Raw genomic sequence first — 113,545 nt, 5'->3', positions numbered from 1 at the left:
CGCTTTACGCTGGAAGGCCACCCACGGCTGGAGGCGATAGCTCGCGCGGGCGATGTTGTGCGTTTTCCCGCCGACAGCGATTTGCCCGATCCCTACGATGGGCTGATCCCCGGTCAGGAGAGCCTGAAAGTGCACGCCTGCGTTGGGCTGCCGCTGTTCGCCGGGCAAAACCTGATTGGCGCGCTGACGCTCGATGGCATGTCGCCGGATCAGTTCGATACCTTTAGCGATGAAGAGCTGCGGTTGATTGCTGCGCTGGCGGCAGGCGCGCTGAACAACGCGCTGCTGATAGAGCAACTGGAGAGCCAGAATATGCTGCCCGGCGCACCAGCGGCGTTCGAACAGGTGACGCGCAGCGAAATGATTGGCCTGTCGGCAGGCATGGAGCAGCTAAAAAAAGAGATCGATATCGTTGCCGCTTCCGATCTGAACGTGTTGATCAGCGGTGAAACCGGCACCGGCAAAGAACTGGTGGCGAAAGCGATTCATGAAGGTTCGCCGCGCGCCATCAATCCGCTGGTCTATCTCAACTGTGCAGCGCTGCCGGAAAGCGTGGCGGAGAGCGAGCTGTTCGGCCATGTCAAAGGTGCCTTTACCGGCGCTATCAGCAACCGCAGTGGCAAGTTCGAGATGGCGGATAACGGCACGCTGTTTCTCGATGAGATTGGCGAGCTGTCGCTGTCGTTGCAGGCGAAGCTGCTGCGCGTCCTGCAATATGGCGATATTCAGCGTGTCGGTGATGACCGCAGCCTGCGTGTCAACGTGCGCGTGTTGGCCGCCACCAACCGCGACCTGCGCGAAGAGGTGCTGGCCGGGCGTTTTCGCGCCGATCTCTACCATCGGTTGAGTGTGTTTCCGCTTTCTGTGCCGCCGCTGCGTGAGCGCGGGGAAGATGTTGTTTTACTGGCGGGCTACTTCTGCGAGCAGTGCCGTTTGCGGCTGGGGCTGGGGAGAGTGGCACTAAGCCCCGGCGCGCGGGCGCATTTGCTGAGTTATGGCTGGCCAGGTAACGTGCGCGAACTGGAGCACGCCATCCACCGCGCGGTGGTGCTGGCGCGCGGTACGCGTAACCGTGATGACGTGGTGCTGGAAGCGCGCCATTTTGCGCTTAGCGATGAACCGGCGGCCCCCTCCGCTGCGGTGACGCCGCTGCCCGTAGAGCAAAATCTGCGCGATGCGACGGAGGATTTTCAGCGCGCATTTATTACCCGCACGCTGGAAGAGCAGGGCGGTAACTGGGCGGCCTGCGCGCGCTGTCTGGAGATGGATGTCGCCAACCTGCACCGGCTGGCGAAACGCCTGGGGCTGAAGCGTTAAAAGATGACTGCCTGCCAGTAATGGTGCCGCGTGGCGTCGCCAACCTGCACCGGCTGGCGAAACGCCTGGGGCTAAAGCGTTAACAGATGACTGCCTGCCAGCGATAGTGCCGCGTGGCGTCGCCAGCCTGCACCGGCTGGCGAAACGCCTGGGGCTGAAGCGTTAAAAGATGACTGCCTGCCAGCGAGCGTGGAGCGTGACGTCGCCAGCCTGTACCGGCTGGCGAAACGTCTTAGGTTGGAACGTTAAGGATTACTGTCTGCCAGCGATCGTGGAGCATGACGTCGTCAGCCAGCACCGGCTGGCGAAACGCCTGGGGCTGAAGCGTTAAAAGATGACTGCCTGCCAGCGAGCGTGGAGCGTGACGTCGCCAGCCTGTACCGGCTGGCGAAACGTCTGGGGCTAAAGCGTTAAAAGATGACTGCCTGCCAGCGATGGTGCCGCGTGGCGTCGCCAGCCTGCACCGGCTGGCGAAACGTCTGAGGCTGAAGCGTTAAAGAATGCCGGCCTGGTAGAAGTCTTGCAGGTTGATGGCGCCGACCAGTAAACCGGCGTCATCCACCACCGGGGCGGCGGCAATTTTGCGCTGCATTAAGCGCTCTTTGGCGTCCACGGCGCGGCTGCCTGCCTCCAGCGTGATGCCGCCGGGCGTCATCGCTTTATCGACCTGCGCGGTTAGCGCCCCGCCTGAGACCAGCCAGCGGCGAAGATCGCCATCGGTAAATACCCCTTTTACATGGCGCTGGTTGTCGCAGACTGCCACCAGACCCAAACCGGTGCGGCTCAGTTCCAGCATCGCGTCCATCACGCTGGTGGTAAGCTGCACCTGCGGGATTTGCTCCTCTTTGCGCATCAGATGGTGCACTTTATTGAGCAACCGCGCGCCAAGTGCGCCAGCCGGGTGAGAGCGGGCAAAATCCTCTTCATCAAACCCGCGCGCCTGCATCACCGCCATCGCCAGCGCATCGCCCATCATCAGTGTGTTCACCGTGCTGGAGGTGGGAGCCAGGTGCATCGGGCAGGCTTCGCGCTCCACCGAAATATCCAGCACTGCCCGCGCGGCAAGCGCCAGCGGGGAACGGAGTTTACCGGTCATCGCCAGCAGCGCGACGGATTTCTCTTCAAGGCGCGGCAGGATCAGATCCAGCTCTTTTGCCGAACCAGAATAGGAGATAAACAGCATCACGTCGCGGCTTTCAATCATGCCGAGATCGCCATGCAGCGCTTCCGCCGGATGGACAAAAAATGCCGGTGTGCCGGTGCTGGCAAGCGTCGCGGCAATCTTTTTGCCAATATGACCGGATTTACCGATGCCGGAGACGATGATTTTCCCCTCGCAATTCAGCACGGTTTCAGCGGCGCGCACAAACGCCTCGTCAAGACGATCCGGCAGGCGGCTGGCTTCCTGAAGCTCCAGCAGCAGGGTTTGCCGTCCGGCGTTAATTAATGACTCACTCATGTTTTTCTCCGGCAATGATCACTTCAACCCCTTTGGCTTCCAGCGCGGCGCGCACGTCAGCGGCGATCCCGGAATCGGTGATCAGTTTATCCACGCTTTCCAGGCTACAAACCACGTTCGGGCTTTTACGGCCAAATTTGGAGGAGTCCGCCATCAGGATCACTTCCCGCGCGGCGTTGCACATCGCTTTACTGACGGTGAATACCTCGTTAAAGGTGGTGACACCCGCCTCTAAATCGATGCCATCGGTGCCCATAAACAGCTTGTCGAAGCTGAAATGCTCAAAGGCGTTTTCCGCCAGTTGGCCGTGAAACGAGGCCGATTTCTTACGGAAAGTGCCGCCCGGCATCAGGATCGTTTGCTCGTTATCCAGCTCAGAAAGGGCGTTAACGATATGCAAACTGTTGGTCATTACCGTGATGTTATTGAAGTGGCTGAGCAGCGGCACCATTTGCAGCACCGTACTGCCCGCATCAAGGATGATCGAATCGCCGTCGTGGATGTAGGTCACTGCCGTTTCGGCAATCAGCCCTTTTTGCACGGTGTTGATAAGCGTCTTGTGATCAATCGGGGGATCGGCTTCATCTTTGTTGAGCACCACACCGCCATAAGTGCGGATCACCGCGCCGGAATGTTCCAGCGCGACGAGATCTTTACGTATGGTTGTCCCTGTGGTGTCGAAGTAAGCTGACAGCTCTTCAACAGAACACTTTCCCTGCTTTTGCAGATGCTCAAGAATAGCCGCCTGACGCTGACGTGGTTTCATAGGCGCTGATATCCTGCGTTACGTTGCGAAATGATAATTTCGCAAGCTATTAGCGTTCACAACGAAATTATCAATGTTTCATTTTAAGCGCTAATGATAGTGCATTCTGACAGCTCGGATCATGGGGAAAGATCACATCAGGCTCTAATTCCTCTCTTTTAATCCCTTTCAGATAGTCAATTTTTGTGGGGCGGGCAAAAACGGTGAGACCGCGCATTAGCAAGGTGTCCGTTACGCGGTCTTGCTGATCGAAGGCCACGGCCAGCACCACGCGCGGTTTGAAACGCCCGCCGGAGCGCCCGACGCCGACGCGCCCGCGCTGGCACAGCGTATCAAACGCTTTATTAAACTGGCGGATTTGCCAGCCACCCAGCGCCATCTGGCAGAGCCAGGCAATGGCGGCAACGGTGATCAGGGCTGAAACCATAGCACTCTCCTTTTAAATCAGGCCCCCGCGCGGAGGGCCACGCAGATCAGAACATTACCTGGCCGCCGGTGACATTAATCGACTGGCCGGTGCAGTAAGAGGCTTTAGGGCTGGCATAAAACATCAGCACGTTCAGCACATCCTGGTAGTCGCAGCCGCGCTTGAGCGGCACTTTGTCGATGTAATATTGCTCCACTTCATCCGCCGCAATGCCCAGTTTGCTGGCATATTGCGGGATAAGTGACTGGAACATCGGCGATTTCAGCAGGTTACCCAGCATCAGCGAATGCACGGTAATGCCGTACTCCGCCAGATCCAGCGCCAGTGATTGGGTCAGCCCCACGCCGCCGAACTTCGCTGCGCTATAGCCCGAGTTGTGCTTGCTGCCCACTTTGCCGGATTTGGAGTTGATCTGGATGATGCGCCCCTGAATGCCGTCGCGAATCATCAACTTCGCGAACTCGCGTGCGCAGAGGAAATAGCCCACCAGGTTCACCTGCAAGGAACGGTCGAAATCACCGAGCGCAAAGTCGCTGATAAACGCCGCTTTGGCAATGCCTGCGCTGTAGACCAGCAAATCCGCGCGGCCAAAAATCTCATCCACGCCGCGCGCCAGAGCCAGCACGCTGTGCTCGCTGGTGGCGTCCGCGCCAAAGCCGTAGGCCATCCCTTCGCCAAACTCGCTGTTGATCTCCTGGGCGACATTTGCCGCTTTATCACTTTGAATATCCACTACCGCCACGCGGTAACCTTCTGCGGCAAGCCCACGGCTAAGGAACGCCCCAAGGGTTTGTCCTCCACCAATGACAACGGCAACCTGTTTCATACTCTTCTCCTTACGACTTAAGCGACAAATTTCAAAATGCAGCCGGGGGCGATACCGTCCGGCACCGGGCCTGCGACGTGTACCGTTCCGGGGTATTCCGCCTGCGTTTGCCCATCGAAACGCAGGGTGATATGACCCAGTTCACGCAGATTCTGCTCGGCGACATCACCGACGGCGGTGACCGGGTAGCGACGATCGCCAAGTTCAAACTGCGCGCCGGGTAACAGCGCGCCCGAAAGCGCACCGTGGTTATGGATAAAACAGAACTCGGCGACATCCGCAGGCGCGCCTTCGCGGAAGGTGATCAGCATGTTGTCACTCAGCGCGTCCGGGGCGCTCTCACCGATATGGGTAATGGTGGTTTGATAAATCACACTCATAAAACACCCCTTATTGATAAATGAAACCGGAGACAAACCAGGCGACCAGCACCGTTGGCGCACCGGTTAAAAAACGGCTGACCAGTACGGAGGGGACACCGACGCGCACGGTATCCTGACGCGCTTCCGCCAGCGACAAGCCCACCGGGATGAAGTCACACGCCGCCTGGGCGTTGATGGCGAACAGCGCGGGCAGGGCGAGATGCGGCGGGATATTGCCGAGGCCGATCTGTACGCCAATCAGCACGCCAATGACCTGGGCAATCACCGCGCCTGGGCCGAGGAAGGGCGACAGCAACGGGAAGGAGCAGATAAGCGCCAGCGTCACCAGCCCGAGTGGATGGCTGGCAAGCGGCGCGAGGCCGTGGGCAATCCAGTCGCCAAGCCCGGAGGCCATGATGATGCCGATGAGCGCCGAGACGAAGGCCATAAACGGCAGAATAGTTTTCAGCACTGTGTCGATGGTGTCGCGCCCGGCCTGAAACAGCACCGCGACCGCCGAACCCATGCCCATGCCGACTTTTGCCAGCAGGCCATCGCTCTGCTCGGTGATTTTTTTGCTGGTGTCGTAATCCTTCGCGACCGGGCGTTTTGGTGCGGCGGTTGGCGCGTCACCGTGCAGATGGATATTGTCCTCTTTCACTCCGGAAACATAGATATCTTCCAGGATGTACTGCGCCAGCGGGCCGGATTTCCCTGTCGCGTGGATATTCACCGTCGGGATGCGGCGTTTCGGATAGATACCACAGCGCAGCGTACCGCCGCAGTCGATCACCGCGACGCCAATCTCCTCTGCTGGCGGCTCGCCCTCTTTAAAGCCGTCAACCGCCTGCCAGCCGGTGAGTTGCGCCAGTTTATCGACGATCGCCGGGCGGGTGCCTGCGGTGATATAGACGATTTTTTTCTCAGTGCTGGCGTCGATTTCCAGCGGGCCGCCCCAGCCGCCGGTGCCTTTTTCAATCACTATGCGCGTCATGATGTTGCTCCAGCGAGTTGGACTTTTTGTTCAAGTTGAATGCCCATTTTCTTCTCGAAAATGGAAGTGGTGAGGTCGGTAACCCAGCCGCGGAAGAAGTTGGTCACCAGGCCGACCAGCAGGTAGCTCACCGCCAGCGGGCCGAGCGGCAAGCCCAGCGTTGTCAGACCGTTGGCGATCCCCAGATAGACAAACAGCTCGCCGGGGTTGATATGCGGAAACAGGCCATTCATTGAGTGGCAACTGTAGGACGCGGCAGCGTAATAACTGGGTTTGTACTTTTCTGGCATAAAGCGCCCGAGGCTTAGTGTCATGGGGTTGCAGAAGACAAACGTGCCGATGCAGGGCAGCAGCAAATAGCGGGCAAGGGGATTGCCCGCGCAGCGCTGGGCAAATTTTTCGATCCGGTGTTGGCCAATAAAGTTAATCAGTGCGTTCATGATAACCAGCAGGCTTATCAGCAGGGGCAAAATACCGGTCACCATGCCGGTGAACACTTCGCCGCCTTTCTGAAACAGCCCGATGAACCATTCGGCACCATGCGTAATGGTTTCCATTGTTCTCTCCTGTAGGGTTGTCGTTTTGTTGTTTAACCGTGCACTATCATAATCATTATGAAAGGTTGAAATGTGTTATTTAGATCTCGTTATGAAAGAAAAAATGATCATTGTGAAAGTTTTTGCGAGAGTGAGCGGAATTAAATGAACGCGTAATGGAAGGTGAAAAAGTGAAGTGAGATCGCGTACGCAGGCGTTACGGCGCTTCCTTGTCGGTAGCCAGATGCTTTACCATACTTGCTCCTGGCTGATTCGTTTAAAATGGAAGTCCCATGTTGAAGCGTTGTTACGCAGCATTACTGCCTGCGTTTGTTGTGCTCTGTGCCTGTAGCAGTAAACCCCCGCTTGCTGAAACCCCGCAAACCGCGTCGCCCGCGCCTTCCGGCGGTTTTCTGCTTGAGCCGCAGCACAATGTTCTGATGACCGGCGGTGACTTTGCCAATAACCCGGCGGCGGAGCAGTTCATCAATATGATGGTCAGCAAGCACGGTTTTGACCGCCAGCAACTGCATGAAATTCTCTCGCAGGCCAAACGCCTGGACTACGTGTTGCGCCTGATGGATAAGCAAGCGCCGACGACAGCGGGACCCACCGGGCCGAACGGCGCCTGGCTGCGCTATCGCAAGCAGTTCATCACCCCGGACAACGTGCAAAATGGCGTGGCGTTCTGGAATCAGTATGAAGACGCGCTTAACCGCGCGTGGATGGTTTACGGTGTGCCGCCGGAAATTATCGTTGGCATCATCGGCGTGGAAACCCGCTGGGGCCGCGTGATGGGCAAAACGCGTATTCTCGACGGGTTAGCGACGCTGGCCTTCGCTTACCCGCGCCGCGCGGAGTATTTCGCCAGTGAACTCGAAACTTTCCTGCTGATGGCGCGCGATGAAAGTGATGATCCGCTCGAACTGAAAGGTTCTTTCGCTGGCGCAATGGGCTATGGACAGTTTATGCCCTCTTCGTACAAGCAGTACGCCGTCGATTTCAACGGCGACGGGCATATCAACCTGTGGGATCCGGTGGATGCCATTGGCAGCGTGGCGAACTACTTCAAACAGCACGGCTGGGTGAAGGGCGATATCGTGGCGGTTCCGGCCAACGGCCAGGCACCGGGGCTGGAAAATGGCTTTAAAACCAATTACAGCGTCGGGCAACTGGCGGCGGCGGGTTTAACACCGCAACAACCGCTGGGCGCGCACCAACAGGCGAGCCTGCTGCGCCTTGATGTGGGCACCGGCTATGAGTACTGGTACGGTCTGCCGAACTTCTTCACCATTACCCGCTATAACCACAGCACGCATTACGCGATGGCGGTCTGGCAGCTCGGCCAGGCGGTTTCACTGGCGCGCGTTCGCTGATCCCTCTCCCCTCCTGCGGGAGGGGAATCTGAAACATTTCGATGCACTCCCGTTACGCATAGCGATTTACTTAATCATTCATACTGATTATTGTTACGTTATAACATATGAGGTGTGTGAATGATTCCCGTAACGCTGTTTTCCCTTTCCGGCACGATCCGTTTAGTGCTGGCTGCCGCACTATTAGCGGTGCTTTGGCTCCTGACTAGCTGGGCGGTTGCGCTGCCATGATTGAACTTGACCACCTGGTCGCAGGCTACGATCGCCTCGCGATCACGCCGGCGCTGTGCGGCACGCTGGCGCGAGGCAGTATGACGGCGATTGTTGGCGCGAACGGCTGCGGTAAATCGACCCTGTTAAAAACGCTGGCCGGATTTTTACCGCCGGTGAGCGGTGTTTTGCGCTGGCAACCGGCGCGGCCCGTCATCGGCTGGCTGGCGCAGCGCCACGCGCTGGAATCTCAATTTCCGCTCACCGTGCAGGACGTGGTGAGTATGGGCTGCTGGCCGCGCGTTTCGCTGTTTCGCGGGTTGAACCGCGATGCCCGTAGCCGCATCGCTCAGGGGCTGGAGCGCGTTGGGCTGACAGCAATGGCGCGCGAGACGATTGATACGCTCTCCGGCGGGCAGTTTCAGCGCATGTTGTTTGCCCGCGTCTGGGTGCAGAACGCGCCGCTGGTGATGCTCGACGAGCCGTTCACCGGTATTGATGAAGCCACATCGCAACTGTTGATGGAGCAGATTGTGGACATGCATCGCGGCGGGCAAACCATTATTGCCGTGCTGCACGATAGCGAGCGCGTGTCTCGCTATTTCCCGCAAACGTTACGCCTCGACGAACGCGTGGCACAGTGGGGCGCGACAGCGCATTTCGCGACAATAGATGAGGCGTGCAGCGCATGATCTGGCATCTCTTTTTCCAGCCGTTTATCGAGTTTGGCTTTATGCGCCGCGCACTGGTGGTGTGTCTGGCGCTCTCCATCAGTACCACGGCGCTGGGCGTTTTTTTGCTGCTGCGGCGCATGAGCCTGATGGGCGATGCGCTGTCGCACGCCATTCTGCCGGGCGTGGCGGTGGGGTATTTGCTGAGCGGCATGTCGCTGCTGGCGATGAGTACCGGCGGTTTTATCGCCGGGATCGTGGTTGCGCTGGTTGCCGGGTGGGTAAGCCGCCGCACGCCGCTGAAAGAGGATGCCAGTTTTGCCGGTTTCTACCTCGGTTCGCTGGCGCTCGGCGTCACGCTGGTTTCGCTGCGCGGCTCCAGTGTCGATCTGCTGCATCTGCTGTTTGGCTCGATTCTGGCGGTCGATCGCGACTCGGCGCTGTTTGTCGCAGGAGTGGCCAGCCTGACACTGATGATGTTGGCGTTTTGCTATCGCGGCATGGTCAGTGAAGCGTTCGACAGCGCGTTTTTGCAGGTTAACGCCCCGCGTGCACCAGGCCTGCTGCACGGGCTGTTTCTGGCGTTACTGGTGCTTAACCTGGTGGCCGGGTTTCAGGTGCTCGGCACATTAATGGCCGTAGGCGTGATGATGCTCCCCGCCGTGGCGGCGCGCTGCTGGGCGCGGACATTACCGGGATTATTATGGCTTGCGGCCAGCATTGGAGCGCTGTGCGCGTGGCTTGGGTTAAGCCTGTCGTGGATGGCGGGATTACCCGCCGGACCGGCGATTGTGCTGACCGCCAGTATTGTCTTCTTTTTTTCCATTTTATTCGGCACGCGCAGTGGGCTGGCTCGCAGCCTGCGCGCACTTTTAACGTAGCAAGGGGAAATGATGAAACGGACAGGGCTTATTCTGGCGCTGGCGCTCGGCCTGGTGGCGCAGGGCGCAATGGCAAAAACAGTAAATGTGGTCGCCAGCTTCTCGATTCTGGGCGATATCACCCGGCAAGTCGGCGGCGATCACGTCAAGGTGACGACGCTGGTGGGGCCGGATGGCGATCCGCATACCTTTGAACCGTCGGCGAAAGACAGCGCACTGCTTAACAGCGCCGACGTGGTGGTGGTGAACGGCCTGGGGCTGGAAGGCTGGTTAGATCGTCTGGTGAAAGCCTCTGGCTTTAAAGGCCAGCTTGTCGTCGCATCAACCGGCGTTGCAACGCATACGCTGGAAGAAGATGGCGCAACGGTGACCGATCCCCACGCCTGGAACAGTGCGGCGAATGGTGCGCTGTATGCGAAAAATATTCTTGCCGCGTTGGTGAAAGCCGATCCGGCTGACGAAGCCGCGTTAAATGCCTCCGGTCAGCGTTATATTGACCAGTTAACTAAGCTGGATAGCTGGGCGAAAGAGCGCTTCAGCGCGGTACCGCAGGCGAAACGCAAAGTGCTGACCAGCCACGACGCGTTTGGTTATTTTGCTCGCGCTTACGGCGTTGATTTCATGGCGCCGCAAGGCATCTCTTCTGAAAGTGAAGCCAGCGCCGCGCAGGTCGCTTCGCTGATCAAACAGATCAAAGCCGATGGCGTGAAAGTGTGGTTTATGGAAAACCAGCTGGATCCACGGCTGGTGAAACAGATCGCCAGCGCAACCGGCGCGCAACCGGGTGGCGAGCTTTATCCGGAAGCGTTAAGCGCCAAAGGCGGGGTGGCAGATACCTATCAGAAAGCCTTTCGTCATAACGTCGACACTATCTATAACAGCATGAAGTAACAGGCAATAAGCCATGCAGGCCGGCGCTCGCTGGCCTTTTTTCGGAAGCCTCCTCGTAAATTCGCCATCCCGTCTCCATCTTTTCACGGAAAGTGGTATCTTTTCCGCCACAGTTTTTAGACGCACGGGAGCCATCATGACGGACAATGAATTAATGCAGCTCAGCGAACGCATCGGGCTGGCGCTCAGGGCGCGCGGCGCAACGCTGACAACGGCGGAGTCCTGTACTGGCGGCTGGGTGGCGAAGGTGATCACCGATATCGCTGGCAGTTCCGCCTGGTTTGAACGCGGGTTTGTTACCTACAGTAATGAAGCGAAAGCCCAAATGATTGGCGTACAGCCCGCCACGCTGGATGCGCACGGTGCGGTCAGCGAGCCGGTGGTGGTCGAGATGGCAATTGGCGCGCTAAAGGCAGCGCGTGCCGATTATGCGATTTCCATTAGCGGCATCGCCGGGCCGGATGGCGGCAGCGACGAGAAGCCGGTTGGCACGGTTTGGTTTGGCATTGCCAGCGTCAGCGGGGAAGGGATCACGCGCCGTGAATGCTTCTCCGGCGATCGTGAAGCGGTGCGCAGACAGGCCACCACCTATGCCCTGCAAACCCTTTGGCAACATTTTCTACAAAATGCTTGATACTGTATGACTGTACAGTATAATTGCGACAACAGAACAGTAATTCACCGCGGAGCGTAACGCGCTTCACTCTGCATGAAGGAGTAATCATGGCTATCGACGAAAACAAACAAAAGGCGCTTGCAGCCGCACTGGGTCAGATCGAAAAGCAATTCGGTAAAGGCTCCATCATGCGTCTGGGTGAAGACCGTTCCATGGATGTGGAAACCATCTCTACCGGTTCGCTCTCGCTGGATATCGCGCTGGGCGCTGGCGGTTTGCCGATGGGGCGTATCGTCGAAATTTACGGGCCTGAATCTTCAGGTAAAACGACGCTGACCTTGCAGGTCATTGCCGCAGCACAGCGCGAAGGTAAAACCTGTGCGTTTATCGATGCTGAACACGCGCTGGATCCGGTTTACGCTCGCAAACTGGGCGTTGATATCGACAATCTGCTCTGCTCTCAGCCGGATACCGGTGAGCAGGCGCTGGAAATCTGTGACGCGCTGGCGCGCTCCGGTGCGGTTGACGTGCTGGTGGTCGACTCCGTTGCAGCGTTGACGCCGAAAGCGGAAATTGAAGGCGAAATCGGTGACTCTCACATGGGCCTTGCGGCACGTATGATGAGCCAGGCGATGCGTAAACTGGCTGGTAACCTGAAACAGTCCAATACGCTGCTGATCTTCATCAACCAGATCCGTATGAAAATTGGCGTAATGTTCGGTAACCCGGAAACCACCACCGGCGGTAACGCGCTGAAATTCTACGCCTCTGTGCGTCTGGATATTCGCCGTATCGGTGCGGTGAAAGAGGGTGATAACGTGGTCGGCAGCGAAACCCGCGTTAAAGTGGTGAAAAACAAAATCGCTGCGCCGTTTAAGCAGGCTGAATTCCAGATCCTCTATGGCGAGGGCATCAACTTCTACGGCGAGCTGGTCGATCTTGGCGTGAAAGAGAAGCTGATTGAGAAAGCCGGCGCCTGGTATAGCTACAACGGTGACAAAATTGGTCAGGGTAAAGCGAACGCAACAACCTGGCTGAAAGAAAACCCGGCGGCAGCAAAAGAGATCGAGAAAAAGCTGCGCGAAATTCTGCTCAGCAATCAGAGTTCTTCCGCTGAATTCACTGCCGATGGCAATGACGAAGACGTTGAAGAAACCAACGAAGATTTCTGATAATTTGAATGGTAATCAAGGGCTGCTGATGCAGCCCTTTTGCTTTTCTACGAACACAGGATCAAGCCATGTCCGAGAACCCTTCCCGACGCTCCGCCGTTTCCCGCCTGCGTGACCGGGCGATGCGGATTCTGGCGATGCGCGATCACAGCGAAAAAGAGTTTCGCCGCAAATTAACCGCGCCAGTAATAAGTAAAAACGGCCCGGAAGAACTGGATATCACGCCGGAAGAGGTCGAAGAGGTCGTGGCATGGTGTCTGGAGCATAACTTTCTTGATGATATGCGCTTTGTGCGCCAGTTTATCGCCAGTCGTGCGCGCAAAGGTTATGGTCCGGCACGCATTCGGCAGGAGTTAAATCAAAAAGGGATTTCGCGAGAAGACAGCGAAAGCGCGCTACGCGAATGCGATATCGACTGGGTGGAGAGTGCCCGGGCGCAGGCGCAGCGCAAATATGGCGAACCGCTACCGACTGAATATGCGGCGAAAGTAAAAGTGCAGCGTTTTTTGCTCTATCGCGGCTTTATGCAGGAAGATATTCAGGAAATATGGCGAAATTTTGCCGACTGAGCGCATACGGGATTTTACTTCGCAGTAAAGAAAACTTATCTTATTCCCACTTTTTCCAGTAGCTGGCGCGTTTTCCATGTATGGCAACGGCCGGTTACCACATTTCGTTAGCTTGATTTCAGGATAATTATGAGCAAGAGCACCGCTGAGATCCGTCAGGCGTTTCTCGATTTTTTCCATAGTAAGGGACATCAGGTAGTTGCCAGCAGCTCCCTGGTACCGAATAACGACCCGACTCTGCTGTTTACTAACGCCGGGATGAACCAGTTCAAGGATGTATTCCTTGGGCTCGACAAACGTAATTATTCCCGCGCTACCACAGCACAGCGTTGCGTTCGTGCTGGTGGTAAACACAACGACCTGGAAAACGTCGGTTACACCGCACGCCATCACACATTCTTTGAAATGCTGGGCAACTTTAGCTTCGGCGACTACTTCAAACATGATGCTATTCAGTACGCATGGGAACTGCTGACCGGTGAGAACTGGTTCAACCTGCCGAAAGAGCGTCTGTGGGTGACGGTATACGAAACGGACGACGAAGCGTACGAAATCTGGGAAAAAGAAGTGGGCGTGCCGCGCGAGCGCATTATCCGCATCGGCGATAACAAAGGCGCCGCTTACGCTTCTGACAACTTCTGGCAGATGGGCGATACCGGTCCATGCGGCCCGTGCACCGAGATTTTCTACGATCACGGCGACCACATCTGGGGTGGCCCTCCGGGCAGCCCGGAAGAAGACGGCGACCGCTATATCGAAATCTGGAACATCGTCTTTATGCAGTTCAACCGCCAGGCCGATGGCACTATGGAACCGCTGCCGAAGCCATCCGTGGATACCGGTATGGGCCTGGAGCGTGTTGCCGCGGTGCTGCAACATGTGAATTCCAACTACGAAATCGACCTGTTCACCAGGCTGATTCAGGCGGTGGCAAATGTGACCGGCGCGACAGATTTGAGCAATAAGTCGCTGCGTGTTATTGCCGACCACATTCGTTCTTGTGCCTTCCTGATCGCCGATGGCGTCATTCCGTCGAACGAAAACCGTGGCTATGTGCTGCGTCGTATCATTCGTCGTGCGATTCGTCATGGCAACATGCTGGGCGCGAAGGACACCTTCTTCTATAAACTGGTAGGCCCGTTGATTGAGGTGATGGGTTCCGCCGGTGAAGATCTGCAACGCCAGCAGGCGCAGGTTGAGCAGGTTCTGAAAACCGAAGAAGAACAATTTGCGCGTACGCTGGAGCGTGGCCTGGCGCTGCTGGACGAAGAGCTGGCAAAACTGAAAGGTGACACGCTGGACGGCGAGACCGCTTTCCGCTTGTACGATACGTATGGCTTCCCGGTGGATTTAACCGCCGATGTCTGCCGTGAACGTAATCTGAAAGTTGACGAAGCAGGTTTTGAAGCCGCGATGGAAGAGCAACGCCGCCGCGCGCGCGAATCCAGCGGTTTCGGTGCAGATTACAACGCGATGATCCGCGTTGATGGCGCTTCGGAATTTAAAGGCTATGACCATCTGGAACTGAACGGCAAAGTGACTGCGCTGTTTGTCGATGGTAAGCCGGTTAACGCGATCGCCGCAGGTCAGGAAGCGGTTGTTGTTCTTGATGAAACGCCGTTCTACGCCGAGTCTGGCGGCCAAGTGGGCGACAAAGGCGAACTGAAAGGTAATGGCTTTGCCTTTGCCGTACAGGATACGCAGAAATACGGCCAGGCGATTGGTCATCTCGGCAAGTTGAGTAGCGGTTCGCTGAAAGTGGGCGACGGTGTGAAAGCGGAAGTCGATGAAGCGCGCCGTGCGCGTATTCGTCTGAACCACTCTGCCACACACCTGATGCATGCCGCGCTGCGCGATGTGCTCGGTACGCACGTTGCGCAGAAAGGCTCTCTGGTCAATGACAAAGCGTTGCGCTTTGACTTCTCCCATTTTGAAGCCATGAAGCCATCGGAAATCCGTGCGGTAGAAGATCTGGTGAACGCGCAAATTCGCCGTAACCTGCCAATCGAAACCAACATCATGGATCTGGAAACGGCAAAAGCGAATGGTGCAATGGCGCTGTTTGGCGAGAAATACGAAGACCGCGTGCGCGTGCTGCGCATGGGTGATTTCTCGACTGAACTCTGCGGCGGCACACATGCTTCCCGCACCGGTGATATTGGTCTGTTCCGCATTGTGTCTGAATCCGGCACAGCGGCAGGTGTGCGTCGTATCGAGGCCGTTACCGGTGAAGGCGCGATTGCCAGCCTGCATGCGCAGAGTGACCAATTGCATGATGTTGCGCAGTTGTTGAAGGGCGACAGCCAGAACCTTGGCGATAAAGTGCGTACTGTTATCGAACGTACTCGCCAGCTGGAAAAAGAGTTGCAGCAGCTTAAAGAGCAGGCGGCAGCGCAGGAGAGCGCTAGCCTGTCCGGTAAAGCTATCGATCTTAACGGCGTAAAACTGCTGGTTAGCGAACTGGCTGGCGTCGAGCCGAAGATGCTGCGTACCATGGTGGACGATCTGAAAAACCAACTGGGTGCTTCAGTGATTGTGCTTGCCACCGTGGCGGAAGGAAAAGTTTCCCTGATTGCGGGTGTGTCGAAGGATGTGACCGACCGTGTGAAAGCAGGGGAATTGATTGGTATGGTTGCCCAGCAGGTCGGGGGTAAAGGTGGCGGACGTCCGGATATGGCGCAAGCCGGCGGTACAGACGCAGCCGCACTGCCTGCCGCTCTCGCCAGTGTAAAAGACTGGGTAAGCGCTAAACTGTCATAATTACAAAGCGAAAGCAGACGCCATAACCTTGCGGTTATGGCGTTGTTGCCACTACGCTATTGATAACGATAAAGTCAGGTTGAAGTCTTGTATATCGGCTAAACTTAGGTTTAACAGAATGTAATGCCGTGACTGCTTACACTTAGGTGTTTGTCATCGCTTACTTTTTGGCGTTATATGATGGATAATGCCGGGATACAGAGAGACCCGACTCTTTTAATCTTTCAAGGAGCAAAGAATGCTGATTCTGACTCGTCGAGTTGGTGAAACCCTCATGATTGGGGATGAGGTCACTGTGACTGTATTAGGGGTTAAGGGTAACCAGGTTCGTATCGGCGTTAACGCCCCTAAAGAAGTTTCCGTTCACCGTGAAGAGATCTACCAGCGTATCCAGGCTGAAAAATCACAGCAGTCGAACTACTGATGCCATTATCGCGTCTCGCTGTTTTCCGGCGAGACGCAACTCCTCCTCTGATTTTCCCCTCAATACGTTTCCTTTTTATTTCATACTCGTTGTTTTTCCCTGTTACCCGCCTGTTGAGATGGAATGTCTTTGCCATTTTTTTACAGCGAAACGGCAGAATTTCTGCTGATAAAACATCCTTTTTGGCCTTTTTGCAGGCTAATTGCCTGCGAAGTGTGCAAACGATTCAGGGGCTGGAAAAAGTGTTTGACTTATAAGTCCCAGAAAGTAATATGTGCGCCACGCAGCGACGATGAGCCCTTAACAAGTTCTTCGAAGCACTCGAAAGAGGCGCGTGTGGTGAGGTGGCCGAGAGGCTGAAGGCGCTCCCCTGCTAAGGGAGTATGCGGTCAAAAGCTGCATCCGGGGTTCGAATCCCCGCCTCACCGCCATTTTGCATCCGTAGCTCAGCTGGATAGAGTACTCGGCTACGAACCGAGCGGTCGGAGGTTCGAATCCTCCCGGATGCACCATCTTGCTCAGTGTGGCGAGGTAACGCAGCACTGAATCAGCGTTGTAAAGTAAGTTTCCCGATGCATCCGTAGCTCAGCTGGATAGAGTACTCGGCTACGAACCGAGCGGTCGGAGGTTCGAATCCTCCCGGATGCACCATTCTTGCTCAGTACGCCGATGTTATGCAGATATGAATCTGTGTTGTAAATAGCATTTCCCGATGCATCCGTAGCTCAGCTGGATAGAGTACTCGGCTACGAACCGAGCGGTCGGAGGTTCGAATCCTCCCGGATGCACCATCTTCTTGATACACAAACCTGTTTATTCTTTCAGTCTGGCGAAATTACTGCCGGAATCAGAAAGAATTGCGCTGTTTCAGAAACGGTCTGAAGTCGAGGCAACGCCGGGTCATTTTTCCGGATTTGTTTGGTCATGAAGGTCTGAATCTGTAGCGTAAAAACATTTCCCGATGCATCCGTAGCTCAGCTGGATAGAGTACTCGGCTACGAACCGAGCGGTCGGAGGTTCGAATCCTCCCGGATGCACCATCTTCTGTAATACCCCGTCGATTTATTCCCTCAGGTTTAGAGCATCTTTTGCTGATACCAGCAAGAATAACGCTGTTCTGGCAATACCCTGCAAGCTAAGCAAAGCCATTCTCCTGACCACATCACTTTAGTAAAATACAAAACTTTGTCTTACCGGTTATCCCGCCAAAATCATGCGTAACACTATGCTTCTCACTCGCTGGCAGCGACAAAAATCACTGTTTACGTTAAAGTAACTGTTTGTTATCCGCTTTGTGAGAACATGATGTACGAACGTTACGCTGGTCTGATTTTCGATATGGATGGCACTATTCTTGATACAGAGCCAACTCACCGTAAAGCCTGGCATGAAGTGCTCGGGCGTTATGGGATGCGTTTTGACGAACAGGCAATGATTGGGCTTAACGGCGCTCCAACCTGGCGTATCGCACAATCCATTATTGAAGCCAACCAGGGCGATCTTGATCCGCATCTGTTGGCTCAGGAAAAAACGGCGATGGTAAAAGCGATGTTGCTGGACTCTGTTCGCCCATTGCCGCTTATCGAGGTCGTGAAAGCGTGGCATGGTCGCCGTCCGATGTCTGTAGGAACGGGCAGTGAAAGCGCGATTGCGGAGGCGCTGCTGGCACATCTTGGGCTGCGGGGTTACTTTGACGCCGTTATCGCAGCCGATCATGTTAAACATCACAAACCCGCGCCCGATACTTTTCTGCTTTGTGCACAAAGCATGGGGGTGGAACCGACGCAATGCATCGTTTTCGAAGATGCGGATTTCGGGCTTCAGGCGGCGCGTGCAGCCGGTATGGACGTCGTGGACGTTCGCTTATTGTGAGTGACACACTGTCGCTGTTGTCACTGTTTTCCAGCAGTTTTCTCAGCGCCACGCTGTTGCCTGGCAATTCTGAGGTTGTGCTGGTTGCCATGCTCATTTCTCACGTTAGCCAGCCCTGGCTTCTTGTTGTAATAGCAACAATGGGTAATAGCCTTGGAGGGCTGACTAACGTTATTCTTGGGCGTTTCTTCCCGCAGCGTAAAACATCGCGCTGGCAGGAAAAAGCGACTGAATGGCTTAAACGATACGGCGCGGCAGCGCTGTTGTTAAGCTGGGTGCCTGTTATAGGCGACTTGCTGTGCCTGCTGGCAGGATGGATGCGCTTGTCGTGGGGGCCAGTAGTAATTTTTTTATGCCTTGGCAAAGCGTTGCGCTATCTGGCGATTGCCTTTGTAACGCTGCAGGGTATGACGTGGTGGCACTAATTGGACTGAGTGAGTGACCTTTAATCGTCAACCATTACAATTATGCTTAATAAATGATTATGACAGGCGGGAGGTCAATTTGATCCCGGACGTATCACAGGCGCTGTCCTGGCTGGAAAAACATCCTCAAGCTCTGAAGGGGATACAACGCGGGCTTGAGCGTGAAACGCTGCGCGTAAATGCGGATGGCTCTCTGGCAACTACGGGTCATGCGGCTGCGCTTGGCTCAGCACTGACCCATAAATGGATCACTACCGATTTTGCTGAAGCACTGCTGGAATTTATCACTCCGGTAGATGGCGATATCGATCATATGCTGACTATCATGCGCGACATTCATCGCTACACTGCACGCCAGATTGGCGATGAACGCATGTGGCCGTTGAGCATGCCGTGTTATATCAAAGATGGTCAGGATATTGAGCTGGCGCAGTACGGCACGTCCAATATTGGTCGCCTGAAAACGCTCTACCGCGAAGGGCTGAAAAATCGCTATGGCGCGCTGATGCAAACCATTTCCGGCGTACATTACAATTTCTCGCTGCCAATGGCTTTCTGGGAAGCGAAAAGTGGCAGTACGGATAAAGAATCGGTATCGGAAGGGTATTTCCGCCTCATCCGCAATTACTATCGGTTCGGCTGGGTGATCCCGTATCTGTTTGGCGCTTCGCCAGCAATTTGCTCGTCGTTCCTGCAAGGGAAACCGACAACGCTGCCGTTTGAGAAAACGTCTACCGGTATGTACTACTTGCCGTATGCGACCTCATTACGCCTGAGCGACCTTGGATACACCAATAAATCGCAAAGTAATCTTGGTATTACCTTCAATAACCTGCACGACTATGTGGTGGCGTTGAAGCGCGCAATTAAAACGCCTTCTGAGGAATACGCCAAAATTGGTCTGAAAAAAGATGGTAAATACTTACAGATCAACACCAATATTCTGCAGATTGAAAACGAGCTGTATGCGCCCATTCGCCCGAAACGTGTGACCCGTAGTGGCGAAACACCATCGGATGCGTTGCTGCGCGGCGGCATTGAGTACATCGAAGTTCGTTCTCTGGATATCAATCCGTTCACCGCCATTGGCGTTGATGAGCAGCAGGTGCGCTTCCTCGATCTGTTTATGGTCTGGTGCGCGCTGGCTGATGCGCCGGAAATGAGCAGCGATGAATTACTGTGCACCCGTACTAACTGGAATCGCGTGATTCTTGAGGGGCGTAAACCCGGTTTGACGCTCGGAATGGGCTGCGAAACCGCACAGTTCCCGCTCGCTCAGGTCGGTAAGGATCTGTTTAGCGATCTGAAACGAGTAGCGCAGACGCTGGATGGCGTGTACGGTGGCGAAGAGTACGAAAAAGTGTGCGACCAGTTGGTTGCCAGCTTCGACGATCCAGAATTGACATTCTCTGCGCGCATTCTGCGCTCGATGATTGATAATGGTATTGGCGGCACGGGGAAAGCCCTGGGGGATCAGTATCGTTCGCAGCTGCGTGAAGAGCCACTGGAAATTTTGCTTGAGGAAGATTTTATCGCCGAGTGCAAAGCGTCGCTGGTGCGTCAGGCAGAGGTTGAAGCCGGAGATTCGGAGTCATTCGAGGCGTTACTCGCGCGCCACGCTTGATACAAAAGAAAAAGGCCACATCTCTGTGGCCAAAATTTCATCTCTGAAGATCAGGGATGATGATAACAAATGCGCGTCTTTCATATACTCAGACTCGCACGGGAAAAAAGAGTTCATTTTATTTTTAAAAAATCACTGTCGGAGGTGACTAAATGCCATTATTGGATAGCTTCACTGTCGATCATACCCGTATGGAAGCGCCAGCAGTCCGTGTTGCCAAGACTATGGACACGCCGCACGGCGACACCATTACCGTATTCGACCTGCGTTTCTGCGTACCGAACAAAGAAGTAATGCCGGAAAAAGGTATCCATACGCTGGAGCATCTGTTCGCCGGTTTTATGCGTAACCACCTCAACGGCAACGGCGTTGAGATCATCGACATCTCTCCGATGGGTTGCCGCACCGGTTTTTACATGAGCCTGATCGGTACGCCGGACGAGCAGCGCGTCGCCGATGCCTGGAAAGCGGCGATGGCAGATGTCCTGAAAGTAAAAGATCAAAACCAGATCCCGGAACTGAATATCTATCAGTGCGGGACATACCAGATGCACTCTCTGGAAGAAGCGCAAGAAATCGCGCGTCACATTCTCGATCGCGATGTTCGCGTTAACAGCAACGAAGAACTCGCCCTGCCGAAAGAAAAATTGCAGGAACTGCATATCTAGTTTCCCATGCCGCCTTTCTGCCCGGAAGGCGGCATTATTATTTTTACTCAAACGCCTTTCAATATTATTTATTCATTAAAAATATTATTTATCTATATATATATAAAGATAAATGATGCCTGAACAATATCCTTTGTGGGTATGGGACTTCTTATTGTTATTTAAATGCTGTCGTGATAGTTTTCATCCTCGTTGTTATTTGACCGATATTTCATGTTTAATTTATCTATTAACTGAATGAATTTCAGTGAAAGAATATGTCTGAGTGATGAGGATATTATGCGACGCTCACAACTTTACCTCTTATGTGTCTCCCTTTTGTTACCTTTTGCATTAACGGGATGTGTTAAATCAACAGTGCCTTCGGTGGTGAAAGACTCCCCGCAGAAGCAGCAGGCGCAGCAGTGCTACGAATGGCTTACCGCATTAAAAGGTTTGGATAAATCGGCATTTCAAATCTACACCCAGCAATTTAAGACGATTAATAATAGCTACGAAGTCTATAAGAAAAATCAGCCAATAATTGATAAGAACGCCGCTGAAATAATGAAAACGGAAATTGATAACAAGGTGGAAGTTGTTTGTTCTCGCGTGCGCAGCGCGGTATTCGCGAATATGTCCAGCCGAGCAAATACGCTGAAACAGTTATGATAAAACTACGCCACTCCTCTGCTGTACTGTTATCGGTTTTCTCTCTTTCCGTCTATGCTGAGCCCGATTTATTACTCGAACGCCTGAACAAAGAACATATCATATCGGCCGAACCGAACTCACCGTTTACGGTGGATCGGGGCGCCGCAGGGGAGGTTGTTGTCCCGTCACCTCTGGCCCCTGTGAAACTGCCAGCGCCAACACCCGATTTGAGTGAACAACACATCAAGCAGCTTAAGGACCAGCTTGCCGCGCTACAGCATGAAATCAAAACGCTACGGAAAAAGCAGGCCGCCGCGATCGTAAAACCCGGGGAGGCGTCTGGTGAAGATGATAAACAGCGCCAGCAGTTACAGGCACTTAGCCAACAACTGGCGCAGGCAAATAAATCCGGTGACGCATTAAACAGCCAGCTTGATGCCGCCATGAAAAAGATGAGTATGCAGGCATCCCGTATTGAGAAGCTTGAGGAGGCGCTAAAGCAAAGTAGTGAAGAGAAAGCGCAAGCGAAACAGCAGTTAAATACGGTTCAGGCAACGCCGCGTCCCCAGGACGCCGAACAACTCCAGTCGATGAGCAACGATAACAAAGTGCTACAGCAGCAGCTGGCGGAGGCGAAAAAGCAGGCCGCTGCGTCTGAGGAGAAACGTCAGCTGGCGACGGCGAAAACGGCAGATCTGGAAAAACAGCTCGCTGAGGCGAATAAAACGCGCGAAGCAGCAGATGCGCAACTGGCTGAGGCGACAAAGCAAACTACCGGGCAGAGTGCGCAGCTCGCCGAGCTGGAAGCGAAGCTGAAGCAGCGCAGTGAAGAGAATGCGCTGGCGCAGCAGCAGCTGGCGGAAGCGAAAGAACAGAGCGCGGCATCTGAGGAGAAACGCCAGCTGGCGACGGCGAAAACGGCGGAGCTGGAAAAACAGCTCGCTGAGGCGATTAAAACGCGCGAAACGGCAGATGCGCAGCTGGCTGACGTGACAAAGCAAACTAGCGGGCAGAGCGCACAGCTCGCCGATCTGGAAGCGAAGCTGAAGCAGCACAGTGAAGAGAATGCGCTGGCGCAGCAGCAGCTGGCGGAGGCGAAAAAGCAGGCTGCTGCATCTGAGGAGAAACGCCAGCTGGCAACGGCGAAAACGGTGGAGCTGGAAAAACAGCTCGCTGAGGCGAATAAAACGCGCGAAACGGCAGATGCGCAGCTGGCTGACGTGACAAAGCAAACTAGCGGGCAGAGCGCACAGCTCGCCGAGCTGGAAGCGAAGCTGAAGCAGCGCAGTGAAGAGAATGCGCTGGCGCAGCAGCAGCTGGCGGAGGCGAAAGAGCAGGCTGCTGCATCTGAGGAGAAACATCGGCTGGCGACGGCGAAAACGGCAGAGCTGGAAAAACAGCTCGCTGAGGCGAATAAAACGCGCGAAACGGCAGATGCGCAACTGGCGGAGGCGACAAAGCAAACTACCGGGCAGAGTGCGCAACTCGCCGAACTGGAAGCGAAGCTGAAGCAGCGCAGTGAAGAGAATGCGCTGGCGCAGCAACAGCTGGCGGAAGTGAAAGACCAGGCTGCTGAATCTGAGGAGAAACGCCAGCTGGCGATGGCGAAAACGGCAGAGCTGGAAAAACAGCTCGCTGAGGTGAATAAAACGCGCGAAGCAGCAGATGCACAACTGGCTGACGCTACAAAGCAAACTACCGGGCAGAGCGCACAGCTCGCCGAGCTGGAAGCGAAGCTGAAGCAGAGCAGTGAAGAGAATACGCTGGCGCAGCAGCAACTCGCCGAGCTGGAAGCGAAGCTGAAGCAGAGTAGCGAGCAGAAAGCGCAAGTGGAGCAGCAGCTCGCAGCGGCACAGGCTACGCCAGCCGTAGCAAAAACTGCAGCAACGAAAGCGGCTTCGCCAGCCTTCTCACTGGCGGCGAACAAATCAGAACACGCCCGCGTTAACTATGCCTGGGGTGTCTGGTTTGCGGCAAAAGTCCAGCTTGAGAGCGAGGTGCTCAAAGATATCGGGCAGAAATTTATGCCGACGGCTTTTTTGCAGGGCTTGCAGGATAAATTCGCTAACACTCTGCAAATGCAGAATGCAGAGCTGGAAAAGATCCTCAGTACGCTCAACAAGCAGGTAGACGATGCGCGGCAACGCGAAATAACCCGTAACAAGAAGCAAGGACAGCAGTTGCTGGCCGATGCGGCGAAGCTAAAGGGCGCGGTGCGGGCGGATAACGGCGTGGTCTATTTGGTTGAAAAACGTGGGCCGGGTGCCGCTATTGGCGATACCGATGTCATTCGTTTCAAAGTGGATGAAAAGGTCAGCTCCGGGCAGGTTCTCGCCCAGAATGAAGTCAACACCGCGCGCGTGAGCGAGCTGCCGATGGTGATGCGTGCTGGTGTAAAAAAACTGGTCGTGGGTGGCAGAGTGAAGATTTATGTTCCCACCGAGCTGGCTTACGGCGAGGAAGGTATACCGGGCGCTGTACCGCCCGGCGTGACTTCCGTGATGACGCTGGAAGTTCTCGGCATTGAGAAGTAAAACAAGCCATTAAAAAAATCGCCTCCATCAGGAGGCGATTTGCTTTTCAGGTTAATGTGCGCCACCGCCGCCGCCGCCCGCACCAAATGGCGGTTTGGCAAACCACACCAGCCCCAGCAAGATCAGGAACACCCCCGCAGAGAACCAGAAAATCTCATTGGCGGAGATAATCAGCCCCTGGTTGGTTATCTGCTGCGCTATCCAGCCGGAAGCCTGTTGCTGCGACATGCCCATTCCCTGCAGCTGGTTATAGATTTCCTGCGAGTTCGGATTGTACGGATTGACCGACTCTGTAAGCTGCGCATGATGCATCGATTCCCGGTTTGTCCACAGCGTCGTGGTGATCGAGGTTCCGATCGAGCCCGCCAGCGTACGCGCGAAGTTCGACAGGCTCGACGCCGCCGCCAGTCGCTCTGGTGGCAAACCGGAAAGGGTGATGGTCGTCAGCGGCATAAAGAAGCACGCCACCGCGAAACCCTGAATGAACTGAGGCCACGCCGAAGCGCCGAAATCCATGCCCGGCTCGAAGGTATACGCACGCCAGTAGAAGCACACCGCATACATAATAAAGCTGAACGTCACCAGACGGCGCATATCCAGCTTATGCGCGAAGCGGCCAATAATCGGCGACAACAGCACCGGGATCACGCCAACCGGCGCAGAAGCCAGCCCCGCCCAGGTCGCGGTGTAGCCATACACTTCCTGCAACAACTGTGGTAACAACACAATCGCGCCGAAATAGAGCATATAGGCAAGGCTGATACACAAGCAGCCGATGGTAAAGTTGCGTGACTTAAACAGCGACAGATCGACTATCGGGTTATCGTCGGTTAACTCCCACACCACCAGGAAACTTATCGACACCACGGCGACAATCGTCAGCACGATGATCTCCGTCGAGTTAAACCAGTCGAGCTCTTTACCCTGGTCGAGCATCACCTGCAGGCTACCGATACCGACGATCAGCAACGCCAGCCCTACGCCATCAATGCGCCGCTGCTCGGTACGCGTTTCGCGCCCACGCAGGCTTTGCAGCGTCAGCAACACCACCAGCGCACCGATCGGTACGTTGATAAAGAAGATCCAGCCCCAGTGGTAGTTATCGCTGATATAGCCGCCGAGGATCGGCCCGCAAATCGGCGCGACGATCACCGTCATTGACCACAGCGCCAGCGCGATAGAGCGCTTGGCAGGCGGATAGTTGCTGAGCAACAAACTCTGTGACAGTGGGATCAGCGGCCCGGCGACAATCCCCTGGATCACGCGAAAGAAGATAAGCATTCCCAGACTGCTGGAGACGCCGCACGCCCAGGAGGCAATTGCGAAGGCGACGGTAGACCAGAGAAACAGCTTCACTTCCCCAACGCGTTTCGCCAGCCAGCCGGTGATCGGAATCGAGATGGCGTTTGCCACCCCGAATGAGGTGATCACCCAGGTACCCTGGCTCAGCGAGGAGCCAAGGTTACCGGCAATAGTCGGAATAGCAACGTTAGCGATGGTCGAGTCCAGCACCTGCATGAAGGTCGCAAGCGACAACGCAATGGTCATAATGACCAGCTGCGCGCCTTCCAGCGGTTTCTGTTGCATTGCACTCACCTCAGATTAACCGGCGTTGGCTTTCACGATGTTTTCGATCAAGGTGTTGACCGGCTCAAGGCTGATTTCCCGGGCGTTGCTTTCATAGGCCGGGCTGGTGCGCACCTGGCTTGCCAGCACCTGACCTTCACGATCGGCGGTATCCACTTTCACCAGCGTGGACAGACCAATACGCAGCGGATGGTCGGCGAGTTGTTTTGCATCCAGCTCAATACGTACCGGCAGACGCTGAACCACTTTGATCCAGTTACCGGTGGCGTTTTGCGCAGGCAGCAGCGAGAACGCACTGCCGGTGCCCATATCCAGGCCAACCACTTTACCGGTGTACTTCACTTCATCGCCGTAAATGTCGCTGACGATAGTCGCGCTCTGACCAATACGCATATGCGCAAGCTGCGTCTCTTTAAAGTTCGCATCCACCCACAGATTACTGGCCGGAACGACAGCCATCAGCGCGGTGGACGTTGTGATCTGTGCGCCAGGCTGCACGGCGCGGCGGGAAACGTAGCCGGTGATTGGGCTGACGATTTTAGTTCGTTGCAGCGCCAGCCAGCTATTGCGAACTTCGGTCGCAGCTTGTTTTACCGCCGGTTGATCTTCCAGACGGGTATCAAGCACGATGGCCTGGTTAGCGTTGTACTGCTGAATGGCGACATCCAGCTCTGCTTGCGCGCTGGCCACGGCATCACGGGCGTGTTGCAGTTCTTCACGGCCAATCAGGTTGGCACTGCCAAGCGGCACGCGGCGGTTAAAATCGCTCTGCGCCTGGGCGAGGGCGGTTTTTTTCAGCTCAATGCTCGCCTGCAACTGTTTGCTGTTGATGATTGACTGGCGTGTCTGGCGAACGCTGCTTGCCAGCGCGGTTTGTGCTTTTTCAAACGCCTGCTGCGCGTCAGTTGCGTCCAGCGTTACCAGCACATCGCCCTGTTTTACGAAATCAGTGTTATCGGCCCAGACTTTCGTCACGCTGCCGGACACCTGCGCCATGATTTGTACCTGGTTCCCTGCCACGTACGCGTCATCGGTCTCCTCGAAGTGACGCAGTACCAAAAACCAATAAATCCCGTATGCCACGGCAATAACAATAAAGAGCAAGGTCAGCAGAAGAAGGGCGTTTTTACGTTTGCCTTTCTTTTTGACCGGTTGCTGCGGGGTTTGACTCTCCGCATTTGCGCTCATGCTTTTCTCCACGATCTTCTTATTTTCATCCCGGCAAACGCCGGCCTGTTTTTGCCAAAAAAGCCAGTAGATACTGGCTTTTCAGTATTCTTATATCCTGGATATTCGAGCGTCTTATCGCGTTAGCGTAACGCCTCGAGAATGACGTCGTCCTCTTCCATCTGGTCGAGACGCGTCAGGAGTTTTCGGGTGATATGCTCAAGCTGATCTTTCTCGCCAACGCTCAGCGAAGACCAGAGTTGATGCAGGCAGTTATGCTGCGGGGGCAGAACCTGGCGCAGGAACTCGTGACCTTTCTCGGTCAGTTGCAGGTGCAGACAGCGACGATCGTTATCGCTTTCGCGACGCTCAATCCAGCCGCGCTTTTCCAGCTCATCAGCGATGCGTGTCGCATTGGTACGGGATGATCCCAGCGCGCTACTCAGCTCAGAAGGCTGAATACTGTGATTTTCCTGGGATTCCAGGGTAATCAGCGCCATAAACAATGTCTCGTTAATGCCCTGCGCTTTCAGCATCTTATTGCGGTTTTCCAGCAACTTGCCCTGCATATGCATACACAGGCGGGTTAACAGAATTTCCTGAAACGGGAAATCTTCATAGCGGCTGGCGCGAAACTTAAGCATTTGTTCAATGGGCGTAAACGAACTATCCATTTGGGTATAACCTCATTAATTGCAGTCGATATAGTAACGACAGTGACAAATAAAGTAAATGTATTATTTGTAGTAATAAATTTGCCTTATCTATGCATCTGCCAGGAGTTTCCAGACGATTCCGTACGCGAAAGCGCTCAGTAGCGTGGGGAGAATAATGCTGCGTGTTTTCCAGAAACTCACGCCGAGCACCGCGAAACCGGCAAGTGTCGGCAGCAAACGGCGGCTGTCGGCGGCGATTTCCGGCACGCAGGAAACCACCAGCAGCGCGCAGATGGACGCAATGCCGATGGTGTCCAAAAACACACCGCTCACGCCGCGTTTCGCCGGGCGCGACTGTCCGGCGCGGATACGCAACGGCAGATAACGGAATAAAAAATTGACGCAGCCCACCAGCAGGCCGAGCAGCAGCACCTCATTGCGCATCCGATGCTCCTTGATAAAACGCCTGTACCAGCGCGGCCAGGCAACCGGCGAAAATCCCCGCCAGAATCGCGGCAGGAATGGAAAACAGCGTGACGCCCGCCAGTGCGCCGAGCAGCGCCGCCGTCACGGCACTTATCTGGCGACGCTGGAACGAGGCCAGCAGGAAACTCATAAACAGCGCGGGCAACATAAACCCTAACGCCGATTCCACCGCCGGGTAACCATCGAGCAGTCCGTCGCCGGAAAACGCACCCAGCACCGTGCCCGCCACCCATGAAAGCCAGGAAAATAAGGCGATGCCGATCATCCAGTTTTCGCTCCAGCGACGGTTATCTCGCACCAGCTTCGCGGTGGCGGCGGCAAATACCTCATCCGTCAGGCCAAAAGCCCAGACGGCCGTTTTGCGGTTTTTGAGCGGTTGCAGAATACGGCTGCGCAGCGACGGGCCATAAAGCACGTGGCGAACATCCATGGCCATCACAGTCAGCGCGGCAACCCATAATGCGCTACCCGCGGCAAGCATGGTGGTGATGACGAACTGGCTGGCACCCGCATAAATAATGCAGGAGAAGAAAACGCTTTCGAGTGGGGTAAAACCGAGTTTGGTGGCATTCATGCCAAAGGCAAACGCGACGGGGACGTAACTCAAAACGATGGGAAGGCTGTCTTTGATACCCTCCAGAAATGTCGCGCTCTGGTCAGACGTGCTCTGTGTTGCGGTTACTGAACTATCCATATCCATAATGTTTGTTATATATCACCCACGTTAATATAACCGGGATAAACAAGTCCCATAACCTTAACAGACTGAGGGACTCGTTAACACCCCGGTGTTCCTCCGAAACGTGCAAACGTGGGGGAGTGCTTAGATTGCCGCCTCCTGGCGGTGAAATCCTCGCCACCAAACCAGCAGATTCAGCAGTGCCAGAACGCTACCCGCCAGGCAAACCCCTGTCCAGCCGGCGTGTTGCCATGCGGAAGCGGAGATCAGCGAGCCCGCCGCGCCGCCAATAAAATAGCTGGTCATATATCCGGCGGTCAGGCGGTTTCGTGCGTCCGGTTTCACGCGATAGATAACCGTCTGGTTGGTGATATGCACCCCCTGCACGGTGAGATCCAGCACGATAATGCCAATAATCAAGGCGATAACCGAGCTGTGTCCAAGCCAGATAGCCACCCACGAGAGCAGCAACAGGATCAGGCCGCCGGTGGTGGTGAGATGGGCGTGACCCCGATCCGCCAGCCCACCGGCCTGCCGTGCGCCAAGTGCGCCTGCGGCGCCCACCAGGCCAAACAGGCCGATCGTCGCCTCGGAGAACTGAAACGGCGGTGAGGCCAGAAGAAACGCCATTGACGTCCACAAAATGCTGAAGTTCGCAAAGCTCAGGCAGCCAAGCATTGCCCGGGTACGTAACAGTTTGTCACCGGCAAACAGGCCAAATATCGAGCCAAGCAGTTGCGGATAATTAAGGTGATTATCTTGCTTGATTTTCGGCAGCCCGCGCCACAGCGCCAGCGCCATTAGCACCATTAATACGCTGGCGACCCAGTAAACCGTGCGCCAGCCGCCGAGGCTTGCCAGTAATCCGGCAACGGTGCGCGCCAGCAAAATGCCGAGCAGCAGACCGCTCATAATCGTGCCCACCACTTTGCCGCGTTTGTCCGGGGTTGCCAGCGTGGCGGCCAGCGGTACGAGAATTTGCGCCACCACGGAAAACAGCCCGGTCAGCGCCGTGCCGAGGATCATCAGACCGAGCGACGAACTACTGGCGGTGATCAGCATGCCGCCTGCCGACAGCAGTGTCATCAGTACGATCAGCGAACGTCGTTCGAACATATCGCCAAGCGGCACGAGAAATAACAGCCCGGCGGCGTAGCCAAGCTGGGCGGCGGTAACAATAAATCCGGCCTGGTTGGGCGTGAGCGAAAAGGCGTGGGCGATGGTATCGAGGAGCGGTTGTGCATAGTAGTTGCTGGCGACAGCGAGGCCGGTGGCAACGGACATCAGCGCAATCAGCGCCGGGCTGAGACCCTGGTTCGGTGTGTTCATTGGCGTTGTCAGTCAGGTATGTTTTTTCCAGACACTCATCATAGCCAATAGATTGAATTTTGTGAGGAAGATCGCGTGTCGGAACGTGCGGTAACGTACCCTGCCAGGCAACGGGCAACGGGCAACGGGCAACGGGCAACGGGCAACGGGCAACGGGCAACGGGCAACGGGCAACGGGCAACGGGCAACGGGCAACGGGCAACAGGCAACAGGCAACAGGCAACAGGCAACAGGCGAACAGGCAACAGGCGAACAGGTACTGCCTGAATAAGCAAAAGCGCCATCCGGCAAAAAACCGATGGCGCTGTTGAAGGGGTGACGGCGACAGGTTATTTCTGTGCGGCAAGCGCCTCTTTGATCCAGCCGTCGAACTGCTGCTGGTGCGCTTTGATCCAGCCATCAACGTGACCCTGAATATCCGCTTCAGAGGATTTGCCTGCATGCATCATGGCGTTTTCGGCATTGATATCGGCCAGCGGCAGTTTCATCACGGCGAAAAGTTTCGCCGCCGCCGGGTTTTTCTCGGCCCAGGCTTTGTTGGCAACAATATGCATGGTATTCACCGGGAACCCGTAGTTCATGCCGTTTGGCAGTTTGGTGTCGATATCTTTCTGTTCCCCCGGCAGAGAAGAGAACGGCACTTGCAGCCAGACCACATCTTTACCCGGTTTCAGTACGTCGCTGACCCAGTACGGCGTCCAGGTGTAATAGAGCACCGGTTTGCCCTCTTTGAAACGGGTAATGGTATCCGCCATCATCGCCGAGTAGTTCCCGTGGCTAACGGTGACAGTGTTTTCCAGACCATAAGCCTGATGCTGGTGGTTAATCACCGCTTCGCAGCCCCAGCCCGGTGAGCAACCCATCATGTCGGCTTTGCCGTCTCCGTTACCGTCAAACAGCCTGGCGATTTTCGGATCCTTTAGCTGCTCAATGTTGGTGATGTGATATTTCTCGGCGGTTTTCTTATCGATCAAATACCCCTGCGCCGCGCCGGTGACATAGGTGCCTTCACGGTAGAATTTTTTGTCGCCCCCGGCGGCGGCATACATGTCGTCATGCAGCGGTTGCCAGTTGACGGCGGTAAAGGTGACATCGCCCGCCGCCATCGAGGTGTAACCCACGTTGTAATCCACTTCGTCCGGGGTATTCACGGTGTAACCGAGTTTTTCAAGGGCGCGGCTCACCAGCAATGTCTGGAAACTCTCTTCGGCAATAGTGCTTTGAAAAGGCTTCACGGTGATGCCTTTGCCTGGCAGTTCTGCGTCCGCAGCAAATGCACTGGTCGAGACAAGGGTGGCAAACGCTGTGGCAAAAAGTACGCTATGTCGCATCGTTGTTCCTTATTGTTCAGGTGGGATACTGCTGCCCGGCGAGTTGCCGGGCGACAGATTATTTAGCGAAAGGGCGGGTCAGCAGACCCAGCGGGCCGGTTTGATACCAGCGGCGATTACCGCGGCTGCGGGAATCGCGACCGACAGCCTGCGTCAGGCGATCGAGAATGATAGCGAGGATAACAATCCCCACGCCGCCAACGGTGGCAAGCCCCATATCAAGGCGGCCAATACCGCGCAGTACCATCTGGCCAAGCCCGCCAACGGCGATCATCGAGGCGATCACTACCATGGAGAGGGCAAGCATCAACGTCTGGTTAATTCCCGCCATAATGGTGGGCATGGCCAGCGGTAACTGCACTTTAAATAACATCTGGCGCGGGCTTGCGCCAAATGAGCGCGAGGCTTCGATCAAATCGGCCGGCACCTGGTTGATGCCGAGAATAGTCAGACGCACCACCGGCGGCAGGGCGAAGATAATCGTCACCACCACGCCCGGCACGTTGCCAATACCAAACAGCATCACAATCGGCACCAGGTAGACAAACGCGGGGGTGGTCTGCATCGCATCCAGCAGTGGGCGAACGATTTTCGCCGCGCGCTGGCTACGTGCCAGCCAGATGCCCATTGGCAAACCGATCACCACGCAGAACAGCAGGGCGGTCAGTACCAGCGCTAATGTCACCATCGCCTGCGACCAGGCACCGATAGCACCAATAGCAATCAGTGATACCAGCGTGGCAACGCCCATTCCGGCGCTGCTCATCTGCCAGGCGATCAGCGAGAAAAGAATAATCGCCACCGGCGCGGGCATGCCCAGCAGCATCTGCTGGAACGCGCTGAGGATGTAATCCACCGGCACGCGAATGCCTTGAAACAACGGGCGAAAGTGCATCACCACCCAGTCGATCGCCTGCGTTACCCAGCTATCGAGCGGGATCAGCGTCTTATGGAACGGATCCATAATATTGAAGTGTTCCGGCGCGGGTGCCGGCGCGCTGTGCAGCCAGTCAGCGCTGCCGCCATCGGCTGGTGCGCTACTGCCGCCGCCCCAGGCATCCGCAGACTGCGCGGCGTTGTCGGTTGCCGGTGCGCTATCCCACGGGTTGTTTTGATCAGCCATTGTTTGCCCCCTCGCGATCTAAAGCCTGCAGCAGCATCCGTTTAGAGATGATGCCCACATACTGTTGCTCTTCACCGACCACCGGCACGGCGCAGGGCGCTTGCCCAACGTGGGAGAGCAACTCGCTGAGCGGTGTTTCGGCATCCACCGCAAGCGGGGAGTCGATTAACGCCGCCTCGATCCCCTGGCTTTGACCGAGCGCCTCTTTCAGGGAGTCGATGGAAACAACGCCGACAAACTTATTGCCGCGTTCAATCACATACCCGAATTCACGATCTTCATCCTGCAACACTTTCAGCGCCGAACGCGGGCCGAAGCCTGGTGTTTTGCGAATCAGCCCAACGGGAGTACGCCGTGCAATATCTTTGGCGCTAAATACCTGACTAATATCCACACCACGGAAGAAGGTGCGCACATAATCATTGGCCGGATTATTCAATATTTCATCTGGCGTGCCGACCTGTACCACTTCACCGTTTTGCATAATGGCAATCCTGTCGCCAATACGCATGGCTTCATCCAGATCGTGGGAAATAAATACAATGGTGCGCTGGTGGCGGGCCTGAAGCTTTACCAGTTCATCCTGCATTTCGGTGCGAATTAATGGATCGAGCGCGGAGAAGGCTTCATCCATTAATAAGATATCGGGGTTGATGGCTAATGCGCGCGCCAGACCAACACGCTGGCGCATACCGCCAGAAAGTTCATCCGGATAACTGTGCGCATAATTCTCCAGCCCAACCTGACGCAGCGCATCCAGCGCTTTTTCCTGGCGTTCGTGCGCCGGAATACCGGCTAATTCCATGCCAAAGGCGGCATTATCCAGCACCGTCATATGGGGCATTAGCGCAAATGACTGGAAGACCATCGCAATCTTTTTCCTGCGCACCTCGCGTAATTCGGCGTCTGATATTTTGGCGATATCCACGCCGTCAATCAGCACCTGTCCGCGGGTGGGTTCAATCAGGCGATTGAGAAGGCGTACCATAGTGGATTTACCCGATCCGGATAACCCCATGATGACAAATATCTCGCCTTCTTCAATGGCCAGACTGGCGTCTTTCACGCCAAGCGACAGACCCGTTTTTTCCAGAATTTGTTCTTTCGAAAGTCCTTTTTCAATATATTTGAAAGCCCGCTGCGGATGCTCGCCAAATATCTTATAAAGGTTTTTAACTTCTAATTTAATTGCCATGCAATAATAGAGTTCCTGTTATTTATTGTGTCGATATCGTACCTGGTGAGAATAATTGACTGGATATACCCTAGCATACTCAGAATCTGAGACAACCCTGAATTTCCCGTCTTTAAGAATTTGCTTAAGCGATAATTGCCGCCATTTCCCATGAAATAAGGGCTGGCGGCGGATGAGATTTTTTTGAAATTCGTCGGGGAATCGCACCTGAATAGTGCTGATTCAGATGAAAATGACGAAACAATTACAGTGTAGAAGCTGAAGGGATATTGTGCCGGGAAATCACGAAGGCATTATTAAAATAATAATATCCTTTTTTCGTGGCGGGTTATTTTAAGTGCAATATCAACGGGAATATTCCTCTCCCTTTCAGGAGAGGAATGAAAGATTAGAAGTTCCAGTCTTCATCTTCGGTTTCGACGGCTTTGCCCATCACGTATGACGAGCCGGAGCCGGAGAAGAAGTCATGATTTTCATCGGCATTTGGCGAGAGCGCGGACAAAATTGCCGGGTTCACGTCGGCCATTTCCGGCGGGAATAACGGCTCGTAACCGAGGTTCATCAGCGCCTTGTTGGCGTTGTAACAGAGAAACGCTTTCACATCTTCGGCCCAGCCGCTCCCGGCGTACAAATCATCGGTGTAACTGAGTTCGTTCTCGTAGAGATCCATCAGCAGATCCAGCGCGAACGTTTTCAACTCCTCGCGTTTTTCCGCGCTCACTTTTTCCAGCCCTTTCTGGTACTTATAACCAATGTAGTAGCCGTGCACCGCTTCATCGCGGATGATCAGGCGAATCAAATCGGCGGTGTTAGTGAGCTTACCGCGGCTCGACCAGTACATCGGCAGCCAGAAACCGGAATAGAAGAGGAATGATTCCAGAAACACGCTGGCGATCTTCTTCTTCAGCGGTTCATCGGCGCGGTAATAGTGCAGGATCAGTTGCGCTTTGCGCTGCAATGCGGGGTTTTCTTCGCTCCAGCTGTAAGCGGCGTCGACATCTCTGCTTTGGCACAGCGTAGAGAAAATAGAGCTATAAGAGCGGGCGTGCACCGCTTCCATAAAGCTGACATTCGACAACACCGCCTCTTCGTGCGGGGTTAGCGCGTCCGTCATCAACGCGGGCGCGCCGACGGTGTTCTGAATGGTGTCGAGTAACGTCAGACCGGTAAAAACGCGAATAGTAAGCTGCTGCTCTGCCGGGCTTAACGTCTGCCAGGCAGGAATATCGTTCGACAGCGGCACTTTTTCCGGCAGCCAGAAGTTGCTGGTCAGGCGATTCCACACTTCCAGGTCTTTATCGTCCTGGATTTTGTTCCAGTTCACCGCGCTGACGCGTGATAGTTGGCTCATCCTTTTCTCCTTATAACGCGCAGGACACGCAGCCCTGGATTTCGGTGCCTTCCAGCGCAAGCTGGCGCAGGCGAATGTAATACAGCGACTTAATGCCTTTTTTCCAGGCGTAAATCTGCGCTTTGTTGATATCGCGGGTGGTGGCGGTGTCTTTAAAGAACAGCGTTAGCGAGAGCCCCTGATCCACATGGCGCGTGGCCTCGGCGTAGGTATCAATGATCTTTTCCGGCCCGATTTCGTAGGCGTCTTCGTACAGCGCCAGGTTGTCGTTGGTCATAAACGGCGCCGGGTAGTAAACGCGCCCGGTCTTGCCCTCTTTGCGGATCTCAATTTTCGACACAATCGGGTGAATGCTTGATGTCGCGTGATTGATATACGAAATCGACCCGGTGGGCGGCACGGCCTGTAGATTTTGGTTGTAGATCCCGTAACGCATCACATCGTCACGCAGTTGTTGCCACATTTCACGGGTTGGGATGGTGATGCCAGCACGTTCAAACAGCGCCCGCACTTTTTCCGTTTTCGGTTGCCAGTTACCCTCAAGGTACTGTTTGAAATACTCGCCGCTGGCGTAGCGCGAGGCCGGGAAACCGGCAAAATGCTGACCGCGCTCGCGGGCGATCATCATTGAGGTATGCAGCGCATGCCAGGTGATGGTGTAGAAGTAGAAGTTGGTGAAATCCAGTCCCTCTTCGCTGCCATAGGCGATGCCTTCGCGCGCCAGATAACCGTGCAGGTTCATCTGCCCAAGCCCGATGGCGTGCGAGGCGGCATTGCCGTTTTCCACCGAAGGCACCGAGCGGATATGGCTCATGTCGGACACCGCGGTTAAACCGCGAATGGCGGTTTCCACCGTGCGGCCAAAGTCCGGGGAATCCATGGTGTGCGCAATGTTCAGCGAGCCAAGGTTGCAGGAGATATCGCGCCCGGTATTGGCGTAATCAAGATTCTCATCGAAGGTCGAGGCGCTGTTGACCTGCAAAATTTCCGAGCACAGGTTGCTCATGTTAATGCGCCCGGCAATCGGATTGGCGCGGTTGACCGTATCTTCAAACATGATGTACGGGTAGCCGGATTCAAACTGGATTTCCGCCAGCGTCTGGAAGAAATCGCGGGCATTAATGTAGCTTTTACGCACGCGATCGTCGGCCAGCAACTGCTCGTACATCTCGCTGATGGCTACGTCGCCGAACGGTTTGCCGTATAAACGCTCGACATCATAGGGCGAGAACAGCGCCATCTCAGCGTTCGCTTTCGCCAGACGGAAAGTGATATCCGGGATCACCACGCCCAGCGACAGGGTTTTGATACGGATTTTCTCGTCGGCGTTTTCGCGCTTGGTATCGAGAAAACGCAGAATATCCGGGTGGTGCGCGTGCAGATAAACCGCGCCTGCGCCCTGGCGTGCGCCAAGCTGGTTGGCATAGGAAAAGGCATCTTCCAGCATTTTCATCACCGGGATCACCCCGGAGGACTGGTTTTCAATGCGCTTGATCGGCGCGCCGGCTTCGCGCAGGTTGGAGAGCAGAAATGCCACGCCGCCGCCGCGTTTGGAAAGCTGCAACGCGGAATTCACCGCGCGGCCAATCGACTCCATATTGTCTTCAATGCGTAACAGGAAACAGGAGACCAGCTCGCCGCGCTGCTGTTTGCCGCAGTTGAGGAACGTTGGCGTCGCGGGCTGAAAACGGCCTGAGAGGATCTCGGTGGTTAACTGGCGCGCCAGCGTTTTATCGCCCTGCGCCAGCGTCAGCGCCACCATGCAGGCGCGATCTTCGAAATGTTCAAGATAGCGTTTGCCATCAAAGGTTTTCAGGGTGTAGCTGGTGTAAAACTTCCATGCGCCGAGAAAGGTCTGGAAGCGAAAACCGCTGGCGTGCGCATCGGCAATCAGGTCAACGACGAACGCGCGGTCGTAACGGGCCAGCACGCTGTCGTCGTAATAACCTTCCGCCACCAGCCAGTTCAGACGTTCATCCTGGCTGTTAAACGTCACGGTATTCGGGCGCGCATGGGTTGCCATAAAGGCGTCCACCGCCTCGCGGTCTTTATCAAACTGGATGCGGCCGTCTTTATCATAAAGATTCAGCATCGCATTCAGCGCGTGGAAATCGGGCGCGGATTGCATCACGCGCTCTGCGGTTGTCGTAGCCAAAATTCGCTCACTCCTTTACGCACGTTGTCGATGTCCTGTTGAGTGCCCATCAACTCAAAACGATACAGATACGGTACGGCGCATTTTTGCGATATCACATCGCCTGCGCGGCCAAAGGCTTCACCGAAATTACGGTTGCCGGAGGCGATCACGCCGCGAATCAATGCGCGATTTTGCGGATCGTTTAAAAAACGGATCACCTGGCGCGGAACCGCACCTGCCGTACCGCCGCCGCCATAACTGGGCACCACCAGGATATAGGGTTCGTCTACCTGGATGCGTTCACGCTCATTAAGCGGAATGCGCACCGCCGGCAGCCCGAGACGCGCGATAAAACGCTGCGTGTTTTCCGAGCTGCTGGAGAAGTAGACGAGAGTGCTCATGCGCTGGCGACGCTCGGCGCGGCATGTAAGCGGTTAATCATATCCGGGCGAAAACCGGACCATGTTGTTTCCCCGGCGACAACCACCGGTAACTGACGAAAGCCCATCGCACGCAGCTCATCTGCCGCTTCCGGCACGTGGTCAACGTTCACCATTTCGAACGCCAGGCCACGGCTTTCCATCGCACGTTTGGTGGCGTGGCACTGAACACAATCATTTCGAGTGTAAATGGTAATGCGCATAATTCGTATTTCCGTCTAAAATGGATTGGCGGCGCGAAGGTTCGCGTCAGTTAGTGTCTGTGTTACTGATCCGAATACTAGATGTAGTTATTTAAAGATGCAACCACACAATATATAGGAAATTGTCATAGGCTTTGCCCGGAGGATAGAAACAATGGGTAAGGGCGGTGTGTACGCGTTTCGTACAGAAAAGGGCGATGTGCAGACAAATAAAAACCCCTGCGGGCGTTGAAACCAGCAGGGGTCAGCAGGGTGGAAATCTGTTAGCGGCGCAAGCTCAGCAGCGCGCCAAGAAAAATACCGACCGCAGCGGCAGCGCCAACGCTGCACCAGGGTTTGTCTTTCACAAACGTATCGGCACAACCCACGGCGTCTCTCGCCGCTTGTTGCACACGGCTGCGGCCATGCATGCGTGCGCGGGTCTCTTTCAGCAGGGCCTGTGCTTTACGGCGCGCGCTTTCCGCTTCGTCTTTCGCGTCGCTGCCCCAGGATTTCAGCACGGCTTCGAGGCTGTCAGCGAGCTGGTTAACATCGTGGTTAATATCCTCAACACCTTCATCTACGTCACGGCGATTCGGTCTGTTAAACATAGGATCCTCCCTCGTTTTCGATGTGAATTTTAGTTTAGACCATAATTTTCAAGGCCAGACGGCAATCACGCCTTTCAGGTTCGTTTGTGGAATTTTCTGAGTCACGGTCCATGCTCAGTCATGTAAGGTGGCGAGGCTTTGGAAAGATGACGAGGAAAATCTATGTATTTAAGACCCGATGAAGTGGCGCGCGTGCTGGAAAAAGTGGGATTTACCATGGATGTGGCCACGCCGAAAACCTATGGTTATCGCCGTGGCGAAAATTATGTGTATGTTAACCGCGAAGCGCGTATGGGACGCACGGCGCTGGTGATCCACCCCACATTGAAAGAACGCAGTTCGTCGCTTGCGGAACCCGCCTCGGACATCAAACTGTGCGATCACTACCAGAATTTCCCGCTCTATTTCGGCGGCGATGCGCAGGAGCATTACGGCATTCCGCACGGCTTTAGTTCGCGCGTGGCGCTGGAAAAGTTTATTACGGGGTTATTTGGCGAAGCGCATTAAAAGGCGACAGACCAAAGCCTGCCGCCCGCCATCAGGCCTTGGCCTGATGGTAGTTGCTCACCCGGAACAGGCGGCGGCAATAATCGAGGAAGTAACCGTACACTGCGCCCATCATCATCGACAGCACAATATTGGAGCTGACTGCGGCGACAATCTGGTGCCAGTCGGCACCGACTCCCCACAAAATAGCGACATACACCGGTGACTGGAAGGTCACATAAGCCAGCACATCGGCGAGATTTTTCATCCAGCCAGACGGGCTAATACGGCGGGCGTAACGCATAAATGCATCGCGGTACATGCCATAAGGCCAGGCGATAATAATGTTCACCGGGATAGCCACCAGCCGCGATGAAAGTGACTGTTCAAAGCTCATTCCGGAGAGAAATATTTCAATCAACATGTTCACTACCGAACAGTAGACAACCATAGCAAAGGTGTCCGCAGCGGCGTGACGCAGGCGAGACTGCGAAGAGAACATGGTGGTGCTCCTTGGTAATCAATAAACAGGCTAATGAACGGTCGTGTTAGCGTTTTGAAACGGCTGGTTTGATGTGTGTAGATTATCTGTCTGCATTGAAACTAACAACTAGCTATAAATTTTTATTTTCTTTTCTTTATTGGATCAAGTGCTCTGTGTTTGCGTGAATTTTACGCATTTCATTATTTTTGTTGGGTTGGTTATGAAATATTTTATTTATCAAATGCTTGTATGTTTTGTGTGATGTGGCGCACTGAGCGGCTGGTGACTAAATGGGCGGGTTTTAGAGCGCTATGCTTTGCGAAAGAAAATAAAACATTAGGCAGCATTTTTTATGCTAACTAAGCGTGAATGGCAGTGTTTAATGCTGAAAAAGAGGTTGCTTGTTTATGCGGTTTTTTTGAATGGAAATGAAGTTTTAAGCGGTGGGTGAACGCCCACCGCCGCCGATCAGCAGACGCCAAAATCACCGTCTTCTTTATACAAAGAGACATCTTCCGCTTTCAGCGTGATTTTTGCTGCCTGCTCGTCGTGGGCCGGAACCGCGACAATCTGATCCTGATGGACTTCCAGAACTTTCAATTTTGGCCCGCCAATGCGTGGCTGCACAATATCGCCGACAGAAAACATGCTTTGCTCCTTTTGTAATGAGTTTGTGAAGATAAACATAGCCTGAACCTCTGCCAGGGTACAGCGTAAAAGAGGGTAAACACGGCCAGTGAAAGTGGCAGGTACAGTCAAAGTGGCTAATCTTTAAGGGATTGTCTTTTTTTCAATCAGCTGGAATGACGTTGCACAGGAGGTTTATATGGGTTTCTGGCGAGTTGTATTTACCATTATTCTGCCGCCGCTGGGCGTGCTGCTTGGCAAAGGCTTTGGATGGGCATTTATCATTAACATCCTGCTTACACTGCTGGGCTATTTCCCTGGCCTTATCCACGCGTTTTGGGTGCAAACCCGCAATTAACCCCTGTCGGGCGGGTCTCCGCCCATTATTAAAACTCACCTGATAACACCCCAATTTATGGTGGTTTTGCGTGAATTTTGCGCAAAAAAGTAAAGAAGCGATACGACGCAGACGATAACCGACTGATGAACGTTAATTCTATGGAGAAGATATGAGCATTCAGGATGTCGGTTCGGCTGCCGCGTTACAGACGTTGCCCGAAGTACGTCAGTCAAAAACCATCATGTTTGCCGGAAAAGAGATCGTCACGGAGCGCTCGATTTCCGTCAACATTTCAGCAGAAGCGCTGGCGAAGGGCATGGAAGGGCACACGCCGCCAACCAAAGAAGAAGCGGAAAAGAGGGCTCAGGCAATGGCGGTGGTTCGCAATGCCAACATGGCCACTTATGCCCGTGGGCCAAGCCTCGCCAGCGAGTTCTATTCCGATCCGCAAAGCGCGGGCGACGCGGTGAAATTTATCGACTTTTTCCAGCACTCAACCGTTAACCCTGATGACATGGCCGCCGCGCTGCATCAGGCGCTGGTCTCACCGCAAGCGAGCGGTGATTACACTACCAGCGCGATGGATCTGTCGATGACCCAGGCGAAGCTGAATGAGGTGGTGTCAAAGTACATCTCTGCTGATTATCAGCAACAGGCCAGCGCGTTTGTCGCTGGTTTTATTGCTGATAAAGCCGATCAGGCCGATCAGATTAACCGCGTGGTGCTGACACAGGCGTCGAATCTGGCGCAAAGTCTGGGCAATACGACACAAGCCAGGCAACATCAGCAGGCGATTGATCAACTGAGTGCGGGCACTCATGCCTCCCAGACGGTACGCAATCAAATGCTGAGTATCACCGCCAGCGGTACTGACAGCGATAGCTGGTTTACACAGTTTAATCAGTCAGTGGACAGTAGCGGAACGCTGCCGTTTATGCGTGATATCGAGAAAAACCACATCAGCGCGCTACAGCAGCAATGGCAGCAGTTTGCGGTCTTTTTGCAGACCGCAAAACAGAGCGATGCAGCACAAGAGGCGGGCAAGCAGTAGCCAGTAACCACTACCGCGTTGCAGCGCCATCCGGCTTAAGAACATCATCGTGAAAGGAAGAAAAGCCAGCGCGACAAGCATATCGCGCTGGTTTTTTCGCGGGTGTCAGAACGTTTCCCAGTTGTTGTCACTACTTGAAGGCGCTGCGGTAGCGACCGGGCGCAGCGGCGTGGCTTGCGGTTTGCCCTGTTTTGCACTCAGGAGTGGGTTGTGTCCGTTAACACGGAACACGGCAACCGCCTGACGCAACTGCTCGGCTTGCTGCTCCAGCGCGGCGGAAGCGGCAGCAGATTCCTGTACCAGCGCGGCGTTCTGCTGGGTTACGCTGTCCATCTGCGATACCGCGAGGCTCACCTGCTCAATTCCCTTGCTCTGTTCTTCAGAGGCGGAAGCGATTTCACCCATGATATCCGTCACGCGCGTAACAGCGTTGACGATCTCTTTCATCGTATCGCCCGCTTCAGCAACCTGCGTGGTACCGGAGTTCACCCGGTTCACCGAGTTATCGATCAGAGTTTTGATCTCTTTAGCCGCCTGCGCACTGCGGCTTGCCAGCGTACGGACTTCGCCTGCCACCACCGCAAAACCACGGCCCTGTTCACCGGCACGCGCCGCTTCTACCGCAGCGTTGAGCGCGAGAATGTTGGTCTGGAAGGCGATGCCGTCAATCACGCTGGTGATATGGGCGATTTGCTGCGAGCTGTCGGAAATTTCGCTCATCGTGCGCACCACGTTATTCACCACTTCGCCACCGCGCGCGGCGGTATCGGAGGCATTTTTCGCCAGATGCGATGCCTGACGGGCGTTATCGGTGTTCTGTTTCACCGTGGCTGTTAACTGTTCCATGCTGGCGGCGGTCTCTTCCAGCGAGGCGGCTTGTTGCTCGGTACGCGACGAGAGATCGTTGTTGCCGGTGGAGATTTCGCTCGCGCCGGTGTAAATCGAATCCGAGCTGTTACGCACCGCGCTGACGGTTTTCACCAGCGATGTTTGCATTTCATGTAAGCCGGCGGCGAGCTGGCTCATTTCGTTGCGCCCTTCGGCCGAAATGCTCATTGTCAAATCGCCCCCGGCGATAGCGCGAATATGCCCCATCACGCTGTGCAGCGGGCGCAAAAGCAAGTGCTGCAAACCGAGCCAGATAACAGTCATCACCGCAATTACCACCAACAAAATCACGCCCAGCGTCCACTGCATGCTGGTAAAACTGCTCTGGTTTTGTTGGGCGGCGGCTTGCAGGAAGGTATTGTTTTCCGCCCGCCATTTGGCGTAGCTGGCATCCATATCATCCTGCGCTTGCTGTGCGTCAAGGTTGCCATAGGCTTCATAGTTATTGGCGCGCAGGAAAGCGATCGACTGCTGCAACACATCGTGCATTTTGGTGATGTTCTGCGCCACTTCGTCGGCTAATGCAGCGTCCTGACCGGCAACGCGCGGTGTGCTTTTATAGTTGTTGAAATAGCCTTCTGACTTACCCAGAGAATCTGCCGCCGTAGTGAGCAGCTTTTCAATGCTGGCCAGCGACGCTGGATCGCGCTGGTTTTTCAAAAAGCGGATTGCCACGCGGGTAACGGTAACGCGTGTTTTGATAAGCGTGTTCACGCTGTCGCCAAGATTTTCTTGCTGCGCGTTCAGAACGCCAGTGTTCTGAAAGTTGACCCTGTCGTTATTGACCGCAGAGTAGAAAAGACCCCCAGTAACCAGTTGAAGAAGACAAAATACTGAAAGAGCAATAATGATGCCTGTAATAACCCGTATATTTTTAAGCATGGCCATAGTCCGTGAGAGAGTCGGGATTGCACCACTAATATCGACCTGGCCAGCATTAACTTTATGATCACTTTTTAAACACTTAAATAAGACTTAAATAAGTGCCGGCGCCTTGCGCGCCGGGAACATGTTTTAGATTTTTTTGCGGCGTTTTACGGCGAGAGCAATACGGGGTTCCAGCAGTTTTGCCACGGCGGCGAAGACGGGAACGACAACCGAGTTGCCAAACTGGCGATAAGCTTGGGTATCGGAAACCGGAATGCGAAACGGTTTTTCGCCCACTTTTTCAAACCCCATCAAACGCGCGCACTCATGCGGCGTCAGGCGTCGCGGGCGACGCGCCTGGTTTTCCGCGTTGGCAAAATCGGCCTCGCCGAGCGCTTTATCCCAACCGCGATCGATAAGAATTTCTGAACCATCTTTGTGATAACGCGCCGAAAGCGTGCGTGCTACGCTATCCGCGCGGGTTGGATCAACCAGCCCGAAACCAAAACCATTGCCTTTCGCGGCGTGTTTTTTCGCGTAGCGATAGAGGTAATCCCACAGCTTATGCGACAACACATATTTGCTGTCGACGGTTGGCTCCAGTAACTCACCGAACGCGGGCCGCTTTGCCGGATAAAAACGGTCAATATCGCGCAGGGTAAAGCCGTCGGCGAGATCTAAATCGCGGCGAAAACCCACCAGCACAATGCGCTCGCGGTGCTGAGGTAAAAAGTGTTTGCCATCGATGATTTTCGGGTCATCTTTGCCGTTTAGCGCGGCGTCAGCGACGTCATAGCCCAGCTCATCCAGCGTATTCATGATCACGCTGAAGGTTTTGCCTTTGTCGTGGCTCTTTAAATTTTTAACGTTTTCCAGCACGAAGATCGCCGGGCGACGGGCTTTGATAATGCGCGCCACATCGAAAAATAGCGTGCCCTGCGCTTCGCACTCAAACCCGTGCGCGCGACCCATGGCGTTCTTTTTACTCACGCCCGCGAGGCTAAAGGGCTGGCAGGGAAATCCGGCGAGCAGAACATCGTGGTCAGGGATCGTTGCGGCGATATGCGCATAGGCGTCGGCTTCGGAAACGTTCGGGTTGCCGCTCAGCGTCACTTCGCGAATATCCTGATTGAAGGTATGCGTGGCGTGATCGTTGTACCAGTTGGCTTTATAGGTGCGCACCGCGTTTTTATTCCATTCACTGGTAAACACGCACTGCCCGCCAATGGCTTCAAACCCGCTGCGAATACCGCCGATACCGGCGAAGAGATCGATAAAGCGAAAACGATAGTTCGGGTGATGGGCGGGCGGGGAGGGCAGCAAGCTGCGAAGCTGCGCTTCTTCGGCGGCGGTGAACGTTCTCGGATTGCCTTTGCCGTTGATCCAGCGGTTGAGCGATTCGCGGCTCCACTCGGCTTTACCCGCTTTTTTTAACTGCTCCGCCACATATTTCTGGCCGTAGATTTCCAGCACCTGATCCAGTAGTACCCGGTCCCGTTCCTGCTGTCGCTGCTGGTCAGTATCTGCCTGCGCCAGCAGATCCTGCGCAAGTGAATCAAATTCCGCCATGACGTCTCCTTGGGGTTAGGCCCTGAAATATATCACTCATTTGACCCAGAGGATAATCGGCAGGTGCGGGGATTTTTACTGCGCAATAAATGAAGGCGGTACTGATTCGGTGAGCCACACGCCGTTATCAGCTTGATAGAAAACAAAGCCCTGCGTCTGCATCTCGCCTGCGTTAACTCGCAGCACCACCGGTTTCCCATGGCGCTGGCCAACTGCCGTTGCTGTGACTTCATCGGCGGATAAATGCACATAATGGCGCGATTTTGCCTCAAGCCCCTGCGTCAGAATGTCGTCAAGGAAACGGGTAGCCGTGCCGTGATAAAGCGTTTCTGGCGGCACTTTCGGTTGATAGGAAATATTGACCTGCGCGGTGGAATGCCCCTGCGCGGCGCGGATTGATACACCATCGGCAGATAAAGTGAAGCGCTTTTTATCGCTGGTCTCGACAATCTGGCGGATCAGCTCGTGGGTAAACGCATAACCTTGCATCGCTGCGCCGGCGATCAGCGCATCAATATTGGCCCAGCCTTCCGCATCCAGCGTCAACCCAATCGCCTGAGGTTCATGGCGTAAGACGTAACTTAAAAACTTGCTCATCTCACTCTGTTTTTTGTCCATCAATGACTCTCCGTTTGAAAGCGCCATTATCGGGCGACTTTTCTGTGCGGGCAATTACCCACTTCTGGCAGCGCAAACCTGCTTAACTGCGGTTCCACGGCATTTTCGCCAGCAGCAGCGCCATGCCACACCAGCCGCTCAGACCCGCAAACAGCAAACCCGCGCCGACAAAACCCGACAGCAGGAAGAAATTAGGGTGAAGCGTAAAACCAAGCACCACACCGAGCAGGATCAGGCTGCCTGCCACAATCTGCACCTGCTGCATCAGCGGGCGCGGCTGACGTTTATCCTGCATCGTTGGCAGCTTTTCGCGCTTCCAGTTATTGAGCCCACCGTCGAGGATCATCACCTTAGCTGGCGCTGCGGCGCGTACTAATGCGTCGGCGTTTTGTTGCGTGCGCATGCCGGACTGGCAATGGAAAATAACCGTTTGGTCCGGCGAAATTGGCGTAACAGTTTGCCCGGCAAGCACGTCGTCCAGCGGCAGGGAAACCGCGTCCGGCAAATGTTCACGACGAAATTCATCCGCCTGGCGAATATCAACAATCAGCGCGCCGTTTTGCTGCTGCGCACTGGCTTCTTGTGGGCTGACGAGGGTGTACTGCATGGTTATATCTCCGGGCAATAAATGGTTTTCAGCGTATGAACCAGCGTGCGGATCGCAGGCGCTTTAATGAAGTAGTTCACCCGCTGCGCCTGGCGCTGGCTTTCGATCAACCCTTCCTCTTTCATCCGTGCCAGATGCTGCGACGTGGCGGAAGGGCTAAGGCCTGTAATCGCGCTTAGCTCCCCGGCGGATGTGCCGGGCGCGTCGCACAACATGCAGAGGATCAGTAAACGATGCGGGTTACTCATCGCTTTCAGCAGGGCAGACGCTTTCTCTGCCTGCGCTTGCAGTAAGGTGATATCCGGACTGGTCATTTTATTTTAGCATTGTCTAAATTTAGATAACTCTAAAATAAGTGGCGTGGAGAAAGCAACCTGTATGAATAAATTACTCACACTTTCGGTTTGAATTCTGGCCGCCGACTCCGTTTACTGACGGCTAACATCCCGCTATCTATGGAGAAAAACGTGAAAGTTTGCCGCTATCTCAACTGTGCGATTTGCGCCCTTACCATGTGGGTCAACGGCGCGAACGCCTGGAGCAACGCGCTGCCGGTTGGGCCTGCGGCAGGTGATCAAACGCTTTCGCCGTTTTATATCTGGGATGGCGCGTTACCCGATAAACCCGGCGTGATGCTGCGTGAAGAGCCGATTCCCGGTCAGCCTGACATTACTGATGCCAGCGAGATCGCGCGCATTCTTTATACCTCGCAGGATAAACGCTGGAATGCTGGCATCGTGCCGGTCAGCGGTACGCTGTGGTTGCCGAAAGGGCACGCGCCAAAAGGCGGCTGGCCGCTTGTCGCCTGGGCGCACGGCACGCTGGGCGTTGCCGATAGCTGTGCGCCTTCCTGGACTAACCCAACCCCGCGGGATGCGCACTATATCAATCAGTGGCTGAAGCACGGTTTTGCCGTCGTCGCCACCGATTACCAGGGGCTAGGTGGGCCAGGCCCGCACCCATATATGAACTGGGAAGCAGAAGGGCGTTCGGTGCTGGACAGCGTGCGCGCTGTGCTCAGCAGCACGCCGCAACTGGCAAATAACCTGGTGATCAGCGGTCAGTCGCAAGGCTCCGGCGCATCGCTTGGCGCCAGCCTGCTCGCGGCGGATTACGCGCCGGAACTCCAGCTTCGCGCGACCATTGCTACCGGTGTGGTCGCCACTTTTCCGGATGGCCCGATCAAAGCGGGATCTACGCGGCCAGGGCAGCGCGATCCTGCCCGTTTTACGCTGCTGCGCATCATTGGCGGTTCGCTGCCGGACGGCGCACCGCCAGCGGAAAAATGGGTGACAGATCAAGGCGCGAAGATGCTGGCGCTCGCCAGAACATCCTGTATGCCGGAACTGGGGCGCTATGAGCGCCACGAAAAACTGACTGGTGACACGGTGTTTATCGGTGGCACAAAACAGGTGGAGTCAACCTTGCTTGCGGTAACGGATATGCCGGTGAAAACCTTTCCTGCGCCGCTGTTTACCGCAACCGGGCTTGCCGATCATACGTTGTCACCGCATCACCAGTACGCCGCTATCGCTGCGCTCTGCGCGGGTGGCAATGCGGTGGAGTGGAAGACCTACCCCGGCATTACGCATAACGGTGTGGTTAACGTCGCTTTCGATGACGAACTGAAATTTGTACGCGGCGTGATGGAAAACGCCCCGCAGTCCAACAGTTGTGGTTCGTTACAGGCCCCGGGGAAATTGCAGCAGCCATTAGAGGGCGTGCCGTTTAACCGGTAGCGTACCGGGCAGACCAGAAATGCAGCAATACACTCTCCGCCTGAAAGACAGCAAGTAAAAGGGAGAAATCGGTGTCAGGCACCGGTTGTCGATAACCGACACCGACGGGGTTTTGCTGAAGAGTGATGTGCTCATGCTCCTCGCCTGTTTGTGTTAAGCCGCCAGCAGGGCTGCATGCTTAAAAACAGAGCAAACAGGAGAGGGGGGCAGGCGGAATATATTCTTATGACGTGGAGTGGCGAAAGCGCAGCGTTGCAGGCAGCACCCGCTGCGGTGAAGCCGGTTCATTGCCTTCTATCATCTGGGTGATGATATCAAAGCAGTCCTGCGCGAGTCGCGGGACATTCTGCTCCACCGTATCAATCGGTAGCGTCAGCGAATCATATAAATAGTGATCGTCGAAGCTGGCGATATGAATATCGCTCTCCAGCATATGGTGCTGGCTCATATAACGCAGCACCCCTTCCAGCAGGCCGCAGGCGGCGGTGAACAGCGCTTTTGGCGGGCGGCCCAGTTTCGCGCACAGGGCGGAGAACATTTCGTAACCGCTGCTCGGATGATAATTACCGTGAATAATCCACTCCGGGCGCGGAGTCACACCGGCGCGCTCCAGCCCTTGCATAAATCCGGCAAGGCGGTCTTTGGTGGGCGACAGGCGCGGTTGCCCGCCAAGAAAGTAGACTTCATCCGGGTTGGCGCGCGCCAGCCGTTCGACCAGTTCGGCGGTCGGCGTCAGCGAATCGGTGATCACCAACGGCAACTGTGTGTCATTGATATGGCGGTCAAACAGCACCACCGGCAACTGCTCGCTGAGCTTCACATAGTCGGCGTCGTTTTGCATGCTGGAGGCGACAATCAGCCCGTCGACCTGGCGCGCAACCAGGTTATTGACCACCACCGTTTCCTGGCTGGCGTTTTCATCGGTACAGGAGATAAGTAGCTGCAAACCGGCTTCGCGGCAGAGATTTTCCAGCTCGTGAGAAAAAACAGCGAAACCGTAGTTGGTGATTTCCGGCACCACCAGCCCCAGCGTGTGGCTGCGGTTTTCACGCAGCAGGCGGGCGTGAATGCTGGGCTGGTAATGATGCTGCTGGGCGATAGCCTGCACGCGATCGCGCGTCTCCTGCGCCACGCGCAGCTCTTTACCACGGCCGTTAAGCACCAGGCTGGCGGTGGCTTTTGAGACCCCCGCCAGCGCGGCGATATCACTGATGGTAACGCGTTTTGTTTTTCTCACGGTTGTGCATCGGTTAAGGAAACAAGCACTTATTCTACCATGCAAGCACGTAACGACCAGTAGCTGGCCTGCACTTCTGCGTCTCCCGTCAGGGTTATTTGCGCCGGATGGGCCGGGAAGTAGCGGCTGCTCATCACCCCTTCGCCATCGTTGATAAAGATTTCGACGCTGGAGTGGTCGCAAAAGATCTGCAACTTATGCGCACATCCGTTCCAGTAACGGTGCTGCCACACGCCGTTCTCCAGACTGCGACGTGAAAGACGCAGTTCATCGTGCTGCCATTCGAGGCGCAGCGTATCGGCGAAATCCAGCGTTATGCCGCCCGCACTTTCCAGCACCAGTTCCAGGCGCTGCGCATCCAGCGCGGGCATCTTGTGCGCTGTGCCGCGATAATGTTGCTGATCACCACGCAGTGCCTGCAACTCCCTGACCGGTTGCTGATAGAGTTTTCCGTTGCGCGAGGACAGCTCTCGCAGGCAGGTCATCTGGTGGATCCAACCGTTGGCAACGGTCGGCTGACGCATCTCTTCGCCGTCCGGCACGCCCATCCAGCCTACCAGCAGGCGGCGCCCGTCGGCGCTGAGCGTGGTTTGCGGAGCATAAAACTCAAACCCGGCGTCCAGTTCGTGAAAGTCGCCGTGCTGGTAGCTTGCACTGGCGTAGTCGAGCTGACCGCTTAAATAAGCGCTTGGGTAAGTGTTGAGATAACGCTTCTCTTCCCGCGCGATCCCCTGCGGACAGCAGATTAAAAACGTACTGCCGTTAAGGGTGAACATGTCCGGGCACTCCCACATATAGCCCGCGTCACCCAGTCCACCCAGCCCGCTACCGGCGATTTCGCCAAGGTTTTGCCAGTTCCACAGGTTTTCGGAACGCAGGAGTAAAACTTTGCCCTGCAATTGCAGGTCCTGCGCGCCCAGTACCATGTACCAATAGTCGCCGTGGCGCCACACTTTCGGGTCGCGAACGTGGCCGGTGTAGCCGTGCGGCAGGGGGATGGCCGGGCCGAGCTTGTCGAAGCCGCCCGCGCTGTTTTGCACCGCCAGGCATTGCCACGCGGTGCGCGTGCCATCATCAAATTTCACATTGCCGGTATAACAAAGCGTCAGGACGCCATTGTTATCAACAGCGCTGCCGGAATAACAACCGCTGCGGTCATACTCTTCATCAGGCATCAACGCGACAGGTTCATGCTGCCAGCGCACTAAGTCCTCTGAACTCCAGTGCCCCCAGCACTTGTGCTGGTGCTGGCAGCCCAGCGCATTCCACTGGTAGAACAGGTGGTAGCGCCCGGCAAAGTGGATAAACCCGTTTGGATCGTTGAGCAGCCCGGTGGCCGGCGCCAGGTGCCAGCCGGGGTAGTGGCTGTCATTCAGCGCCTTCGGTAGACCTTTCATCACCGCCTGTAAAATGGCGGGTAGCAGCGGTTGTGAAGCCATTATTCAGAGTCCGTTTTGTATTTCAGCAGGTAAGAGATAACAAAGGCGACGCTAAAGGCGATAGCCATGCCGATAATATAATTCAGCAGCGAGCTGGCCTGCACAATCGCCATCCCTGGTAGGCCGGTCAGGCCAACCGCCGTCATATAGACATGCACCGACACCACCCACGCGCCGCCAACCGCGCCGCCAATCAGTGCGGCGATAAACGGTTTTACAAAGCGCAGGTTGATACCGAAAATTGCCGCCTCGGTAATGCCGAGCAGGGCAGAGAACGCCGAGGGCAGGGTAATCGCTTTAATCTTCGCGTCTTTGGTTTTAAACCATACCGCCAGGCACGCGCCGCCCTGCGCCACGTTTGCCATCGCCCAAATCGGCAGCAGGAAGTTAACGCCAATCGATGGATTCCCCAACAGCCCGGCTTCAATGGCATGGAAGCTGTGGTGCACACCGGTGATCACTATCACCGAATACAAGCCGCCGAACAGCAAACCGGCCAGCCATCCGGCATGGGTGATAAGGGTGCTGAGCACAAACGAGATGCCGTCGCCGAGCGCGCGACCCGCCGGGCCGATAATCAACATCGCGACAAAGCCGGAGATAATCACCGTCAGGAACGGCGTGAGGATCAGATCCAGCGCATCCGGGATCACCCGGCGCAGCTGTTTTTCCAGCAGGCTCATAAACCACACCGCCAGCAGCACCGGGAAGACAGTCCCCTGGTAGCCGATCATCGCCACTTCGATGCCGAAGAAATTCATGGTGTGGAAGCCAGCCGCCACGCCCCAGGCGTTGGTCAGCGCTGGGTGAGTCAGAATGCCGCCGAGCGTTGCGCCAAGGTACGGGTTACCGCCAAATTCGCGCGCGGCAGTAAAGCCAATCAGGATCGGCAGAATGATAAACGCCGCCGAGCTGAACATGTCGAGCATGATATAGAGCGCGTTGTCGGCGCTGACCCAGCCGTAGGTTTTCACCATCCCCAGCAAGCCCATCAGCAGGCCGGAGGCGACAATCGCCGGAATAATCGGCACGAAAATGTTGGAGAGCAAACGGGCGATACGCTGGAACGGGTTCAGTTTACGCGCGGCAATGTCTGCCGCTTCCGATTTACTGGTTTCGCTGATCCCGGCTTCGGCAATAAACGCGGCGTAGACTTTGTTCACTACGCCTGTGCCAAAGATAATCTGCAACTGACCAGCGTTACGAAAGCACCCCTTTACGCCGTCGACTTTGCCAATCGCGGCAGTGTCTGCTTTAGCGTCTTCCACCAGCACCAGGCGCAGGCGTGTCGCGCAGTGCGCGGCGCTGGCAATATTGTCCTTGCCTCCCAGCAGCGGCAGTAGCGACCGGGAAATTTGTGCAAAATCCATAAAAACCTCTGTTTTATCGTTTTTGTGGGACTAACCGGCAAAAAGGGCTCCCGAAGGAGCCGTTTCATCAGAACCAGGTTTCCATTTGTACGCCGAAGTTCCATTCACCGCCGGCCTTGAAGCCGTCGCTGCCAAAGGCATCGGAGCTCGCATATTTATCCAGACGATGATCCCAGTCCATCCAGGTGGCGAACAGGCGGATTTCCGGGCGTTTAAGGAATTCACCCACATCGCTGGCTTTCAGCGTTGGGGCGACGGTGAGTTTGTAGAAGTTGCCGCTGACCGCGTTGCGGCTGTTGTAGCCTTCCGGGCGCAGATCCATGTACTGATAGCTGCCTTCATACTGCATTTCGAAGTTTTCGGTAAAGCCCTGAATCAGGCGCACGTTGGCGGTTGCCCATTGATAGCTGTCGCCTTTGACATAGCGATCTTTGCTGGTCTGCGCCAGCAGTGCCGGGGCAATATGCCAGCCGCCGCCGAGCGGCGTAATACCGTAGCTGGCAAGACGCCAGGTGTTGGCTTCCGGCAGCAGCGCGCCGTCTGAACCGATCGACTTCACTTCCGCACCCAGGCCGTGACCATACAGCAGCGCGGTTTTCGCTGACCCTTCGCGCAGGCCGTAGAAGCTGTCGTTATGCAGGCCGAGCAGGGCATGTACGCCGGTGTTCGCCGCATCGCTCTTCACTTTGTTGCCGTCGAGATCGAGGCGATCATCGTTGTCTTTGGCGCGCATCCCGCTCACCATCAACTGCACCGGACCGTAGAAGTTATTCAGCGAGAGAATGTAGTTCTGCGCGGTGTTTTTGCTGTTTTCGATATCACCGAAAGTGCGCCCGTAAATCGAGACGTTGCTGCGCGCGTTGTCGCCCCATTTCATGTCGTAGACGCCCGCGCCGGTCCCGGCGAGGAACACCACATCGGAGTCGATCCAGTGAATGTCGAAGTTGTCGCGGTCAAAGCGTTTACCGGCCCAGACGGTGGAATCTTTAAACGCGCCGCTGAAGCTTGGCAGATGGCCGATTTCGGTAAATGCCTGGCGCAGGTTGAGATCGCTTGAGGACGCCGTCCAGTCGTTATAGGTTTTCTGCCCGTCGGCGAGCATCACTTTAAAGCGCGTGGTCGCACCGTTCGCCAGCGTCTGTTTATGCTCGAGGTTCATCTCAACATAGGTGTCCGGCTCATTCCCCAGACGACCAACGTGGCCGCCGGTTTCTCCGGCAGGTGTCACCGTTGGGCCACCCTGCGTTTTGGCGGCCGAGTTGTTCATCAGCAAGCCGGAGCGGGCGTAGCCGTGGAACTCAAACCCGCCTTCTTCAGCGGCTTTTTGTTCCAGTTTGGCGATACGCTGCTCAACCGGGGCGGTGGTGGTCTGGTTTTTTTGCTGGGCGGCAGCCAGTTGCTGGGCCTGTTTTTCGGCGGCCTGCGCACGGTTTTCGGCGGCGTTAGCGCGTTGTTCTGCGGCTTGCAGGCGCTGTTCCAGTGCGGCGAGACGCGCTTCAATGCTGCTCATGCTGGGGTCGGCGGCGTGAGCGGCCCCGGCGCTTAATATCAAACCAAGGGTTACGGCGAGCGTGCTTTTTTTCATCTTTTTGCATCCCTAAGGAAGAGCCATCATCACAGAGTTATTTTGCTAAACCGGTTTAGGCCTCGAATCATAATCAAGGCCATTTTCTCCACGCAATGAAATTTGCTAAACCGGTTTAGTGATTGTGAGACGGCTCGCAAAACGAAGCCGCAGGCCCGCTAAATCAGCGGCATTGTTCCAGAAGCTGGTGGTGATACGGCAGGGCGGTCATCGCACCTTTGGCGGTAGTCGCCAGCGCGCCGCAGATCTGCGCGCTGGCAAGCCTCGCGGACAACTGCGCTTCGCAGTCCGGCAGACCGTGCTCCGCGAGCCCCCACAACAGCCCGGCGACAAAGGCGTCGCCCGCACCGGTGGTATCGATGCTCACCACCGGTAAAGTGGGGTAGTGGAAAATCTTGCCGCTGTGCCAGGCGGTGACGCCCGCTTTTCCTTGTGTCACCAGTAATAAGCTAATGGCATAACGGCTTGCCATGGCTTGCATGCTGGCCTCAAGCTGTGTGGAACCGGAAAAAAACGCCAGCTCCTCTTCAGACAGTTTCACCACATCGGCCAGCGTTAACGCCTGGCTCAGGCACTGGCGAAGCTGCGTGGCGTCCGACCAGAGATCCTGGCGGATATTGGGATCGAAGCTGACAAAGCCGCCCGCGCTGCGCACCCGCTGCATGGCAGAGAAGGTGGTGGATCGCGATGGTTCTGCTGCCAGCGCAATCGAGCAGCAGTGTAGCCATTCGCCGCACTGGAATTCCGGCAGGTCGCTTTCGGCAAGAAACAGGTCGGCGCTCGGGCGTACCATAAAGGTAAACGAACGTTCACCGTCATCGTCCAGCGCCACCACCACCGTGGAGGTGCGCTGCGACGGGTCAGCGCGCATAAACGCCGTGTCGACCTGTTCTGCTGACAGCGTTTGTTGCATAAAACGACCAAATGGATCGTCACCGACGCGGCCAATAAACCCGCTATTTCCCTGTAACCGCGCAACGCCGACCGCAACATTCGCCGGTGCGCCGCCGGGACACTGCATTAAATGCCCCGGTGCTTCCGGCAGTAAATCCACGACGGCATCGCCCAGACACCAGACTCTGGCTGACATGCTTTTCTCCTGACAAAATGTATTGCTAAAAATTAACTAAAACGGTTTAGCAAATCAATGACGTTTTGCAAGACCTGTGATTTTTTAACCCCTGCTGTGCGGTGGATTTTATGCGCAACGTAAAAGATATATCAGAGAAAGAAGAATATAGTCAGGCGGAAAATAACAATTCCCGGCCATATAAGATCTGAATTCTTCTCATGAAATATAAATTAAGATAATGAGGGCGGTTATTTATATCAGCAGGTTAGCTGCTCTTATTAATAAATATACATTTCACCTGTTAATGGTTTTTTTCTTTAAAATTCAGTCTAATGACTTGCCATTTCCATTCATTTAATTACTGGATAAGGAAATTCCATTCGTTTGAAAAAATAAAAATCAGGGTTTATAGCTTTCTCAGGCATAACGAATTACCGATTGCACCCATAAGGAGAGAGCACATGGATGAGCAATACCCTGGCATAGATGATATTTATGCCTCCCTGGAATTATCTTCGTCCCTGGAAAAACACCAGTTCCCCGCTAAAGAACGGGACCCGCGCAATGTCTTTGCCGCAGTACGCGACGAATTGATGCTTGACGGTAACTCACGACAAAACCTGGCAACGTTTTGCCAGACATGGGTCGATGATGAAATTCGGACATTGATGGATTTGTCCATCGACAAGAACATGATCGATAAAGACGAATATCCGCAAACGGCTGAAATTGAGTCTCGCTGCGTACATATGCTGGCCGATTTATGGCACTCGCCGGAGGCGCAAAACACGCTCGGTTGCTCGACGATTGGTTCCTCTGAAGCGGCAATGCTCGGCGGGCTGGCGCTGAAATGGCGCTGGCGAAAAAAACAGGCCGCTGCAGGCAAACCTACCGACAAACCGAACCTGATCTGCGGGCCTGTGCAAATCTGCTGGCACAAGTTTGCCCGCTATTTTGATGTTGAGCTGCGCGAAATTCCCCTGCAAGGCCAGCGGTTAGTGATGAACGCCGAAGAGGTGATCAAGCGGGTTGATGAGAACACCATTGGCGTTGTCCCGACGATGGGCGTCACCTTCTCGTGCCAGTATGAGCCGGTAAAAGCGGTGCATGATGCGCTGGATAAGCTGCAACAGGAAACCGGTCTTGATATTCCCATCCATGTTGACGGTGCCAGCGGCGGGTTTCTGGCGCCGTTTTGCGCACCGGATATTGCGTGGGATTTTCGCCTGCCGCGGGTGAAATCAATTAATGCCTCTGGCCACAAATTCGGTCTTGCACCGCTGGGTGCCGGTTGGGTCGTATGGCGCGAGGCCGCCGATTTGCCGGAAGAACTGATTTTTAATGTTAACTACCTCGGCGGCAACATGCCGACGTTCGCCCTCAACTTTTCACGGCCTGGCGGGCAGGTCATTGCCCAGTATTACAATTTCCTGCGTCTGGGGCGGGAAGGCTACACGAAAATTCATCACGCCTGTTACCAGACAGCGCAGTATCTGGCGCGGGAAATCGACAAACTTGGGCCGTTCAAAATCTTGTTCGATGGCGACAGCCAGCAAGGCATTCCCGCGCTGGCGTGGACGCTGCGCACCGAGCGCGCCATTGGCGAATACACCCTTTATGACCTTGCAGATCGCCTGCGCAGCCGCGGCTGGCAGGTGCCCGCCTATTCAATGCCAGCCCATCGCGAAGATTTGGTTATCCAGAGGGTGCTGGTGCGCCACGGTGTAAGCCATGATCTCGCCAGCTTGCTGGTGGACGATATTAAGCGCGCGCTTGACTACTTTTCCCGCCATCCGGTCATAAACCCGCTCAGTGCTGAGGAAGCCAGTGGTTTTAATCACGCCTGAGGCCCGGAAAGTCTCGTTATGAAAGGAGGAGTGCCATGGATGCGGTGAACAAAAGCGTTCCGGCTAAGACATTATCCATGATTGGTTTTTTTGCTATCACCGCATCCATGGTGATGGCGGTGTATGAATACCCGACGTTTGCGACATCAGGTTTCAGCCTGGTTTTTTTCTTATTACTGGGCGGTATTTTATGGTTTATCCCGGTTGGCCTGTGTGCGGCTGAAATGGCCACGGTTGAGGGCTGGGAAGAGGGCGGGATCTTCACCTGGGTATCAAAAACGCTGGGAGAACGCTGGGGGTTTGCGGCAATTTCGTTTGGTTATCTGCAAATCGCGATCGGTTTTATCCCGATGCTCTACTTCGTACTGGGCGCGCTGGCTTATATCCTTGACTGGCCAGCGCTGAACAGTGACCCGCTGACGAAAACAATCGCCGCGTTAATCATTCTTTGGGCGCTGGCGTTTACCCAATTTGGCGGCACGAAATATACCGCGCAAATCGCCAAACTGGGCTTCTTCGGCGGTATCCTGCTGCCTGCCGCTATCCTCGTAGTGCTGGCCATCGCGTACCTTCTCAGCGGCGCGCCGCTGGCCATCACTTTTGATATGTCGACGTTTGTCCCGGATTTCACCCGGCTTGGCACGCTGGTGGTCTTTGTGGCGTTCATTCTGAGTTATATGGGAGTTGAGGCGTCGGCTACGCATGTTAACGAAATGAACAACCCAGGCCGTGACTATCCACTGGCAATGATACTGCTGATGATCGCCGCGATTTGCCTCAGTTCGATTGGCGGCTTGTCTGTCGCGGCCGTGATCCCACATAACGAGATCAACCTTTCTGCCGGGGTCGTTCAAACTTTCAGCGTGTTAATCACCCATTACGGTGCCGGACTCGCCTGGGCCGTAAAAGTCATCACGGCGCTGCTGGTACTGGGCGTGCTGGCAGAGATCGCCTCATGGATTGTTGGCCCGTCTCGCGGCATGTATGTCACTGCGCAGCGAGGCATACTGCCTGCGCCATTCGCCCGGGTTAATAAAAACGGTGTGCCGGTGACGCTGGTGGTGAGCCAACTGTTGATGACATCCGTTGCGCTGGTGGTGCTCACCAATTCGGGGGGCGGGAGCAATATGTCCTTTTTGATTGCCCTGACGCTGACGGTGGTGATTTATCTGTGTAGCTATTTTTTATTGTTCCTGGGCTATATGCAGTTAATTCGCAAACAGCCACAGCTCAAGCGCACCTTTCATATTCCCGGCGTAAAAGGATTCCGGCTCGCGGTGGCAGGGCTGGGCTTTTTGGTTTCGCTACTGGCCTTTATCGTCTCTTTTTATCCACCGGCCTCGATTGGCGGCGAAAGCGCCGACGAGAAGTACATCACGCTGCTGGTTATCTGTTTTGTGATTGTGCTGATCCTCCCCTTTCTGGTCTACGCGCTGCATGACAAGCGCGGTAAACAAGGCACTGTGACCCTGGTTGCCATCACCGCTGATAATGCGCCGAAAGGACATTTCTTTATCCATCCACGCGCGCGTTCATCGCATCATTTAGCCCCTAAGGAATAGCAGTTTTTTCAATGATATGAGTCATTAATAAGGAGAAGTGAATGAAAACAACCGTTAGCATCATCGTTGGCAGCTTGCTGCTGGTTTCCGCTGCGACACAGGCAGCAGATAAAGGTAAGCCCGTGAATAGCTGGACATGTGAGGATTTCCTCGCGCTGAAAGCCTCTTTCCAGCCAACTGCCATCGGCATTGCTGAAGCGTTAAATAACAAGGACAAACCTGAAGAAGCGGTGGTGGATGTTCAGGGGATTGAAACGGTGACGCCCGCCGTGATTGAAGCCTGCAAACAGGACAAACAAGCCACGTTCAAAAGCAAAGTGGAGGGCGAGTGGGACAAACTAAAAAAGGATATGTGAACGCGAAAATTTATTATGGCTAACCTGCCGGGGCATTGAGGCCCCGGCAACTTACTCGGGTTTAAACAGCGGCACTGTCTTGCCGGTAATATAGCGTCGGCGCAGCCAGGCCGACGCGCTATCCATCAGCATCACTACCGCCACCAGAATCACGGTGATAAACATCACCACATCCCAGTTCCACAGCCGCATATTCTCGGCGTAAATCAAACCAATCCCGCCCGCGCCAACAAAACCGAGCACCGCTGCCGAGCGGGTGTTGGACTCAATTTGATACAGGCTCAGCGCCAGAAATGTCGGGAAGGATTGGGTAAAAGTGCTGAAGCGGTGTTTCTGCAAACCGCCCGCGCCCACGGCGGTTAAGCCGCGCCCTGGCGAGCGATCCACCGCTTCGTGGCTTTCGGCGTACAGCCGGCCGAGCAAGCCGGTGTCCTGCATGATGATCGCCAGCACCCCGGCAAGCGGACCAAGCCCGACGGCGCGCACAAAAATCAGCCCCCAGATCGCCATATCAATGCCGCGCAACATATCGAACAGGCGGCGCACGAAAAAAGCGATAACGCCCGCAATGCCGCCTTTCATGATGTTGCGCGCGGCAAAAAACGACAACAACAGCGCGAATAGTGTAGCGGTCGTTGTGCCGGCAAAGACAATCGCCAGCGTAATGCCAATCTGCGTGAAGTAGTAACCAAACGGCCAGTTGAGGAAATCATGCCAGACGAACATGCGCAAAATATAACGGCCGATTTGCTGCATGCCGGTCAGCGCCTGTTCAACAGGAATGCCGAACTGCATAAAGAACCACACGTAATAGAGCAGCACGGCAAGGGCGATAAGCCCGAGGCGGCGCAGATAACGCCCCTGCGCCTGGAACAGTTTTTGGTTTAATTTGCGGCTCAATTCCACATTCGGTACGGCTTGCCAGTTGGTCATTTTTTCCCCTCCAGCACCCACTGGCGCAAGCGGCCAGAAAGCGTATCGAGCACGAAAACGACGATAATAATCAGCAACAGTGTGATGCTGACCTGATCGTAACGGTCGAGTTTGATGTTGGTCATCAGCTCCTGGCCGATGCCGCCTGCACCGACCAGCCCAAGAATGGTCGAGGAGCGAAAGTTAATTTCGAGACGCATAAAGCCATAAGAGAGAAAAATCGGTTTCACCTGCGGCCACAGCGCGAAGCGAATGCGTTGTAAACGTGTCGCGCCGCAGGAGGCCAGCCCGCGCACCGGTCTGTCATGCGTGCTCTCGACTGCTTCATAAAACAGCTTGGTCAGGCTGCCAACGGTGTGCAGCGCCAGTGCCAGAAATCCGGGGATCGCCCCGATGCCAAACGCCATCACGAAGATCACCGCCCACGCCAGTTCCGGCATGGTACGCAAAAATGCGACCAGCGTACGCACGGCAAAACGTACCGGCGGCGGAGACCAGGTGTTGCCCGCCGCCAGAAAAGCTAGCACGGCGGCAATGGCGAATGAAACCAGCGTTGCGGCCAGCGCCAGTTGCAGGGTTTCCCAAATCAGCGGGAGCTGGATCGGCAAACGGTAGCCCCAGTACGCCAGCGAGCCTTTGGTGTGGCTGTCGGCAAACAGCACCGGCCAGTGCAGCGTCGGCACCGTTTCCAGCATGTAATCCATAAAGTTCGGCAGCGAGTGCCAGATGGTGGCGAGATTGAATTCTGCCGCGTTACCGGCGGCGAAATAGAGCGCCAGCAGCACCAGCGACCAGGCGACAGTGTCGCGCTTCTGGCGCATTCGGACTTGCTGATAGTAGTGCTCAAACTGCGTATTCGACATATTCATGCGTAGCGGGAGATCCTGTATGACCATCGAATAAAAGCCCCTGGTTTTTACGCAGGGGCCGAAGAATCGATGCGGCGAAGGATTAGCGTGCGGTAACCAGTTCGCGTTTCATCTCGATAATCTGTTTAAAGTCATCCACGCTGCCTGGGCCGATATGCTGCGTACCGCCCATCGCTTTCACGAAGCAGGCGTGGTTATCGGTATCCAGTTTTTTAACCGCGGTAATCACTTTGGCTTTGAAATCCGCCGGCAGGCTGTTGCTCACCAGAATCGGGCCGTTCGGGATCAGCGGCGATTCCCAGATGATGCGGATCTCTTTCATCAGGTTCGGGTGATCCATGCGGATCAGACGGTTAAACGCCCCGACGCTGTAGCCTGAGTTGTAATCGCCGACCATCGAAGTCCAGGTGACAGCGCCCGCGAACTGGCCGTTCAGCACGCCGAGGATGTCCTGCTCGTGACCACCGGAGAAGGTGACGCTGGAGAAGTAGTTGTTGTATTTATTGTCCGCGTTACCGCCAAACTTCTGTTTGAAGGCGTAGTTCGGGATCAGGTAACCGGAAGTGGAATCCGGATCGGCGAAGCCAAACGCTTTACCTTTCAGATCTTCCAGTTTTTTGTACGGGCTGTCGGCTTTCACGATCACCACCGAGTGGTAACCGCGCGATTGATCTTTGTCATCCACCGCGATCCCGACGATATCCACGGCTTTCGGGTTATTGATATACACAGATGCGTAAGAGGAGGGGGACATGCTCAGCACCACATCGACTTTTCCGCCCAACAGACCCTGAATCACGCCCGAATAATCAGACGAGTTGCGCAGCTTGGTATCCACGCTGAGCTCTTTATCCAGAAACTCTTTCACACACTGGTTATCACCAATTTGTTGGGTTGCGTTCTGGCCGCCCAAAATCCCCAGATTTAATTCTTTCGGCTGCTCCGCGGCAGCCGCCTGCCATGCCAGCAGAAGACCTGTCATCAATGCCGATAAACGTAATGCGCCAGAAATATGCTTTTTCATTGTCATTGCCTGTGTCGTCTCATTGGAAGGAATAATTAATGCAATTGACTGATTTCATCGCCGTACAGCACCTGCAGCACGTCCTGCGTTAACCGGGAGGGATGATCGTCAAAAATGATCCGTCCCTGGGAAACGCCGATAACGCGGGTGCAATACTCTTTCACCAGCTCCACGGAGTGCAGGTTCACCATCACGCTGATGCCTTGTTCGCTCACTTCGTGTAACACGCCCATGATGCGCTGGGTATTTTTCGGATCCAGCGAAGCGACAGGTTCGTCCGCCAGTAAAAGAGAGGGGTTTTGGATCAACGCGCGGCAAATGGCGACACGCTGCATCTGACCGCCGGAAAGCGTTTCTGCCCGCTGTAAGGCATGCGGCAGCATGTTCAGCCACTCCAGCAAAGCGATTGCTCTGGCGCGGTCTTCATCGGTAAAGACTTTAAACAGAGATTTCAGCGTCGACGTCTGGCTCAGCCTGCCGAGTAGCACATTGGTCAGCACGTCGAGGCGCGGCACCAGGCAGAAGTCCTGGAAAATCATGCCGCACTGGCTGCGCCACTGATTAAGCGCACGACCTTTCAGATGGGTGACATCGCGCGGCGTACCCACTTCCGGGAAACTTAAAATTTCGCCAGAGGTGGCGCTGTGCGTGCCGTTTAGTACATGCAGCAACGTGGATTTCCCTGCCCCGGAGCGTCCAATCACGCCGACCATCTCACCGCTGTGCAGATCAAAACTGATGTCGTGCAGCACGGTCTGGTGCGCGTTATAGGCTTTACGTAAGTTCTTCACGCTCAGCACCTTTTGCTTCGGCACCGTGTTTAATTGATGCAGAGACGAATAGTGGTCTTCAGAGATTTCTGCCAACGCGCTGTTCATAAGTCTTCCGGTTTTTTCATTAAACTGGCGACCATTAAGAGCACGGGTGATGATCGTTTTATGACGAAAAAGCGAACAAATAATGAACACGGAAGTTTGCCTTTGGAAAGGGCGTGCGAGCGTGCGTCGATTTCGTTATCCTGCCCGCCGCACCACAGGTGCTACGTCAGGCAGTGGGACACACAGCGACGGAGAAAATAAATGGCGTTTACAATGTCTTATTTCGTTTTTATCTTCATTGTCGCCCTGGCGGCGTTTCTGCTTTATTACGCGCTGCGCTGGGTCCGCCAGCTCTTTATCGAAGCCCATGTGATGAAACACGGTATCGGTGCGAATGCCGATATTATTGCCCTTAAACGCACCAACTGGATGGACAGGCGCTCTGTCTATTGTGAACTGGTGTTGCGCTTCAGAACCCGCGAGGGGCAACTGGTGCAGGCGAGCGTGTTTCAGTTCCTGGATAGCCGTGAAATTGTGCGGTTCGCCGAGGGCAACGGCACGACCGTGAAGTACGATCCGCAAAATCCACAGCATATTGTGCTGTATGATCGTCCGCTGATTTTAGGTGACTAATATCCCGGTTATCGATCGTGTAAGCGTTATAAATAAAAAAGATATCGCCTGCGTTAATTCTCTTTCGTCCTCACTTCGTCTTTCTAATAAATCGTTTTCATTCCGTGATGAAAACAGGAACAGATCTATCTGGCTGATCTGTAATGCTTTAACGCATCTATGTGCGCAAACCTGCAACCTCAGTAATTAAATCCCGCCAGCGTCACAAAACCTGGAAAAAACAAGCCACTGCGTTGCAGCGGGTGAAATGCACGCTATATGTTAAATTTGTGTTTAAAAAAATGATACCAAAGGGGTTTGTTCATGGATAAGAAATTCACTGTTCTGGCCGTGGCGCTGGCGGCGCTGTTTTCCGGCGCTACGCTGGCTGCCGTGCCTCAGGGGTACCCGGCGGATTACCAGAAAATCGTAGACGCCGGAACCAAAGAAGGCAAAGTTGTTATTTATTCCACCACCGATACCAAAGCCGCAGGCCCGCTGATCAAGGGATTCGAGGCGCAGTATCCGGGCATAAAAGTGGAATATAACGATATGAACAGTACCGAACTGTACAACCGTTATCTTAGCGAACAGGCTTCCGGTGGCGGCAGTGGCGATGTGGTCTGGAGCTCCTCAATGGATACCGCGCTGAAGCTGGCCACCGACTATGCGGCTGAATACGCGTCGCCCGAGCTGGATAAACTGCCCAAGTGGGCGGTCTGGGAGAAAAAAGCCTACGGCACCACCTACGAGCCAGTGGTCTTTATCTATAACAAACGCCTGATCCCGGCGGGTGACGTACCGGATTCGCACACCGCGCTTGGCAAACTTATCGCCAGTCAGACCGACAAATTCAAAAATAAAGTCACCACCTACGATATCGAAAAATCGGGGCTTGGTTTTATGCTCGCGGTTGAAGACAGCAAGCACGACAAAGACTATTTCACCCACCTGGCGGATGTGGCGAAGGGCGGTTTAACCGTGCAATCCTCCACCGGCACGATGATGGAGCGCGTCTCTTCCGGCGAAAATCTGATTGGCTACAACATTCTGGGCTCCTACGCCGAAGCGCGCGCGAAGGGGGATAATTCGCTGGGCATCTCCTACCCGAAAGATTACGTGCTGGTGCTGTCGCGCGTGTCGTTTATCAGCGCTGAAGCAGAGCACAGCAACGCCGCGAAACTGTGGTTTGACTATGTGCTGTCGGAAAAAGGCCAGAGCATTCTCGCTAACCAGGCGGATATCCCCTCGCTGCGTAACGATATTGAAGGCAAAAACGACATCGACGGCATGACCAAACAGCTGGGCGACGCACTGAAGCCGATTGCGGTGGATGAGTCGCTGCTGGAGTATCTGGAGCCGAAAAAACGTCTGGAATTTATTAAACAATGGCGCGCTGCTGCCGCTAAATAACGCCCTGACCGGTTGTGCGCCGGTTTTGCGCACAACCCTTTTCTCAGCCAGCGGGTTGGCGTGAGGTTCCTGACCAAAGGGAAGATGTATGAATAGTGTGCGCAGAAAATGGCAGGGGTTGCCGCGCGGCGTCATTGTGTTAATTACCGCGCTGGTTATCTATATCCCGCTGTTATTTATTGTGGTGCAGAGTTTTCTCTCGGCGCCCTTTTTTGTCCGCTCCAAGGAACTGAGTCTCGAAGCCTTCGAGTTTATCTTTACCGATCCGGATTTTTATCTGGCGCTGAAGTCCGGCTTTATCCTCGCTTTTGGCCTGGTGTTTATCGCTATTCCACTGGGCGGCATTCTGGCGTTTTTGATGGTGCGCACCGATTTACCGGGCCGCCGTTTTATTGAGCCGCTGATCCTCGTGCCTATTTTTGTCTCGCCGATGGTGCTCGGCTTTGGCTACGTGGTGGCCGCCGGGCCGGTGGGCTTTTTCTCGCGCTGGGCGCAGGAGTTAATCGGCTTTGTGCCATGGAACATCTATTCGATGTTCAGCATCGTGGTGATTGCCGGACTAACGCACGTCCCGCACGCTTATCTCTATATCTCCTCGGCGCTGCGCAGCGTCGGTTCTGACGTGGAAGAAGCCGCACGAACGGTTGGCGCTTCGCCGTTGCAGGTGATGACTTCTGTCAGCCTGCCGATGGTGCGCCCGTCAATTTTGTACGCCTGCGTTCTGCTGTTCTTCCTTGGGCTGGAGGTGTTCGGCCTGATGCTGGTGCTGGGTGACCCTGAAGGCAACATGGTGCTGGCGACCTACCTGTATAAACTGACCAATAAACTGGGCACGCCCTCTTACCACCTGATGGCAGCGGTGGCGGTGGTGCTGATTTGTATCACTATTCCGCTGGTGATGCTGCAACGCCGCCTGATGCGCACCGCCAACCGTTTTGTCACCATGAAAGGCAAAGCCTCGCAGGCGCGGGCGCTGCCGCTGGGTAAATGGCGCTGGGTCGCCGGTGCGGTGGTGGTAGCCTGGTTGACGGTCACCATCGGCGTGCCGTTGATTGGCGTCGTGCTGCGGGCGTTTATCTCCAACTGGGGGGTTGGCGTTTCCCTGTGGGATGAAGTGTCGCTCGATACCTTCCGCAATATCTGGCAGCAACCCAACCTGCTGCGCGCCATTGTCAACTCGATGGCGATTGGCATTTTTGGTGGCGCGCTGGCGGTGATCTGTTATCTGTTTGTCGGCATTGCCATGCACCGCAAGCAGGATAACGTGACGCGGTTTCTTGATTACAGCGTGCTGGTTCCCCGCGCCGTACCTGGGCTGCTGGCCGGTCTGGCATTTTTGTGGGTGTTCCTGTTTTTACCGATGTGGCTCGATCAGTCGCTGAAAAACGGCTGGCTTTCCGGGTTGCCGGTGGCCGAGTGGCTGCGCGAAAACCTGATTGTCTGGCTGCGCTCGCTGCGTAACACCATCTTTAGCGTCTGGCTGGCCTACACCGTGGTGTGGATGGCTTACGGCCTGCGGCTTATCTCCTCCACGCTGTTGCAGGTCGGGCCGGAACTGGAAGAGGCGGCGCGCAGCACGGGGGCGACAAGTGGGCAAGTAACGCGCCATGTGACGGTGCCGCTGTCGCGTTATGGCCTGATTGGCTCCTGGCTGCTGATGTTCCTGATTTTTGAGCGCGAATACTCAACCGGGGTTTATCTGCTCTCGCCGGGGACGGAAACCATCGGCTCGATGCTGGTGTCGCTGTGGGCGGCAGGGGCGATTGATATTGTCGCCGCGCTGTCGTTTATCAATATTCTGCTGGTGGTCATTGGTCTTGGTGTGGCCCTGCGCTTTGGAGTGAAATTACATGATTGAGCTGGCGGTAGAAAACCTGCATCTGACCTACGGTGATAACGCGGTGCTTAAAGGCGTCTCAATGGAGCTGAAACGTGGCGAAGTGGTGTCGCTGCTTGGCCCTTCCGGCAGCGGCAAAACCACGCTGCTGCGCGCTGTCGCCGGGCTGGAAAAACCAACCCACGGGCGGATCACCATTGGTAATAACGTGGTGTACGACGGTACGCCGCGCAGTGAAGTTCCGGCAGAGGAACGCAATCTTGGCCTGGTGTTCCAGTCCTACGCATTGTGGCCGCATAAAACGGTGTTCGAGAATGTCGCTTACCCGCTCAAGCTGCGCAAAGTGAGTACGGCGGAAATCAACACCCGCGTGCAAACCGTGCTGGATCAGCTTGGGCTGGGTACGCTTGGCAAGCGCCATCCGCACCAGCTTTCCGGCGGCCAGCAGCAGCGTGTGGCGATTGGCCGGGCGCTGGTCTACAACCCGCCGGTGATTTTGCTCGATGAACCGCTTTCCAACCTCGATGCCAAGCTGCGTGAAGAGGCGAGGGTTTTCCTGCGCGAACTGATTGTCAAACTGGGGCTATCGGCGCTGATGGTGACGCACGATCAGAATGAAGCGATGGCGATTTCCGACCGCATTTTGCTCCTCAACAATGGGGTGATTGAGCAGCAAGGTACGCCGCAGGAGATGTACGCCACGCCGTCGACGCTGTTTACCGCCGAGTTTATGGGCAGCAACAACCGGCTGCACGGCAAGGTGAGCGAAGTCAGTAACGGCAGGGCGAGGATTGAAGGGGCAAACTGGGCGCTGTGGGGCGTTGCCGGGCCGGGTGTACGCGCGGGCCAGGATTGCACGGCGGTGATCCGCGTCGAAAGCCTGCGGCTGGCGGACTCGCCGCAGGATAACTCGCTGGATTTGCCCATGCTCACCAGCATGTATCTGGGCGATCGCTGGGAGTATCTGTTCCGCACCTCCGGCGATGATTTCGCGATCCGTGTTTACGGCACCCAGCAGCGCAACCAGCAAAACTACCGCGTGGTGCTGCCCGCTGAACAGCTGTGGATCTTCCCGCAAAAAAGCTAAGTATGTAAGCACGTACTGACTGTTCAGTACGTGCTGCGCATTACGGCAGTGACACCCATTTGTAACCCAGCGCTATCGTCGCCAGCACAATGGTGCTAAAGGCGGCGATATGCAGCATCAAATCCGCCAGGCTGATGTGCGTCGGGTGGCAAAGGGCAAGCAACGTCAGCGCCATGCAGGCGACGCCCGCGCCTGCGGCCGCCAGGCTGCGCGCCGGGAAAAGCGTGCGCGTGCGGCGCAGGTAAGCAATCACTATCAATACCATCGGCGTGCTGACCGTCACCATAAACAGATAACAGTTTGGCCCTTCGACCGCCGTACTTACCGGCAACACGCGGTGCAGATGCAGATTGCTGAATGTACCGGCAAGCCACAGTGCCGCCAGCGGTGTAAACCATTTCCAGCCCAGCGCGTTGCGTCCGGCAATGCTCAACAAAAACGCGTTACGCACCGCCAGCGTCCCGGCGATAAACGTCAGCAGCAACTGCATCAGCGCCCACCACGCACCAGGCTGCGACCAGTCGGTTAGCGTGCGGTTGAGCACGAAACCCGCTATAACCCCGCAGGGCAGCGCGAGCGCCACCCAGCTTAGCGCCCGCCAGCCCGGCTGGAAGGGGCGTTTTACCGGGGCGATGGAACGCCCTAGTTGTTCAATTAACAGTTCATGATCGGCCATGGTGTGCTCCTAACCGACGAAGGTTGCTCAGGGCGCGATGCAGCAGGGATTTCACGGCGGCGACCGTCAAATTTTGCTGTGTCGCGGTTTCTGCCAGCGTCATTTCGCGCAGGTGAACATGTTCAACCACCTCCCGCTGGCGCGCAGGAAGCTGATTCAGCAGCATTGCCAGCTCGTCGTGTGATGGCGGTTCCATGCTGGTGGCAAGCAGGGGAATATCCGTCTCGCTGGCGATTTCGCGCTGCTGGTGGCGACCGCGTTTGCGCAGGGCATCCACCGCGCGGGCGTTGGCTATCGCCATCAGCCATGGCAGAAAAGGTGCGCCCGGATCGTAGGTGTGCCGTACCCGGTGTACGGTGAGCAGCACATCCTGAATCACATCTTCCACCAGCTCCTCGTCGGCGATATGTTTGCGCGCAAGCGAGCGGATAACCGGCACCAGCGCTTTGAGCAGCCGCGTATAGGCCTGACTGTCGCCGGACTGCGCCAGCGCCATCAACTGCGGCCATTCGTCGCGCGCTGCCTCATTTTTTTCCATATCCCGCCTTCAGGTTTTTTTACCGCTGGCCTGCGTGAGCGCGTTGACGACAATTGAGGGGGTCAGCACCTGCGGTAAAATATGCGGTGCGCTGCCGTCCGCCGGGTAGACCACATACAGCGGCAAACTGCCTTGCCCCAGCTCGTTCAGCGCGTCATCAATATCAGCATTAAATTTGGTCGAATCCGCCACCATATACAGCGTGCCGGTTTTCGCCAGCGCCTCTTTCACGGCTTGTGTCGAGAGCGAGGTCTTTTCATTCACCTGGCAGGTTATGCACCAGGAGGCGGTGAAATTGACAAAGATAGCCTTGCCGTGGCCGCGATTATCCGCCACGGTTTGCGGCGACCATTTGACCTCTTCTACCGTATTGCTCGCCGTAAGCGGCGCGCCGCTTTGCACTACCGAAGGCAGCGGAACAATCGCGGCCAGCAGTAGCGCTGCGGTCAGCGCAAACAGCACTTTATGACCGCGCCCGGCGAACCGACGCTGCTGCGCCATGCCGTAAAGCCAGGCGGCGAAACTGACCACCACGGCCGCCGCCAGAATAGCCGCCAGCGCCGTCGTTCCCGCTTGTTGCGCCAGTACCCACACCAGCCAGCCGAAGGCACCAAACATCGGAAAGGCCAGCCCGCGTTTTAGCGTATTCATCCACGCGCCGGGGCGCGGTAGCCATTTGCCGAGCGCCGGAAACAGTGAAATCAGCGTAAACGGCGCGGTAAAACCGAGCGCCAGTGCGACGAATATCGCCAGCGCCACGGCGGGCGGTTGCACCAGCGCGTAGCCGATGGCGCCCGCCATAAACGGGGCCGCGCACGGGGTAGCGACAATGATTGAGAGCGCACCGGTCAGCGCCGCACGCAGAAATGCCCCGCGTTCTATGGTTAATTCGCCGGCGCGTTGTACCGACAGCCCGACCTCAAACACGCCGAGCAAATTGAGTGCCGCACCAAGAATAACCAGCGCCAGAAAGGCGATCACCAGCGGCGATTGCAACTGAAAGCCCCAGCCCACGGCGGTTCCCCCGGCGCGTAACGCCAGCAACACGCCCGCAAGCGCCAGCATGGTCAGCACACAGCCGAGTAAAAAACCGAGCCCCTCTTTGCGGGTTTGCGCCGGACGTTGCGTATGACGCAGCAGCCCCAGCGCTTTCAGCGAAATGATGGGAAACACGCAGGGCATAAAGTTGAGAATAATGCCGCCTGCGAAGGCGGCGAGCATGGCGGTTAACATAGCGATTCTCTGATGGATAACGACATTAACGGGGCTGTTTACGAATGCGTGTTCGCATACTGTTTCACCGCTTCCATCGTTTTCTGAATATGCGTCTCCGGGTTTCTGTCAGTGTAGCTCAGCAGGATTTTGCCATCCGGCGCGATCACATAAGAGGTGCGATCCGAGAGGGTTTTGCCGTTCATTTTCATCAGCGTGTCATATTGCGCCGCCACTTTCGCGCCCGGATCGGCGGTGACGGTGAATTTGTCGCGGCACTCCAGTTTTGAAAATTCATCGACCTGGTCGGTGTTGCCAGCGGTAACGCCAACCACTGTTGCGCCCAGTTTTTTGAAATCGTCCGTCGCTTCGGCGAAGGCGTGCGCTTCGATGGTACAACCCTTGCTGAACGCCGCCGGGAAGAAGTAGAGCACCACCGGGCCTTTTTGCAGTGCCTGCTGCAACGAGAAGGTGAGCGGTTTTCCGGCCAGCGCGCCTTGTAATTTAAAGTCCGGTGCTTGCGAACCGGTGGGCAGGGCCGCGTGGGCACTGGCGATGTTTAACAGTGCAGCGGCGGTGAGGCTGAGAACGAGTTTTTTCATCGGGATCATGTTGCGCTCCAGTTGGGGAAGTCAGTTAACGCTCATATACAGTTCGTTCGAATGCCGGCAAAAGTTTCGCGCAGCTTTAAAAAAATAGCGTTATTTTCCCGGCAAGCGTGGCGCGTAATGCTGCGTCATGTGCATTTTTATGGTGTGCTGGAAAAGAATATCAATGAAAAATCTGAATTGGTTAACCTGACAAATAGTGGCAGGGTTTCAAATGAAAATTACCCATTTAGCCTTGTTTGTCATATGATTACTGCCCTTAGAGGACGGTTATAAAGCGCACGGAATGCGGCGGCGTCGATTCTGGCTTTTTTCTCATATGCTACATTTAAGAGGCTTTCCTCTGGCCTGATGGCTCATCTTTTAACTTCCTTGTGTGACGCTGGGAAACCTTAATGCTCTATAACTCTGCCGTTAAAAAAGGGAGTTTGTTGCGCCGTTATAATCGGCTGCTCACCCGCTATAATACCCACCGCCATGAAGTATCGTTGGCACAAATCGCCGATACATTAGCCTGCACGTCGCGCTATGCGCGCTCTTTGCTCCATGAAATGCAGGAGGAGGGCTGGCTGGTGTGGAATTCCCGCCCGGGGCGTGGCGCGCTTGGCGTACTGCAATGCCGTATGAATGCGGCGGCGCTGGAGACGCTGGTGGCTGGTGAGTACCCGGCATCGGAAACCGAAATGGCGGCCGTGCAGGCGCAGCCGCACTATTCCAGCGATGGCTTTCGCTATTTCATCTCTTTCTACCGGCCGCTGCTGGCGCCGATTCCTTCCATCCACACCGATCGCGCCGGGCGGCATATTTTACAAATGGTGCATGCCGGTCTGGCGCGCCATATTCCTGAGCAAGTTGCGCCGATCCCCGGTCTTGCCCATACCATCACCTGCAGTGAAGATGGATTGCGCTGGCGTTTTATTCTGCGTCGCGGTCTGGTGTGGCATAACGGCGAGCCTGTGCTGCCTGAGCAGCTTCGGCAGACACTCGAGCGTTATGCCGGTGGCCCAGGCCTGCCGCATGTCATGGACGTGAAATGCGAAAATTATGTGCTGACGATGCAGCTCGGCCAGCGAGACAACATGCTGCTTTACCGGCTGGCAAACCCGGTTTATGCGCTGCCGCATCCGCGCAACGGCTCCATTGGCCTGGGGCCATTTAAAGTGAGTGAGCACTCAAGCAGCCAACTGGTGCTTACCCGCGCGGCGTCCTGGTATGGTGAAACACCGCAGGCGTCGGAGATTGTTTACAACACGCCGCTCAGTGTCGCACCGCTGCCGGCGCTGGTGCGTCTGGATACGCCTCATTCGATGATTGCGCCAGAAGCCATGACCGAACGGGATAATGCCGACGCGTTCTACTATGTCACCTTCAACCAGGCACGCGGACGTTTAAATGCGCAGCAGCAGGCGTTTATCCGGCGCGTTACGCGCTGTATTTGCGCGGGGTTGATTGAGCGGGAAGAGACGCTCGGCCCGCTGCCGGAGTGGCTGCAGCCAACCCACGAGCCGGATGTGCAGGCGTTGTTGCCGGATAGCCTGAATCTTGTCTATTTTCGCTCAACGGAGATGCGCAAACTGGTAGATGAGCTGGCAAAAAGCCTGCGTTATCGCGGGTGCAAGGTAACGTTGACGCCGATAAGCGTGACGCACTGGCTGTTGCAGGATAAAAACTGGGCCGAGCAGGATCTGTGCATGGGTTTTCTGCGTTTTGAGCAGCATGATGCTTTCAGCATGGAAGAGCGATACCGTCATAGCGTGATGTGGGCCTGGTTCTGGGGCGAAGCGGTCTGGCGGCGCGGGATCAGCATTCTTGATCGTATTAATGCCGGGCCTGCTGAGCGCTATAGCCAGCGCGTCAAAAGATTGATGCGCTTTCTCAGTAACCGCCGCTGGATCGTGCCGCTGCTTGCGCAACGCTACCGTCTTGTAACGCCCGCCAGCGTGCAGGGGGTTTTTTGCTACCCGCAAAGCTGGCCCGATTTCACAAGGCTATGGACCGATGAGTCGCAGCCTGCCGAGAGCATACAACCGCAACAGGAGTAGCTTTTCTGGTTTAAAATGTCGTGATTTTCGTTAGTTTTGGTGTTTAAAATCGGAAATTGGCATGGAAAATTAACGCTGACGATATTAAAAGTTGCCTTGTGGTGTCGTTTTTTCGGGGTTTTGCAATAAAGTTTAACTATAACAAGGGGTTGTAGTGTTAACATCGCAGACGGCAGAAACTGGACGATTAAAAAAGATACGGTAGAATACTCCTCCGCAGTCATTGCCAAACACGCTGCCATCTATTTTTTTCGCTAATAAGATAAAACCATCAGAATATATCCATTAAAATAATAAATGGATATTTTTATGGTGTTTTATATCTCCTGTTTTTTTGAATTACAGTAATTCCCATTCCTGACGTTTACCTTTTTTATATCTCCTCTTTGCATTTTAATTTTCCAGCTTGCGTGCTGAGAAAAATATGCAGACCTTTCCCTTGTTTCCTGTTTTTGTTGATTTTCTGCTTACCTTCCGTGCTTAACGCACTGAAAAAAAGGCAAAAAAAATGCCACCCAAGGTGGCAATCGAAATAGTGGTTTTACATCACATATGACAACTAATGTACTGTTTAATTGCCACAGTAATATAGTTTAGTCACCAGGTTTCCCGACATATGGCAACTAAAGATCACGCCTTTCATCGAGAGGGGATTTAAGCAAAGCACCAATCAGAATGAACCGGTAAAACGTCCTGTTGCATTGCTTGAATGTATTTTCTCTATTTTTGATGCGTTCGTAAATAACCTTTTTTCTACCGATTGATATATCCGGGGGTAAAAAAACAGAACAAAAAAACCTTATTAAAAAAGCGCCAATTATTTACTCTGGTCATCCCCCGATCAGGCAGCATTTTTAACCGGAAAAAAAGGATCAAAATCAGCGCTTTTGTTTTTTAATGCGATTGACCTCACACTCATCGTCGGAATTAATGAAACATTTAGAAACATTTTTGTTAGGGGATGCCCTGGGAGCGGCATTCTGCGCGGGTTTATCGCTAAGACTAGTACGAAGATAACCAACGCTGATGGTCAAATAAACCGCACAGAGGATTGTGCTATGGATATAGGCCGTAAAACAGAACGCAAGCGCGCATCGGGAAATTGCAGCCGTCCGGACAGGCGCTGAAGGCCAAATGAATACCATAACGCCACACAGGGTAAACCACCGAAACTAAACGGCAGCTAACCGCGCAGAAGAAAGATGCTGGCTTTGGCGCCCGAACGCCACGCAGAGGAAAACACCGGAACTGGAAATCAGCTAACAGCACAGAAGAAAGGTGCTGATTTTCGCGCCCGAACGTCACGCAGAGGAAAACACCGGGACTGGAAGACAGCTTACAGCACAGAAGAAAGATGCTGGTTTTGGCGCCCGAACGCCGCGCAGAAGCAAACACCGGAACCGAATGCCAGCTAGCAGCACAGAAGAAAGGTGCTGATTTTCGCGCCCGAACGCCACGCAGAGGAAAACACCGGAACTGGAAGTCAGCTAACAGCGCAGAAGAAAGGCGCTGATTATCGCGCCCGAACGTCACGCAGAAGAAAACACCGGAACTAAACGCCAGCTAACGGTACAGAAGAAAGGCGCTGATTTTCGCGCCCGAACGTCACGCAGAGGAAAACACCGGGACTGGAAGTCAGCTTACAGCGCAGAAGAAAGATGCTGGTTTTAGCACCCGAATGCCGCGCAGAAGTAAACACCGGAACCGAATGCCAGCTAGCAGCACAGAAGAAAGGTACTGACTTTGGCACACGAATGCCACGCAGAGGAAAACGCCGGAACTGAACGCCAGCTAACAGCACAGAAGAGAAGATCCGGGTTAAGAAAAGAGTTGGCTTAGCCATCGACCACCTGCCCGACAGCACGCCGAAGAAACCAATGGAATGAAATACCAGCCCGCAGCCCGCAAGAAAGGTCAATCACCGCGTCGGTAGGCTATGCCGAACGGATACAGGAGATGATGCGCAGAAAATCCGCGCAAAGAGAGTTCAGGTACTATGCGTCAGGGGCAACGCGTGAGGCACGGGCAGGACATACACACCAGGCACGGGCAGGAGATACACACCAGGCGCGGAAGCAGAGAATCACTTCCGAACCTGGCGCGGGAAACAACACGGGCGCGTAAGTCGCCATGACATGGTGTTAATGCTGAATGCTGCACAGAGAAGACGTCGCGTTACACGGAAATGCGGTAAACATTACCCGAAGCATCATTGCTGCGGCTTCCGCTTTCGCCATAAAGCTGCGTGGTGGTGGCCGTCTGGCTGACAATCTTTTTGAAGTCGTTCATCTTCTTCATATGCATGTTCAGCAACTGATAGCTCTTTTGGTTGAGCTCAGCCGATTTTCGCACTACCACGGTAACGACGCGCTGGGGTAATCATGAAACCGATTAAACGTCTGTACCTGTCCGGTGATGAGGTGCATGCCGCCGATGTGAACATGGTGCTGGAACTGAATACCTGCGGGCGCGGCTTCATCACCGCCGAAACGGAACAGGACTACACCGGCAGGGTGGTGCGCCTCGATATCGGGTACGGTGATGCGCTTTTCCGCTGGTTTACCGGCTATGTTGAGCGCTCCCAGCCTGCGGAAAAAGGTTTTGTGCGCCTTTTTGTGCGTGAGCTGGCCGGGGTGTTTGAAAAGCCGTGGCCATGCTCGTTTCAGCATCCCACCTTGCGCGAAATCGCTGCCTGGCTGACGGAGAACAGCGGGCTGACCGTGGCCGTGCCGCAGGCCGGTTACAGTGACAAACCAATCCCGCACTTCACCCATTCCGGCACCGGCTTCCAGTTGCTGAACAACCTCGGCAAAGCCTTTTCCGTGGCGGATTATCTCTGGTATCCGCTGCCGGATGGCTCGCTGTATGTCGGCGGGGCGGAAAAGTCACTGTTTGCCGGGCGTCCGGTCGATATCCCGCACGAATTCAGCCAGGCCGCTGCGGGCGGCAACAGCATGACGCTGCCGATGATTCAGACCCTGCGCCCCGGTGTGGAAATGAACGGCGAACGGGTGACAAAGGTTAACCTGACAAACGACACGATGGTGATCACCTGGACGCCCCGCAACCGGGCAACCGGCGCGCCACTGCAAAAAACACCGGCACAGCGACAGATGGAGAATCACTTTCCGGAGCTGGCAAGCGGTATGCACCTGCCGAAATTCGCCAGGGTGATGGCGGCAAGCGAACCGGCCAGCAGTGGCAATTTTGCCGATCCGTTCCGGCCTCGTTATGCCGTTGACGTGCAGCTGCTTGACGCAGACGGCAACCCGGACAATAACACGCCGGTTTATTCCGCCGTGCCGCTGCCGGTGCCGATGGCCGGTAACGATTCGGGGATGTTCCAGTTTCCGCCCGAAGGGACGCTGGTCGAAGTGGGATTTACCGGCGGCAGACCGGATAAGCCTTTTGTCCGCCAGACCGTGCCGGACGGGACAAGCCTGCCGGACGTGAAACCCGGCGAACAGCTGCAACAGCAGCGCGCCGAAGTGTCGCAGCGGGTAACCCAGGGCGGCGACTGGGAGCGCCAGACCGATCAGGCTATCCGTGAAACATCGATGTCGCGCAGCGTGAAGGCCGACAACGAAACCCGCGAAATGGTGACGCGGGAAACCACGATCAAGGCGACGGATAAAACCACGGTACTGGGGACGGCCACACTGATGGCCGGGCATATCCAGAACGTGACCAGCGGCGATTTTGCGATGGCCACCGGCGGAAAATATCTGGCCAGCGTGAAGGGCGATGCTGAAACGGATATCACCGGCCAGCAGTCCACCAAAGTGGCGGGGAATATCCGTGTTGAGACACTGGCCGCGCTGACGGAAAAGATTGCCGCACACCGGCAGTCCATCGCAGCCAGCCAGCAGATCATCGGCGGGACTGTGCATATCGGCAATGACAGTATTAACACCCTGTCCATGATGCTGGACACCATTGATTTACTGGCCGAACTGGCACAGCAGTGCGCCGGGCATACGCACCCTGACACCAGCGCACCGACCAATGCGAGCGCCTTTGCGCAGACGGCCACCAGGGCAGGGCAGACCCGCAGTAAGTACCAAGGCATCATTGCCTGATCCCATCCCACAGCCCGCACCCTGCGGGCTTTTTTGTACCCGCAAACCAGACGCGCTGTAACGCGCTGTGAGCGTTCCGTCTCTCACCCCATCACCACGCAAGCCATCAAAAGGATCGCGCCCGCCTCGCTTCGCTGGCGCAGCCACGCACAGACAAAATAAACGTGTCGCAGACAAAAACGGCACTACACCGCACCCGCCTGCGGGTTTTGGATCGGGGAAATTTTTCAGTTTTATTTTTCTACAAACCACACCGCCAGGGCGTGCCAGTGCTGGTGAGCCGCGGGTAAATCCGAACTGAAAAGATTGAAAAGAATTTCAGTGTTTTTCAGTTTTCAGGATCTGCAAAGGATCTCGCTGAAAATTCATATTCATGTTTTAAAAGGGTTTTTGTGATTTTACATCACCGGAAAGGATCGCGAGACGTGAGGAATGGTGATGTGGTATGAGAGCAAATGGCCAGAAGTGGCAGGGCTTACGGATGAGTTAACAAATTTGGTGACACTGAAATTATGTGTACCGATATACAGTGTTTGTCAATGTCAGGGGCTGACAAAATGAAGTGGGTTTACATTAATGGAGCAGTTTTTATCTTCTTGGTCAGAGGGGAAAGGCTACAAAAAAGATGCGTTGCCCAGCAATGGGGAGCCAGATCAGCGATACGTTTTGTGGTCATGCTGTGAGGGATGGGACGTGCGTTATCATGAGGCGTAAGGCGGATCTTTTGAATGGCTACCAATTGCTGACACGAACTTCCCTGATGAGCTGGCTGCATGGCAGGCGGCTTATGCACATTGGCAGGAAATAACCAAGAACAAATTTAATCGCTGCCGGAACGTTGAAGATTATGATGAAGTGTTTAAGCAAATTCCACTTATAGGCAATTAATAAAAAAGGCAAAAAAATTGTTATTTTCAAGTTATTGGTCTAATTTAAAAGAAGGGCGTAAAAGACACGCCCTTAAAACCATTTATATTGCGGCAATGGCGTTATTTATTTTATCTTTAATGTCTGATATGTAGAATTCCCATTTATCACTATATTTGCTGATGTATGTCAAAATTTTATATTCAATATTTTCTAGTTTTGATCTTCGGGCTAACTCCGAATAATAATCATGGTAATCACTAAGGGCACCAATACTTCTCGAGTGCTTTCTAAGATTTTCGAACATGGTTTTATCAGTTTCAGGTACTTTTTTTTCATCTATACCTTCAAACCACAATCGGTGGTTCTTTTCAGGAGAACCCTTTACATCGGTAATGTCAAGGTTAAATTGAAATATTCTAGATAGAACTTCTTCTTTTTCTACTCTCTTATCTGTTCCTGATAGCACCCTATTTACCATCGCGACTTTTTCATCTCTAGTAATATAATAATCGCCATCTAATATCGCTAAGCTGGTGTCAATTCTTTTACCCGTCAATTTTAAACCGGATAAAATTACTGCTGAGTTTTCAGCCGAACCAAAAAGTGATATGTCAACCTGTTCATTTATACCTTCACTTTCGACCAATATTTCCAATGCTGTTTTTGCTAGGCTATCCTCTACGAACACGTTGACCATATCAGGTTCTACATTTGATATCTGTCTTAGGGCATCAGCAGAGACTCCTGGATAAGCTTCTATACCATTACCTATATTCCAGATGCTGATGATATTTATTTGATTTTTAAATTTTATTACTGATTCTCTATGTGTAGTGAAAACAACCTCGAAGCACATAGCTTTACTTTCTGTCATTAAAAAATTTATAAGCTCATGGAATGCCCTTTCATGAAGTAAAACATCTATTTCATCAACAATAAGGAGCCCATTAGGTTTTAAATCCCCACTATAAACATGTTTTACTATTTCAAAAACTCTTTTTTCTCCAGCTCCCATCGTATGCTCTGTATATTCGACGCCATTTTTAACCATTCCTATGAATTTTTTGTTTCCCTTTGTTGTTTGGCATTCAAAAAGATCGGTGTAATTTGCGTCGAGAATTTTATTTAACGCTGACGTCATTCTATTTTTTTGTTCTTTATCGAAAATATCTAATCTATCGTATTTTGAGTATCTTGATGCTCCTGAGTTATCAGCTAGGGTTGCAAGGTTTTGCAGCCCTATATATATAGATTCTCTTTCCAATCTTCGTGCGTAAACAGGTGTCCACCTCTTATCTTTACCATAGACAATATTTTTTTCTTCTTCGTTTTTTATTTCATTAAAAATAATCTTGTCACCCTGATTTGTTATCTCGCCTGTTCTGAAATCTACGGAAAATTTACTATCTTGCCAGTTATTTTCGTTGTGAGGAGTGAAAAAATCTGAAAATCTATTGTTTTCTTTTGAAGATATTTCTTTTGGTTTAAAAACACAAGATAAGGCATGTAAGATTGTTGATTTGCCAGAGCCATTGATTCCCATTATCGCAGTGACTGGTTTATCTGAAGGGAAAGAGATAGGGCAGTTATTTATACCTTTGAGGTTTTCAATGTTAATTCTTTTTATTCTATAAGCCAGCTTCTTGGGCTTATCGATCTTATCATCTTTAGCCATGTTAGGGTCCGTTCTTATTGCTTATGTGTGATGATAGTTTTCATCTTCTTACAAACAAAAACAAGCCTTGCAGGAAAAAGTTACTTTTGAGAGGGAAAGGATGCTGCGGTAGACGTTGATAGATTTCCTTTCCTTTTCTTACGAAGGTTGCTGCGATGACTGCAAATTAGCGAAGCGAGTGGACGTAAAATGGACTTAGCCAAAAAAAAGGGGCTACGTTTTCACGTAACCCCTTGTTTTATTTGGTGGGCTGGCGGAGTCTGAATAAATCTCTTAACCATTTAAATATAAATGCTTTTTACGAATTCAACTTTCAGTTGTGTACCTAAACGTGTACCAATTATGAAATGTCATAGCGATCTCGCCTGTCTAAAGCTGCCGATTGTTCTTACTCTTGATCTTTTTTCTGTATCAACAACACCGGGAAAAAGTTTTTTTGTTTTTTACTGTTCATACTGTTCACTAAGTGGTTTTTTAATTTATTTTCATAATGTTAGCGTGTGAATGCTCGGTGAATAGTGAACACTTCACTGTTCACCTCTACAGGCTTATAGATGCAAACGTTATAATCTGCTGTGAGCGAACAGCGGAAGTTCGTAATTTATCCCACAGCTGATAACGCGCGTTAATAAACGGGAAGCAGGTCAATTGGGAGCAATAAAAAAGGCCGCCTAAGCGACCTATTTATTTTACATAAGCTTTATTTTTACTTTATACCCCTCAAGACCGGACATGGTCTCACTCGGTATAAACTCGATCTCGGAAACTTCTTTGCCTGTTTTTTTCCGTAGCTCAGCGATTTTTTTAGTAATAAGAGCAGAAATTTCTTGCTCAGCTTTACGCTCCAGTTCTTCAGGTTTCATATATGTACTCCTTTTTCATACCCAACCTTTTATAAATCATAGGTTATCTTCCATGAGGGCGCACAGGAATCATCCCTCACGCCACCGGTAAATCGGGAGTGGGTTGCAATGCCCAAACCGCCGATGCCGGTCGCCTCGTTCGCAGGACATCTGGTGTCGGGCCGCAGCCGACACTTGCCATATTTTTCCTGGCATTATCACAGACACACAGTGAATGCCTGATGTAATGCCGTAATAGTCTTTCCTCTGCCCCGTTAATAAAACTTTTTTGAATTTATTCTTCCGCTTACGCTTGTTGTAAATGGTTTGTAGACCACACTTGGAGAGGCTCCTGAAGGATGCGCACCCCGACCCAGGGAATGACTTATGGATGAGTCCATACCTTCAGCGGGAGCTGAGGGAACTGAAAATAAGAACCGATGCTGTACCTCAATATTGCCTTCGCTTAGAAGGCATTTTTTTACTTTCAGAAATTAACAAACTCAAGCTATTTCAAAAGTTTGTTTGCAGCTTCGACGATTTCATGTGATGTAACCTCTCTGTCTGAGGCTACACAAAACTCAGTATGATCGCCAGTAAGCGAATGAACTCCCGCATACATAATCTTAAGGTTAGTTTCCTCACCATTCGGGTATTCACGGAGTATTGTGGTAGTGCCATCTACAACCCTGACAACCACCACTGGCTGCCGATTGAAGAACACCAGAACATTTTTCATAGGCATCCCTAATGTTGAGAAAAGGCCACAATAAGTGGCCTTTGATAAGTATCAGCTTGAAGTCAGAATAGTGATTCGCAGGAGCCACCCGGGCGATTCATGTTTTCTGATCGACCAATAACCGCTGCCTTTCTTGTGTAGGCAAGGCGGCGGTGAATTGAGTCTACAGAGTTTTAATGTTTTCACATGGTAAAGGGCAAGATGATGGTAGTTATGCTGCAACTTTTGATTTCCATCTGCGATTAAACTGTTTCGGCAGTTTTAACCACTGCAAGTCGTGTGACCTGCTCCCCATAAATTAACATATCTCAATGTTATCAATGTCTGCTGTTGGCACTGAGCGGTCTTATAACATTTGAGGGTAAAAAGGTATTTCTGGGAAAACTGTTCACTCCGACTCTGACCGGTGTGCAGGTAAAAAAAGACCGGCAATTGCCGGTCTGAGGTAGGTTATTTTACTGCGGGCTCATCGCACTTCGGCAGCCAGTCGCCGTTGCTTTCTTCTTTCAGCGTCAGGTTAGTCTGCATACCCTGATTTGTCCGGCGTTTGTCATAGTTCAGGCCGAACTCTTTCAGCATGGTTGGCAGTCCCTTGCCGAACGAGGTCAGGCTGAGGGTGTTTTTGTAGCCGTGCGCCTCCATATACACCAGATAGGCGTGATACAGGTACAGGCGAGGCTGACGCGGAATAATGTTGGCATTACCCATATACATCCCGTCAGCGTCAGGCAATGCCTCCAGATAACCACAAAAATCAAACGTAGGGTCAGCATCGCGCTTGATGCTCAGCGCCTCGTCAGAGTTCTGCTGTGACTGGAGCAGCGTGCGGGCGGTCATCGGGTCGCTGAACCGCTGCATAAGCTGGCGCACAATGACGGCCAGCTCGCGGGCGATTTTGTCCTTAAGATGCGGGTCGCGCTCCTCCGGGGCAATCTGTTCCGGGAAGTGCAGGATAACCCGGCGACGGGATACGCCGCCGCTGCGGTCAGTGAAGCGCATCGGGTTGTTGTTCACCGCCAGAATCACCGCCGGGATATGCGTGGAATAGGCGTCGCGGTATTTCGGGTCAACTGACACCGCATCGCCGCCGGTGATGGCCTTGAGCCCGGCACCGTCACCGCTCCATTTCTCCTGGTCAGGCAGACGAATCAGCGAGAAGCCTATCAGGGCAGCACGCTCGCGCGGGGATTCCAGCGTCTCGATGGTCGCGGAGGTGGCGTTGTCCTCGCCTGCGAGCAGGGTCGCAATTTCGGCCAGAATGCTTTTCCCGCTTCCCCCTGGTCCCGTCACTTCAAGAAAGAGCTGCCAGTCATAGCGGTTCGCCAGCACCATAAACAGCGCGGCGAGTATCACATCGCGTTTGTCGGCACGGCCACCGGCGGCGCGGTCGAGCCACTGCCAGAAATGCGGGGCATGGGTTACCAGTGTTTCGCCCGCCACCGGCGGGGTGAAATCCACCTCGCACAGGGTGCACAGCCAGTGGGATTTGTGGTGTGGGCTGAACGTGCCGCTGACGGTATCGAGCACACCGTTGCGAAAGCCAATCAGACGCCGTGCCGGAGCGCCCTGTTGCGGCACAATGAGTTTCAGTGTCTCCACCACCGACGCAATTTTCCCTGACGAGAACGGCGCGCGCAGGCGCTGAAAGAGTGCGGCCACATCGCGGGAGAAGTCAGCCGGGGACATCACTTTCCAGGCTCCGGCTTCATACCGGGATAGAAGCTGGCCGTTAGCATCCACCGCCAGCGCCTCGCCGTAATGCTCATGTACCCGCATCGCCTTCTCACTGGTGCTCATGGCTGTGAATTCCGCCTCGCTCATGGTGTCGAAAGGGCTCGCGACCGGTGGCTTAATGGCATCGTAAATCGCCCTGCGCGTGGCGTCCTTACCATTCAGGGTAAACGCATCATTCCAGTCACCGAACACCGGCGGCAGCGCGACAATTCCCTCGCAGGCTTTTGCGGCCGCAGCGGCTTTTGTCTGGCCGTCGCCGTTCAGGTCACGGTCAGCGGCAAGGACAATCTGACAGCCCGGATGCCGGTTGCGGGCAAGGCTCGCCAGAGAAAGGAGGTTCACGGACGACAGCGCCACCATCACGGTTTCACCGGTCAGGTGATGCACGGTCAGCGCCGTGGCGTACCCTTCCGCTATCCACAGGCGTTTCCCCGCCTGTTTTTCACCGTTGATAAGGTGACAGGCTCCCTTCACCTGACCGCCTTTCAGGGTGCGCTTGTCGCCGTCAGCGTTAATGAGCTGGAGGTTCACAAGCGCGCCGGTGTCGTCATACAGCGGTACAACCACATCCCCGGCGCGGTATGTCACGCCGCCGGTTTTGTGAGTGGTTGTCAGCGTCAGGCATTCCAGAGCAGGAAAGCCCTTGCGGGTCAGGTAGGCGTTACCGGTGGCTGAACGGCTTTTCGCCAGCAGACTGGCCGCCAGCGCGGCGGCCTCCCTGCGCCCGGCTTCAGTTTCGGCCGTATCAGCAGCAATCACCGCCGGGGCAACCGGCGTCAGGCTGCCGGTCACGGCATTCACCCGGTCGGCGGCTTCGCTGACCGTCACGCCCAGCGCCTTTTCAACCAGGCTCAGACCGTCGCCCGCGCCACACTGGTTGCAGAACCACGTTCCGCGCCCCTCTTTATCGTCAAAACGAAAGCGGTCAGCGCCGCCGCACACCGGGCAGGGCTGATGCCGGTTTTTTATCACTTTCACGCCCAGCGCCGGGAGAATACGCGGCCAGTGGCCGCACGCCTGTCTGACGGTTTCCGTTACGTTCATTTTCATTATTTTTCCTCAGTGCACGACCGGCGCGGTGATATGGCGGGCGCATAACTCTTCCATCACGGCGAGGCCGAGAAAGGAGAGCGATGGCGCGCTTTTAAGCGGTGCGGCATTCATTAAATCTTCCAGTAGCGCACAGGCAATCTGGCGGCCTTTATCCTCGCCGTGCTGGCGCAGATAAAACCCTTCGAGCTCGGCGGCGATGGCGGATTCCAGTGCATCAAGTGTCAGGTGCGGGTAACGGTGCTGACGCTGGCACAGGGTCAGCCAGGCACAGGCCACGGCGCGGCGGTAAAGTGCGGCACGCAGGGCGGGCGGTAACGGCTGTTTCATACCTTTTCCTCCCCGTCGAGCCAGCGCCGGTTGCAGCGCTCGATCACGGCATCGAGTTGATCCGTCATCAGGTAAATCAGGGAAATGAGTTGCAGACGCTCAGCCGGATCGCGGCGGAGGGTCACATTGTCCTGTTCCGCTGCCAGCTCGCTGACCAGATGGCCGATATTGCGCAGGTGCTCCAGATATCTGAGATCGTCAAGGGTGAGGATGGATTGGTTCATGCGCGCACCTCCGCAACCGGCAGGCGACCGGCAAACGAGAGGACATAATCGCGAACGAGGGAACGGCGGGCGGTGCGTTCATCAGCGGCAACTGTGCGCAGCATACAGACACGCGGTTTATGTACGGAACGACGAACGGCAGCGAAAATAAAGATAAATTGCGGGTGAGACAGGGTGAGGGTCGTAGCCATAAGGGCAACCTCCTTGAAGTAGCGGTTATCGCTACCACCGGAGTTCTCACGCTCTGGTGGTAGCCCAGACGGGGGTGAGAAACCGGCCTTCAAGGGAACCGGCCAGCCCGAAGGCTGCCCCGCCTGAGCCACCATTACGCAGATACAGCAACGGTTTAAGAACCGGTGCGTAAACAACAGGTGCACAGAGGCATAGACACAAAAAAAGACGCATGGCGCGTCCGGTGTCGCCTTGAAGAAACTCGGGTTCTCACGCCCGGCTGCCGATTTTGCGACAGCGGGGAAACTATACCTGGAAACGCTGACAGGAAGCAAGCCAGAAAAAGGGGCGTTTTGCTGACCGGGCAACATCATGCATCACAGCCACGGTTACGCGCCGCGATGCGATCGCTCATCCATGCAGTGATTTCACTGTGCGCCCACGCCACGTTTTTTCCGCCGAGAGAGATTTGTTTCGGGAAAGCCTCCCGGCTGATGAGGTCGTAAATGGTTGAGCGGGACAGACCGCATAAATGCATCACTTCCGGCAGGCGTAAAAAGCGTTCCTGAATAACGTCAGAAACCGGCATTAACGGCGCGGCAGGGGCAGAAGACGGGGAAGAAAAAGCGGTGTGCATCGGGCTACCTCATAATGTCCATACAGTGCCGGTCGTGTCTTTCCGGCTTCGGGTAGCGCTCTATTTTGTGAATAAAAACGGAGAATGCAACAGGGGAAAAACGGGCTAACGCCAGTTAATTGCCGCTCGAAAAATGAGCATGTGATGAATATAGGGCAATATAGATGAATAGTGGGCAGGAGGTTAAAAATGATACAGGTAAATATTATTCTGCCTATTGATTCCCTGTTATTAACAGGAAGAAAAAAGTAAAAAAATAACAGCGGCAAATGCGTGACATAGAAGTGCGGTGAACAGTAGTGAACAGTCGGTGAACACTTAATTTCTCAACTGTTCACCATTTAACTTACTGTATTACTTATTCTTTTATTTTTCAGTGAACAGAGTGAAGAGTTAACTACAGAAAAACAAACAGAAAGAGGGGTTTCCGGAGACCTCTTTCTGGCGAGCCATTTTTTTCAGCGGGTTTCTGTGCCATCCCGGCCACAACTGCAATCAGTCGTATCGTTGTGCAGGGCGCGGCAGAATACGCTCAGGTTGACAACACAGAGAGCCCCGCCATGAAAACTGAACTGATTACCGCCGTGATGAAAACCCTCGGCAGCACCCAGGACGCGAAAACCCGCACCGCTATCGACAGCGCCCTCGACGCCATGAATAAAAAGGCCAGTGAAGAGAGTGCGGTCGCTGTAAATCGTGCCGTTGAGACGTTCAACCAGGCAAAAGCTGCCCACACCGGCAACATGATGAAGCTGAACGACATCGGCGCGGCCATCACCCGCAGCGAAAAGGAACGTGAGAACGCCCTGACAGAAAGTGCCGAAGCGGAACAGAGCTGGCGCGAGCGTTTCCGCACCCTGCGCGGCGAAATGACGCCGGAGCTGAAAGCCGAACATGGCAGACGCATTGCCGGTCGTGAGCTGGCGGAGGAGTTCACCGCCCTGATTGCGGAGCTGGAAACCGATAAATCCCGCGCCATGCTGGCCGCCTGCGCCTCCGGTGAAAAGTATGTGGAGGAACACCGGACAGCGTTTGGCCTGTACGCTCAGAGCGAATGGGCTGATGCCATGAAGACCATCAGCCCGGCGCTGGTCAGGGCATTCGTGCTGCGTCTGCGCGCGCTGGAAATGCAGCAGACGGAACGCCCGCTCAATACCCTGATTCAGGAGCTCGGCGGCCATGTTTCCGTTCAGGCCGGGTTTTACACCTTCGATATGGACGGGGAGCCGGTACTTTCACAGCTTGGCCTGTACCGCCCGCCGCTGACCGGCGTGGATATGGCGTTGTATAAAAGCCCGGTGAAGCGAACACTGCTCGCCACACGACTGGCTGAAATGAGAAAGCAGGCGGAGGGCTGAGCCATGTTTCACTGTCCGTTCTGCAAACAGCCCGCACACGCGCGCACCAGCCGCTATCTGACGGAAAACCTCAAACAGCGCTATCACCAGTGCATCAGTATTGAATGCTCGGCCACGTTCCGCACCACCGAGACGCTCGACAGCGTGATACGCAGACCGGCCATGCCGGAAAATGAGAGCTTGCAGGCAGATATTCAGCAGCAATAATTCCCCGAAAATATCCCGATTTATGTGCGCCGGTACGCGTTACCGGCTGCGCCCTCTGTACCCCGAAAAAAAGCAAAAAATCCCGTTATTTTTTCGAAAAATACACTGCATGCATCAGTTGCATTTAATTGCATTTATTTCTCTGCACTTTTGAACCTCGCCCACGCCAGTACTGGCACGGCCTGAGTCCGGTCATGCATCTGCATTTAAACCGCCCTGCAAAGCGGGCAGGCGAGGCGGGGAAAGCACTGCGCGCCATGTAGTGATACTTAATTAAATATTGATTAAGGCTGGTTAAATGATCATCTATGGACTTGTGTCATTTTGATTCAAAATAAGACCAATCTGAAATAGTATTGAATGGCTCACCTATGGATAGTGTAGAAAAGCTCAAATTGATTGACTGGAAAGAGTTAATCGTTAATAAACATACTTGGATTGAATCAAGATTGGTAAATCACCCCTCAGATACTGACGCCAAGATTGTATCTAGGATCTTTACCATCCCTTTCAGCGGTGTTATTCAAGAGCATCAGCCTTTAGTTGACTCGATGGCCGATGCAATTGAACATTACGTATTTGATAAAGAGGCTTTAAGTAAAATGAAGGCCGAGGGGGTCACTCCCTTTAGAAAGGCTGCTCAGTTCTTCGGCGACACAAACCCAGTTAAGGATGGCAAATACGGTGAATTGCTTCTCTATATCCTGTCAGAAGCTATACTAAATACACCAATGGTTTCACATAAAATCACTAGCTTAAGTAACTTAAATGATCAAGTTAAAGGTGGTGATGGTGTTTTTTTTGGCGTATATAGAAATAATTTATCAATATTAATTGGTGAGTCAAAGATTTATAAGAGTTTTAGCGGCGCATTGGACAGCGCATTCGATTCGCTTGATCGATTCACTAGAAGCTATACCAATGGTGCTCTAGGGCATGAACTTTTCATGGCTAGAACTAATGTTTCAAATAATTTTGACTTTGAGACTATGGAATTAATATATAGAGCTTTTACTCCCGGAGATGAAATTTATTCTGAGTGTGTTAAAACTCATCCGGTCTTACTTGTTTTTGAAGATAATGAAATAAAGAAAATTGAAGAGAAGGCAGTTAATAAGTCCGAAGCGGAAAATCTTTTTAATGTATGGCTTACCACAAAAAAAAAGGCAATCAAAGCTGCGATTGATGAGAGATTAGCGAAATATCCAAACGTGAAACCATGTTTCTTGGACTTCTTTTTAATACCAATGACAGATGTGGGGGAGTTTAAAAAATCGTTGTATAGGGCTATCCATGGAATAGACTATAAAGAAAATTAAAATCTTTTAGGAGCGGATATGAGTGAGAGCACTGCGACCACAGCGATTAATCATAAAGACTTTACAACGGTTTTTAATTCCTTAATTGAACATCTCTTCTTGAGGAACCGAGGAGAAGGACAAAAAATAGATCTTTCTGATGAAGCAATTAGGAGGGCTACTTGGCTTGCTTCATTAGGTTCGTCAGGCAATGAAAATGATAAGAATATAGCAAGTGCTTTTGGTACTCTACTTTATTTGTATGATATGAACAATGAATTATATATAAAAGCCTGTTATGTCTTGCAATCTAGAGCAGGTAATATAGTTTCAGCGAAGCATCTGGCAGGTCTCTTTGATGAAGAAAATTTTTTAAAGCATTTTAGCGTCTCACTAGATTTTGAACTGGTAAATCAAAAATATTTACTTGAAAAGAAAATTCCAGGTGAAAATCCAATTTATTTTACGCATTTTCAAAGGGATTTATGGGATAAACTAGAGAATGGTGAAAACGTTGCCGTATCTGCACCCACTTCTGCAGGTAAGTCATTTGTAATCAAAAAATATATTTATGAGCATGTACTAAAAAGTAATCATGGCTATTTTGTTTATGTTGTTCCCTCCAAGGCACTCATAAATCAAGTTGGCAACGAGATGTCACGAGAATTAAAAGATATTGCTATTGTGATGACAACTTACAAGCCCTTGGAAGAAGATAAACTAAAGGTTGTATATGTATTAACGCCTGAAAGATGCATGAGGTTATTGGATGAAAAAAATAACAAGGAGCCTGAGATAGTTTTCTTTGATGAAATACAAAACATTGAGGACAACAGTAGAGGTAATGTTTTTGAGAATATTATTTATAGAATGACTAGTCTGTGGAGGTCAACGCAATTTATCATGGCTGGGCCATATATAAATAATTTACATGAATCACTTGGTAAAGTTGTTGATATTAATTTGGTCGAACAAAAAACTTCAGCAACACCTGTTTTACAGTTAAAAGTAATTCTAACAGTTCATAAACAAAAGAAAAGCGTTAGTTATAAACTAATTAGTCCTGTTGGAGAAACAGTATTAGGTGAATACAACATTGGTAAGGCTCTATATAGCAAGCTCGCCTCTTCAAAAGGGACAGCTCTAAGATATATAACTTCAATTTTGGACTCTAAAGAGCAAAATATAATATATGCTCCTAAAAAGAATTTGGCAGAAGGATGGGCATTAGCTATATCAAAAACAGATGATGAAGAACTTGAGGATAATGAGTCTGATTTTATATATGACGAAAGAATAGAGGATTTATGTTCCTTTTTAGAGAGGGAAATTCATCCTCTCTATTCCCTTGTAAGAAGTTTAAAAAAAGGTGTTGCTTTTCATCATGGTGGTTTATTAGATGTGGCCAGGCTTGAAGTAGAGGATCTTTTTTCGGATGGGGTAATAAAAAACTTAGTATGTACTTCTACCTTATTACAAGGGGTTAACCTTCCTGCAGATAGAATGATCGTAATCTCACCTAAAATTGGAGATTATGAGTTATCTCACTTTGATTTCCTAAATTTAATTGGTCGAGCCGGTAGGATTAATACATCGTTATATGGGGAGATTTTTTGCATACAACTAGTTGATGAAGAATGGGCTGAGGGAAAAATTGATTCAAATGAAATAAAAGAAATACAATCTGCAGTTCTAAAAAAACTGAATGAGCATGGCGAATCTGTTGTTAGTTATATTGATATATATAGTAATGATATAATAGATAATCAAGGTGATTATAAGGCTATCAATTTAGCGTCATATTTGAGAAGCCAATTTTTAGTTGATAGATTGCATTATGAAAAAATAATAGAAAACTCAAATCTGACAACGAACCAAATTAGAGTAATGACTAACAGGCTTGAGGCTTTAGAGGATGATTTAAAGATCCCAAAAGATATTCTTTATAAAAATCCATTTATTGATCCTTTATTGATTGATCAACTATATTTTTTGGTTGAGACTGAAGGTGTTAATAACTGGCTTATGGACAGGTATCCGGGAACCAAATCTGGTTCGTCGGATTTTAATGTAGACTTCAAAGATATGAATTACTATAACCAATATAAAAGCATAATTGTGCGCATGAATGATATTTTTAATATTGAAACGGAAATCAACTTTAAAGAAGATGGCATAACCAGGAAGACAAAGCATTATGTTTCAATTTTCAAATTAATTAATGACTCTCACAAATGGATGCAGGGAAGGAATTATAGATATTTTATTGATAATATGGTTAAGATTAAATTAAATAGTAGGAATATAACTGTTGACTATAAAAAAATTGATGGTATTACTAATTTTGTAACTACACACATTAATACTAATCTTACATTTATTTTAGTTAAGTATCTTTCACTATGGTCGGATGTTATAAGTTCTTTTATGTCCGAGAATGAACGTACTGAAAAAGCTTTTTTTCTAAATCTTTCATCAATGTTAGAAATGGGGAGCTATGATCCCCAAGTTCTGGAAGTGATGGCTTATGGAATAAATAGAAGCACTGCAATTGAATTATTGAGAAACGAAAGAATAAGAGATGGCCAAACAACAGAGCAGTTTTTATCACAGTACAATTTAGAAAAACTTTCACCATTACACCGGAAGTACTTGCAAAGGGCAGGTTTTGGTTCTTCAAGAACAAAAAATAATTAGCTATCTCTTTTTTTGATGACTTTTTCGATATGATTTCCCCACCAGGCAAGTAATTCTTGCCTTTGTGGGAGATAAGTGGAGCGATTATAAGCTCTACGTATCTCATTCTTATCAATATGCGCTAAAGCAGCTTCAATTACATCTGAATTAAACTCAGCTTCGTTCATGCATGTGCTGGCTATAGAACGCAAGCCATGTGCAACAAGTCTTCCACCATAACCAATTCTCTTTAGAGCAGCATTAGCAGTTTGGCTATTCATTGGTTGCTTTGGGTCATTCCTGCTAGGGAAAACATGCTCGCGATGTGCGCTGATAGGTTTCATCACCTCTAGAATCTCTAATGCCTGAGGCGATAAAGGAACAATGTGCTCGCGCTTAGCCTTCATCCGCTCTGCTGGAATTGTCCAGAGCTTTGCATCAAGATCTATCTCAGCCCATCGAGCACCAGAAGCCTCAGAGGGGCGAACAAGTGTTAAGAGTTGCCATTCAATCAGGCAACGAGTCGGAACGGATAAATTAGACATAACCAGAGAGCGCATTAGCTTTGGCAGTTCTTCTGGTCGCAATGTCGGCATGTTCTGCTTTTTGGGTTTTTCAAAGGCCATACCGACACCTGATGCCGGATTAGCATCAATCAGACCGGTATTAACTGCATAAATCATTATCTCATTAATGCGCTGTACCAAGCGGCGAACCGTCTCTAGCGCACCACGCGCTTTGATTGGCTCCAGGGCTTCAACAATTGTTCTGGCTTTAATCTCTTGAACAGGTATAGCTCCGATAGCTGGGAAAACGTCTTTGTCCAAAGAGCGCCAAATGTCTTTCGCATAGTCTTCTGTGACGCTCTTGCTTTTAATCTGGAACCAGTTAGCGGCCACAGTTGAGAAAATGCTGTCCAGCTCAATCTGGCGTTGTTCTGATGCTTGCTCTTGCTGCTGCTGTGGATCTGTGCCTTGCGCGAGTGTAGTCAAATGCTGGTCGCGCATCTGGCGAGCTGCTGCGAGCGTAAGGGCAGGGTATGAACCGAGACTTAGATTAGTTCGGCTGCTGCTTCCCGGTCGTTGATAACGGAAGCGCCACAGTTTTTTCCCAGAGGTTTTGACGAGCAGGAATAGGCCATCACCATCATGAAGCGTGAAGTCTTTTTCGCGGGGCTTAGCTTTGAGGATTTCGTTGTTAGTGAGGGGGCGTGTAATGCGCGCCATGTCTGGATCCCTTCCATAATTGGTACACGTTTAATGGACCACAGTATACCGTGTACCTAAACGTGTACCAATTTTCTCTGGATTTAGCCGGATGACCTCGGACGATTACAGATACAAAAAAGCCCGCAGGGCTTGTGCCGTGCGGGCTTTCAGGATTTCACCGGACGTATCCGGATCATGAAGTGGTGGAGCTGGCGGGAGTTGAACCCGCGTCCGAAATTCCTACATCCTCGGTACTACATGCTTAGTCCAGTCTTTAATTTCGCTTGCCGGCTGCGGACGGACACGCCACTAACAAACTAGCCTGATTAGTTTTAACGCTTCAACCCCAGGCAGGGCATCCACGCGATCTCTTTTGGGTTTGACCTCTCTTGATCCCCGTCCTAAGAGCGGAGGCTAGGGAGAGAGGGCTCTAAGCAGGTTATTAAGCTGCTAAAGCGTAGTTTTCGTCGTTTGCGACTATTTTTTTGCGGCTTTTTACGAGGCCAACCGCCCCTCGGCATGCACCTTGGGTTTCGCGAATCCCGTCGAATCCAGAATCAGCCCCAAAAGTGTGACGCTGAGTATAACAGATTTATGACGTGCCATTCCAGTCCATATCACAATGACTTTTGTCGAGGGAAATGCGGTTAGTAAGTGTCCACGCGCAACAGCAACTGCTGCATACGATCATGCCGTATTTATTATTGCTGTATGCGAGACAAAGCGTTCACACCAGATGGCTAACCTAGTTGAGCGTATAGGATTGACTCGATCGCGTGTTTTTTAAGCGCTCCAGAGGTGTGGTTTACGCGCGTACAAGAAGCGCTGAACTGACCAACCGTACAGGAAAATCTTTCCTGGTCTGCCGGAGATAATTGCCAATCTGGAGATCAAAGCGGTGCTGGATTATCTATCAAAACATTGAGCAAACTGAATGAGGCGCTGAGTGAGGATTGAGAAATGTTCGATGCCCTCTCCCGGCGTGAGAGGGCGATGCGGACGCGATTAACGCCCGGCGTTTTTCATAATGCGGGCTTTATCCAGCTGCCATTCGCGCTCTTTCAAATCGGTGCGCTTGTCGTGCTGTTTCTTACCTTTCGCCACGCCGATTTTCACTTTGCACCAGGCATTTTTCCAGTACAACGACAGCGCCACCACGGTGTAACCTTCGCGGTTGATACGTCCATACAGTGAATCGAGTTCGCGCTGATTAAGCAGCAGCTTACGTGTTCGAGTCGGATCGCAAACATAGTGGCTGGAGGCTACGGTCAGTGGCGTAAAGTTTGCGCCAAACAGAAAGGCTTCGCCGTCTTTCAGAATAACGTAGCTGTCACCGATGTTTGCTTTACCGGCGCGTAAGGATTTTACTTCCCAGCCTTGCAGTGCCAGCCCGGCCTCAAATTCCTCTTCGATAAAGTATTCATGGCGGGCGCGCTTATTCAGCGCAATGGTGGCTGAACCTGGTTTGTATGCTTTTTTCTTCGTCATAGTGTCGTGAAGCCATCCGGTAATCTGATATCTGAAACTGACCTCATTGCGTCCTGTGAGGTTTAGCCGGTTATCTTAGCATGAGTTCGGGCATTGCGTTTTCCTTTCATCCTGGGGAAATGGTATTATTTGACGATTGTGTGAACGCGGAAAACGATATGCCTCAGATTAGCCGTACTGCGCTGGTGCCTTACAGCGCGGAACAAATGTACAAGTTAGTGAATGATGTAAAATCCTACCCGCAGTTTTTGCCTGGCTGTACTGGCAGCCGGGTGCTGGAATCCGGGCCGACGCAAATGACCGCGGCGGTGGATGTTTCCAAAGCCGGGATCAGCAAAACGTTTACCACGCGTAATACGCTGGACACTAATCAAAGCATTTTGATGCATCTGGTCGATGGCCCATTCAAGTCGTTGATCGGCGGGTGGAAATTCACGCCGCTAAGTGCTGATGCCTGCCGGGTAGAATTTCAACTTGATTTTGAATTTACCAATAAGCTGATTGAGCTGGCGTTTGGCCGCATCTTTAAAGAACTGGCGGCAAACATGGTGCAGGCGTTTACCCACCGGGCAAAAGAGGTTTACCGTGCCGGGTAATATCGCGGTTGAAGTGGCTTACGCTCTGCCGGAAAAACAGTACCTTCAACGAGTTACGCTTGAAGAGGGCGCAACCGTTGAGCAGGCGATACGCGCTTCAGGTTTGCTCGAGCTGCGTGATGATATTGACCTGAAGGTGAATAAAGTGGGGATTTATAGCCGCCCGGTGAAATTGCACGATGCCGTGCACGACGGCGATCGCGTAGAGATTTACCGCCCGCTGATTGCCGATCCGAAAGAGCTGCGCCGCCAGCGCGCTGAGAAGTCAGCTAAGAAAGCGTAAGCTGATAGCGTGGGTTTTGTTACCGGCGCAGGTAAGTAAGGATCCGAACACGACGGGAAAAGAGCCGACATAAATGGCTCATACAAACTCAAACAAAAAAGGTGCTCATTGAGCACCTTTTTACATTTCTGCAACCTTAGCCTTTGGTCAGCGCAGGTTTGTTATCCATATTGGTCAATACGCCATTGCTGCTGAAAGTCAGCGTCAGGGTTTGCTGAGAAACATCTTCATGACCCGGCTGCTGGCGGAACACGTAGAACCAGGTGTTACTGCCAAACGGGTCGGTCATCATCGGCGTACCCAGTGCATAAGCAACCTGCTGTTGCGTCATACCTACGCGGATTTTAGAAACATCATTTGGCGTCAGGTAGTTCCCCTGATTGATATCAGGACGGTAAACCACGCGTTCTACGGTAGAGCAACCTGCGGTCAACATCAGAAGAACCGCTGCGGCAGCAGTCAGCATTTTACAGCGCATAGTGATTTGATTCCTTTTCGGCCCGAACAATACGTGGCTCATATGTAATATGCCGATGATAATAGACCTTTCGCCAGTTTAAAACCTTTGCCGGCGGGTCTGTTGTCGATTTTGTCGAGAACTCTGACCGTCATATTACAAAAAAGTTTACGCTGCCAGCAGCTCTTTGGCGTTCGCCAGCGCGTTGCGGGTCACTTCACTACCGCCAAGCAGGCGCGCCAGCTCCTGCAAACGGGCACGTTTATCCAGCGGCTGCATATGCGTTTCGGTCATTGCGCCATCCGTTTCTTTGCTGACAAAGAAGTGATGATGGCCGCAACCGGCAACCTGCGGCAGGTGCGTTACGCACATTACCTGCGTGGATTCACCCAACTGGCGCAACAGCTTACCTACAACAACGGCTGTCGGGCCGCTGATGCCAACGTCGACTTCATCGAAGATCAGCGCCGGGGTTTCCATTTTCCGTGCGGTGATCACCTGGATAGCCAGCGCAATGCGCGACAGTTCACCACCGGAGGCGACTTTGGCGATTGATTGCAGCGGCTGGCCGGGGTTGGTTGTCACACGAAATTCGATGCGATCGGCACCTTCAGCTGTCAGCGAATGGGCATCAAACGCCACATCAATGGTAAAGACGCCGTGCGGCATGGAGAGCGCATGCATGCTTTCAGTAATTAATTCGCCGAGTTCCTGCGCATATTTCACGCGCTGCTCATGCAACTGCTGGGCGGTCGCCAGCGCAAGCTGGTGATGGTGTGTGACAGCCAGCGCCAGGGTTTCCTGGGAATCAGCCTGATCGTCGAGCAGTTGCTGTTCATCAAGCAATGACTGGTGAAACTGAGGTAGCTCTTCCGGGCTGATGTGATGTTTGCGCGCCAGCGAAATCTGTCGTGAGATACGCTGTTCCAGTTCGTACAGACGGTTTGGATCGAGATCTAAGCGGTCGCAGTAGTGGCGCAGCTCATCGCTGGCTTCGCTAATCTGAATAGCAGCTTCTTCGAGCATATCCAGCACGCCGGAAAGACGTGCGTCCATACCTGCCAGTTCGCCAAGCAGTTGGCGGGCGGTATAGAGCTGGCTTTGCAGATTGGCCTCTTCACCGTCTGCCAGCACGTTCAGTGCATGCTGGCTGGTAGACAGTAGCTGACCACTATTGGCGAGGCGTTTGTACTCTTCATCAATCTGCTCGAACTCGCCTGGCTGCGGGTTAAATTCATTCAGCTCTTTCAATTGGTAGTGCAAAAGCTCTGCGCGGGCGGCGCGCTCCTGGCTTTGCTGTTGATGCTGGGCCAGCTCGCGGCAGCTTTGATGCCAGGCACGGTAGTGTTCGGTCATTTGCTGAGTTAGCGCATACTCACCGGCGTAGCCATCGAGCAGGTTTTTCTGCTGCTCAGGCTTAATAAGAAGCTGATGCGCGTGCTGACCATGGATCTGAATGAGTAACTGGCCCAGCTCGCGCAACTGGGAAAGCGGTACCGCCGTGCCGTTGATAAAACCACGGGAGCGCCCGTCGCTGCTGATCACTCGGCGAAGTAAACACTCACGCCCATCTTCTAACTGGTTCTCTTCGAGCCAGCGTTGGGCGGCGGGAGTATCTTTTAGTGCGAAGCGGGCGCACAGGTCGGCGCGCGGCGCGCCTGCGCGTACCATGTCGGCTTCCGCACGACCGCCCAGGCATAGCCCGAGTGCATCAATGGCAATCGATTTACCCGCCCCGGTTTCGCCGGTAATAGCTGTCATCCCGCTGTGAAAATCAATCTCGAGCTCACGAACGATAGCAAAATTACTGATGGTCAGTTGTGCCAACATGGTTGCTTTCCTGTATGAAAAACCATAACTGTATTTTCGTACAGTATAATCTGGTTTTATATACAGTAAAGTGTTGTGCGATGATTTTCAGAACAATTTTTTCGACCAGCCGAGCTTAGAGCTTAACGTATTGAAATAACTGTAATCTTTAGGGTGAATAAGATTGAGGTGATAGTCGCAGCGGCGGATAAGTACATCTTCACCTTCCTGAATCGGCAACGCGATTTGGCTGTCGCAACTCACCTCCAGATCGCTGCGACGATGGGAAAAGCGCAGGCGAATAGTGCTGCTGCTGTTTATCACCAGCGGGCGCGCAGACAACGTGTGCGGAAACATCGGTACCAGCGTGATGGCATCCAGCGATGGCGTCAGAATCGGCCCGCCGGCGGAGAGTGAATAGGCGGTGGAACCGGTAGGGGTTGAGATAATCAGCCCATCCGAACGCTGGGAAAAGGCGAAAACTTCGTCGATATAGACTTCAAATTCAATCATATGGGCAACTTTGCCCGGGTGGAGTACCACTTCGTTGATCGCGGTGCTGATACGTTTCTGGCACTCTTGCTGGCAGACCTGCACTTCCAGCAAAAAACGTTTTTCAGCGATATAATGACCTTCCAGCACGTCGGCCAGCTGTTGCTGCGCGTTGTCGGGATCGAGATCGGTGAGAAAGCCGAGGTTGCCGCGGTTAATCCCAATAACCTTGATATCATAGCGCGCCAGCGTGCGCGCCGCGCCCAGCATATTACCGTCGCCGCCGACAACCACCGCGAGATCGGCTTGTTGACCGATTTCTGCCAGCGTGCCGGTTTTCACATTATTGAGCTGCAATTCCTGGGCAATCTGTTGTTCGACAATGACGTCATAACCTTTGGCGCTTAACCAGCGATATAACATTTCATGTGTGGTCAGTGCGGTAGGGTGCCGTGGATGCCCGACAATACCAATACACTTGAAATGATGGGTCATTTTCTGGAGGTCCTTGTGGCGAATGAAATGATGACAATCTGTCACGTTCCCTTGAATCCCGGAAACTGATCCCCATAATAATGCAGGTTAGCGAGATGAATGCAAAAAAACGCGGAGAAATTCATGAGTAGTAAAGAACAGAAAACGCCTGACGGGCAAGCCCCGGAAGAAATTATCATGGAACAGCACGACGAAGTTGAGGCAGTTGTTGAGTCTGACGATTCTGCTGGGCAGGTGGATCCGCGCGATGAGAAAATTGCGAACCTTGAAGCGCAGTTAGCTGAAGCGGAAAGCCGCGAGCGCGAAACTGTTTTACGCGTTAAAGCGGAAATGGAAAACCTGCGTCGCCGTACCGAACAGGATATCGAGAAAGCGCATAAATTCGCGCTGGAGAAGTTCGTCAATGAACTGCTGCCGGTTATCGATAGCCTGGATCGCGCACTGGAAGTGGCGGACAAAAACAACGCCGAGATGGCGCCGATGGTTGAAGGCATTGAACTGACGCTGAAAAACATGCTGGATGTGGTGAAGAAATTCGGCGTGGAAGTGATTGCTGAAACCGACGTTCCGCTGGATCCAAACGTGCATCAGGCGATTGCCATGGTGGAATCTGAAGAGATTGCCGCTGGTAAAGTGCTGGGCGTGATGCAAAAAGGTTACACCTTAAACGGCCGCACTATTCGCGCAGCGATGGTGACCGTTGCTAAAGCGAAGGCGTAACTTTTTTAGATAAACCCTCTCCATCCGGAGAGGGTTTTTTTTCGCTTATTCGGCGACGCTTTCCCGCAGCGCTTTCACCGGGATCACCTGAACCTGCTTAATCATATTGTCCTGCACGTCGAGAATATCGATGTCGTACTGCTCGATACGGACACGAGTACCCACCGCCGGGATCTCTTCCAGCGCCTCCAGCAGCATGCCGTTAATGGTGCGGGCTTCGTCTTCCGGTAAGCGCCAGTTAAAGGCTTTATTCAGTTCGCGCACGTTGGCGCTTCCGTCGATGATCACCGAGCCGTCATTTTGCGGCGTGGCTTCATCCGCCAGCGCAGGTGACATGGAGGTGGTAAAGTCGCCGACAATCTCTTCCAGAATATCCTCGACCGTCACCAGCCCCTGAATATCGCCATACTCATCGACCACCAGGCCGACTTTCTTTTTATTGCGCTGGAATTTCACCAGTTGCACGCTCAGCGGCGTACCTTCCGGAACATAGTAGATTTCGTCGGCGGCGCGCAGCATCACTTCTTTGGTGAACTCGTTTTTTTCCGTCATTAACCGGTAGGCTTCACGCACGCGCAGCATGCTGATGGCGTCGTCCAGCGAATCACGGTAGAGCACAATGCGGCCGTGCGGCGAGTGGGTGAGCTGGCGAACAATGGCTTTCCAGTCGTCGTTGATATCAATGCCGACAATTTCGTTGCGCGGCACCATGATGTCGTTAACGCTGACTTTTTCCAGATCGAGAATCGACAGCAACATGTCCTGGTTGCGGCGGGAAATTTGCGAGCGCGATTCGTTCACAATGGTGCGCAGCTCATCTTTGCTGAGCGCGCCGCTGACCACCACATCCGCTTTAATACCCACCATGCGCATCAGCACGCGCGTCACGCCGTTCAGCAACCACACCAGCGGCATCATGATGACTTGCAGCGGCGCGAGCAGGAAGCTACTGGGGAAGGCCACTTTTTCCGGGTAGAGCGCGGCGATGGTTTTTGGCAACACTTCGGCGAACACCAGCACCACAAAGGTCAGCACACCGGTGGCAATAGCGACGCCAGCATTGCCATACAGGCGCATCCCAACAATGGTGCCAATTGCCGACGCCAGAATATTGACGAGGTTGTTACCAATCAGCACCAGGCTTATCAGGCGGTCGGGTTTACGCAACAGCTTTTCTACGCGTTTTGCCGCGCGGTTGCCCTGCTTGGCTAAGTGGCGCAAGCGGTAACGGTTGAGTGTCATCATTCCGGTTTCGGAACCGGAAAAGTAGGCCGAAACCACGACCATGATGATTAGCGTAATAATCAGCGTCGTGGTGGAAATGTGTTCCAGGGGGAACTCCTTTGTGATTAGCTCGCGAACTGCTGCAGAATGCGGCTGCCAAAATAGGCCAGCGTTAAAATCCCCGCGCCTGCAACGTTGAACCAGACGACCCTGCGGCCGCGCCAGCCCTCATGGTAATGGCCCCACAGCAGAACAATGTAGACAAACCAGGCGATGATTGAGAGCACCGCTTTATCGATATTTTCCATGCTGAACAAGTTCTGCATAAAGAACAGGCCGGTGCATAGCGTCAGCGTCAGCAGCACAACGCCAACCTGAGTAATGTGGAACATTTTGCGCTCAATCACCATCAGCGGCGGCATTTCGTTACTGAACGCCAGCCGTTTATTCTTCAACTGATAGTCAATCCAGGCCAGTTGCAGCGCGTACATAGCCGCAATAATCAGTGTGGCATAGGCGAAAAGCGACAGGCCAATGTGCACCATCATGCCCGGCGTGGCTTCCAGGTGGGTAATGTACTCATTGGGTACAAAAACGGCGAAAGCAAGGTTGATTAACGCGAAGGTATAGACAATCGGCAGCAGCAGCCAGCCGCGATTTTTCGACGCCACAATGGTCATTACCGTACAGATCATCAGGCTGACCAGCGAACCGACATTCAGCAGGCTCAGGTTTTGCCCGCCATCATCCGGGAACAGACGTTCTTTCAAGCCGAAACCGTGACAAATAAGTGCGATTACCGCCGAAAGGATAGCCATTCTGCGCCAGCCGCTGTTTTTTTGCAGCAGGCTGGGAACGATCAGCGCAATGCTGATTGAGTAGGCGACAAGAGCGATCAGGGCAAAAACGGGCATAGGATGTCGGCAGTTGACTGAAGAAGAAAGAAAAGCAGTATAACGTTACGTGACGTTGGCTCCAACAGTTGCATCACATACAGGAGCAATGTCTTCATGTTATACTCCGGAAAATTTCTGTTATGCGTCGCGCTGGCGGCCATCGTATCACCTCAGGCGAGAGACAATGTTTGATAATTTAACCGATCGTTTGTCGCGCACCCTGCGCAATATCAGTGGCCGTGGACGCCTCACTGAAGACAACATCAAAGATACCCTGCGCGAAGTGCGTATGGCACTGCTGGAAGCGGACGTTGCGCTGCCTGTGGTGCGTGATTTTATCAACCACGTAAAAGAGAAAGCGGTTGGCCATGAAGTGAACAAGAGCCTGACGCCGGGCCAGGAGTTCGTCAAAATCGTCCGCAACGAACTGGTTGCGGCGATGGGCGAAGAGAACCAGAGCCTGAACCTTGCCGCGCAGCCGCCAGCGGTAGTGCTGATGGCGGGTCTGCAGGGGGCGGGTAAAACCACCAGCGTCGGTAAACTCGGTAAGTTCCTGCGCGAGAAGCACAAGAAGAAAGTGATGGTCGTTTCTGCCGACGTTTACCGTCCGGCGGCGATCAAACAGCTGGAAACGCTGGCGCAGCAGGTTGACGTCGATTTCTTCCCTTCTGACGTCGCGCAAAAGCCGGTCGACATCGTTAACGCCGCGCTGAAAGAGGCGAAGCTGAAATTCTACGACGTGCTGCTGGTGGATACCGCCGGTCGTCTGCATGTCGACGAAGCGATGATGGATGAGATCAAACAGGTTCACGCGGCGATTAAGCCGGTAGAAACCCTGTTTGTCGTCGACGCCATGACCGGTCAGGACGCCGCGAATACCGCGAAAGCCTTTAATGAAGCGCTGCCGCTGACCGGCGTGGTGCTGACGAAAGTGGACGGTGATGCGCGCGGCGGTGCGGCGCTCTCCATTCGCCATATCACCGGCAAGCCGATTAAATTCCTCGGTGTCGGCGAGAAAACGGAAGCGCTGGAGCCGTTCCACCCGGATCGTATCGCATCGCGTATTCTCGGCATGGGCGACGTGTTGTCGCTTATCGAAGATATCGAAAGCAAAGTTGACCGCGCGCAGGCTGAAAAGCTGGCGAATAAACTGAAGAAGGGCGACGGTTTCGATCTGACCGACTTCCTTGAGCAGTTGCGCCAGATGAAAAACATGGGCGGCATGGCGAGCCTGATGGGCAAGCTGCCGGGCATGGGGCAAATCCCGGACAACGTTAAAGCGCAAATGGACGACAAAGTGCTGGTGCGTATGGAAGCGATCATTAACTCCATGACGCTGAAAGAGCGCGCCAACCCGGACATCATCAAAGGTTCGCGTAAGCGCCGTATCGCCGCTGGCTGCGGTATGCAGGTGCAGGATGTGAACCGTCTGCTCAAACAATTCGACGACATGCAGCGCATGATGAAGAAGATGAAGAAGGGCGGGATGGCGAAGATGATGCGCGGGATGAAGGGGATGATGCCGCCTGGTTTCCCGGGTCGCTAAAACAAGGGCATAAGGCTATCTTGTTTGCCATTTTAGCCCCGGGGTGTGCTCGAAATGCTCACGTACTACGTGTACGCTCCGCTTTCTGTGCGCACGCCGGAACTAAACTGGCTGCACCGATATACGCCTTATATCCCTTGTTTACTTTATCCTGATTGCAATTTCCCCCAAAATCAGTAAAATTTTCGGGCTTTTAATATGACACCGGGCTCCGTTCCTCGATGGGGCCTGGTGTTTTATTCACACAAGAGGATGTTATGGTAACTATTCGTTTAGCACGTCACGGCGCTAAAAAGCGTCCGTTCTACCAGGTTGTTGTTACTGACAGCCGCAATGCACGCAACGGTCGCTTCATTGAGCGCGTTGGTTTCTTCAACCCGATCGCTTCCGAGAAAGAAGAAGGCACCCGCCTGGATCTGGATCGTATTCAGCACTGGGTTGGCCAGGGCGCTACCGTTTCCGATCGCGTTTCCGCGCTGATCAAAGCAGCACAGAAAGCAGCTTAATCTGTCACGGTGGTCATGATGAGCAAGCAACAAGCCGCACCGGTCCCTGTTGAGCCAATTATTGTCGGCAAGCTGGGGTCTTCTTACGGAATTCGTGGTTGGCTCAGAGTGTTTTCCTCCACCGAAGACGCCGAAAGCATTTTTGACTATCAGCCCTGGTTTATCCAGAAGGCGGGTCAGTGGCAGAGCATTGAGCTGGAAAGCTGGCGCTACCACAATCAGGACATCGTCATCAAACTGAAAGGTGTTGATGACAGAGATGCCGCGAATCTGCTGACCAATTGTGAAATTGTCGTTGATTCCGCGCAGTTGCCGGAACTGGAAGAGGGTGACTACTACTGGAAAGACCTGATGGGCTGCCAGGTAGTGACTACTGAAGGTTACAGCCTTGGTAAAGTCGTCGATATGATGGAAACCGGGTCGAATGACGTTCTCGTCATCAAGGCAAACCTGAAAGATGCATTTGGTATCAAGGAGCGGCTGGTTCCGTTCCTCGATGGGCAGGTTATCAAGAAAGTCGATCTCACTACTCAAACCATTGAAGTAGATTGGGATCCTGGTTTTTAAACCTCCGGATATACGGTAAAAGACGGCGCTATGTGGATTGGCATAATTAGCCTGTTTCCTGAAATGTTCCGCGCGATTACCGACTACGGGGTAACTGGCCGGGCAGTAAAAAATGGCCTGCTGAGCATCCAGAGCTGGAGTCCGCGTGATTTCGCTCACGACCGGCACCGTACCGTGGACGATCGTCCTTACGGCGGCGGACCGGGGATGTTAATGATGGTGAACCCCCTACGGGACGCCATTCATGCAGCAAAAGCCGCGGCGGGCGAAGGCGCCAAAGTGATTTATCTGTCGCCTCAGGGGCGCAAGCTTGATCAAGCGGGCGTCAGCGAACTGGCAACGAATCAGAAACTGATTCTGGTGTGCGGTCGCTACGAAGGGATAGATGAGCGCGTAATTCAAACCGAGATTGACGAAGAATGGTCTATCGGCGATTACGTTCTCAGCGGTGGTGAGTTACCAGCGATGACGCTGATTGACTCGGTTTCCCGGTTTATTCCGGGGGTACTGGGGCATGAAGCTTCGGCAACGGAAGATTCTTTTGCCGATGGGTTGCTGGACTGCCCACACTATACCCGACCTGAAGTGTTAGAAGGGATGGAAGTACCGGCGGTGTTACTGTCGGGGAACCATGCCGAGATACGTCGCTGGCGTTTGAAGCAGTCGCTGGGCCGCACCTGGCTTAGAAGACCTGAACTTCTGGAAAACCTGGCTCTGACTGAAGAGCAAGCAAGGTTGCTGGCGGAGTTCCAACGGGAACACGCGCAACAGCAACAGAAACATGATGGGATGGCTTAAGCCACCCGAATATCAGTTTACCCAGGATAAGAGATTAAATTATGAGCAACATTATTAAGCAACTTGAACAAGAGCAGATGAAGCAGGACGTACCTTCCTTCCGTCCGGGTGACACCGTGGAAGTGAAAGTATGGGTTGTTGAAGGTTCCAAAAAACGTCTGCAGGCATTCGAGGGCGTGGTTATCGCTATTCGTAACCGCGGTCTGCACTCTGCATTCACTGTTCGTAAAATTTCCAACGGCGAAGGCGTTGAGCGTGTCTTCCAGACTCACTCTCCGGTAGTTGACAGCATCTCTGTCAAACGTCGTGGTGCCGTTCGTAAAGCTAAACTGTACTACCTGCGTGAGCGTACTGGTAAGTCTGCTCGTATCAAAGAGCGTCTTAACTAAGATAGCGCACACGCTACATCCAAAGCGTGTTATGAAACAAGGGGTTGGCGTAATGCCAGCCCCTTTTTTATACCCATCTGAAAACCACACTTCTTTAGACGTGTTCAGCGCCAGGTTTTGGCGTATTGCTTTGGGATTTTAATCGCTCACAGCAGGCAGCGAGCTTTATTAATGGTTTGATTGCGAGCTAAAAACAGCATCCTGTAGATCCGCACGCTAACAAACTCTGGTTTCGCATCCTTAATCTGGATCGACATCTCTCCGGGCAGGCAGACGCATATTTAATTTAGGCTGAACCCAGGACGTTTCCTGTATCAGTGGTTTTTAAGCTCTGTGACCACCCATTGCCCACGTATTTTTTTCCATTACCTATTATCGATGCAGAAATAAAAAACCTGCTGGCGCAGGCTTTTGATTATTTTCGCCGGATTACTTCCCGGTGGGGGACGCGCTCACTTGCAGTGCTGGCGGGCGGACAATGTAACGCGCCAGCGACTCATGGGTGACAAACGTACAACCACAGTGAATATTCTGGCACTGGTGATAGCGCTCTTTGGTTTCAGAACTGAGGTAGCGGCTGGAGCGCGCGTGCGCCGCTTGTTGGCATACCGGGCAATGCATCATGGTGGTTTCTCCCTCGTGTATATGCCAGTTATATTATCCTTTTAACTTGCAAATGCAAGTTAAAGAATGCATTTGACGCTATTCCTGCACTTCATATTTAACGCCATCAACCCGAACCTCCAGCTCCAGTTTGCTAATAAAACCATTGCTATCAATGCCATGTGTCACTTTTTTGATTACCCAGGGCGTATTGTTGATCGCATCTTTAAAGCCTGAAACATACACAGGGCTTTCTGCTGAGATATCGGTGCGCCCCTGAGCGAGAGTGAGCGTAAATTTCGCCGCGTTGCGCTGGATATCTTGCCACTGTGCCTCTGCCGCCCGCATGGCTTCATCTTTAGAAGAGTATGTCGTCGGCAGGGTATAGATATTATCTTTTGATCCAGCGGTGTAATCGGTCGCTTCCTGTTTTTCATTGCTGGTTGTCGCGGTTTTGCGCGTCAGTTTTACCTGCTTCGTCTGCGCTTTTGGCGTTCTGGTATCTTGCCAGTGGGCAACCACACCGCTGTAAGCTGCGCGATCGGCAAGGGTAAACTCGTGTGAGTCGCCATCGCTGCGGGTGATCGTCACCGAAGGAACAACCTTGCCGCCCCGAACGCACATGCCCGGAACAAGGAAAATCAGCGTACCTGATTTCACGGCGATTTCGGCACCGTTGCGAGTTGCCAGCCGGGTAAGAAAGCCAATGTCGGACTCATTAGACTGGTCGATATGGGCGATTTTGATATTTGCCAGCGCTGGCGCGACACTGGCGCTCAGTGAATTACGCCAGGCGATATCTTTGACAACTTCGCCAAGCGTTGTGTCATGCCATGACCACTCTTTTGGGCTATTCATATTGCCGCGAAAATCGACGCTGCGGCCGGTAACAACCACCTGATCCGGCGTACCTCGGTGTGTCACCTGATCGATGGTAAACGTGCCCATATTAGTGAGCAGTTCTCCCAGTCGACCAATGGCGACACTTACCTCATTACCGCGCTGCGGCATCTGGATTTTTCCGTCGGCATCATCCAGCGTTAGCGTTAGTGTATCGGCTTCAAACCCGCGATTATCGGTGACGGTCAATGCTATCAGGCGAGGCGCAATATCGTAGGTAATGTCTTTTACTTGCTGTTTTTGCGCTTGCTGCGGATCATGCTGTTTCTGCTTTAGCTTCAGCGTAAACAGGGGGACGCTTGTTCGCCCCAAATCCTGGGTGAGTACGTCAATCATCACATGTTCCCCAGCATCTTCGTCGGATCCCTGAACAGTTGTTCCCCCTGGGCCTGAAGATCGCCCGCCAGGGCCTCCAGCGATTCATCAACGCGCGTAAGTTTGAGCGTGAAGGTGATTTTGCGCGGTGAACCGTTGCTGTAATACTCAGAACCATTTTCGGTGACGCTGCTTATTACATACATGCCGTAAATCATTCCGGTTCCGTCAATAAGCGGCCATGAGCGACCCTGATCGGCCATCAGACGTACCGCTGCAAGCGACAGCACACCGCCAGTCAGTTCAGGGTAGAGCGCGCCCGTAATTTCGATGGTTTCCTCCCCTGGACCGATGTACTGAAACGCCGCGCGCTTGCCCACACGCGCGTTGTTCTTCCAGTTAAACGCTGAGGTCCGGCTCATACTCTGAAATGGCAGCGTCTGCCGCATAAAAACAAAAAGCCCCAATGCCAGCATCATAATGCGAACTCTCCTTACGGGTTGAATTGGGATAACGCGTTGTTGCGCCGGTTATCGGCATCCTGGCGGAACAGATCCTGCAGGTAACGTTCGTTGCTGCTGCCCGGCGTGACATCGCCCTGCAGCGTGACGTTATATTCCGTACGGCTTTGGTCGAGGTAAGAGCTGCCGGTTGACGGGCGCGCCATCTGATAGGCGTTATACCCCGGCTGCGAACTTGTGGGCTGGATATAGCTGGATACCCCTCCGGTAGCGGGTTGCTCGATCGATGGTTTGAGCGCCAGTGCGGGTTTCTTATCGATAATGCCCAGCGTCTCCAGCAACCCCGTCGCGCTCTCGCTCAGTGAACGGAAGAGGTTCAGTGGCCAGGTGAATGCATTAACAAGCATTTTACCGACACTCTGCCCGAGGTTGCCGAATTGAGTGAGCGTCTCCTCGCTGGCCTTGATTGGCGTCAGCAGCGCGATAAAGGTCTCTTTTACCGTTTGCAGTGCACCGCCGATGGCATCGAAAACCGGCTGTAATGGCGAAAACATCTCTGCAATGGGGGCAAATGCCGCGACGATCCCCTCAATCACGCCGCTAAAAAAGGCGCTAATGGGCTCCCAGTATTTATAAATCAGCGCAGCGCCAGCGGCGATGGCAGCCACCACGGCAACAATTGGCCAGGTGAGTCCGCCGATAACCGCCATGATCCCACCACAAACGGTGGTAAACACACTGCCAAATGTCGTGGCAATGGTGATAAGCGTGCTGATCCCCGTAAAGACGGGCGCAATTACGCTTGCGACAGTGCCGATTGCCCCTGCAACGCCGACGATCACCGTCGCTATCAGACCAAAGCTTTGCACCAGCCCCTGGTTATTTTGCACCCACTGCTGAAGCTGCCCGAGATAACCAGTCGCAGTCTGTACCAGCATGCGCAGCGACGACTCCTGGGTGGCGAAAATATCCACGCTCAGGGATTGATAAGCCGCCTGCAGCGCCGCTAAATCCGTGCCAAGGTTGCCGGCATTGTTTTGCGTCACGGCCGCAGCATCGCCGCCGCTTTGTTGCTGGTTGGCGATCGGCTGAGCCCGGTTTCCGGCGCTCTGCTGGAGGCTGGCGACAGCGGTGCCCGCTGGCGCAGGCTGCACGGTAGGGCGCGCTTGCAGTGATGCTTCATAACCCGGTTGCAGCAATTTTTTGCCAAGGCTAAAACCGGTGTTTGCCACCGACATACTGGCCTTCCCAAGGCTGGCGACTTTTCCGCCCATCCCTGTGATGCTCTGCTGCGCATCCTGGATTTTCTTCTGCCGTTGCTGCCGGTTTTCCTGTTTCAGGCTCTGCTGTTGGGTTACCAACTGCGCCGAACTTTCGCTGATGCGGCTTTTCAGCCGCAGCTTTTCCGCCAGTGGCGCCGCAGCGTCAAGGCCGGATTCGGTAACCACGCTTTTCCGCCTGGCGACTTTCGCCGTCAGGTTGAGGCGCTGCAGATGCAGCTGGCTGACACGCTGTTGTGTGAACTGCAAAAGACTGGCGTGGCTGCGCGTCGGCGGGCCTTGTTCCGCCAGTTTTTGCGTACGCTGCTGCATCGTTTCCAGCCGCACATTGACTGAGGTAAGGGCTTTTTCCGCCCGCATTAAGCCATCCACCTGAGCGAGTTGACCATACAACCCGCTCAGGTTTTTCTCCGTTGCTTTTATGCTGTCAGACAGCGACACATTCGCCGTCTGCAGGGTTTGAAAGGGCCGCTTCGCTTGATCAACAGCAGCGAGCAGGGCCTCGATATTTACGCTGTTACTCATATGTGTTTCCGCTTCGCTGCAGCGCTTTTTCGCGCCAGGTGATGAGTTCGCTCAGACTCAAGGGGTAGAGCTCTGATGGCGGCCAGTGGAAGATCACCGCGATATCCGCCATCAGATCGTCAACCGACAGCCTGGTCGGAAAATTTACTGTCCCGAAGCTGGTGACAAAAAACCGACCACCTTGCCCGCCAGCGCCACCATATCGGCCAGATCCAGCGCGCCCACTTCCTGCTCGGTAAGTGATGGTGAGGTGATGCGCGGCAGCACTTTAATCAGCGCGTCCACTTCGGCGTTTGCCACCGCGGCCAGGCTCAGGCCGCGCAGCGTACCGGCGTTCGGTTTCATCAGCGTAAGGGAATTGATCAACTGCTCGCCGCGTTTAATCGGGGTCTGCAGGGTAATGACGTTATCTGTTTCGTGGCTCATACGATCCTCGTTGCTTTTGCGGGGGGAAGACCCGGCCAGCCAGGCTGACCGGGTGGGGCATTACAGGCCGATATTGCGGCGGTGCTGTTCGAGACGGTCGACGCCGTTCACTTTTTCAACCATGTTGACGGTGTCGATCTCCACCAGCTCCTTGCCATCAATGGTCAGTTTGAAGTAGGTGCAAACCACGGAGATTTTGGATTCCGTATCTTCACCCGGCTTGTTTTCGCCGGTGTCGATCTCTTTCTGGCGACCACGCATCACCACTTCCACAGCCACCGTTTCCCCGGTGTCATCGCGCTGGTAAGAACCGGCGAAGCGGATCGGCACCGCGTCGGCGCTGGTGGCGCCATACAGTTCCCAGATAGCTTCATCCGGGAAGCCGCCCAGCGACCACTCCATTGACATCGCCTCTTCATCGAGACCCATATCAATCGGCGCGACGCCATTCATGCCTGCACCACGGTAGTTTTCCAGCTTGCGGGTCAGCTTTGGCAGCGTGATGGATTTGGCGACACCCTGGTAGCTGTAGCCATTGAGGAACACGTTCATGTATTTCAGTTTTCGCGGCATTGCCATTTATCAGGCTCCTTAATTGCTGTTAACCGAGGAGACCAGGTTCGCCAGGTACTTATCGGTGATGCGCTGGCGTAAGGTCAGGTTTTCCAGTGGCGGGACCGGCGTATAGTCGTAATCGATATACAGTTTCCCGGCTTTCAGGGTTTCGGCGTCGTTCGCGGATTCATCGAACCAGCAGGTCGCATCGACGATGTAACCGTTGCTTTTCAGCTCGCGGAATTTCGCGTTAATGCCATCAATGATGTCGCGGATAAGCGTCGCGGTAATCGGTTTGTCCACCGCCCACATATGCGCGTCGGCCATGGTGTCGGCAATAACCTGCGCGGTACGGGTATAGTTTTCAAACAGGAACAGCGGATCATCCGAGCAGGTGCGGTTGCCCCAGAAACGGAAGCCATCTTTACGAATCAGCGTGGTGACGCCAGCCTGGTTCAGCAGATCCGCATCGGTGCCGGATTCCTGCAGATCCCAGAACACCGGGGTGCTGATGCCGGTCACGCCGTTAACGCCGACGTTAGACAGGGTTTTGTGCCAGCCAACAGACTGGTCGATATAAGCGCGCAGGCCGAGCGCGCGCGCCGTGGCGTACGCCGTGGCGCTGGCGTTAGCGACGGTATCCCAGGCGAGGAAGTCCGGCCAAATCACCATCAGCTCGCGCTGGCTGAAATTCTCGCGGTACTTAATAGCTTCCGAAATGGTTTTGCAGCCCCAGGCGCTGACGTAACCGAAGGCACGCAGCTTCTGGCAGATGGGGGCCAGCGCGGTTGCGACTTCCAGTGTGTCGTAACCCGGCACGCCAAGAATACGCGGTTTCACGCCGGTCACCGCTTCAGCGGTCAGCAGCGCTTTCAGACCGGTGTATTTCCCATTTGCATCGGTAGTGCCGATGATGTTGGAAATCGTCTGCGCCTGGGCATCGTCGCCGCTACCTTCCGCGACACGCACCACAACAATCACCGGTTTCGCCTGATCGGCAATCGCCTGTAAAGACGATGCCAGCGTACCTTTGGTGCCCGCTTTGGCGATGGCGCTTTGCACGTTGGTGATAAGCACCGGTTCATTCAGTGGAAAGGTTGCCACATCGGCGTCGCTGGCCGTACAAACCATGCCGACGATAGCAGTTGAGACAGTGGAAATGACGCGTGTGCCGTCGTTGATTTCGACGACCTGAACGCCATGATGGTAGTCACTCATCCGATTAACTCCGTGGTGTTGGGGTGAGTGCTATTTTCCAGACCACAGCGCTAACGCGCTATTTGTCGGGGTTGGCGTGGGGATGAAACAACACGGTAGACAAAAAAAACGGGCCGGGGCCCGTTGGATGTTATTTGTTATTGCGGTTTTTCCGGCCAGGGGATATTCGTTATTGGTGCAGAAGGTGGGGATATCCTGCATATCCTATTCACGACCGAATATTTTCTTGCATGTATACACCCCGATAACAATCACCCCGTAACTGCCTGGATAAAATGCATCAAAGCGGTGAAGGGCGTTGTAACCTCCACTGCGTCTGATATCAACTGGCCTGAGCGCCTGGCAGGACAGGCCATTCAATATCGGGCGCTTTTGATGTGTCTATTCTCATCAATATCACCCGATATTTTTTCAATGCGGTCAATGTATCGGTTTCCTCTGTGGTAGCCATTCCGAGATCGACGGCATCCTGGAGTATGCTGATTTTGCTTGACGCTTTCTGTATGAGTGATGCCTGTTGGGAATTTGCCTGCTCAATAATTTGTTCCCGTGTTGGGGCTGGTTCATCTACCCACGCAGGTCTGCCACCTGCCACACCCATTAATTTCCCCGGAGGTGGAGTTTGTTTCCAGTACATAGTGATTTCTTGATCGGTTGCAATAAATGCATCAGCAGGCCAGTCTTCATCGCTGTAGGTTCCGTCATTTTTCCATGTAATTGGAATAAATGACTTTAATGAGGGTGAAAAATAAGCTTTAGTCATAATTAATATCCTATTGCGAAAACGAAAGCCGTGTAACCCGCGCCGCCATTACCGCTAATGCGCAACATAAAATTACTCAGCGATTTTGGTGTTGGATCAGATATGTTGTTAAAAGATATCGTCGGATAATCACTACCACTCGTTCCCATCCGGTGGAAGGCTCCCCATACTCCCAGACGGGCATTAGGAAAAGGTGTTGGATATGTCCATGGGGTATCACCACAATTGCCAGATATAACCGTTCCCCACTGAATAATTAATCCACCTGGCACATCAGGGATGCGGATAAAATCATTGGCTGAATATGAGCGCTTGCTGAAAAGGCTCATTACTGTTGCAACACTCGGTAGAAGATTTGTGGCCGTTCCTGCCACCATTTGGGCGTTTGTTGCTACTCCCTGCTTTGCGGCCTCTCCCAAACCAAGATTTTTGAGAGCCTCAGCAACGAGCCCCGCCGATTGCAGTTCTTTTAAGGCGTTACCAATCATCAGGTATTGATCGTGAGGATTCGCTGATGAAAGATGCTGTTTCATCAGGTCTTCGGAATAGGCTTTTACCTCGATAACCTTATCATCGACATATTTGCGTGTCGCCAGCACCACCGACGGGTCGATTTTCAGCGTGACGGCGGCGGCAGAAGAAACAATCAGCGACATGCGAATGGTTTGCGTACGCCCGCTGCCCTCCTGTAAAAGCGGTTTATAGGTTTCCGGGCAATTTGCGATGGCAATTAGCGTGCCTTCGTCATCAAAAAGCCCTAACTCGCGGATCCAGAATCCCCCTTCATTTTCCGGGATCACCTGCTGGGCAATAATCTGGTTGGGGTTGTCGGCATCGACAGTGAGGGTATTCACTGCGCCGATACGCTTCTGGTTCAATAATTGGGTCTGGGTAGCGTCCGGCACTGGCAGCGCGCCATTGCCATCCCCGACGGCCATTTGCGTGATATGGATTTGCGTGCCACGGGCGGTGGCTGCTGCCAGTTTCTCCGCGCCCTGGTTGGTCAGAATGGTGTAATATTTCGCGGTCATGCGTTTACTCTCAGTTACGGAAAGGTAGGCACTATTTTCCGGTGAGCGCATAAGCAGAGCTATTGTATGTGGTTGGCTTGCGAGCGGTACAACCGGGCACCAAAAAACGAGCCGTAGCCCGTCTGGTGTTATTGCGGCTGTTGCGGCCAGTTGATATTCGGTGCCGTTGCGGTATCCACCGCCTGGAGCAGCTTGATGTACTGCAACCAGGCAATCAGCCGGGCTTTATCGTCATCGCTGATGACACCGAGCTGCAACCCGGTCTGCCACAGGCTGATGGTATTTTTGGCCTCACTCAGTAACTGCGTTTTTTTCTGTTCCGCCCCGCTGACAAGCGCTGTCTGCTGTGCGGTTGTATCGGTCACCCATTTACTGCCGTCCCATTGATCGTAAGCGGTCGCTGGCGCAAGCGGTATAACGTCTGCCGGGTAATCACCCAGCTTATCCAGTTGCGTCTGCTTGCCGCTGGCGATGTCATAAACCGTTTCGCCGCGGTGATCGGCAACGTATTCCCAGCCACTCGAATCTGCCTTACGGCAAACCGCAAAGCCGCTTTTCACCGCGAGCGGCGCATCGATGGCCGCGTTTGCCGGAATACCAACGCCGACAGCCAGGTACTCCACCGAGGTCGAACGATATTCGCGCGTATCGGCTGCGAAGTTATAGACGGTTTGCTCTCCGGCAACGGTGGCAATCAGGTTCTGATTCAGTGTCGCTTGCGTCATTATGCAGCCCTCACGATGTAGTTAAATGCGATGTTATGTGGGCGATTTTCATTAGCAGTAGGTACTGCCATGGATGCGTTAAATCCAATACCGTACCCACCCGCTTTAGATTCCACCGAGCCTCCTCCGTGAGCAAAACTTGCGGCGCCAAATAATGCACCTCTCCCATCTTGCTCATATCCATAAGGTGCAGTGCAAGGAAGCATGCCGGTAATATTGCGAATCGCGTCGCCCTGGATACTTAATAGTGGCCGTCCGGCATCTAAGGAACCATCGTCCGCCCAGCCGCGAATAAACTCGCCACGCAAATCGGGCAAATATCCAGACGGGAATACCGCGGCGAGCCCCGGATATTTCGCCTTATCAAATTCGGCACCATTACATTTGAGCCACCCCGTCGGCGGCGTCGCTGAAGGAAAAGGTAGCGGTACGCCGACAGGCGTAAACTTTGCAATATCGGCGACTTGCAGGTATTGCGGGTGTGGATTAGCCGCGGCGAGATGTGCGGTCAGCAAGTGATCGGCATACGCTTTTACCTCGATAACTTTATCGTCGACATATTTGCGTGTCGCCAGCACCACCGACGGGTCGATTTTCAGCGTCACCGCCGCCGTTGACGAAACAATCAGCGCCATGCGAATGGTTTGCGTACGGCCGCTGCCTTCCTGTAACAATGGCTTGTACGTTTCCGGGCAGTTGGCAATGGCAATCAACACGCCATCGTCATCAAAAAGCCCCATTTCGCGGATCCAGTAGCCCCCTTCGTTTTCAGGGATCACCTGTTCGGCAATGATCTGATTTGCGTTGGCCGCATCGACAGTGAGCGTGTTCACCGCACCGATGCGCTTCTGGTTAAGCAGTTGGGTTTGTGTGGCGTCGGGCGTTGGCAGGGAACCATTGCCGTCGCCGACGGCCATTTGTGTGATATGGATTTGCGTGCCAAGCGCGGTGGCTGCTGCCAGCTTCGCCGCACCCTGGTTGGTCAGAATGGCGTAATATTTCGCGGTCATGCGTTTACTCTCAGTTGTCGGAAACGTGGGCACTATTTTCCGGTGAGCGCATCGGGCAGGGCTATCGGTTGGGGTTGGTTTATGGGCAGGACAACTATGAATGAAAAAAACGGGCCGTAGCCCGTCTGGTGTTATTGCGGTTGTTGCGGCCAGTTGATATCCGGTGCCGTTGCGGTATCCACCGCCTGGAGCAGCCTGATGTACTGCAACCAGGCAATCAGCCGGGCTTTATCGTCATCGCTGATGATGCCGAGCTGCAACTCGGTCTGCCACAGGCTGATGGTATTTTTGGCCTCACTCAGTAACTGCGTTTTTTTCTGTTCCGCCCCGCTGACAAGCGCTGTCTGCTGTGCGGTTGTATCGGTCACCCATTTGCTGCCGTCCCATTTATCATAAGCGGTCGCTGGTGCAAGTGGTGTAACGTCTGCCGGGTAATCACCCAGCTTATCCAGTTGCGTCTGCTTGCCGCTGGCGATGTCATAAACCGTTTCGCCGCGGTGATCGGCAACGTATTCCCAGCCACTCGAATCGGCCTTACGGCAAACCGCAAAGCCGCTTTTCACCGCGGGCGGCGCATCGATGGCTGCGTTTGCCGGAATACCAACGCCGACAACCAGGTACTCCACCGAGGCCGAACGATATTCGCGCGTATCGGCTGCGAAGTTATAT

The 113,545-nt window shown here is 53.6% G+C and carries 112 protein-coding genes, 5 tRNA genes and 1 other RNA gene (1 of these 118 only partly in view); 48 read left to right on the top strand and 70 right to left on the bottom strand.

The features are described from left to right. Positions 1-1,317, top strand: partial view of a nitric oxide reductase transcriptional regulator NorR gene (gene norR, locus DFO56_RS19810; RefSeq protein ID WP_045510968.1) — the 3' portion only. Its footprint begins 198 nt before the window's first position; the window shows 1,317 of its 1,515 coding nt (coding positions 199-1,515); its start codon lies off the left edge, out of view; its stop codon occupies positions 1,315-1,317. A 169-nt stretch (positions 1,318-1,486) separates the two neighbouring features. Next, positions 1,487-1,648: a hypothetical protein gene (locus DFO56_RS24770; RefSeq protein ID WP_158539536.1), complete on the top strand. Its 162-nt coding sequence runs from the start codon at positions 1,487-1,489 to the stop codon at positions 1,646-1,648. 162 nt (positions 1,649-1,810) lie between these two features. Here the strand turns inward: DFO56_RS24770 and gutQ are convergent, their stop codons facing one another. The 7 genes from gutQ to srlA form a co-directional block, all read right to left on the bottom strand. Continuing rightward, positions 1,811-2,776, bottom strand: a complete 966-nt coding sequence (gutQ, locus tag DFO56_RS19805; protein ID WP_045510965.1) for an arabinose-5-phosphate isomerase GutQ — start codon at positions 2,774-2,776, stop codon at positions 1,811-1,813. After that, positions 2,769-3,542 carry a DNA-binding transcriptional repressor gene (locus DFO56_RS19800; protein WP_020454933.1) on the bottom strand — a complete coding sequence of 258 codons (774 nt, stop codon included), beginning with the start codon at positions 3,540-3,542 and terminating at the stop codon, positions 2,769-2,771. The genes gutQ and DFO56_RS19800 overlap by 8 nt, the downstream gene beginning before the upstream one ends. Before the next feature lie 70 nt (positions 3,543-3,612). Next, a complete protein-coding gene (gene gutM, locus DFO56_RS19795) occupies positions 3,613-3,969 on the bottom strand; it encodes a transcriptional regulator GutM (protein ID WP_020454932.1) in 357 nt (118 codons plus the stop codon). Positions 3,970-4,015: 46 nt separating this feature from the next. Continuing rightward, positions 4,016-4,795, bottom strand: a complete 780-nt coding sequence (gene srlD, locus DFO56_RS19790) for a sorbitol-6-phosphate dehydrogenase (protein ID WP_017459304.1) — start codon at positions 4,793-4,795, stop codon at positions 4,016-4,018. Positions 4,796-4,812: 17 nt separating this feature from the next. After that, positions 4,813-5,175 carry a PTS glucitol/sorbitol transporter subunit IIA gene (srlB, locus tag DFO56_RS19785; protein ID WP_020454931.1) on the bottom strand — a complete coding sequence of 121 codons (363 nt, stop codon included), beginning with the start codon at positions 5,173-5,175 and terminating at the stop codon, positions 4,813-4,815. 10 nt (positions 5,176-5,185) lie between these two features. Then, entirely contained in the window at positions 5,186-6,151 is a 966-nt protein-coding gene (locus DFO56_RS19780) for a PTS glucitol/sorbitol transporter subunit IIB (protein WP_020454930.1), read from the bottom strand. Further along, positions 6,148-6,708 (bottom strand): PTS glucitol/sorbitol transporter subunit IIC, encoded by a 561-nt coding sequence (gene srlA, locus DFO56_RS19775; RefSeq protein WP_045510963.1) that lies wholly within the window; start codon positions 6,706-6,708, stop codon positions 6,148-6,150. Before srlA ends, DFO56_RS19780 begins: the two co-directional genes overlap by 4 nt. Positions 6,709-6,980: 272 nt before the next feature. On the opposite strand from srlA, the gene mltB reads away from it, so the two are divergent. The 20 genes from mltB (at position 6,981) to DFO56_RS19675 (ending at position 24,013) form a co-directional block, all read left to right on the top strand. Further along, positions 6,981-8,063 carry a lytic murein transglycosylase B gene (gene mltB / locus DFO56_RS19770; protein ID WP_020454928.1) on the top strand — a complete coding sequence of 361 codons (1,083 nt, stop codon included), beginning with the start codon at positions 6,981-6,983 and terminating at the stop codon, positions 8,061-8,063. A gap of 227 nt (positions 8,064-8,290) precedes the next feature. Then, a complete protein-coding gene (locus DFO56_RS19765; protein WP_045510953.1) occupies positions 8,291-8,965 on the top strand; it encodes a metal ABC transporter ATP-binding protein in 675 nt (224 codons plus the stop codon). Beyond that, entirely contained in the window at positions 8,962-9,825 is an 864-nt protein-coding gene (locus DFO56_RS19760) for a metal ABC transporter permease (RefSeq protein ID WP_045510951.1), read from the top strand. Before DFO56_RS19765 ends, DFO56_RS19760 begins: the two co-directional genes overlap by 4 nt. Before the next feature lie 12 nt (positions 9,826-9,837). Next, positions 9,838-10,716 carry a metal ABC transporter substrate-binding protein gene (locus DFO56_RS19755; protein WP_045510948.1) on the top strand — a complete coding sequence of 293 codons (879 nt, stop codon included), beginning with the start codon at positions 9,838-9,840 and terminating at the stop codon, positions 10,714-10,716. Between the two features lie 136 nt (positions 10,717-10,852). Beyond that, positions 10,853-11,350: a nicotinamide-nucleotide amidase gene (gene pncC, locus DFO56_RS19750; RefSeq protein WP_045510941.1), complete on the top strand. Its 498-nt coding sequence runs from the start codon at positions 10,853-10,855 to the stop codon at positions 11,348-11,350. An 89-nt stretch (positions 11,351-11,439) separates the two neighbouring features. Then, on the top strand, positions 11,440-12,504 hold the full coding sequence (recA, locus tag DFO56_RS19745; protein WP_020454923.1) for a recombinase RecA: 1,065 nt from the start codon (positions 11,440-11,442) through the stop codon (positions 12,502-12,504). Positions 12,505-12,572: 68 nt separating this feature from the next. Continuing rightward, complete coding sequence (gene recX, locus DFO56_RS19740) at positions 12,573-13,073, top strand: recombination regulator RecX (protein WP_045510939.1); 501 nt, start codon at positions 12,573-12,575, stop codon at positions 13,071-13,073. A 129-nt stretch (positions 13,074-13,202) separates the two neighbouring features. Then, complete coding sequence (gene alaS, locus DFO56_RS19735) at positions 13,203-15,833, top strand: alanine--tRNA ligase (protein ID WP_045510936.1); 2,631 nt, start codon at positions 13,203-13,205, stop codon at positions 15,831-15,833. A 238-nt stretch (positions 15,834-16,071) separates the two neighbouring features. Further along, positions 16,072-16,257 (top strand): carbon storage regulator CsrA, encoded by a 186-nt coding sequence (gene csrA / locus DFO56_RS19730; RefSeq protein ID WP_007370562.1) that lies wholly within the window; start codon positions 16,072-16,074, stop codon positions 16,255-16,257. A gap of 338 nt (positions 16,258-16,595) precedes the next feature. Then, positions 16,596-16,688: transfer RNA gene (locus DFO56_RS19725), tRNA-Ser, on the top strand. Positions 16,689-16,692: 4 nt separating this feature from the next. Then, positions 16,693-16,769, top strand: a tRNA-Arg gene (locus DFO56_RS19720). A 62-nt stretch (positions 16,770-16,831) separates the two neighbouring features. Beyond that, positions 16,832-16,908: transfer RNA gene (locus tag DFO56_RS19715), tRNA-Arg, on the top strand. Between the two features lie 63 nt (positions 16,909-16,971). Further along, positions 16,972-17,048: transfer RNA gene (locus tag DFO56_RS19710), tRNA-Arg, on the top strand. A 172-nt stretch (positions 17,049-17,220) separates the two neighbouring features. Further along, a tRNA-Arg gene (locus DFO56_RS19705) sits at positions 17,221-17,297 on the top strand. Positions 17,298-17,562: 265 nt separating this feature from the next. Beyond that, positions 17,563-18,129 (top strand): fructose-1-phosphate/6-phosphogluconate phosphatase, encoded by a 567-nt coding sequence (gene yqaB / locus DFO56_RS19700; RefSeq protein ID WP_020454919.1) that lies wholly within the window; start codon positions 17,563-17,565, stop codon positions 18,127-18,129. Then, positions 18,126-18,554 carry a YqaA family protein gene (locus DFO56_RS19695; protein WP_045510933.1) on the top strand — a complete coding sequence of 143 codons (429 nt, stop codon included), beginning with the start codon at positions 18,126-18,128 and terminating at the stop codon, positions 18,552-18,554. The genes yqaB and DFO56_RS19695 overlap by 4 nt, the downstream gene beginning before the upstream one ends. 79 nt (positions 18,555-18,633) lie before the next feature. Beyond that, entirely contained in the window at positions 18,634-20,178 is a 1,545-nt protein-coding gene (gene gshA, locus DFO56_RS19690; RefSeq protein WP_045510931.1) for a glutamate--cysteine ligase, read from the top strand. 152 nt (positions 20,179-20,330) lie between these two features. Continuing rightward, the gene (gene luxS / locus DFO56_RS19685) at positions 20,331-20,846 is read left to right on the top strand and encodes an S-ribosylhomocysteine lyase (protein ID WP_072051642.1); all 516 of its coding nucleotides are present in this window, start codon (positions 20,331-20,333) and stop codon (positions 20,844-20,846) included. A 279-nt stretch (positions 20,847-21,125) separates the two neighbouring features. Further along, positions 21,126-21,497, top strand: a complete 372-nt coding sequence (locus DFO56_RS19680; RefSeq protein WP_233500419.1) for a hypothetical protein — start codon at positions 21,126-21,128, stop codon at positions 21,495-21,497. Beyond that, positions 21,494-24,013 carry an FKBP-type peptidyl-prolyl cis-trans isomerase N-terminal domain-containing protein gene (locus tag DFO56_RS19675; protein WP_233500418.1) on the top strand — a complete coding sequence of 840 codons (2,520 nt, stop codon included), beginning with the start codon at positions 21,494-21,496 and terminating at the stop codon, positions 24,011-24,013. The genes DFO56_RS19680 and DFO56_RS19675 overlap by 4 nt, the downstream gene beginning before the upstream one ends. Positions 24,014-24,064: 51 nt before the next feature. Here DFO56_RS19675 and emrB read toward each other — a convergent pair whose 3' ends face one another. The 14 genes from emrB to DFO56_RS19600 form a co-directional block, all read right to left on the bottom strand. Beyond that, positions 24,065-25,600 carry a multidrug efflux MFS transporter permease subunit EmrB gene (emrB, locus tag DFO56_RS19670; protein ID WP_020454913.1) on the bottom strand — a complete coding sequence of 512 codons (1,536 nt, stop codon included), beginning with the start codon at positions 25,598-25,600 and terminating at the stop codon, positions 24,065-24,067. Positions 25,601-25,615: 15 nt separating this feature from the next. Continuing rightward, the gene (gene emrA / locus DFO56_RS19665; RefSeq protein ID WP_304465993.1) at positions 25,616-26,860 is read right to left on the bottom strand and encodes a multidrug efflux MFS transporter periplasmic adaptor subunit EmrA; all 1,245 of its coding nucleotides are present in this window, start codon (positions 26,858-26,860) and stop codon (positions 25,616-25,618) included. Between the two features lie 50 nt (positions 26,861-26,910). After that, on the bottom strand, positions 26,911-27,441 hold the full coding sequence (gene mprA / locus DFO56_RS19660; RefSeq protein ID WP_020454911.1) for a transcriptional repressor MprA: 531 nt from the start codon (positions 27,439-27,441) through the stop codon (positions 26,911-26,913). A 90-nt stretch (positions 27,442-27,531) separates the two neighbouring features. Continuing rightward, entirely contained in the window at positions 27,532-27,867 is a 336-nt protein-coding gene (ygaH, locus tag DFO56_RS19655) for an L-valine transporter subunit YgaH (RefSeq protein ID WP_020454910.1), read from the bottom strand. After that, positions 27,857-28,603: an AzlC family ABC transporter permease gene (locus DFO56_RS19650; RefSeq protein ID WP_045511134.1), complete on the bottom strand. Its 747-nt coding sequence runs from the start codon at positions 28,601-28,603 to the stop codon at positions 27,857-27,859. The genes ygaH and DFO56_RS19650 overlap by 11 nt, the downstream gene beginning before the upstream one ends. A 129-nt stretch (positions 28,604-28,732) precedes the next feature. Then, positions 28,733-29,917: an MFS transporter gene (locus tag DFO56_RS19645; RefSeq protein ID WP_045510922.1), complete on the bottom strand. Its 1,185-nt coding sequence runs from the start codon at positions 29,915-29,917 to the stop codon at positions 28,733-28,735. A 329-nt stretch (positions 29,918-30,246) separates the two neighbouring features. Further along, complete coding sequence (proX, locus tag DFO56_RS19635) at positions 30,247-31,248, bottom strand: glycine betaine/L-proline ABC transporter substrate-binding protein ProX (RefSeq protein ID WP_020454907.1); 1,002 nt, start codon at positions 31,246-31,248, stop codon at positions 30,247-30,249. 58 nt (positions 31,249-31,306) lie between these two features. After that, positions 31,307-32,371 carry a glycine betaine/L-proline ABC transporter permease ProW gene (proW, locus tag DFO56_RS19630; protein WP_020454906.1) on the bottom strand — a complete coding sequence of 355 codons (1,065 nt, stop codon included), beginning with the start codon at positions 32,369-32,371 and terminating at the stop codon, positions 31,307-31,309. Continuing rightward, on the bottom strand, positions 32,364-33,566 hold the full coding sequence (gene proV, locus DFO56_RS19625; protein ID WP_020454905.1) for a glycine betaine/L-proline ABC transporter ATP-binding protein ProV: 1,203 nt from the start codon (positions 33,564-33,566) through the stop codon (positions 32,364-32,366). Before proV ends, proW begins: the two co-directional genes overlap by 8 nt. Positions 33,567-33,954: 388 nt before the next feature. Next, entirely contained in the window at positions 33,955-34,917 is a 963-nt protein-coding gene (gene nrdF / locus DFO56_RS19620) for a class 1b ribonucleoside-diphosphate reductase subunit beta (protein WP_045510916.1), read from the bottom strand. A 10-nt stretch (positions 34,918-34,927) separates the two neighbouring features. Beyond that, entirely contained in the window at positions 34,928-37,072 is a 2,145-nt protein-coding gene (gene nrdE / locus DFO56_RS19615; protein ID WP_045510913.1) for a class 1b ribonucleoside-diphosphate reductase subunit alpha, read from the bottom strand. Continuing rightward, complete coding sequence (nrdI, locus tag DFO56_RS19610) at positions 37,045-37,455, bottom strand: class Ib ribonucleoside-diphosphate reductase assembly flavoprotein NrdI (protein ID WP_045510910.1); 411 nt, start codon at positions 37,453-37,455, stop codon at positions 37,045-37,047. The genes nrdE and nrdI overlap by 28 nt, the downstream gene beginning before the upstream one ends. After that, complete coding sequence (gene nrdH / locus DFO56_RS19605) at positions 37,452-37,697, bottom strand: glutaredoxin-like protein NrdH (RefSeq protein ID WP_020454901.1); 246 nt, start codon at positions 37,695-37,697, stop codon at positions 37,452-37,454. Before nrdH ends, nrdI begins: the two co-directional genes overlap by 4 nt. Positions 37,698-37,960: 263 nt before the next feature. Further along, a complete protein-coding gene (locus DFO56_RS19600; protein ID WP_017459337.1) occupies positions 37,961-38,287 on the bottom strand; it encodes a DUF883 domain-containing protein in 327 nt (108 codons plus the stop codon). A 162-nt stretch (positions 38,288-38,449) separates the two neighbouring features. Between DFO56_RS19600 and DFO56_RS19595 the strand changes: the two genes are divergently transcribed. Next, complete coding sequence (locus tag DFO56_RS19595; RefSeq protein WP_017459338.1) at positions 38,450-38,794, top strand: DUF2002 family protein; 345 nt, start codon at positions 38,450-38,452, stop codon at positions 38,792-38,794. A gap of 31 nt (positions 38,795-38,825) precedes the next feature. On the opposite strand, the gene alaE is transcribed toward DFO56_RS19595, so the two are convergent. Then, the gene (gene alaE, locus DFO56_RS19590) at positions 38,826-39,275 is read right to left on the bottom strand and encodes an L-alanine exporter AlaE (RefSeq protein WP_017459339.1); all 450 of its coding nucleotides are present in this window, start codon (positions 39,273-39,275) and stop codon (positions 38,826-38,828) included. Between the two features lie 450 nt (positions 39,276-39,725). Continuing rightward, entirely contained in the window at positions 39,726-39,905 is a 180-nt protein-coding gene (locus DFO56_RS19585; protein WP_020454900.1) for a hypothetical protein, read from the bottom strand. Positions 39,906-40,083: 178 nt separating this feature from the next. On the opposite strand from DFO56_RS19585, the gene DFO56_RS19580 reads away from it, so the two are divergent. Both DFO56_RS19580 and DFO56_RS19575 read left to right on the top strand, forming a co-directional pair. After that, positions 40,084-40,242: a YqaE/Pmp3 family membrane protein gene (locus tag DFO56_RS19580; RefSeq protein ID WP_017459341.1), complete on the top strand. Its 159-nt coding sequence runs from the start codon at positions 40,084-40,086 to the stop codon at positions 40,240-40,242. A 151-nt stretch (positions 40,243-40,393) separates the two neighbouring features. Beyond that, positions 40,394-41,275 (top strand): hypothetical protein, encoded by an 882-nt coding sequence (locus DFO56_RS19575; protein ID WP_045510907.1) that lies wholly within the window; start codon positions 40,394-40,396, stop codon positions 41,273-41,275. A 105-nt stretch (positions 41,276-41,380) separates the two neighbouring features. Here the strand turns inward: DFO56_RS19575 and DFO56_RS19570 are convergent, their stop codons facing one another. From DFO56_RS19570 to DFO56_RS19550, 5 genes are all read right to left on the bottom strand, one after another. Then, positions 41,381-43,045, bottom strand: coding sequence for a methyl-accepting chemotaxis protein (locus DFO56_RS19570; RefSeq protein ID WP_045510902.1), 1,665 nt, complete (start codon positions 43,043-43,045; stop codon positions 41,381-41,383). A gap of 132 nt (positions 43,046-43,177) precedes the next feature. Then, the gene (locus DFO56_RS19565; RefSeq protein WP_045510900.1) at positions 43,178-44,599 is read right to left on the bottom strand and encodes a DNA cytosine methyltransferase; all 1,422 of its coding nucleotides are present in this window, start codon (positions 44,597-44,599) and stop codon (positions 43,178-43,180) included. Positions 44,600-44,674: 75 nt separating this feature from the next. Continuing rightward, positions 44,675-45,217 (bottom strand): RNA 2'-phosphotransferase, encoded by a 543-nt coding sequence (locus DFO56_RS19560; protein ID WP_045510898.1) that lies wholly within the window; start codon positions 45,215-45,217, stop codon positions 44,675-44,677. Between the two features lie 82 nt (positions 45,218-45,299). Beyond that, complete coding sequence (locus DFO56_RS19555; protein WP_045510895.1) at positions 45,300-45,824, bottom strand: rhodanese family protein; 525 nt, start codon at positions 45,822-45,824, stop codon at positions 45,300-45,302. A gap of 2 nt (positions 45,825-45,826) precedes the next feature. After that, positions 45,827-46,138 (bottom strand): helix-turn-helix transcriptional regulator, encoded by a 312-nt coding sequence (locus DFO56_RS19550; protein WP_045510887.1) that lies wholly within the window; start codon positions 46,136-46,138, stop codon positions 45,827-45,829. 153 nt (positions 46,139-46,291) lie between these two features. On the opposite strand from DFO56_RS19550, the gene DFO56_RS19545 reads away from it, so the two are divergent. After that, on the top strand, positions 46,292-47,563 hold the full coding sequence (locus tag DFO56_RS19545) for a lipase family protein (RefSeq protein WP_045510884.1): 1,272 nt from the start codon (positions 46,292-46,294) through the stop codon (positions 47,561-47,563). A 223-nt stretch (positions 47,564-47,786) separates the two neighbouring features. Here DFO56_RS19545 and DFO56_RS19540 read toward each other — a convergent pair whose 3' ends face one another. The 5 genes from DFO56_RS19540 to DFO56_RS19520 form a co-directional block, all read right to left on the bottom strand. Next, entirely contained in the window at positions 47,787-48,800 is a 1,014-nt protein-coding gene (locus tag DFO56_RS19540) for a substrate-binding domain-containing protein (RefSeq protein ID WP_020454892.1), read from the bottom strand. Between the two features lie 29 nt (positions 48,801-48,829). Then, complete coding sequence (locus DFO56_RS19535) at positions 48,830-50,239, bottom strand: sucrose-6-phosphate hydrolase (protein ID WP_045510875.1); 1,410 nt, start codon at positions 50,237-50,239, stop codon at positions 48,830-48,832. Next, positions 50,239-51,609 (bottom strand): sucrose-specific PTS transporter subunit IIBC, encoded by a 1,371-nt coding sequence (locus tag DFO56_RS19530; RefSeq protein WP_020454890.1) that lies wholly within the window; start codon positions 51,607-51,609, stop codon positions 50,239-50,241. Before DFO56_RS19530 ends, DFO56_RS19535 begins: the two co-directional genes overlap by 1 nt. A gap of 67 nt (positions 51,610-51,676) precedes the next feature. Beyond that, a complete protein-coding gene (locus tag DFO56_RS19525; RefSeq protein ID WP_045510872.1) occupies positions 51,677-53,194 on the bottom strand; it encodes a carbohydrate porin in 1,518 nt (505 codons plus the stop codon). A 163-nt stretch (positions 53,195-53,357) separates the two neighbouring features. Continuing rightward, entirely contained in the window at positions 53,358-54,284 is a 927-nt protein-coding gene (locus tag DFO56_RS19520) for an aminoimidazole riboside kinase (RefSeq protein ID WP_045510868.1), read from the bottom strand. 443 nt (positions 54,285-54,727) lie between these two features. Here DFO56_RS19520 and DFO56_RS19515 point away from each other — a divergent pair, with 443 nt between their 5' ends. From DFO56_RS19515 to hdeA, 3 genes are read left to right on the top strand one after another with little or no spacing between them, the layout of a single operon-like run. Continuing rightward, on the top strand, positions 54,728-56,113 hold the full coding sequence (locus tag DFO56_RS19515; protein ID WP_045510861.1) for a glutamate decarboxylase: 1,386 nt from the start codon (positions 54,728-54,730) through the stop codon (positions 56,111-56,113). A 35-nt stretch (positions 56,114-56,148) separates the two neighbouring features. Continuing rightward, complete coding sequence (gene gadC / locus DFO56_RS19510) at positions 56,149-57,675, top strand: glutamate:gamma-aminobutyrate antiporter (RefSeq protein ID WP_045510859.1); 1,527 nt, start codon at positions 56,149-56,151, stop codon at positions 57,673-57,675. A gap of 41 nt (positions 57,676-57,716) precedes the next feature. After that, positions 57,717-58,031 carry an acid-activated periplasmic chaperone HdeA gene (gene hdeA, locus DFO56_RS19505; RefSeq protein WP_020454885.1) on the top strand — a complete coding sequence of 105 codons (315 nt, stop codon included), beginning with the start codon at positions 57,717-57,719 and terminating at the stop codon, positions 58,029-58,031. 51 nt (positions 58,032-58,082) lie between these two features. Here hdeA and phnE (DFO56_RS19500) read toward each other — a convergent pair whose 3' ends face one another. The 4 genes from phnE (DFO56_RS19500) to phnC form a co-directional block, all read right to left on the bottom strand. Beyond that, the gene (phnE, locus tag DFO56_RS19500) at positions 58,083-58,964 is read right to left on the bottom strand and encodes a phosphonate ABC transporter, permease protein PhnE (RefSeq protein ID WP_045510857.1); all 882 of its coding nucleotides are present in this window, start codon (positions 58,962-58,964) and stop codon (positions 58,083-58,085) included. Further along, positions 58,961-59,833, bottom strand: coding sequence for a phosphonate ABC transporter, permease protein PhnE (gene phnE / locus DFO56_RS19495; protein WP_020454883.1), 873 nt, complete (start codon positions 59,831-59,833; stop codon positions 58,961-58,963). The genes phnE (DFO56_RS19500) and phnE (DFO56_RS19495) overlap by 4 nt, the downstream gene beginning before the upstream one ends. Before the next feature lie 82 nt (positions 59,834-59,915). Next, positions 59,916-60,857 (bottom strand): phosphonate ABC transporter substrate-binding protein, encoded by a 942-nt coding sequence (gene phnD / locus DFO56_RS19490; RefSeq protein ID WP_020454882.1) that lies wholly within the window; start codon positions 60,855-60,857, stop codon positions 59,916-59,918. A 35-nt stretch (positions 60,858-60,892) separates the two neighbouring features. After that, positions 60,893-61,735 (bottom strand): phosphonate ABC transporter ATP-binding protein, encoded by an 843-nt coding sequence (gene phnC, locus DFO56_RS19485; RefSeq protein ID WP_045511132.1) that lies wholly within the window; start codon positions 61,733-61,735, stop codon positions 60,893-60,895. A gap of 213 nt (positions 61,736-61,948) precedes the next feature. Here phnC and DFO56_RS19480 point away from each other — a divergent pair, with 213 nt between their 5' ends. The 4 genes from DFO56_RS19480 (at position 61,949) to DFO56_RS19465 (ending at position 66,624) form a co-directional block, all read left to right on the top strand. Beyond that, positions 61,949-62,308: a DUF3592 domain-containing protein gene (locus DFO56_RS19480; RefSeq protein WP_233500417.1), complete on the top strand. Its 360-nt coding sequence runs from the start codon at positions 61,949-61,951 to the stop codon at positions 62,306-62,308. 303 nt (positions 62,309-62,611) lie between these two features. Beyond that, entirely contained in the window at positions 62,612-63,700 is a 1,089-nt protein-coding gene (locus DFO56_RS19475) for an ABC transporter substrate-binding protein (RefSeq protein ID WP_045510852.1), read from the top strand. A gap of 88 nt (positions 63,701-63,788) precedes the next feature. After that, positions 63,789-65,558, top strand: coding sequence for an iron ABC transporter permease (locus DFO56_RS19470; protein WP_020454878.1), 1,770 nt, complete (start codon positions 63,789-63,791; stop codon positions 65,556-65,558). Further along, positions 65,551-66,624, top strand: coding sequence for an ABC transporter ATP-binding protein (locus DFO56_RS19465; protein ID WP_020454877.1), 1,074 nt, complete (start codon positions 65,551-65,553; stop codon positions 66,622-66,624). The genes DFO56_RS19470 and DFO56_RS19465 overlap by 8 nt, the downstream gene beginning before the upstream one ends. 40 nt (positions 66,625-66,664) lie before the next feature. On the opposite strand, the gene DFO56_RS19460 is transcribed toward DFO56_RS19465, so the two are convergent. The 4 genes from DFO56_RS19460 to DFO56_RS19445 are packed head-to-tail and all read right to left on the bottom strand — an operon-like array spanning position 66,665 to position 69,661. Then, positions 66,665-67,300, bottom strand: coding sequence for a DUF1109 domain-containing protein (locus DFO56_RS19460; RefSeq protein ID WP_045510850.1), 636 nt, complete (start codon positions 67,298-67,300; stop codon positions 66,665-66,667). Then, complete coding sequence (locus tag DFO56_RS19455) at positions 67,287-67,838, bottom strand: sigma-70 family RNA polymerase sigma factor (protein ID WP_045510848.1); 552 nt, start codon at positions 67,836-67,838, stop codon at positions 67,287-67,289. The genes DFO56_RS19460 and DFO56_RS19455 overlap by 14 nt, the downstream gene beginning before the upstream one ends. Positions 67,839-67,847: 9 nt before the next feature. Next, a complete protein-coding gene (locus DFO56_RS19450; RefSeq protein WP_045510846.1) occupies positions 67,848-69,071 on the bottom strand; it encodes a protein-disulfide reductase DsbD in 1,224 nt (407 codons plus the stop codon). A 38-nt stretch (positions 69,072-69,109) separates the two neighbouring features. Beyond that, positions 69,110-69,661 (bottom strand): peroxiredoxin, encoded by a 552-nt coding sequence (locus DFO56_RS19445; protein WP_020454873.1) that lies wholly within the window; start codon positions 69,659-69,661, stop codon positions 69,110-69,112. Between the two features lie 51 nt (positions 69,662-69,712). On the opposite strand from DFO56_RS19445, the gene DFO56_RS24660 reads away from it, so the two are divergent. Beyond that, on the top strand, positions 69,713-69,934 hold the full coding sequence (locus tag DFO56_RS24660) for a hypothetical protein (RefSeq protein ID WP_147271693.1): 222 nt from the start codon (positions 69,713-69,715) through the stop codon (positions 69,932-69,934). A 119-nt stretch (positions 69,935-70,053) separates the two neighbouring features. Continuing rightward, the gene (locus tag DFO56_RS19440) at positions 70,054-71,700 is read left to right on the top strand and encodes an SgrR family transcriptional regulator (RefSeq protein ID WP_020454872.1); all 1,647 of its coding nucleotides are present in this window, start codon (positions 70,054-70,056) and stop codon (positions 71,698-71,700) included. Between the two features lie 2,175 nt (positions 71,701-73,875). Here the strand turns inward: DFO56_RS19440 and DFO56_RS25090 are convergent. After that, positions 73,876-73,998, bottom strand: a complete 123-nt coding sequence (locus DFO56_RS25090) for a hypothetical protein (protein ID WP_255419536.1) — start codon at positions 73,996-73,998, stop codon at positions 73,876-73,878. Between the two features lie 83 nt (positions 73,999-74,081). Between DFO56_RS25090 and DFO56_RS19430 the strand changes: the two genes are divergently transcribed. Continuing rightward, complete coding sequence (locus tag DFO56_RS19430; protein ID WP_147271692.1) at positions 74,082-75,779, top strand: hypothetical protein; 1,698 nt, start codon at positions 74,082-74,084, stop codon at positions 75,777-75,779. Positions 75,780-76,749: 970 nt separating this feature from the next. On the opposite strand, the gene DFO56_RS19420 is transcribed toward DFO56_RS19430, so the two are convergent. The 7 genes from DFO56_RS19420 to DFO56_RS19385 form a co-directional block, all read right to left on the bottom strand. Then, positions 76,750-78,324, bottom strand: a complete 1,575-nt coding sequence (locus tag DFO56_RS19420; protein ID WP_045510839.1) for an ATP/GTP-binding protein — start codon at positions 78,322-78,324, stop codon at positions 76,750-76,752. Positions 78,325-79,013: 689 nt separating this feature from the next. Next, complete coding sequence (locus DFO56_RS19415) at positions 79,014-79,187, bottom strand: GnsA/GnsB family addiction module toxin (protein WP_041852351.1); 174 nt, start codon at positions 79,185-79,187, stop codon at positions 79,014-79,016. A gap of 1,168 nt (positions 79,188-80,355) precedes the next feature. Continuing rightward, on the bottom strand, positions 80,356-82,689 hold the full coding sequence (locus DFO56_RS19405) for a primase-helicase zinc-binding domain-containing protein (RefSeq protein WP_045513747.1): 2,334 nt from the start codon (positions 82,687-82,689) through the stop codon (positions 80,356-80,358). Positions 82,690-82,698: 9 nt separating this feature from the next. Then, positions 82,699-83,019, bottom strand: a complete 321-nt coding sequence (locus tag DFO56_RS19400) for a DUF5375 domain-containing protein (protein WP_017459903.1) — start codon at positions 83,017-83,019, stop codon at positions 82,699-82,701. Then, positions 83,016-83,243 (bottom strand): hypothetical protein, encoded by a 228-nt coding sequence (locus tag DFO56_RS19395; RefSeq protein ID WP_017459904.1) that lies wholly within the window; start codon positions 83,241-83,243, stop codon positions 83,016-83,018. The genes DFO56_RS19400 and DFO56_RS19395 overlap by 4 nt, the downstream gene beginning before the upstream one ends. Beyond that, positions 83,240-83,788 carry a host cell division inhibitor Icd-like protein gene (locus tag DFO56_RS19390; RefSeq protein WP_071957261.1) on the bottom strand — a complete coding sequence of 183 codons (549 nt, stop codon included), beginning with the start codon at positions 83,786-83,788 and terminating at the stop codon, positions 83,240-83,242. The genes DFO56_RS19395 and DFO56_RS19390 overlap by 4 nt, the downstream gene beginning before the upstream one ends. After that, positions 83,785-84,051, bottom strand: a complete 267-nt coding sequence (locus DFO56_RS19385) for an AlpA family transcriptional regulator (protein WP_017459906.1) — start codon at positions 84,049-84,051, stop codon at positions 83,785-83,787. Before DFO56_RS19385 ends, DFO56_RS19390 begins: the two co-directional genes overlap by 4 nt. Positions 84,052-84,611: 560 nt before the next feature. On the opposite strand from DFO56_RS19385, the gene DFO56_RS19375 reads away from it, so the two are divergent. From DFO56_RS19375 to DFO56_RS19360, 4 genes are all read left to right on the top strand, one after another. Then, on the top strand, positions 84,612-85,409 hold the full coding sequence (locus tag DFO56_RS19375) for a hypothetical protein (RefSeq protein WP_017459907.1): 798 nt from the start codon (positions 84,612-84,614) through the stop codon (positions 85,407-85,409). A 3-nt stretch (positions 85,410-85,412) separates the two neighbouring features. Next, complete coding sequence (locus tag DFO56_RS19370) at positions 85,413-85,616, top strand: ogr/Delta-like zinc finger family protein (protein ID WP_017459908.1); 204 nt, start codon at positions 85,413-85,415, stop codon at positions 85,614-85,616. Between the two features lie 371 nt (positions 85,617-85,987). Next, the gene (locus DFO56_RS19365; RefSeq protein ID WP_017459909.1) at positions 85,988-86,935 is read left to right on the top strand and encodes a DUF1837 domain-containing protein; all 948 of its coding nucleotides are present in this window, start codon (positions 85,988-85,990) and stop codon (positions 86,933-86,935) included. 18 nt (positions 86,936-86,953) lie between these two features. Continuing rightward, on the top strand, positions 86,954-89,611 hold the full coding sequence (locus tag DFO56_RS19360; RefSeq protein ID WP_017459910.1) for a DEAD/DEAH box helicase: 2,658 nt from the start codon (positions 86,954-86,956) through the stop codon (positions 89,609-89,611). Here the strand turns inward: DFO56_RS19360 and DFO56_RS19355 are convergent. The 3 genes from DFO56_RS19355 to smpB all read right to left on the bottom strand — a co-directional run bounded on the left by DFO56_RS19355 (position 89,608) and on the right by smpB (position 92,286). Continuing rightward, the gene (locus tag DFO56_RS19355; protein ID WP_017459911.1) at positions 89,608-90,816 is read right to left on the bottom strand and encodes an integrase domain-containing protein; all 1,209 of its coding nucleotides are present in this window, start codon (positions 90,814-90,816) and stop codon (positions 89,608-89,610) included. The two genes, DFO56_RS19360 and DFO56_RS19355, sit on opposite strands and share 4 nt — an antisense overlap. A 183-nt stretch (positions 90,817-90,999) precedes the next feature. After that, positions 91,000-91,363, bottom strand: a transfer-messenger RNA (tmRNA) gene (ssrA, locus tag DFO56_RS19350). 440 nt (positions 91,364-91,803) lie between these two features. Next, entirely contained in the window at positions 91,804-92,286 is a 483-nt protein-coding gene (smpB, locus tag DFO56_RS19345; RefSeq protein ID WP_017459912.1) for an SsrA-binding protein SmpB, read from the bottom strand. A gap of 158 nt (positions 92,287-92,444) precedes the next feature. Between smpB and DFO56_RS19340 the strand changes: the two genes are divergently transcribed. Next, positions 92,445-92,882 carry a type II toxin-antitoxin system RatA family toxin gene (locus DFO56_RS19340; protein ID WP_197539470.1) on the top strand — a complete coding sequence of 146 codons (438 nt, stop codon included), beginning with the start codon at positions 92,445-92,447 and terminating at the stop codon, positions 92,880-92,882. Next, positions 92,872-93,165 carry an RnfH family protein gene (locus tag DFO56_RS19335; RefSeq protein ID WP_045513749.1) on the top strand — a complete coding sequence of 98 codons (294 nt, stop codon included), beginning with the start codon at positions 92,872-92,874 and terminating at the stop codon, positions 93,163-93,165. Before DFO56_RS19340 ends, DFO56_RS19335 begins: the two co-directional genes overlap by 11 nt. 136 nt (positions 93,166-93,301) lie before the next feature. Here the strand turns inward: DFO56_RS19335 and bamE are convergent, their stop codons facing one another. The 3 genes from bamE to nadK all read right to left on the bottom strand — a co-directional run bounded on the left by bamE (position 93,302) and on the right by nadK (position 96,418). Beyond that, entirely contained in the window at positions 93,302-93,643 is a 342-nt protein-coding gene (bamE, locus tag DFO56_RS19330) for an outer membrane protein assembly factor BamE (protein WP_017459915.1), read from the bottom strand. A 147-nt stretch (positions 93,644-93,790) separates the two neighbouring features. Then, on the bottom strand, positions 93,791-95,452 hold the full coding sequence (gene recN / locus DFO56_RS19325) for a DNA repair protein RecN (RefSeq protein WP_045513751.1): 1,662 nt from the start codon (positions 95,450-95,452) through the stop codon (positions 93,791-93,793). A gap of 87 nt (positions 95,453-95,539) precedes the next feature. Beyond that, a complete protein-coding gene (nadK, locus tag DFO56_RS19320) occupies positions 95,540-96,418 on the bottom strand; it encodes an NAD(+) kinase (RefSeq protein ID WP_020454803.1) in 879 nt (292 codons plus the stop codon). A gap of 123 nt (positions 96,419-96,541) precedes the next feature. Between nadK and grpE the strand changes: the two genes are divergently transcribed. Then, a complete protein-coding gene (gene grpE / locus DFO56_RS19315) occupies positions 96,542-97,138 on the top strand; it encodes a nucleotide exchange factor GrpE (RefSeq protein ID WP_147271691.1) in 597 nt (198 codons plus the stop codon). A 45-nt stretch (positions 97,139-97,183) separates the two neighbouring features. Here the strand turns inward: grpE and DFO56_RS19310 are convergent, their stop codons facing one another. Both DFO56_RS19310 and DFO56_RS19305 read right to left on the bottom strand, forming a co-directional pair. After that, the gene (locus DFO56_RS19310) at positions 97,184-98,470 is read right to left on the bottom strand and encodes an HlyC/CorC family transporter (protein WP_025263874.1); all 1,287 of its coding nucleotides are present in this window, start codon (positions 98,468-98,470) and stop codon (positions 97,184-97,186) included. Between the two features lie 17 nt (positions 98,471-98,487). Beyond that, positions 98,488-99,276 (bottom strand): inner membrane protein YpjD, encoded by a 789-nt coding sequence (locus DFO56_RS19305; RefSeq protein ID WP_020454801.1) that lies wholly within the window; start codon positions 99,274-99,276, stop codon positions 98,488-98,490. Positions 99,277-99,442: 166 nt separating this feature from the next. Between DFO56_RS19305 and ffh the strand changes: the two genes are divergently transcribed. The 5 genes from ffh to rplS all read left to right on the top strand — a co-directional run bounded on the left by ffh (position 99,443) and on the right by rplS (position 103,064). Beyond that, entirely contained in the window at positions 99,443-100,804 is a 1,362-nt protein-coding gene (gene ffh / locus DFO56_RS19300; protein ID WP_045513753.1) for a signal recognition particle protein, read from the top strand. 257 nt (positions 100,805-101,061) lie between these two features. Next, positions 101,062-101,310, top strand: coding sequence for a 30S ribosomal protein S16 (gene rpsP, locus DFO56_RS19295; RefSeq protein WP_017459923.1), 249 nt, complete (start codon positions 101,062-101,064; stop codon positions 101,308-101,310). 18 nt (positions 101,311-101,328) lie between these two features. Continuing rightward, positions 101,329-101,877 carry a ribosome maturation factor RimM gene (rimM, locus tag DFO56_RS19290; RefSeq protein WP_017459924.1) on the top strand — a complete coding sequence of 183 codons (549 nt, stop codon included), beginning with the start codon at positions 101,329-101,331 and terminating at the stop codon, positions 101,875-101,877. Between the two features lie 30 nt (positions 101,878-101,907). Further along, positions 101,908-102,675 carry a tRNA (guanosine(37)-N1)-methyltransferase TrmD gene (gene trmD / locus DFO56_RS19285; protein ID WP_020454799.1) on the top strand — a complete coding sequence of 256 codons (768 nt, stop codon included), beginning with the start codon at positions 101,908-101,910 and terminating at the stop codon, positions 102,673-102,675. Between the two features lie 41 nt (positions 102,676-102,716). Next, a complete protein-coding gene (gene rplS, locus DFO56_RS19280) occupies positions 102,717-103,064 on the top strand; it encodes a 50S ribosomal protein L19 (protein WP_004104634.1) in 348 nt (115 codons plus the stop codon). 429 nt (positions 103,065-103,493) lie between these two features. Here rplS and DFO56_RS19275 read toward each other — a convergent pair whose 3' ends face one another. From DFO56_RS19275 to DFO56_RS19215, 13 genes are all read right to left on the bottom strand, one after another. After that, the gene (locus DFO56_RS19275; protein WP_045513757.1) at positions 103,494-103,688 is read right to left on the bottom strand and encodes an ogr/Delta-like zinc finger family protein; all 195 of its coding nucleotides are present in this window, start codon (positions 103,686-103,688) and stop codon (positions 103,494-103,496) included. 78 nt (positions 103,689-103,766) lie between these two features. Continuing rightward, positions 103,767-104,903: a contractile injection system protein, VgrG/Pvc8 family gene (locus DFO56_RS19270; RefSeq protein ID WP_045513759.1), complete on the bottom strand. Its 1,137-nt coding sequence runs from the start codon at positions 104,901-104,903 to the stop codon at positions 103,767-103,769. Then, positions 104,903-105,361 (bottom strand): phage tail protein, encoded by a 459-nt coding sequence (locus tag DFO56_RS19265; protein WP_045513761.1) that lies wholly within the window; start codon positions 105,359-105,361, stop codon positions 104,903-104,905. Before DFO56_RS19265 ends, DFO56_RS19270 begins: the two co-directional genes overlap by 1 nt. A 14-nt stretch (positions 105,362-105,375) precedes the next feature. Next, positions 105,376-107,148: a phage tail tape measure protein gene (locus tag DFO56_RS19260; protein WP_114413897.1), complete on the bottom strand. Its 1,773-nt coding sequence runs from the start codon at positions 107,146-107,148 to the stop codon at positions 105,376-105,378. Then, positions 107,141-107,260, bottom strand: a complete 120-nt coding sequence (locus DFO56_RS19255; RefSeq protein ID WP_017459930.1) for a GpE family phage tail protein — start codon at positions 107,258-107,260, stop codon at positions 107,141-107,143. The genes DFO56_RS19260 and DFO56_RS19255 overlap by 8 nt, the downstream gene beginning before the upstream one ends. 32 nt (positions 107,261-107,292) lie before the next feature. After that, the gene (locus DFO56_RS19250; protein WP_020454794.1) at positions 107,293-107,574 is read right to left on the bottom strand and encodes a phage tail assembly protein; all 282 of its coding nucleotides are present in this window, start codon (positions 107,572-107,574) and stop codon (positions 107,293-107,295) included. Positions 107,575-107,634: 60 nt separating this feature from the next. Then, positions 107,635-108,153 (bottom strand): phage major tail tube protein, encoded by a 519-nt coding sequence (locus tag DFO56_RS19245; RefSeq protein WP_020454793.1) that lies wholly within the window; start codon positions 108,151-108,153, stop codon positions 107,635-107,637. A 12-nt stretch (positions 108,154-108,165) separates the two neighbouring features. After that, complete coding sequence (locus DFO56_RS19240; protein WP_045513765.1) at positions 108,166-109,347, bottom strand: phage tail sheath protein; 1,182 nt, start codon at positions 109,345-109,347, stop codon at positions 108,166-108,168. A gap of 322 nt (positions 109,348-109,669) precedes the next feature. Then, on the bottom strand, positions 109,670-110,110 hold the full coding sequence (locus DFO56_RS19235) for a tail fiber assembly protein (protein ID WP_045513768.1): 441 nt from the start codon (positions 110,108-110,110) through the stop codon (positions 109,670-109,672). 2 nt (positions 110,111-110,112) lie between these two features. After that, positions 110,113-111,141: a phage tail protein gene (locus DFO56_RS19230; protein WP_045513771.1), complete on the bottom strand. Its 1,029-nt coding sequence runs from the start codon at positions 111,139-111,141 to the stop codon at positions 110,113-110,115. Positions 111,142-111,269: 128 nt separating this feature from the next. Then, the gene (locus tag DFO56_RS19225) at positions 111,270-111,866 is read right to left on the bottom strand and encodes a tail fiber assembly protein (protein WP_045513774.1); all 597 of its coding nucleotides are present in this window, start codon (positions 111,864-111,866) and stop codon (positions 111,270-111,272) included. Continuing rightward, positions 111,866-112,876, bottom strand: coding sequence for a phage tail protein (locus tag DFO56_RS19220; protein ID WP_045513777.1), 1,011 nt, complete (start codon positions 112,874-112,876; stop codon positions 111,866-111,868). Before DFO56_RS19220 ends, DFO56_RS19225 begins: the two co-directional genes overlap by 1 nt. Positions 112,877-113,007: 131 nt before the next feature. Further along, on the bottom strand, positions 113,008-113,545 hold a 538-nt coding region (locus tag DFO56_RS19215; RefSeq protein ID WP_147271694.1), incomplete at its 5' end, for a tail fiber assembly protein.

Source organism: Kosakonia sp. AG348, assembly GCF_003337365.1.
Classification (GTDB): Bacteria; Pseudomonadota; Gammaproteobacteria; order Enterobacterales; family Enterobacteriaceae; genus Kosakonia.
Note: the sequence above shows the minus strand (reverse complement) of the source record. Positions and strands in the feature narration are given on the sequence as shown.

Coding starts and splice junctions, on each gene's coding strand:
- DFO56_RS24770 (WP_158539536.1), top strand. CDS start 1,487: ATGACTGCCTGCCAGCGAGCGTGGAGCGTGACGTCGCCAGCCTGTACC.
- gutQ (WP_045510965.1), bottom strand. CDS start 2,776: ATGAGTGAGTCATTAATTAACGCCGGACGGCAAACCCTGCTGCTGGAG.
- DFO56_RS19800 (WP_020454933.1), bottom strand. CDS start 3,542: ATGAAACCACGTCAGCGTCAGGCGGCTATTCTTGAGCATCTGCAAAAG.
- gutM (WP_020454932.1), bottom strand. CDS start 3,969: ATGGTTTCAGCCCTGATCACCGTTGCCGCCATTGCCTGGCTCTGCCAG.
- srlD (WP_017459304.1), bottom strand. CDS start 4,795: ATGAAACAGGTTGCCGTTGTCATTGGTGGAGGACAAACCCTTGGGGCG.
- srlB (WP_020454931.1), bottom strand. CDS start 5,175: ATGAGTGTGATTTATCAAACCACCATTACCCATATCGGTGAGAGCGCC.
- DFO56_RS19780 (WP_020454930.1), bottom strand. CDS start 6,151: ATGACGCGCATAGTGATTGAAAAAGGCACCGGCGGCTGGGGCGGCCCG.
- srlA (WP_045510963.1), bottom strand. CDS start 6,708: ATGGAAACCATTACGCATGGTGCCGAATGGTTCATCGGGCTGTTTCAG.
- mltB (WP_020454928.1), top strand. CDS start 6,981: ATGTTGAAGCGTTGTTACGCAGCATTACTGCCTGCGTTTGTTGTGCTC.
- DFO56_RS19765 (WP_045510953.1), top strand. CDS start 8,291: ATGATTGAACTTGACCACCTGGTCGCAGGCTACGATCGCCTCGCGATC.
- DFO56_RS19760 (WP_045510951.1), top strand. CDS start 8,962: ATGATCTGGCATCTCTTTTTCCAGCCGTTTATCGAGTTTGGCTTTATG.
- DFO56_RS19755 (WP_045510948.1), top strand. CDS start 9,838: ATGAAACGGACAGGGCTTATTCTGGCGCTGGCGCTCGGCCTGGTGGCG.
- pncC (WP_045510941.1), top strand. CDS start 10,853: ATGACGGACAATGAATTAATGCAGCTCAGCGAACGCATCGGGCTGGCG.
- recA (WP_020454923.1), top strand. CDS start 11,440: ATGGCTATCGACGAAAACAAACAAAAGGCGCTTGCAGCCGCACTGGGT.
- recX (WP_045510939.1), top strand. CDS start 12,573: ATGTCCGAGAACCCTTCCCGACGCTCCGCCGTTTCCCGCCTGCGTGAC.
- alaS (WP_045510936.1), top strand. CDS start 13,203: ATGAGCAAGAGCACCGCTGAGATCCGTCAGGCGTTTCTCGATTTTTTC.
- csrA (WP_007370562.1), top strand. CDS start 16,072: ATGCTGATTCTGACTCGTCGAGTTGGTGAAACCCTCATGATTGGGGAT.
- yqaB (WP_020454919.1), top strand. CDS start 17,563: ATGTACGAACGTTACGCTGGTCTGATTTTCGATATGGATGGCACTATT.
- luxS (WP_072051642.1), top strand. CDS start 20,331: ATGCCATTATTGGATAGCTTCACTGTCGATCATACCCGTATGGAAGCG.
- DFO56_RS19680 (WP_233500419.1), top strand. CDS start 21,126: ATGCGACGCTCACAACTTTACCTCTTATGTGTCTCCCTTTTGTTACCT.
- DFO56_RS19675 (WP_233500418.1), top strand. CDS start 21,494: ATGATAAAACTACGCCACTCCTCTGCTGTACTGTTATCGGTTTTCTCT.
- emrB (WP_020454913.1), bottom strand. CDS start 25,600: ATGCAACAGAAACCGCTGGAAGGCGCGCAGCTGGTCATTATGACCATT.
- mprA (WP_020454911.1), bottom strand. CDS start 27,441: ATGGATAGTTCGTTTACGCCCATTGAACAAATGCTTAAGTTTCGCGCC.
- ygaH (WP_020454910.1), bottom strand. CDS start 27,867: ATGCGCAATGAGGTGCTGCTGCTCGGCCTGCTGGTGGGCTGCGTCAAT.
- DFO56_RS19650 (WP_045511134.1), bottom strand. CDS start 28,603: ATGGATAGTTCAGTAACCGCAACACAGAGCACGTCTGACCAGAGCGCG.
- DFO56_RS19645 (WP_045510922.1), bottom strand. CDS start 29,917: ATGAACACACCGAACCAGGGTCTCAGCCCGGCGCTGATTGCGCTGATG.
- proX (WP_020454907.1), bottom strand. CDS start 31,248: ATGCGACATAGCGTACTTTTTGCCACAGCGTTTGCCACCCTTGTCTCG.
- proW (WP_020454906.1), bottom strand. CDS start 32,371: ATGGCTGATCAAAACAACCCGTGGGATAGCGCACCGGCAACCGACAAC.
- proV (WP_020454905.1), bottom strand. CDS start 33,566: ATGGCAATTAAATTAGAAGTTAAAAACCTTTATAAGATATTTGGCGAG.
- nrdF (WP_045510916.1), bottom strand. CDS start 34,917: ATGAGCCAACTATCACGCGTCAGCGCGGTGAACTGGAACAAAATCCAG.
- nrdI (WP_045510910.1), bottom strand. CDS start 37,455: ATGAGCACTCTCGTCTACTTCTCCAGCAGCTCGGAAAACACGCAGCGT.
- nrdH (WP_020454901.1), bottom strand. CDS start 37,697: ATGCGCATTACCATTTACACTCGAAATGATTGTGTTCAGTGCCACGCC.
- DFO56_RS19600 (WP_017459337.1), bottom strand. CDS start 38,287: ATGTTTAACAGACCGAATCGCCGTGACGTAGATGAAGGTGTTGAGGAT.
- DFO56_RS19595 (WP_017459338.1), top strand. CDS start 38,450: ATGTATTTAAGACCCGATGAAGTGGCGCGCGTGCTGGAAAAAGTGGGA.
- alaE (WP_017459339.1), bottom strand. CDS start 39,275: ATGTTCTCTTCGCAGTCTCGCCTGCGTCACGCCGCTGCGGACACCTTT.
- DFO56_RS19585 (WP_020454900.1), bottom strand. CDS start 39,905: ATGTTTTCTGTCGGCGATATTGTGCAGCCACGCATTGGCGGGCCAAAA.
- DFO56_RS19580 (WP_017459341.1), top strand. CDS start 40,084: ATGGGTTTCTGGCGAGTTGTATTTACCATTATTCTGCCGCCGCTGGGC.
- DFO56_RS19575 (WP_045510907.1), top strand. CDS start 40,394: ATGAGCATTCAGGATGTCGGTTCGGCTGCCGCGTTACAGACGTTGCCC.
- DFO56_RS19570 (WP_045510902.1), bottom strand. CDS start 43,045: ATGCTTAAAAATATACGGGTTATTACAGGCATCATTATTGCTCTTTCA.
- DFO56_RS19565 (WP_045510900.1), bottom strand. CDS start 44,599: ATGGCGGAATTTGATTCACTTGCGCAGGATCTGCTGGCGCAGGCAGAT.
- DFO56_RS19560 (WP_045510898.1), bottom strand. CDS start 45,217: ATGGACAAAAAACAGAGTGAGATGAGCAAGTTTTTAAGTTACGTCTTA.
- DFO56_RS19555 (WP_045510895.1), bottom strand. CDS start 45,824: ATGCAGTACACCCTCGTCAGCCCACAAGAAGCCAGTGCGCAGCAGCAA.
- DFO56_RS19550 (WP_045510887.1), bottom strand. CDS start 46,138: ATGACCAGTCCGGATATCACCTTACTGCAAGCGCAGGCAGAGAAAGCG.
- DFO56_RS19535 (WP_045510875.1), bottom strand. CDS start 50,239: ATGGCTTCACAACCGCTGCTACCCGCCATTTTACAGGCGGTGATGAAA.
- DFO56_RS19530 (WP_020454890.1), bottom strand. CDS start 51,609: ATGGATTTTGCACAAATTTCCCGGTCGCTACTGCCGCTGCTGGGAGGC.
- DFO56_RS19525 (WP_045510872.1), bottom strand. CDS start 53,194: ATGAAAAAAAGCACGCTCGCCGTAACCCTTGGTTTGATATTAAGCGCC.
- DFO56_RS19520 (WP_045510868.1), bottom strand. CDS start 54,284: ATGTCAGCCAGAGTCTGGTGTCTGGGCGATGCCGTCGTGGATTTACTG.
- DFO56_RS19515 (WP_045510861.1), top strand. CDS start 54,728: ATGGATGAGCAATACCCTGGCATAGATGATATTTATGCCTCCCTGGAA.
- gadC (WP_045510859.1), top strand. CDS start 56,149: ATGGATGCGGTGAACAAAAGCGTTCCGGCTAAGACATTATCCATGATT.
- hdeA (WP_020454885.1), top strand. CDS start 57,717: ATGAAAACAACCGTTAGCATCATCGTTGGCAGCTTGCTGCTGGTTTCC.
- phnE (WP_045510857.1), bottom strand. CDS start 58,964: ATGACCAACTGGCAAGCCGTACCGAATGTGGAATTGAGCCGCAAATTA.
- phnE (WP_020454883.1), bottom strand. CDS start 59,833: ATGAATATGTCGAATACGCAGTTTGAGCACTACTATCAGCAAGTCCGA.
- phnD (WP_020454882.1), bottom strand. CDS start 60,857: ATGAAAAAGCATATTTCTGGCGCATTACGTTTATCGGCATTGATGACA.
- phnC (WP_045511132.1), bottom strand. CDS start 61,735: ATGAACAGCGCGTTGGCAGAAATCTCTGAAGACCACTATTCGTCTCTG.
- DFO56_RS19480 (WP_233500417.1), top strand. CDS start 61,949: ATGTCTTATTTCGTTTTTATCTTCATTGTCGCCCTGGCGGCGTTTCTG.
- DFO56_RS19475 (WP_045510852.1), top strand. CDS start 62,612: ATGGATAAGAAATTCACTGTTCTGGCCGTGGCGCTGGCGGCGCTGTTT.
- DFO56_RS19470 (WP_020454878.1), top strand. CDS start 63,789: ATGAATAGTGTGCGCAGAAAATGGCAGGGGTTGCCGCGCGGCGTCATT.
- DFO56_RS19465 (WP_020454877.1), top strand. CDS start 65,551: ATGATTGAGCTGGCGGTAGAAAACCTGCATCTGACCTACGGTGATAAC.
- DFO56_RS19460 (WP_045510850.1), bottom strand. CDS start 67,300: ATGGCCGATCATGAACTGTTAATTGAACAACTAGGGCGTTCCATCGCC.
- DFO56_RS19455 (WP_045510848.1), bottom strand. CDS start 67,838: ATGGAAAAAAATGAGGCAGCGCGCGACGAATGGCCGCAGTTGATGGCG.
- DFO56_RS19450 (WP_045510846.1), bottom strand. CDS start 69,071: ATGTTAACCGCCATGCTCGCCGCCTTCGCAGGCGGCATTATTCTCAAC.
- DFO56_RS19445 (WP_020454873.1), bottom strand. CDS start 69,661: ATGATCCCGATGAAAAAACTCGTTCTCAGCCTCACCGCCGCTGCACTG.
- DFO56_RS24660 (WP_147271693.1), top strand. CDS start 69,713: ATGCCGGCAAAAGTTTCGCGCAGCTTTAAAAAAATAGCGTTATTTTCC.
- DFO56_RS19440 (WP_020454872.1), top strand. CDS start 70,054: ATGCTCTATAACTCTGCCGTTAAAAAAGGGAGTTTGTTGCGCCGTTAT.
- DFO56_RS25090 (WP_255419536.1), bottom strand. CDS start 73,998: ATGAAGAAGATGAACGACTTCAAAAAGATTGTCAGCCAGACGGCCACC.
- DFO56_RS19430 (WP_147271692.1), top strand. CDS start 74,082: ATGAAACCGATTAAACGTCTGTACCTGTCCGGTGATGAGGTGCATGCC.
- DFO56_RS19420 (WP_045510839.1), bottom strand. CDS start 78,324: ATGGCTAAAGATGATAAGATCGATAAGCCCAAGAAGCTGGCTTATAGA.
- DFO56_RS19415 (WP_041852351.1), bottom strand. CDS start 79,187: ATGAAACCTGAAGAACTGGAGCGTAAAGCTGAGCAAGAAATTTCTGCT.
- DFO56_RS19405 (WP_045513747.1), bottom strand. CDS start 82,689: ATGAAAATGAACGTAACGGAAACCGTCAGACAGGCGTGCGGCCACTGG.
- DFO56_RS19400 (WP_017459903.1), bottom strand. CDS start 83,019: ATGAAACAGCCGTTACCGCCCGCCCTGCGTGCCGCACTTTACCGCCGC.
- DFO56_RS19395 (WP_017459904.1), bottom strand. CDS start 83,243: ATGAACCAATCCATCCTCACCCTTGACGATCTCAGATATCTGGAGCAC.
- DFO56_RS19390 (WP_071957261.1), bottom strand. CDS start 83,788: ATGATGTTGCCCGGTCAGCAAAACGCCCCTTTTTCTGGCTTGCTTCCT.
- DFO56_RS19385 (WP_017459906.1), bottom strand. CDS start 84,051: ATGCACACCGCTTTTTCTTCCCCGTCTTCTGCCCCTGCCGCGCCGTTA.
- DFO56_RS19375 (WP_017459907.1), top strand. CDS start 84,612: ATGAAAACTGAACTGATTACCGCCGTGATGAAAACCCTCGGCAGCACC.
- DFO56_RS19370 (WP_017459908.1), top strand. CDS start 85,413: ATGTTTCACTGTCCGTTCTGCAAACAGCCCGCACACGCGCGCACCAGC.
- DFO56_RS19365 (WP_017459909.1), top strand. CDS start 85,988: ATGGATAGTGTAGAAAAGCTCAAATTGATTGACTGGAAAGAGTTAATC.
- DFO56_RS19360 (WP_017459910.1), top strand. CDS start 86,954: ATGAGTGAGAGCACTGCGACCACAGCGATTAATCATAAAGACTTTACA.
- DFO56_RS19355 (WP_017459911.1), bottom strand. CDS start 90,816: ATGGCGCGCATTACACGCCCCCTCACTAACAACGAAATCCTCAAAGCT.
- smpB (WP_017459912.1), bottom strand. CDS start 92,286: ATGACGAAGAAAAAAGCATACAAACCAGGTTCAGCCACCATTGCGCTG.
- DFO56_RS19340 (WP_197539470.1), top strand. CDS start 92,445: ATGCCTCAGATTAGCCGTACTGCGCTGGTGCCTTACAGCGCGGAACAA.
- bamE (WP_017459915.1), bottom strand. CDS start 93,643: ATGCGCTGTAAAATGCTGACTGCTGCCGCAGCGGTTCTTCTGATGTTG.
- recN (WP_045513751.1), bottom strand. CDS start 95,452: ATGTTGGCACAACTGACCATCAGTAATTTTGCTATCGTTCGTGAGCTC.
- nadK (WP_020454803.1), bottom strand. CDS start 96,418: ATGACCCATCATTTCAAGTGTATTGGTATTGTCGGGCATCCACGGCAC.
- grpE (WP_147271691.1), top strand. CDS start 96,542: ATGAGTAGTAAAGAACAGAAAACGCCTGACGGGCAAGCCCCGGAAGAA.
- DFO56_RS19305 (WP_020454801.1), bottom strand. CDS start 99,276: ATGCCCGTTTTTGCCCTGATCGCTCTTGTCGCCTACTCAATCAGCATT.
- ffh (WP_045513753.1), top strand. CDS start 99,443: ATGTTTGATAATTTAACCGATCGTTTGTCGCGCACCCTGCGCAATATC.
- rpsP (WP_017459923.1), top strand. CDS start 101,062: ATGGTAACTATTCGTTTAGCACGTCACGGCGCTAAAAAGCGTCCGTTC.
- rimM (WP_017459924.1), top strand. CDS start 101,329: ATGAGCAAGCAACAAGCCGCACCGGTCCCTGTTGAGCCAATTATTGTC.
- trmD (WP_020454799.1), top strand. CDS start 101,908: ATGTGGATTGGCATAATTAGCCTGTTTCCTGAAATGTTCCGCGCGATT.
- rplS (WP_004104634.1), top strand. CDS start 102,717: ATGAGCAACATTATTAAGCAACTTGAACAAGAGCAGATGAAGCAGGAC.
- DFO56_RS19275 (WP_045513757.1), bottom strand. CDS start 103,688: ATGATGCATTGCCCGGTATGCCAACAAGCGGCGCACGCGCGCTCCAGC.
- DFO56_RS19270 (WP_045513759.1), bottom strand. CDS start 104,903: ATGATTGACGTACTCACCCAGGATTTGGGGCGAACAAGCGTCCCCCTG.
- DFO56_RS19265 (WP_045513761.1), bottom strand. CDS start 105,361: ATGATGCTGGCATTGGGGCTTTTTGTTTTTATGCGGCAGACGCTGCCA.
- DFO56_RS19260 (WP_114413897.1), bottom strand. CDS start 107,148: ATGAGTAACAGCGTAAATATCGAGGCCCTGCTCGCTGCTGTTGATCAA.
- DFO56_RS19255 (WP_017459930.1), bottom strand. CDS start 107,260: ATGGCGGATATCGCGGTGATCTTCCACTGGCCGCCATCAGAGCTCTAC.
- DFO56_RS19250 (WP_020454794.1), bottom strand. CDS start 107,574: ATGAGCCACGAAACAGATAACGTCATTACCCTGCAGACCCCGATTAAA.
- DFO56_RS19245 (WP_020454793.1), bottom strand. CDS start 108,153: ATGGCAATGCCGCGAAAACTGAAATACATGAACGTGTTCCTCAATGGC.
- DFO56_RS19240 (WP_045513765.1), bottom strand. CDS start 109,347: ATGAGTGACTACCATCATGGCGTTCAGGTCGTCGAAATCAACGACGGC.
- DFO56_RS19235 (WP_045513768.1), bottom strand. CDS start 110,110: ATGACTAAAGCTTATTTTTCACCCTCATTAAAGTCATTTATTCCAATT.
- DFO56_RS19230 (WP_045513771.1), bottom strand. CDS start 111,141: ATGACCGCGAAATATTACACCATTCTGACCAACCAGGGCGCGGAGAAA.
- DFO56_RS19225 (WP_045513774.1), bottom strand. CDS start 111,866: ATGACGCAAGCGACACTGAATCAGAACCTGATTGCCACCGTTGCCGGA.
- DFO56_RS19220 (WP_045513777.1), bottom strand. CDS start 112,876: ATGACCGCGAAATATTACGCCATTCTGACCAACCAGGGTGCGGCGAAG.